Below are 115,343 nucleotides of genomic sequence, written 5' to 3'. Positions count from 1 at the left end.
AAGGGTGAAGCGCCATTGAAAGATGGGGTCTTAGCCAGGGATTTCTTGAAACGGCCGGAAGTGAAATACGCTGATTTACTAGCGTTCATGCCCGAGATTGACGGTATCGATAATCGGGTCGTTGAACAAGTCGAAATTCAAATCAAATATGCAGGGTACATCGATAAGGAACAAGCCAAAATCGCGAAACTAAAACGCATGGAAGCTAAAAAGATTCCCGAGAATATCGATTACGATGCGATCGAAGGCCTCGCAACAGAAGGTCGTCAAAAGCTACAAAAAATCCAACCTGAAACATTAGCGCAAGCGAGCCGAATTGGCGGAGTCAACCCAGCCGACATCGGTATCTTGAGCGTCTATATCCAACAAGGGAAGATTGCGAAAATCAAATAGAGCGTTGACTCGAGCTGTTTAGGCTTTGAGGATTAACCTAGGAAGAACCATTGTGATTGGGTTTTAATCATGATGGTTCTTCCGTAGTTAACCGGAAAAGACTATTCGAGAAGCGCGTTTAGAGTAAGAGTGCGACTCACACGGTAGGTTCTGAGCATTAGCCTAGTTTTGTGAATAAAGTCCGGGGTAAGGACTTTGTTTGCGAAACGTAGCTAAGCGCAGGAATCTGTGTGAAGAAGCGCGTTTAAGTAGAAGTTGGCTTGGAAGCGCGTTTTGGAGCAGAGTGCCGAGCGAGCGGTTAACCGGAAAAGACTCATTCGATGCTCGTCAATCATGAAAGCGTTGATGCACGAACTCAGGTTAAAATTAGGAATCAAGTTGATAACTAGTCCTGAACTATGGTACAGTTAGAAATATTGTCAATCGTCGAAGCCGGTCGTTTCACATGAAACGGTTGGCTTTTTAGAATTAGAAAGAAAAGTGAGGGAATCAAGTGATAACTGTTAGTGAAATGAGCTTAATGCTTTCTGGGCGTAAGTTATATGAAGATGTTAATTTGAAATTTACCCAAGGTAATTGTTACGGCATCATTGGGGCCAACGGAGCAGGAAAGTCAACTTTCTTAAAACTATTAGAAGGTAAACTACAACCGTCCGAGGGTCATATTTCAATCGGCGCTAATGAACGGATGTCGAGTTTGAATCAAGATCATTATGCTTTTGAAGAATCTGAAGTATTGGACACGGTCATTCAAGGCCATCAAAAGTTATATGAAGTGATGCAAGCAAAAGACACTTTGTACGCTAAAGCTGACTTTACTGAAGAAGATGGTTTAAAGGCCGCCGATTTAGAAGCTGAATTTGCCGAAATGAATGGTTGGGATGCTGAATCAGAAGCAGCTCAATTGTTACAAGCCTTAGGTATCGATGAATCTTTACACCACGTTAAGATGAGCGAATTGATGGAAGGCCAAAAAATTAAGGTCTTACTTGGTCAAGCTTTGTTTGGTAAACCAGATATTCTTCTATTAGATGAACCAACCAATGGTTTGGATAGTGCATCAGTTGATTGGTTAGAAGATTTCTTAGCTGATTTCCCGAACATCGTCATTGTTGTTTCCCATGACCGTTATTTCTTGAACCAAGTTTGTACACAAATGTGTGACGTTGACTTTGGTAAGATTAAAATGTTCGTCGGTAACTACGATTTTTGGTTAGAATCAAGTAAATTAGCTTCTAAATTACAATCAAACGTTAATACTAAAAAAGAAGAACAAATTAAAGAATTACAAGATTTTATTGCGCGCTTTAGCGCCAATGCCTCTAAATCAAAACAAGCGACATCACGTAAGAAGCAATTAGAAAAGATTACGTTAGATGATATCCAACCTTCTTCACGTAAATATCCCTTCATTAAGTTCGAATATCTTCGTGAATTAGGGAACGATTTGTTGCGTGTTGAAAATGTATCGAAGTCCATTGATGGGGTTAAAGTGTTAGACAACATCAGTTTTTCAGTTAAGCCAGATGAAAAAGCCGTTTTTGTTTCTAAAAACGATATTGCCACGGCCACTTTAATGCAAATTTTAGCGGGCGATTTAGAACCAGATGCTGGGACTGTCACTTGGGGTGTCACGAGTCAACAATCATACCTACCAAGAGATACGAATTCTGCCTTTAACAACGATCAATTATCAATTTTGGATTGGTTGCGTCAATTTGCTGCTAAAGAAGAAGACGACAACACGTTCTTGCGTGGTTTCTTAGGGAAGATGCTTTTCTCAGGGGATGAAGTCACAAAAGAAATCAACGTGCTATCCGGTGGCGAAAAGGTTCGCTGTATTTTATCGAAGATTATGTTACAAAAATCAAATACACTTCTATTAGATGATCCTACGAATCATTTGGATCTAGAATCAATTACTTCATTGAATGATGCTTTAATTGATTTTAAGGGTGCTTTGATTTTCACATCACATGATCATCAGTTCATTCAAACGATTGCCAACCATATTATCGAAGTTTCGGCTAATGGGGTGGTTGACCGTGCTGAAACAAACTACGATGAATTCTTGGCACATCCAGAATTGAAGAAACAAGTCGCTAAATTATACGAATAGTATTGAAAGGATTAATGCCGTTTTGAGGTATTAATCCTTTTTTATTGGTCTTGATGAAGTCATTAACCGACAAGTAACCGGTTTCTAGCCTGTTTTACTAGGGATTTAGAATTAATTCGAGTTATTTGCAGAAAATCCTTGCATCGATTAAGTCGAGTTGGTATACTAGTAAAGTTGTCGCGAGAGAGCTGTTAAAGTTTAACGGCTTGAAAGATTAATCGAATGTTTCTGAAAAAAACACTTGTTATTAAATCGAAAGCGTGATAAGATATTATATGTTGCTTAAGACGTTATAAGTTTTAACTTCTAAACAACAAAAACAATTTTAAAAAGCGTTTGACAGCCAATTGATTGTGTGATATAATTGAAAAGCGGTAAACGCAAACGTAGATCTTTGAAAACTGAACAAAGTTTCGACAAATCAAATGTGTAGGGTCGCCCTTCGGGGCACAACATATTTGCGAAGTCAATTCGCTAGCAAATAAATTAAGTAACAAAAACAAGAGCTACAAACTTTTAATTGAGAGTTTGATCCTGGCTCAGGACGAACGCTGGCGGCGTGCCTAATACATGCAAGTCGAACGCACTCTGGAACTGATTGAAGAAGCTTGCTTCTGATTGAAGCTCATTTGAGTGAGTGGCGGACGGGTGAGTAACACGTGGGTAACCTGCCCTAAAGTGGGGGATAACATTTGGAAACAGATGCTAATACCGCATAAAACCTAGCACCGCATGGTGCAAGGTTGAAAGATGGTTTCGGCTATCACTTTAGGATGGACCCGCGGTGCATTAGTTAGTTGGTGAGGTAAAGGCCCACCAAGACTGTGATGCATAGCCGACCTGAGAGGGTAATCGGCCACACTGGGACTGAGACACGGCCCAGACTCCTACGGGAGGCAGCAGTAGGGAATCTTCCACAATGGACGAAAGTCTGATGGAGCAACGCCGCGTGAGTGAAGAAGGTTTTCGGATCGTAAAACTCTGTTGTTGGAGAAGAATGTATCTGATAGTAACTGATCAGGTAGTGACGGTATCCAACCAGAAAGCCACGGCTAACTACGTGCCAGCAGCCGCGGTAATACGTAGGTGGCAAGCGTTGTCCGGATTTATTGGGCGTAAAGCGAGCGCAGGCGGTTTTTTAAGTCTGATGTGAAAGCCTTCGGCTCAACCGAAGAAGTGCATCGGAAACTGGGAAACTTGAGTGCAGAAGAGGACAGTGGAACTCCATGTGTAGCGGTGAAATGCGTAGATATATGGAAGAACACCAGTGGCGAAGGCGGCTGTCTGGTCTGTAACTGACGCTGAGGCTCGAAAGCATGGGTAGCAAACAGGATTAGATACCCTGGTAGTCCATGCCGTAAACGATGAGTGCTAGGTGTTGGAGGGTTTCCGCCCTTCAGTGCCGCAGCTAACGCATTAAGCACTCCGCCTGGGGAGTACGATCGCAAGATTGAAACTCAAAGGAATTGACGGGGGCCCGCACAAGCGGTGGAGCATGTGGTTTAATTCGAAGCAACGCGAAGAACCTTACCAGGTCTTGACATCTTCTGAAAATCTTAGAGATAAGACGTTCCCTTCGGGGACAGAATGACAGGTGGTGCATGGTTGTCGTCAGCTCGTGTCGTGAGATGTTGGGTTAAGTCCCGCAACGAGCGCAACCCTTATTACTAGTTGCCAGCATTTAGTTGGGCACTCTAGTGAGACTGCCGGTGACAAACCGGAGGAAGGTGGGGACGACGTCAAATCATCATGCCCCTTATGACCTGGGCTACACACGTGCTACAATGGATGGTACAACGAGTCGCAAAACCGCGAGGTTAAGCTAATCTCTTAAAACCATTCTCAGTTCGGATTGTAGGCTGCAACTCGCCTACATGAAGCCGGAATCGCTAGTAATCGCGGATCAGCATGCCGCGGTGAATACGTTCCCGGGCCTTGTACACACCGCCCGTCACACCATGAGAGTTTGTAACACCCAAAGCCGGTGAGGTAACCTTCGGGAGCCAGCCGTCTAAGGTGGGACAGATGATTAGGGTGAAGTCGTAACAAGGTAGCCGTAGGAGAACCTGCGGCTGGATCACCTCCTTTCTAAGGAATAATACGGAAAACCTTGTACATTTGTTAGCGTCGAAACTTTGTTTAGTTTTGAGAGGTCTACTCTCAAACTTTGTTCTTTGAAAACTGGATAATAAGTAATATTAGATTTAAAAGCCGAGAAAAACATTGCGTTTTAAAGAGTTTTTTAATAGAAGTATGAATTAGTTCATATCGCTAAACTCAAATAATAACCCTTTACCGTAGGTAAAGATAGGTTAAGTTATAAAGGGCGCACGGTGGATGCCTTGGCACTAGGAGCCGATGAAGGACGGTACTAACACCGATATGCTTCGGGGAGCTGTAAGTAAGCTTTGATCCGGAGATTTCCGAATGGGGGAACCCAATACCTTTAGTCGGGTATTATCATTAAGTGAATACATAGCTTAATGAAGGTAGACGCGGGGAACTGAAACATCTAAGTACCTGCAGGAAGAGAAAGAAAAATCGATTCCCTAAGTAGCGGCGAGCGAACGGGGAAAAGCCCAAACCAAGAAGCTTGCTTCTTGGGGTTGTAGGACAGAACATTGGAGTTACCAAGTTAAGTTGTAATCGAATCAGCTGGGAAGCTGAGTCAAAGAGTGTGATAACCACGTAGATTAAACAACTTAACCTCCGTTCTGGATCCTGAGTACGGCGGAACACGTGAAATTCCGTCGGAATCCGGGAGGACCATCTCCCAAGGCTAAATACTCCCTAGTGACCGATAGTGAACAAGTACCGTGAGGGAAAGGTGAAAAGCACCCCGGAAGGGGAGTGAAATAGATCCTGAAACCGTGTGCCTACAATTAGTCAAAGCTCGTTAATGAGTGATGGCGTGCCTTTTGTAGAATGAACCGGCGAGTTACGTTTATATGCGAGGTTAAAGTGAAAAGCTGGAGCCGTAGCGAAAGCGAGTCTGAAATGGGCGAGTGAGTATATAGATGTAGACCCGAAACCAAGTGACCTACCCATGTCCAGGTTGAAGGTGTGGTAAAACACACTGGAGGACCGAACCCACGTCAGTTGAAAATGGCGGGGATGAGGTGTGGGTAGCGGTGAAATTCCAAACGAACTTGGAGATAGCTGGTTCTCTCCGAAATAGCTTTAGGGCTAGCCTCGGAATATTGGATCATGGAGGTAGAGCACTGTTTGGACTAGGGGCCCGTCTTGGGTTACTGAATTCAGATAAACTCCGAATACCATTGATTTAGTTCCGGGAGTCAGACTGCGAGTGATAAGATCCGTAGTCGAAAGGGAAACAGCCCAGATCACCAGTTAAGGTCCCAAAATTTATGTTAAGTGGAAAAGGATGTGGCGGTGCACAGACAACTAGGATGTTGGCTCAGAAGCAGCCACCATTTAAAGAGTGCGTAATAGCTCACTAGTCGAGTGCCGCTGCGCCGAAAATGTACCGGGGCTAAACATAATACCGAAACTGTGGGTGGACACGTAAGTGTCCGCGGTAGGAGAGCGTTCTAAGGGCAATGAAGCTAGATCGTAAGGACTAGTGGAGCGCTTAGAAGTGAGAATGCCGGCATGAGTAGCGAAAGATCAGTGAGAATCTGATCCACCGTATGACTAAGGTTTCCTGGGGAAGGCTCGTCCTCCCAGGGTTAGTCGGGACCTAAGGCGAGGCCGAGAGGCGTAGTCGATGGCCAACAGGTTGATATTCCTGTACTAGTTTATTTTGTTTGAACGATGGAGGGACGCAGGAAGCTAAGGAAAGCACACGACTGGAAATGTGTGTCCAAGCAACGAGTCTTGAGTTGAGTGAAATGCTTGATTCTATAAGGACAAGTTGTGATGGGGAGCGAAATTAAGTAGCGAAGTTCCTGATGTTACACTGCCGAGAAAAGCTTCTAGTGAGAAATAAACTACCCGTACCGTAAACCGACACAGGTGGTCGAGGAGAATATCCTAAGGTGAGCGAGTGAACTCTCGTTAAGGAACTCGGCAAAATGACCCCGTAACTTCGGGAGAAGGGGTGCTGACCGTCAGGTCAGCCGCAGTGAATAGGCCCAAACAACTGTTTATCAAAAACACAGGTCTCTGCAAAATCGTAAGATGACGTATAGGGGCTGACGCCTGCCCGGTGCTGGAAGGTTAAGAGGATGAGTTAGCGCAAGCGAAGCCCAGAATTGAAGCCCCAGTAAACGGCGGCCGTAACTATAACGGTCCTAAGGTAGCGAAATTCCTTGTCGGGTAAGTTCCGACCCGCACGAAAGGCGTAATGATTTGGGCACTGTCTCAACGAGAGACTCGGTGAAATTATAATACCCGTGAAGATGCGGGTTACCCGCGACAGGACGGAAAGACCCCATGGAGCTTTACTGTAGCTTGATATTGAGTGTTTGTATAGTTTGTACAGGATAGGTAGGAGCCGTAGAGATCGGAACGCTAGTTTCGATGGAGGCGTTGGTGGGATACTACCCCAACTGTATGACCACTCTAACCCGCGTCACTTAGCGTGACGGGAGACAGTGTCAGGTGGGCAGTTTGACTGGGGCGGTCGCCTCCTAAAGTGTAACGGAGGCGCTCAAAGGTTCTCTCAGAATGGTTGGAAATCATTCGTAGAGTGTAAAGGTATAAGAGAGCTTGACTGTGAGATTGACAAATCGAGCAGGGACGAAAGTCGGACTTAGTGATCCGGTGGTTCCGTATGGAAGGGCCATCGCTCAACGGATAAAAGCTACCCTGGGGATAACAGGCTTATCTCCCCCAAGAGTCCACATCGACGGGGAGGTTTGGCACCTCGATGTCGGCTCATCGCATCCTGGGGCTGTAGTCGGTCCCAAGGGTTGGGCTGTTCGCCCATTAAAGCGGTACGCGAGCTGGGTTCAGAACGTCGTGAGACAGTTCGGTCCCTATCCGTCGCGGGCGCAGGAAATTTGAGAGGAGCTGTCCTTAGTACGAGAGGACCGGGATGGACATACCTCTGGTGTACCAGTTGTTCCGCCAGGAGCATCGCTGGGTAGCTATGTATGGAAGGGATAAACGCTGAAAGCATCTAAGTGTGAAGCCCCCCTCGAGATGAGATTTCCCATTCCTTTATGGAAGTAAGACCCCTGAAAGATGATCAGGTAGATAGGCTAGGAGTGGAAGTACAGCGATGTATGGAGCGGACTAGTACTAATCGGTCGAGGACTTAACCAAAGGTGCAATGTTTTGGGCTTTTGAGATGATATTACTTATTATGCAGTTTTGAGAGAACGAAGTTCTTCTCAGTGCGAATAGCACAAATAGTGTGGTGGCGATAGCAAGAAGGATACACCTGTTCCCATGTCGAACACAGAAGTTAAGCTTCTTAGCGCCGATAGTAGTTGGTGGGAAACTACCTGCGAGGATAGGACGTTGCCACGCAAAGCAAAAAGGTTGAACCAAAAGGTTTGACCTTTTTTTGTGTTCAGTAAATTGAGTTCGTCTGTATGATACCCAAAAGTACGGGACCGAGGAGCATATAGAATAATCGGTGTTTTTGTAAGCATTACTTGTCACAAAATGCTATATACTAGCCATTTTTTAGGGGGATAGATTCGAGCAAGGTTTCAAATTTGATTTGTATCATACCCAAAAGTACGGGTGGTCGATTGATCCTAGTAGTCGACAATCGAAACTGACTAGTTTAGAATATAAAACAGATTCCAAGGAGGTAGCGGGATGATTGAATGCACACAGTGCCACATTAAATATGGTTCTAAATTACGCCAGTGTCCTAGTTGTGGACACCAACGTGATTTAATCACGGACATGCCTAAAAATAAAATAACACGTTCGGCTTATTATCAATATATAAAAAGCAGTTGGCAACACCCCTTTAAAACGAATTGGCAGTGGGCTAGCAGGCGATTCGGGTGGATTACGATTGGAACCCTATTACTAATCAATATGGCGACAATCAGCCTATTAGTGGCAGATTGGGCACAACAGACTGAAGCAATTGCCGGTGTTTCAACATCGTACATTGTTTTACGGCAGCCAACCGCTTTATTACCGCTCAACTTACGTTTTTGGCTTTACCAATTAGTCGTCGTTGCGGGCTTGTTAGGGATTGGCTATTTATTAAAACGGTTTGGTGGCCGACAGAAGACGACCATTAACCGCTATGTCGCGGAAGTTGCAACCTATAGCGGCATCAGTTTGCCGGTAGCGTTGATTGCGTTAATCATCGCGTGGTTTGCCGGGTTAAATGCACTGATTTTAATCGGGGTCTTGTGGTTCATCAATTATCTGATTTTAAACATGGCAATCATCGCGAGCTTATTGCGCACCCGTACGCGGATTGATGCGTTTTATCTCGTGATTATTGATCAGTTGTGTGTGCATCTAGCCATCGTTTTGATGATTGGCCAGTTTGTTTTAAAGCTCATTAATCAATTCCTTTAAAAATAATAAGGCGTTATTTAGGCCACTTTTGTGAAAGAGGACTAAAATAGAACTTGTAATATAAAAAAGGGAGGCCTTTAAAATGGCAGTAGACGTAGAAAAGACATTAGTTTTAGATATGAAAATGTCTGAGGTATTTGATTGGAGTGACGACAAGACAATCGTAAGAGATGCTTTGTGGGATCACTATATGGAATCAAATGGCCGCAATACTGACCAAACGGCAGCAATTATGAAACCATACTTAGATATGAGCGATGCTGACGTTCGTGCGAAAGCAGAAGCTGAATTAAAATAATAGTGATTAATCAAAAAGAGCCCGCTGATAATCAGCGAGCTCTTTTTATAAGCATTAAACGTTATAGATATAATCACGGGTCATCGGTAAATCACGGGCACTAGCGCCTTTTGAAACGAGGAATTGAATGACATCAATGTTTCCAGATTCAAAAGAAGCGGCACAAGCCTGTAGGTAGAGATCCCACATACGGATGAACTCAAGACTGGTCTGCGCTTGGATTTCAGTGCGGTGTGCATTAAAATTGGCATCCCAGATTTCAAGTGTCTTTTGGTAATGGCGGCGTAAAGGTTCCATATCAGAGATTTGGAGACCGGCGTTGATCATGTGTTGCGTATTCTCAACTAAACCGGGGACGTAACCACCGGGGAAGATGTATTTATTGATCCAGGCGTTTTTAGCGCCACCTTGTTGGCGGGTAATGCCGTGGATTAAAGCGACACCGTCATCAGTTAGGTAATCAGCGACGTCTTGGAAATATTCGCCGAGATTTTCTTGGCCAACGTGTTCGAACATCCCAACACTGGCAATGTAATCGAATGGGGCGTGTTTTAATTCACGATAATCGATCAATTGGACTTCAGCGACATCGCTAAGCCCTTCGTCAATGATGCGTTTAGCGACAAAATCGTATTGTTCTTGGCTCAATGTAATGCCAACGACTCTTAGATGGTATTCCTTAGCCGCCGTTAACATCAGCGTGCCCCAACCGCAACCGATATCTAAAAATGTCCGGCCGGGTTGTGGATTGAGTTTACGTAAAATGTGGTGGACCTTATTCAGTTGCGCAGTTTCCAAACTATCATTCTTATTTTCAAAATAGGCACATGAATAAGTCATGCTTTGATCGAGCCATAGTTGGTAGAAATCATTGCCTAAATCATAATGACTTTGGATATCTTTCTTGCTGGCTTTTTCTGAATGGGATTGTTTAGGTAAGAAGTGAATATAGTTGCGATTACGCATAAAGCTGTCAGCGCTATTGTAAGCCGCTGTCATCAATTCTTGTAAAGGTGCAGCATTCTTCCCTGTAACCTCCAGTTCACCAGCCATATAGGCCTCACCGAGTGCGAGTGAAGCGTTGCTTGATAATTGTTTGATGGGAATTGCTTTTTTAAAAGTAATTGCTATTTCAGGCTCCCCAGAACCATACGTTTCAGTTGTACCGTCCCAATAGTTAACGATAATTGGGAAAGTAAAGGAGTGTTGTAGTAGTTTCTTATAAAAAGTTTTTTCTAACATTCCGAAAATCCTTTCTAGTTTAAAAATTTAAAATACCAAACAAGTATACGACTATTTAATAAATAATGTAAGTAAAAGTCGTTAGGTACCGTAGCTTTAAATACTCAAAACCACAAAAGTGTTGTAGAATAGATGGATTGAGTATGTAATTGGGCATAGGAGGAAAGTGTGTGACTTTATATCAAAAATTTATCGCGAATCAACAGTTGCGAAAAACCACTGTCTTATTAATTCTGATCGGGTTAATCTACGTGGCGCGACCAATGATGAATATTATTTTATTAACCTTTATCTTTACGTTTTTAGTGACGCAATTAGTGCGTAAGATTCAAACTTATGTCAAAATTCCATCGGCAGCGGTGGTGGTACCACTCTATATTTTAATTATCTTTTTAGTTTACTTGGCCGTCACGATTTATGTGCCCCAAATTGCGAAACAAACGATTAAACTGGGTGAGAGTGTCTATAAGTTCTACCAAAGTCCGTCGTTTGATGCGAATAAGTTCATGCAAATCATCAGTGATTACATGAAACAATTTAATTTAACCGAGCAGTTGAAAAATGGTGTGACGACGATCGTCAATTACATCACCGGCATTGGGACGATGGGTGTGACGATTGTCCTATCGTTCATCTTAAGTTTCTTCTACACGATTGAACTGAACCAACTCAGTCAATTCGGTCAACTCTTTTTGAAAAGTACTTATGGCTGGTTCTTTCAAGACATTTATTATTTCGCTAAAAAGTTCGTCAATACGTTTGGCGTGGTGATTGAAGCGCAACTCTTCATCGCGGTGGTCAATACGGTTCTGACGACGATCACGTTAACCATTATGAAAATGCCGAATGTGCCAAGTTTGGCGATTATGATCTTCTTATTGTCGATGATTCCGGTTGCCGGTGTGATTATCTCGTGTGTACCGCTGTGTATCATCGCCTTTTCAGTCGGTGGGATTCAATTTGTCGCGTATATCTTAATCATGATTGTCGCGATTCATACGTTAGAAACTTACGTCTTGAATCCAAGGTTTATGTCGAGCAAGACTCAATTACCAATCTTCTTCACGTTTGTAATCTTGTTTGCGGCTGAACGGTTCTTAGGGACGTGGGGCTTAATTGTGGGAATTCCAATTTTTACGTTCTTCTTAGATATTCTAGGGGTCAAAACGATTGGCAAGCAAAACCAACCGACTGACATTAAAATTGAATAGTAACAATCAAAAATCGGTTAAACGCTGCTTATGCTTGCGTTTAACCGATTTTTTTGGGTGCTGATTGGCGATGGCTATCCGCGACGGTGGTTGCCAGTTGATTCAAGTCGATTTGTAGTTCGGTCGCCACGATAAAGAGTGTTTTTAATGCTGGAGCGGCGCCTTTTTCCCAGCGATAAATCATCGAGCTGCTGACTTTAATCTGATAATTTGCGGTTAACTGGTCGGCGAGTTGTTGCATCGTTAAGTTTAGCGCAAGCCGTTTGTCGTGCAATAATTGGCCAAACATTAAATTCACCTTCTTCTAGAATTAAAAATAATTAGATAACATTAATTATATGACAAAATACGTCAAAAAGTTATCATTTTCCTATAAAAAGTCGAATTGACAAGTTTATGGAGATGACGTAACATTCCTAATGTGGAACAAAATGTATCAATATTCTTTTGGGGGTGCCAACTTTGGCAGAGAAGTTATTTGTTTTATCAGGTTATTTGAAGAGTCATGATTTAAAACAACAAGTCGTCGCCGATGTGCTAGGGAAGACATTAACGACGGCTAATCGGAAGATTCGTGGTAAGATTCCGTTTACGGTGAAAGAAATTCAGTCGTTACATGATGAACTTGATATTCCAATCTCAGTTTTTTTTGATAAATAAGCTAAAAGGTCAATTCGCAATTCGGATTGGCCTTTTGTGTTGTATAATGATTATCCAATCTAAATTGAAATGAGGTCGTTAAGATGCCCCAAATTTATTTTTTATGTACGGGTAATTCCTGTCGGAGCCAGATGGCGGAAGGTTTTGGTAAAACCTTGCTAGGGCCTGATTGGCAAGTGGCGAGTGCCGGAATTGAAACGCACGGTTTAAACCCGGTTGCTGTTCAAGTAATGGCCGAAAAAGACATCGATATTTCAACTCAGCAATCGCAGTTAATCGACAATGATTATTTACAAAGTTGTGATTTAGTCGTGACGTTATGTGGTGATGCGCGTGATAAGTGTCCGATGACGCCCCCTAATATCCAACGGATTCATTGGCCGTTGCCGGATCCAGCCGCTTTTGACGGGGATGATGAGGCTAAATTAAACCAATTTAGAAGTGTGCGCGACCAAATTGAAACAGCAATCAGTCATTTAAGCAAACAAAAAGACGGCCAATAAGGTCGCCTTTTTGTTTGATAACGTGCTTTTGGGTTGCTAGCCGCAACTCAACACACTTATTTATTTTTCAATAATTCTAATTTACCGTTAACGATCATTTCACAGAGGTCGGGGTAACTAATCCCAACAACTTCGGCTTCTTGCGGAATTAATGATAAGGGGGTCATACCAGGTAACGTGTTACCTTCGATGACGAACAACCCATTTTCAGGACTCCAGAAGAAATCAATCCGTGCGTAATTTGTGAGGCCAAGTGCTTGCATCGCATCTAGCGCCATTTGTTTCATCGCATCGTGGACATCATCCGGTAAATCGTTCGGTGGTGTGATGAATTGTGTTGTGTTACCTGTCACGAATTTATGTTCAAAGTCGTACCAACCGTCGTTAACGACGATTTCGATGGCGGGTAATGGTTGGCCATTAACGACGCCTAATGAGAATTCGCGACCTTTAATGAATTCTTCAATTAAAGCAGTCGTGTCAAAACGGAGTGCATCTTCAACGGCTGGTTTTAATTCGCCTTCATTGTGGACGATGTGGGTGCCGACACTTGACCCACCGTTACTAGGTTTAACGACAACGGGGTATTCAAATGGGACCGCTGGAATCGCTTGGTTCCGATAAGCGGCTACGAAACGGGCCGTTGGAATTTGATTATAAAGTAAAATTTCTTTTGAAACTTTTTTGTCCATTGTGACACCAGCGGCTAATGTATCGCTACCGGTATAAGGAATACCAAAGAGATTGAGGACCGCTTGAACCTTACCATCTTCACCATCGCCACCATGCAATGCGAGAAAAACGATATCAGCAGTTTTACAAATTTCTAAGACATTGGGGCCGAACAATTGCGTCGTGCCATCCGTGCGTAACTTGTTGATGTCGTCGTCCGTTAAGACGGCATCGCTGATGTCATAGTCTTTTTCAATGGGATCTGATGAATACAAATCGTCGATTGAATCAACGGCTTGCAAATCGTCACCTAAGAAAAGATCGACAAAAGCAACATCGTGGCCTTTCGTTTGTAATGCGTGCGTAATTTTATGGCCTGACGTTAGTGAAACGTTGCGTTCAGTACTGCGACCGCCCGCTAAAACAACAATTTTCATATGAGTCTACCTCCGAATATTTTTGGAACCTTAAGTATAGCATACATGCGATTAGTGGGGTATCAAAATGAGTTGGATAGGCGCAAAAAAACGCAAAATTAGCACTCGAATATCAAGAGTGCTAATTTCTCGAATTTTCAGAAATACGCCTTATAATAGACTTGTAATCAAATAAAGAAAGGAAGTTTTAGAGATGGCAAACGAATTAATGGATCGTCGTCAAGATTGGCTAGATAGTTTAGTTGGGGATGACTTTTTCAAGAACTTTGGTAAACAATTCTTTGCAATGTCGCCTGAAACTGACAACATGATGCAGACCGACGTCAAAGAAACAGATCAAGCTTACCAATTGACTGTTGATTTACCGGGGTTAGAGAAGAAAGATATTCATGTCGATTATCAAAATGAGACGTTGAAGATTAGTGCGAAACGGGATAGTTTTGATGATCATAGTGATGCGGATGGCAATGTCGTCCAAAGTGAACGGCATTACGGCCGTTTCAGTCGGCAGTTCTATTTACCAGCAGTTGATCGCACCAAGATTAGTGCGAAATACGACAATGGTGTTTTAAACTTAGAATTGCCAAAGCAAGCTGAACAAGCAACCGCGGCTAATCGAATTGAAATTCAATAGTTAATCAAATAAAAGACGAGTTTATGCCAGTAATTTGGCATAAACCCGTCTTTTTTAATGCTGATTGTCGGTATCTTGAGCGCGAAACATTTAGTTGTAGTGTTCCTCATCTTCTTAAATGTTATTCATCAAATCCGCCAAGTTAAATGTAAATCCTACTCAGTCAATTAGCAAAGCAACTCGTTGCTGTCAATCGACATTAAATGATGCATAAAGGTCTTTGGTAACAACGATTAACGGTTGATAAGGGTGTGATTTTCCCGGGGAATATTGTATAGTTAATGTGATTAAGATATTAGGGGGTAGGGACAGTGCTGACACTTTCACATTTATCAAAAAGTTTTGGGGCGATGAAGGCGGTCGATGACGTTTCATTTACGGTTCAACCGGGTGAAATTTTAGGATTAATCGGTCAAAATGGGGCTGGCAAAACGACGACTTTCAGAATGATTTTGAATTTTATGACACCCGATCAAGGGACAATTTTGTGGAAAGGCCACGCGTTCACTAGTCGCGATTACGATCAATTGGGTTATTTACCTGAAGAACGTGGCTTGTACCCAAAGATGACGGTTGAACAACAAATTTTATATTTTGCACAATTGCGGGGCTGTAAAACGGTCGACGTTAAACCGCGGATTGATGACTGGTTAGCGCGGTTTGCCGTTAAGGGCAAACGGACCGATAAAATTAAAGATCTATCAAAAGGCAATCAACAAAAAGTACAGTTGATTGCGACTTTAATTCATGAACCAGCCCTAATCATTTTAGACGAACCGTTTAGTGGTCTCGATCCGGTCAACGCCGGTTTATTGGAAGACGGCATTGAATGGTTGAAAGCTAAAGGCGCTGCGATTATTTTTTCGAGTCATGATATGACCAACGTCGCTAAAATTAGTGATCGGATTGTGATGCTCCGTCAAGGCCAGATTGCCTTGGCTGGAACGGTTGATGAGATTCGGCAACAATTTGGCCGGACGAAGTTATTTTTGGAATCGCCACTGACGCAGACGACGCTCGAAGCATTACCCGGCGTTTCACGTGTAACACCGCATGGCCAACAACTTGAAATCACACTAACCGATGAAGCGGTCGGCCCACAAATCTTTGAACTAGCGACTAAGGCCGGTTATATTCCAGAATTTAGTCAACAGGCCCCTAGTTTAGATGAAATCTTCAGAATAAAGGTGGCGGAAACCAATGACTAAATTTAAGGTGATCTTCAAACAGGTTTTTATGAAGAATATTAAAAGTCCGGCCTATTTAACGATGATTTTAATGCCTGTTTTGTTGCTAGCGGTGATTTTTGGCATTGGGAAAATCATTGATCAGTCACAAACTGCGGCTAAAATTGCGGTAGTCGGCCAAGCGCCTGAAAGTGCGGCGATTCGGCAACTTAAAGGGACCGACTATACAGTTAAACCAGCGATTACGACGGTTAAACAAGCTAAACAGGCGTTAGAAAAAGAACAAATCGATGGCTACTTAACGGTCGATCAACAGGCCCAAATAACTTATTATCAACAACAAGCGAGCCATGATTTTGACCCCAGTACCTTGCAGAATCAAATCAATCAATTACAGTTAGTCACATTGGCAGAAGCGGCCAATGTACCCACTGCCCAAATCAAGCAGTTGATGACGCCGACTACGGTGAAAACGGTCACTGTTTCGGTTGAGGACGGTCAACAAAAAATAGCTCAGAGTCAGAATCAAGATGTCACTCAAATGATTTCATTAGGGATTACAGTCTTAATGTTTGTCTTCATCGTCAATTATGCGGGGATAATTGCCCAGGAAATAGCGACCGAAAAAGGCTCGCGCATTATGGAGATTATTCTATCGAGTGTCTCCGCGACAACCCAATTCTTTGCAAAGGTTGGTGCGATTTTGGCGCTCGTTTTAACCCAAATCGGTGTCTATCTGGTGATTGGGCTGGTCGGTTATCAATTTTTAAAACAGCAAGTCGCGTTGAGGAGTATCTTAAAACAAGTGACGGCCGTCATTTGGACGCCACCGATTTGGTATGCGATTGCCTTTTTAGTGGTCGGTGTTTTACTCTATACCATTATCGCAGCGATGCTCGGTTCGGTGGTTTCACGGATGGATCAAGTTCAACAAGCAATTTCGCCATTGATTATTATGGGAACGCTCAGCTACATGGGCGGCTTTGTGCTAATGTCACACGCAGATATTCCAATCCTAAAAATCCTAAGTTATGTGCCGTTATTCTCACAAATCATGTTACCGGTTCGTTTCGCGAATGGTGATATCAGCGCAATGGCCGCTGGTCTGGGCTTAGGGTTAGCGATTGTTGCCTTAGTCGGGCTGACCTACCTAGCGCTGATTATCTACCGGATGAACGTGTTGGTTTATTCGGATAGCGGGGTGCTGAAGTCATTTATGCGCTCATTTACGTTATTGAAAGCGGAACAGAAATAAGGACCGTTCCGGTGGCTTAGAAGACAAATTTAATGGTAGACTAAGGATAGATTCTGTTTGAGGAGGCTCTTTTATGACGAAGATACGGATGCAAGATGATTTCTATGGTGCCGTGAATGACGAGTGGCTGGCGCAAGCTAAGATTCCGGCCGATAAACCAGCAACGGGTGGTTTTGTGGCGTTAGTGGATGAAATTGACAATCAGTTAATGCAAGATTTTGAAACGTTGAAACCAGTCGATCAACCTTTATTACAAGCCTTTATGGATTATTACGCCTTAGCGGCCGATTTTAAAACCCGTGATCAACTAGGCGTCAACCCGATTTTACCGTTAATCGCTCGCGTACAATCGTTGAGCAATTTAGCCGATTATAATCAAGGCTTGGCGGACTGGGTCTTATCGGGGTTACCAACACCGTTTAATTTATCGGTTGATCCAGATATGAAACAAACCCAACAAAATGCGTTATACATTGAAGCCGCGGATTTAATTTTACCGGATAAAACGTATTATGAAGCAGGCAATGAGAGTGCTGACCAACTATTAGCCGTCTTTACGGATATGATGGTCCAACTCCTGCAGAAAATTGGTTTAGCGCCAATTGATGCGACTAAGACCGTTAAACAAGCTTTAGTCTTCGATCGCTCACTAGCGCCTTACGTCAAAAGTGCCGAAGAAGCAGCCGATTATACGAAACTTTACAATCCGCGTGATTTAGCACCGTTTTTGACGCAACAAACAACACTTGATTTTAAAACACTATTCCAAAAAGTATTGCCTAAACAACCGACGCAAATTATCGTGACGGAACCCGCCTATTTTGACCAATTAACTCAATTGGTGACAACGGCGAACTTTGCCGATTTTAAAGCCTGGTTATTAGTGATGACGGTTCGCGGTTGGAGTGGCTATTTGAATGAAGAAATGCGTCAGATTAGTTCGATTTATAGTCGCGCTTTGTCTGGGAGTAAAGAAGCCCGTCCGCAAGCCAAGAGTGCGTATTATTTGGCACTAGGGATGTTTAACCAAGTGGTCGGCGACTATTATGGTCGGCGTTATTTTGGTGAATCGGCCAAAAAAGATGTCGAACAAATGGTTAAAAAGATGATTGGTGTGTATCAGAAACGTCTCGAAAATAACGATTGGTTAAGCGCAGAAACGCGCGAAAAAGCGATTGTTAAACTCAATCATTTAGGGATTCATGTCGGCTATCCTGAGAAAATCGCCCCAATTTTTGCAAAATTAAGAACGGTACCGGCTGTTGATGGTGGGACGCTATTTGAAAATACGGCCGACTTTATTCGGACCGTTGAAACTGAGAATTTTGCCCAATTGACGCAACCCGTCGACCGCGCTAAATGGGAAATGGGTGCGGCCACGGTCAACGCCTATTATTCACCTTCTAAAAACGTAATTGTGTTCCCCGCAGCAATTCTACAAGCGCCATTTTATAGTTTGGCACAAAGTAGTAGTGCGAATTACGGTGGGATTGGGGCCGTGATTGCCCATGAAATTTCACACGCGTTTGATAATAACGGTGCGCAATTTGATGAATATGGTAATTTAAATAATTGGTGGCAAACCAGTGATTTAGACCATTTTAAGGCGTTGGCGCAGACCATGATTGACCAATTTGACGGTCGCCAGTTGGCTGGTAACGCGGTCAACGGCAAGTTAACGGTTTCGGAAAACATCGCCGATGCCGGTGGCTTGAGTTGTGCACTAGAGGCGGCGAAATCCGCAGATGATGTCGATTTAGCAGCCTTCTTTACTAATTGGGCGACGATTTGGCGGATGAAAGCGACGGTTCAATATCAACAGTTGTTGTTGAATGTTGACGTCCATGCGCCAAACGCTTTGCGCGCCAATGTCCAAGTTCAAAACTTGGCTGATTTCTATACGACCTTTGAAATTCAACCGACTGATGGAATGTATTTAGCACCAGAACAACGTGTTGCGATTTGGTAATTGAAGATTGATCACGTAAAAAGGGCGCCACATCAAATTGATTCGATTGATGGGGCGCCCTTTTTTATGAAATTGGAGGAAATAACATGACTGAAAAAGAACGTATGATCAATGGCCAACTGTATCGGGCCAATGATGACCAACTACGGGCCGATATGAAGCGCGCTCGGGTGTTGACCCGCCTGTTTAATCAAACCACTGAAGAACAGCAGACCTATCGCCGGGAATTGACACAGCAACTATTCGCCAAAAGCGGCGCAGATCTATACATTGAACCGCCTTTTCGGGCGGATTATGGCTGTCAAACAACGATTGGCGAGCACGTTTATATGAACTATGACTGTATTATTGTTGATGTGGCGCCGGTGACGATTGGCAATCACGTTTTCTTCGGACCGCGAGTTGGTTTGTATACGGCCGGCCATCCGATTACGGCCCAAGAACGGCGTGATGATTTAGAATATGGTCATGCCATTACGATTGGGGATGACGTCTGGATTGGTGGCAACACGGTGGTTAATCCAGGGGTCACGATTGGTAGTAACGTGGTCATTGGTTCCGGTTCAATCGTCACGAAAGATATTCCGGATAATGTGGTCGCGGTGGGGAATCCGTGCCGGGTACTCCGGCCAATTACATCAGACGATCACGCTTATTGGGCCCAAGAAAAAGCGGCGTATTTCGCTGCTATTGATGAACCGAATCACGTTTTATAAAAAGTCCAACAAGCAATAAGCTTATGGTCAGACAACCCATTAATAGACTAGTCGTTCCGAGTGGAAAATTAAAGCGTTGTAAGCCGTAATAACCCAATAGGCCGATTAACCAAAAGGAAAAATTAATTGGTTTTGGTAATGGCCGGTAAAAGACGTTAAAGAAAATGATGGTGTATAGTGGCGTGAAGGCCGCGCTGATCAGACCGAGAAATAGTTCATATTTAAAAACCTGACTATTATTAGCCAGTCCTAGGGCCATTAACGTGACACCAATCCCCAGTAAATTGGGTGAAACATGCCAGGTTGGAAAGATGTTTTTAAGATTAACGCCGGCCGAATAGGCATCCAAAAACGTGGTGGTAATGGTTGAAAAAAGGATGATGAACAGCACGATTAAACCGTAGTGAGTCGCCCCTAAAAATTGATTGAAGTCGGTATAACCGGTTAAAATAACCGTCAAAAATCCTAAAAAGAACATACTGAGACTACCTAAAAAGTAGCCACTAGTACTCCATAAAGAGAGTGTTAGTGGCTTTTTTGAATGCTGTGTATAATCGGCAATCAACGGTAGCCAAGATAGTGCCATTGAAATACTCAGTTCAACTGCTGATCCAAAATGAATCGGTTGAACCGTTGTGTGTTGACTATTGATTGGGAGCGTCCCAAGTTGCCAAAAAAGACCAACGCAGGCGATGACCAATAAGAGGACAATTGTGTTATTTAGTTTAAAGAAGAGTTGCGATTTTAAAGCGAGCCAGATGATGATTAGCGCGGTGATCATCAGTGTATCAACGATATAGGAAGTTTTGAGTAGCTTTAGTTGCTGCAAAGATTGCGCGGCATTGGCAATCATAATACCAGTCCAACCGATGAGTTGAATCACGTTTAGGCCGGCAAATAGCAACATCCCTTTGGCGCCATAGACGGGTCGGGTTAATTCAATCGCATTTTGTTGACGTTGGCCCCCGATGAAGCTTGCTGGCAGTAACAATAAAAAGGCGCCAATTAAATGGCCGATAATAATGGCCAAACTGCCTTTGAGAAGGCCTAACGGTGCGATTAAGGTGCCGGTGATGATTTCGGCAATCGAAATCGCGGCGCCAAACCATAGTAAAAATTGATTACGATTGATTTTCATAATGAAGCCTCGCTAGCGTGCCACGGTTGTTTTAACGTTTGAACGGTTTGGGCAATATCTGAACTCTGGGTAATCACCGAAATGACGGCGGCTCCAGCAACGCCGGTTTGGGCGACGCTGGCAACGTTGCGTAGTGAAATCCCGCCGATTGCGACCACTGGCCGTTCGCTGAGCGATACAAAATTGGCTAATTGTTGCAAGCCAAGTGGCGATTGCGCATCCGCTTTAGAATGGGTGGGGAAAATGGGGCCAATGCCTAAATAATCTAAAATCGGTTGCTGATGACAGACTATGATTTCGGCGGCGCTATGACAAGATAAACCGGTGATTAAACCGTGGCGTTTGGCGGTTTCGATTTTAGCCCACGGTTGATCGGATTGACCTACGTGCAAGCCGTCAGCTTGGAGTGTTAAGGCCAGTTCTAATCGATCATCAATGAAAAAAGGGACTTGGTAAGTTCGACAAAGTTGCTGCGCTTGGCGGGCATAGTGTTCAATCGCAGCAGTTGATTGCAGACTATTCGGACCTTTCTCGCGGAATTGAAAACAAGTAATCCCGGCTTTAAGTGCCGCTTCTAATGTCGGTAAGAATTGGGCGACGCCGGTATCCTGGGTGCCAGCCACTAAATAGGTTTGGAGTATTTCCGGGGAAATATTAGTCATGTTCAACCTCCCGATACGCCCAGTGATTGGTCGGACCATGGCCGTGACCGACGGCAATCGGATTGGCAATTGCCGCTTGAATATAGGCTTTACTAATCCGAATCGCTTGTTTTAAGGGCGTGCCTTTGGCAAGTTCCGCCGTGATGCAAGCTGAAATCGTATCACCGGTCCCGTGCGTTCGGATCGTTTCAATCCGGGGTGTCGACAGCCATTCATCACTGCCATCCGCGTATAGAATATAATCGTTGGCTTGTTGTTCCGCCGTTTGGTGGCCACCTTTGATGATGATGTTTTGCGCGCCCATTTTTTGTAAGATTTGGGCGGCTAACTTGAACTCAGCTGGTGTTTTAACGGATTGACCAATCAAGACTTCGGCTTCGGGTAAGTTGGGCGTCAGGACGGTTGCGAGAGGCAATAATTCGTTGCGTAAAGTCGTGATCGCATCCTCGGTTAAAAGTGCGGCTCCACCCTTAGCAATCATGACGGGGTCTAACGTCAGCGGGCCAAAGTCAAAGCGCCGTAAATTTTCGGCTACGGCCGCCACGTGTGCGGCATCGGCTAACATACCGGTTTTACAGGCTTTAATGTGGAAGTCGGCTGCCAATGATTCAAATTGTTTAGTAATCAATTCAAGGGGCAACGGGAAACTGTCTTGCACCCCGAGTGTGTTTTGAGCGGTAATCGCGACGACCACGTTGGTGGCAAAAACGTGGCGTTCCTGCATCGTTTTAATGTCAGCTTGCATGCCAGCACCGCCACCACTATCGGAACCAGCAATCGTTAGGGCTTGTGGAAAGTCGTTCATCTTAATTGGACTCCTTTAATTGGGCTTTTTGACTGATTTCTTCGGTCGTCACCGTGAACAAACGGTCTAATAATTGCAGATAAAAGCTACCAGGTAACGGTTGTGGCATCGCTTCAGCAACTAATTGACCAGTGACGGCAAAAGTAGTGGCTGCGGCAACGGCTGCTTGATAAGGATCGTCAGGTAGCATGCCGACGAACGCACCGCAAACGCCGGTTAACATATCACCAGAGCCGACGTGGGTTTGGAAGAGCGGGGTCCCGTTGAAGATTTGGGTCGTCCGTTGACCATCGGTGACCACATCTGTTGGACCCGTTAATAGAATCGTAGTGTTCAGTTTACGAGCGGCTTGTCGCGCTAAATCAACGATGTCGGCTTGACCACTCCCGGCATCAATCCCGTTAGCTTGCCAGTCAATCCCGGCAAAATAGGCAATCTCACCGGCATTTCCACGAATAATACCGGGGGTGCCTAAAGTGAGTAGTTGATCGATTACGCCTTGACGATACGTTAAGGAACCGACGGCGACCGGGTCTAAGACAACCGGTTTGTGCATTTGATACGCGGCTTGCAACAACGTGACCATTTGATCAATCTGGGGTTGGGCGAGCGTGCCGATGTTAACGGTTATCGCTTGGGCAATCGCAACGATATCGGCCGCTTCTTCAGGTGCACTGGACATAATGGGCGACGCGCCAATCACGTTTTGGACGTTGGCGACTTGGTCGACGGTCACGTGGTTCGAGATGTTGGCCACAATTGGATTTGTGTGCCGCAGTTGGTTCAATAAGGTCTGATTCATGGTAGAGCCTCCTTAGAATATCAAAAAAGCCACTTTTGGCTGCACGACGGCATAGAAAAGTGGCTTAACAAATAAGCAAGGGAGCACTTTCCTACGCAAGTCTGAACTTACAGGTTCGAAGGGATTAGATTGAATCAATCTATCTCAGTTCTTCTAAAGAACACCCCTAGTGCAAAGCGATTTAATTGTACCCTTAGTATACGGGATGCCGTCGCTTTTGCAACCGTTTTATAATTGTTGAAAATAATTTGTTTAAATAGTCAGTTATACACGAGGTATAGACCAATGTTTTTTTAAATAAAGAAACCGCTTTAAAAGCCATCTATAAAGGTCTATACCAAAAATTAAGCGCTTGCGTCTGTTAACTGTTAATGGTTTAATGAAAACATCGAAAAATATTAAGGAGTATTCGCAATGAAAAATTACTTACAACGAATGGGTCGCTCATTGATGTTACCAGTTGCCGTATTACCAGCAGCTGCCATCTTAATGGGGATTGCTAACTGGGTTGGCAATGGCGATTCAAATGCTAACATCTTCACGATTTTCTTAGCCGGTGGTAGTGGCGCGATTTTAAATAATTTACCATTACTATTTGCCGTCGGTTTAGCTTTAGGGATGTCGAAGGATCAAGATGGGGCCGCAGCCTTAGCTGGTTTGGTAGCTTTCTTAGTACCGAAGACCATCTTAGCACCTGCTTCAGTTCAAGCGATGCAAGGGTTATCAGACATCGCTAAAGTCAATCCTGCTTTTGGTAAGATTGAAGGGAACGTCTTAATTGGGATTTTAGCCGGTTTAATTGCCGCTGCCATGTACAATAAATTCCATAACGTGAAGTTACCGATGGCGCTGTCCTTCTTTAGTGGGAAACGGTTGGTACCGATTATGGCCGCCGCTGCCATGGTCGTTGTTTCAGCCATCCTATACTTCGTTTGGCCAGCAGTCTTCACCGTATTAGTGGCCTTTGGTAAAGCAATTTCTAATCTTGGTTGGGCCGGGGCTGGGATTTACGGGTTCTTCAACCGTTTATTGATTCCAACCGGGTTACACCATGCGTTGAATTCAGTGTTCTGGTTTGACGTTGCGAATATTAATGATATCGGGAATTTCTTAGGCGGTGCTAAATCGATCGCTAACGGGACGGCCATTGTTGGTAAGACCGGTATGTATCAAGCTGGTTTCTTCCCAGTGATGATGTTTGGATTACCAGCTGGGGCCTATGCGATTTATAAAAATGCGCGTCCTGAACGTAAAAAAGCAACAGCTTCATTAATGTTAGCTGCTGGTTTTGCCTCATTCTTTACAGGGGTAACTGAACCCCTTGAATTCTCATTCATGTTTGTGGCATGGCCACTCTACGTGTTACACGCAGCCTTTACTGGTATTTCATTGGCAATCGCCGCATTCTTCCACTGGACAGCCGGATTTGCCTTTAGTGCTGGTTTAGTCGATTATGTTTTAAGTTTAAAGAATCCAGTTGCAAACCAACCATTGATGTTATTGGTTGAAGGGCTCGCAATGGCCGCAATTTATTACTTCGGCTTTAACTTTGCCATTAAGAAATTTAACTTGATGACACCCGGGCGTGAAGTTGAAGAAGTTGTTGACGATGCACCAGCCGTCGCAACTGATAAAAATGATGATAAATTCATGATTCAAGCTAAAAAGATTTACGCTGCCATCGGTGGTAAAGCCAATATCAAGGTGATTGATAATTGTACCACGCGTCTCCGCCTTCAATTAGCAGATACGGGTAAAGCGAACCAAGCGGCCATTAAAGCGGCTGGTGTTGCTGGGATTAACGTCTTAGATCAGACAAATATTCAAATTATTATCGGGACTGAAGTGCAATTCGTCGCGGATGCTTTGAAAGAACTTTTCAACAGTAATGCACCAATTGGCACTGTTACTGATGACGCACCCGTTGCCGAAGCAGCAGTCGTTAATAGTGATATTAATGCTGGGATGACGGATGAATTCTACACAGTTGCTGATGGTCAATTAATTGATATTGAAGCGGTTGATGATGCAACTTTTGCTCAAAAAATGTTAGGTGACGGTTACGCCGTTATCCCAACTAACGGTAAAATCGTGTCACCTGTTTCTGGGACAATCATGACGGTCTTCCCAACGAAACACGCAATCGGCATCAAGACTGAAGATGGTTTAGAAGTCCTAGTGCACATGGGGATTGATACTGTTGAATTAAAGGGTGCTCCTTTTGAAGTAGCCGTTGAAGAAGGTCAAACAGTGCAACACGGTGACTTATTAGCCAATGTTGACTTGGCACAAATTGTGCAAGCTGGCAAACAAACCGCAATGATGGTGATCATCACCAACATGGCAGACGTTGCTTATTTCAAATCAACAGCAACCGGCCGCACAGTCCAATCAAACGAAATCGCATTAAAAGCAACAACGAAATAAAGAGTGCTAGCTCAAGCGTTTAAGCTTCGAGCATAACCTAATAACGGGCAGGATGGTTTGGATTTTAACCATCCTGCCCGTTATGTCGTTAGGCGGAGAAGCTTGCTTGAGAAGCACGTTTAAAAATCGGAGTGCTGACTCAAGTCGGTCAGGCTTTGAGGATTAACCTAAAAACAGGAATTATGAGTGTTTTTTACTCATGATTCCTGTTTTGTCGTTAACCGGAAAAGGCTACTTGAGAAGCACGTTTCAAAGTCTGAGTGCTGTAACTCACGGGTAGTTTCTGAGCATTAGCCTAGTTTCGTGAATAAAGTCTGTATTGTGGACTTTGTTTGCGAAACGTCGCTAAGCACAAGAAACTGTGAGTGGAAGCACGTTTCAAATCCAAAAAAGTGGTTATCCTTAGTTCGGGATAACCACTTTTTCGACTTGATACTCAATTGATAACCGAGTGCTATCATAGCTTATTTTTTAAATTGTCGCGTACATGTCTTTAATCTTCTTGATGGAAGTGGTCATCAATTCAGTTTCACTAGCCGTTAATTGAAGTTGATAATCTTTGAGAATCCCGTCTGAACCGACCATTGCGGGATGGCCTAAATAACAACCCGCTTGTTGATCGTAGTTGCTGACGGGTAAAATTTCGTGCGTATTTTGTAAAATCGCATGGGCACAGATGGCGGCTTGATTAGCAATACCGTAAGAAGTGTAACCTTTACCACTAATTACAGCCCAGGCCCCTTGGCGCGCATCAGTTTCGAATTGGGCCAGTTGTTCAGGGGTGAATTGCTTAGTGAGTGCTTGGCTAGCGACTTGAACACTTGACCAGGCAACGAATTGCGAATTACCATGTTCGCCCAGCACGTAGCCTGTGACGGCGTTGGGTGCAATTTGTAAGGCATCGGCGACGGCGTTTTGCATCCGGGCAGTGTCTAAAGTAGTCCCGGTACCGAAGACGCGTTCTTTAGAAAATCCGGTTAACTCTTGGAGATATTGGGTAATCACGTCGCAAGGGTTGGTAATGCTTAACAAAATCCCCTTAAAATTCGCAGCTTTAATCTTGGGGCCCCATTGTGCGGCGACCTGTTTGGTATAAGCTAATTCGGCGAAGCGGTCGGAACTATGTTGGAGAATTGAGATATCGCCAGCCGAGAAGATGATTAAATCACAATCACTCAGTTGGCTTTCGTCATTAGCCGTGATCGTGACGTCACCACCATGGCCGACTTGTCCGGTTTTTAAATCGTGCATTTCAGCAATTGCCAAAGCCTTGTTTTCATCGAGTAAGACGAGTTCATCACAAACTCGGCGAGAAACTAAGGTATAAGCGACGGTGCTCCCGACATGGCCAATGCCGATAACGGCTACTTTTTTCATAAAAAACACTCCTCATTAACTAATTGTTGACGCTTTCATTTTAATGGATTCCCAAGCGTTTAACAACCTTTGATGAAAAAAAGGTGTGAATTCAATAGGCTGATTGCAAGCAACGTAAAAAAGCCGTTGAACGACCTAATATAGGCTGGACAACGGCTTTTCAAAAAGGCTTAGTTAAAGAGCCCTTTGAAGAAACTAGCGATACTATCGAATAGTTTTTGGATAAAATTGCGGTTACTTTCAGTGTTTAATTTATTGAAGATGCTTTTGGCACCACTTTGAATATTATTCATCAATTTACCGGCTTGATTTTTAAAATCATCCGATTTTAAGGCGCCAGAATCTTGAATTTTAACGAGCAGATTGATAATTTGGGTTTTTTGATTGTTATTAATAATCGTCGTTAGGTTATTTGTTTCCAACTGATTATTGACGATTGTGGTAATTTGGTTGACGGTTAAGTTATCGCCTTTTTCAGCCATTGCTTGCTTAGCGCCAGTCACGGCGTTATTCAATTGCGCATCACTGTACCCGGAAGTATCTTTGTTGGCTTGGGTAATGTCACTCAAGGTGCTCATTTCGTCTTGAGCGGCGGTCACTTGGGCTTGATTCAGCGTTTCGCCATTCTCAGCAAAAGCGGCGTAGACGCCAGCCAATGCGCCGGAACCGTCAATGGGGACTGCGGAAGTCACGTAAATCGTGGCGTTAGTCACACCAGCGGTCAACGCGGCATTCTTATATTGGTCGGCGGTAATCGTGGTGATGTTGTTGCTGCCGTTAAAATCAACGATTTTGACATTGATTCCGGTTGCCGTCTCATTTTTTTGAATCAGAGCGCTCGAGTAGACGTTCGAGTTAGTGTTAAAAGTTTGTTGGTTTTGATCTAAATATTTAACTAGGGTGGAACCAGTGACGGTTAGTTCGTTGTAGTCGGTCACGTTAGCGGCATTTTTAAGTGTGGTGAGCGTCGCTTCTTTTTGGGTACTTGAAAGGCTCGTTCCTAGGGTGGCAACGGGTTTATCCCAACTGGTCGTATCAGCAAAGGCCGATTGCGCCGAGAAACCAATAATGGTTGCGAGAATCAGTGGAATCGCCACTTTAAGTTTAGTGAACATAGTCAGTAATCCTTTCTGGATGCATTTGATATCTCTAGTATAACTAATTTAAGGCTTAAAGTATTGGCTGATGGTTAATTTTAAGCAATTTATTGTAGAATTAATTCTTTTTTAATGAACTGATTTCACGGGTGTGGGTTAATTTTTCATAAAATAATTGCGGCCGGCGTAGTAACCAACTCAATAGGAAGTTGCCAAGTGCCAATAACGGTAAAATCAACGTCAGACCGAGTAAAACGAGGTTACGATCTAGATGGGTTGGGCCGTTGGCAACGACGGCGTCTAAAGCGACGCGCCACAGTGAGAAACTAGGCAAAATAATGAAGAATAAACTGAATTGGCGGGCAAAGAGCCCCCATTTTGATTGGTGGTCGCTGATTAATTGGAGGTTTAATAATTTCTTGGCAGGGGTTTGGCCCGACCAGAGTAAGGGTAATAAAACGAAATAGAGGCCGACTGATACGCTATAGGCCACGGGACTAGGGATGGTGATGGTTTTGAGTGGTGATAAGCGCCAACCGAAACTGATTAAACCGCTGATAAGGGCTAAGAGGCCGTAATCTAACCACAAGGCTAAGAGACGGCGGAGATAACCGACTTTTTGTCCGTGAGTAAAGGCTGACTCGTCGAGACTCGTGCGGGTCGGTAATAAAAAGGTTAGTAGTGGTTCAACGGCGAAACCAATCAAACCACCGGTCGTATTCAATAGGAGATCATCGACATCGAATAAGCGGTATGGCCGCGGATAGATGCCGTAGAGGCCTGATAGTTGGGTTAATTCGAAGCACAAGGATAATCCGAAACTGAGTAAGATGGTTTTCTTAAAATCCATTTTGAAGAAATACCGCAGATAAACGCCAAACGGAATCGTCAAAACAACGTTAAAAAGCGGTTGAATCACTGCGGCCTGTTTCAAGGTGGCCAGATAAGTGTGCGGATTGGTCAGGATCAAGGGTGTCATGTTGATAAATTCACGGACAAAGGTTAAGGGAATCAGATTATATTTAGGGGTTGTGAGGTGCGCAACGACGGATTGTGGCGGTAACGGTAAAATAATCAAGCAATAAGCCGCTAATAGATAGAAGATAAAACTATAAATGATTAAACTGCGAAAGACAGTTAGCGCGCCGTAGCGGTGATAATGATAAATGAGGACCGGCACGGTTAAGCCTAATGCGAGTATTGGAAAAATAATCAAGGCGGTGCGTAAATTATCGAGATATAACATATTAAGCTCCTCAGTGGTTAATGTGGTTTAATTGTAGGCGGTCAGCACAGCACTGTCAAATCAAAATAAAGTTCGCTTTTTATCCGGTTACATAATCAATTTTAAATAAAGTGCGCTTTTAGGCCTTTTATTAACTGGTTTATGAAAATAAAGTTCGTCTTTTGAGTTGATTTTAAGCTGTCGAGTTGGTACAATGGCCTTTGTGAGTTAAGTACTTAAATATCAAGTTAGCGACTAACTTGAATAAAGGGGTTTTATTCATATGACATCTGCAGTAGTAGTTGGAACACAATGGGGCGACGAAGGTAAAGGCAAAATTACCGATTTCTTAGGTCAAAAAGCGGACGCTATCGCACGTTACCAAGGTGGCGATAATGCTGGTCATACCATTAAATTAGGTTCAGAAACTTATCATTTACAATTAATTCCATCCGGTATTTTTAATAGTGACAAAATCAGCGTTATCGGCAACGGGGTAGTGGTCAATCCTAAATCACTCGTGGGTGAATTACGCGGGTTAGCTGACAAAAATATTGATACCAAACAATTAAAATTATCTGATCGTGCACACGTCATTTTGCCCTACCATATTCAATTGGATAGCTTGCAAGAAGCAGCTAAAGGCGATCAAAAAATTGGTACCACTAATCGTGGGATTGGACCCGCTTATATGGACAAAGCAGCTCGTAGCGGGATTCGCGTCGCTGACTTATTAGATAAAGATTTATTTGCCACCAAACTCAAACAAAATTTAGCTGAAAAAAATGCGTTGTTCACGAAGATTTATGGTAGCGATGCGTTAAAATTCGATGATATTTTTGAAGAATATTATCAATATGGTCAAGAATTGAAACAATACGTTTGCGATACATCCGTTATTTTGAACGACGTCTTGGATCAAAAGGGCAACGTCTTATTCGAAGGCGCCCAAGGGATTCTATTAGATATCGACCAAGGGACTTACCCATTCGTGACGTCATCTAATCCAGCCGGCGGGGTTTCAACTGGTTCTGGCGTGGGTGCTTCACGGATTGATGAGGTCGTTGGCGTGGCCAAGGCTTATACATCACGAGTTGGTGACGGCCCATTCCCAACTGAATTATTTGACGAAACTGGCGATTTCATTCGCCAAGCTGGGCATGAATATGGCACAGTCACTGGTCGTCCCCGTCGGATTGGTTGGTTTGATACCGTTGTTCTACGCCATTCGAAACGGGTTGCTGGTTTAACCCAATTATGTTTAAACTGTGTCGACGTCTTGACTGGTTTGAAAACTCTCAAAATCTGTGTGGCTTATGAATTAGACGGCCAACAGATTGATCGTTATCCTGCTAGTTTAAGTGAATTAGCGCGTTGTACACCGATTTATGAAGAAATGCCTGGTTGGGACGAAGATATTACGGGTGTCAAGACCTTAGAAGAGCTCCCAGAAAATGCCCGCAACTATGTTGAACGGTTGCAAGAATTAGTTGATTTACCGTTGGCCACTTTTGCAGTCGGTCCTGATCGTGATCAAACCAACATTTTGAAAGCCATCTGGTAAATCAGAGCACAAAAAAAGAGAATGCAAAGTCCGTTTTCTAAATGCGTCGTTAAACGCACCAACAGTCTTTCATTCTCGTGGGTTTGGCACCAATCAGTATTATACACAGTTTGTTATCAAAAAGATAGTCATAAATTTAGTTATTCTTAGAGGAGTTAGTTAAATTATTATGCAAAAAATGAATCGTTTCTTTGCCATTGATGAACACCATTCAACCGTCAAACGGGAAGTGCTTGCCGGTTTTACCACGTTTATCTCAATGGTCTATATTTTATTTGTGAACCCCAGTGTCTTAGGTGCTTCTGGCATGGATACCGGTGCGGTCTTCACTGCGACGGCTTTGGCCAGTGCCATCGGTTGTTTCTTAATGGGGATGTACGCTAAATATCCAATCGCGACCGCGCCAGCCCTCGGGATTAACGCCTTCTTCAGTTATTCCGTCGTTATCGGGATGGGCGTTTCATGGCAAACCGCTTTAGCCGGCGTGTTTGTCGCGTCATTAATTTTCATGTTAATCACGGTTTTTAAACTCCGTGAATTGATTATCGATGCGATTCCACGTGATTTAAAACTCGCGATTTCTGCCGGAATTGGGATGTTTGTTGCCTTCATCGGTTTGCACGGTGGTGGTTTAATCGTCGCCAATAAATCAACGGTTGTTGGTTTGGGTGACTTTACGCAAGGGACGACTTGGTTAACCGTTTTTGGGTTAATTATCACGGTGATTTTAATGGTAAAAAAAGTTCCTGGTGGGATTTTTATCGGGATGGTTTTGACATCAATCTTAGGGGTTGTGACCGGCTTAATTCATTTGCCAAGTCATTTAGTCGCTGCTGCACCTAGTTTGAAACCCACTTTCTTAGCGGGGTTACACCACGTCGGTGATATCAATACCGTGCAAATGTGGGTCGTGGTCTTAACCTTCTTATTGGTGACGTTCTTCGATACGGCCGGTACGCTAGTTGGTTTAGCGGAACAAGCCGGTTTTATGAAGGACAATAAAATGCCGCGGGTGGGTAAGGCCTTGATGTCTGATTCATCAGCGATGCTAGCGGGTTCATTATTAGGCACGTCACCAGTTGGCGCCTTCGTCGAATCATCAGCGGGGATTGCCGTCGGTGGTCGGACTGGTTTAACCGCCGTTGTCACTGGGATTTTATTCATCTTTAGTTTATTTTTCTCACCATTATTGACAGTGGTGACGAGCCAAGTGACCGCGCCAGCCTTAGTGATTGTCGGCGTTCTAATGGCGCAATCATTGAAGAAAATTGATTGGGAAAAATTAGAAATTGCGATTCCAGCTTTCTTAATTGTCTTGGGGATGCCGTTAACATACAGTATCTCAGACGGGATTGCGTTAGGCTTTATTCTTTATCCAATTACAATGATCACTGCTGGTCGGCGTAAAGAAATTCATCCGATTATGTACGTCTTATTCGTGGTCTTCATCGTCTTCATGGCGATTCTCAACGTTAAATAGCGGGTGTAAAAGCAATTTCGACTAGCAATTTTAATTTAGCCTTAGCCTTTTTTAACGTTGGATATCACAGGACACAAAAAAATGGCCATTCCCCTCGCCGGGAATGGCTATTTGTATTAAACGCTACAATTTATTTAAAATCTGATCAACTACTGCGCAAGTAACTATAATCGAAACTACCATGATAATCTTATAGGCAATACCCGTTAAACCAGAACCCATAACAAGTAACATAACTACAAATATGCTTATGCCAAAAGCTAAACCTCTTATCATTCTATCTTTCATAGTAATTACCCCTTACTGATTAGAACTACCTGCATATACAAATGATCTGATTTTAAAGATTTTACCACTGGTAAAGTTTCCTCCGTTAATGACAGAAGATATTGCAGCAATAGCTACTGCTGCTGATGGAACCATTGCAACCATTGCGGCATAAATCGCAGCATAGGATACATGGCTTATATTATTTAACCATGTTTTACTTAAATAAAGATCAACATTTCCATAACGTGCTTGCCCGTGCCAAACAATTTTAGTAACGCCTGTCCCTCTTGTAAGAACACTACTTGAAAGTGCAATTCCTTGTTGTTGCAAATAGGCATACATATCACTATCTTGAATCGTAATAATAGTATCCATACCCTTGACTTCTAACGTATGTTTCATCGGTATATTAAAATCAGAATTAATATTGGTATTAATCGATGTCGGTACTGTTTCATTAATTGAACTTGCATTTACAATTGTTGGTACAATTGGTCCGCCAAGTAACATTGCAGTTGAGTTGCTGCTGCAGTCATTAATTTTACAGATTTTTTCATGATAAACCCTCCAATAATATTCAATTTCAAATCTTATCAATGTATAAAGAAAGCGTTTTCTATAACTTGATAATAGCACTATTGAAAATAAAATCAAAGTGTTTTTTACTTATATACCAATTATTTTTAAAAGACGATACTACTTAATTTAATTGTGTTTTTATTAACATATACCAATTCATACGCTTTTCATCGACTTGAAACCTTAGTTAGTTAAATTTATATTTTGAGTATAAATTTTTATTTATCATCACACCATCTAAAAAGCATCTAGAAATAAATCTAGATGCTTAGTTTAATAATTTAATATATTAGATTGCTACCGATAGAAATATTATCTTTTTACTTTTACAATTGTTACTTGGTATCCATATTTCGCTGCATGTGCATTTGCCTTATCAACTGCAGTATCTGAACATTACTTTTGAGAATGATCACCATCTAAACATTTCCATTGATAACCAAAAGAATCCTTATTTCTAAAGCATAAAAATAAAAACACTAATCCCGCCAAAATACTAAACATTATTTTTCGATTTAATAATGTTCTGAAATTAAATTGATTTATTTTGATAGTAGAATCTAATAAATTATCAACTAGATGTATATCATTAAATAGTTTTATATTCTCAATATCAGGAGAACTTTTCCCGGTCTCCCACTGCGAGATTGCCTGTCTTGAAATATGCAACCGTTCAGCTACCTCGTCTTGTGTAAGCCCACTATTTCGACGTGCAACTTTTAAACGTTCAGCTAAGTCCATAAGACCCCTCCTTAAATACCCCAAATATAGTACCATAGTTGACAGAGACAGCGCAAAGCTCTCTTGAGATACTTTCACTATCAGTGAGTGATAGCACTCAGGCGATAACGTGCTTTTGAGTTGCAACAACTTCCGTTTAATCTAAAATAACCGATAATCTTAAGACCAAGATTATCGGTTATTTATAATTAATGCTCAGTTGCTGACCGCAACTCAACGCACTCATTCGATAACGTGCAGTCCCTCACAGTTTCCTGTGCTTAGCTACGTTTCGCAAACAAAGTCCAAAGTCCGGACTTTATTCGCGAAACTAGGCTAATGCTCAGAAACTACCCGTGAGTGACGGCACTTCGATCATAACGTGCTTCTGAGTTGCAACAACCTCCGCTTAATCTAAAATAACCGATAATCTTAAGACCAAGATTACTGGTTATTTATAATTAATGCTCAGTTGCTACCCGCAACTCAACGCACTCAGGCGATAACGTGCTTCTCAGCCAACTTCTTCCGGTTAGCTACGAATCGCAAATTATGACTAAAACCGGTCATAATTCACAATTCTAGGCTATACTCAGAAGTTAACCGGCTGAGTTTAGCACTCATCTTTTTTTAATTTTCTTTAAATTCCGCTTAATCTAATTGGCGTTTTGGGCTTTTACGTTTAAATTATAGTCAGAGACTGTTTGAGGTGATTAGTGTGAGAGTCCAAATTTGGTTTTTAAAAGCGACGCTATTGGTAATCAATATGCCGTTATTATTGATGAGTGTTTTCTGGTGGCCACGTTTAATGGTTAACATCGCAGCGATTTTACCGCGGGTCGTTATTTTAGGTGGGGTGGTCGGATTGTTGTTGTACGGGATGACAGGCCTGCTTTTGTGGAGCGGATTTCAATTGATTCGAATTTTGAATGAAGTCGCTAAGCAGGGTTCTTTTGGGTTGATGACCAGTCAGGCCTTGCGGCAGATTAGACGGGCCGCGATTTGGAATACGGTCGGTTACATGGTAAGTTTACCCTTCTTCTATTTTGTCGCCGATCGGACTGATGCACCGGGGATTATGCTAATTGGTTTTGCAATTATTCTAGTTTCGGTGATGATTGCGACGGGGACTAACTTATTATTGCGACTGCAAACTCATCACGATTAATTAAAGACGTTAAATATTCCGTAAGTTGCCGAGCCGACAGGGGTCTTCAGAATATGGTACAATAGCCCTAAATAATCATGAAGGGCCTCAAATAACATGTCAAAAAAAGTTAAAAATCGGATTATCAATAGTGTACTAGCAGTCGTTTTAATTATTGGCTTACTGCTAGTTTTCAGTGGTCCGATTAGAACCCAAATAGTCCGTTGGATGGCCAATCGGCGAATGGATGTCACAGCGACTCAAATTCAAAAAAATCAACACAAAAAAGCCAACTTTGATTTTAAAGCGGTTGATTCACTAGATACAAAACAGATCGTTCACGCGGCCGTTAGCGGTGATGTCATCGTGCTGGGTAAAGTGGCTGTGCCAAGTGTTGGCATGGCGCTACCGGTCATGAAGGGCGTCTCAGAGGATACCATGGCCCAAGGTGGTGGGACGATGAAACCTGATCAGAAGATGGGTGCGGACAATAACTACGCGCTCGCTGGCCATTCTTTTACCAATATCTTCTTACCATTGGAGAACGTTAAAGTCGGGGACATGGTTTATTTAACGGATATGCAATCGGTTTACACTTACAAGGTCGATTATAAACAATCAATCAGTCCATACGATGTCAAAGTGATCGATGATGTACCGGGCAAGAAAATGGTGACGTTGATTACGTGTGATAACACGGTGCGTCGGTGGTGTATTCAAGGTCAGTTAGTGAAGACGCAAAAAGCGACGAAGAAAACGTTAGCGGTGTTTAATCCGTAGTGCACTAAATTAAATCAATTGAAAAAGGGCTACCGGTCATTCGGGAGCCCTTTTTTGATGGTTTGATATTGTAAGATGAATAAGCTAATCGAGGATAGTAAAAAAACAAGGGTGGCAATGATGATTAAAGGCGCAATGATAACTGGCGTAACACTGTACTCACCGGCTTCTGTGACTAAGCTTCGTAAAGGTAACGAAGTAATCGTGATAGTTAACGGTATCAGACTTGTTAGACTGCAGATTAAGGCGAAAATTAAGCCAGTGACGGTTTTAGCGGTCAGTAGCCGAACTGATAACCCGGGTAATATTAAGATGACAATTGGTAAGCCTAGTGTGAAGATGCTAATAAATAAGATTGCGCCCCAGTCCCAGATTAATAACCCCATAATCATTAACACGTAGCTCAGAATCATTGTGATACCGATGTTTTTTTTCGACATAAAGTTGCTCCTCATGGGTGAATTAAGTTTTGATTTAGAAATTAGCAGGCCTACCAAAAGCTGTCGAAGCCGCCGGGATCATCATCTGAATCAGAATCACCAGATCCCAGAAGTTCAAAAAATAGAACGATGATGTCTTGTAGAATTGATAATGAATTGGCTAATAGGATACTGATTAAGAATAGACCGCCTAGCTTTTTAGCTTCGGTGTAACTATTCATCGCGATATTGGCATCAAATATGAGATAACCTAGAAAAATAAGCATCGTCGCATAAGATAGTAGGCCTGTTATTAATGACAGGTGTAGAAATTGACGATTCAAAAACGTCGAGATGAGTAATCCTAATAAACCAATCGATAGTATCGAACCCCAATTAGATAAATCTTTATGGGTGATAATCCCAATTGAGCAAAACAATAAGGTTAAAGCGAGCGTTTGAATTGCGACTGGGACGACAACGGTGGGCATCCTAACGACCGGGATGCCCACTGGAAACCCGATTGTAATCAGTGATAGACCAAAAAAGAAGATTGATTTGAGCGGGTTAAACTTTGCGTATACTTGGCACAACCAAAGCGGAATGACGCTCACTAATATGATTAAGCAGGTACGGACAAAACCGTGCAGCCCAGCCATATAGAGGGTCAATAATCTTAAATAGGTCGTGCTATGGCGACTTAAGACATAGCTTAGTATTAAAATACCGGTGAAGCTAAGTGCCGCGACTAGGGTAGTTAAGTAGCCATATTTTAACTTAGCAATATAGTCGGTATCAGTTGCGGTTAAGTGGGTTCGGCTGGCTAGAATTTTAGTGGTTTTTTGCGCCATTTTTGCTGACTCCTTGAAGGTTGGGATTCATATTATTTTTTGTAGTAAAATTCACGCCCGTTTTCGACATAAGCAATGGCCAATCCCATTTTTCGCTGGACTTTTTCTAATAAATAGAAAGTTCCGAATGAGCGTTTTTCAATCAGTTTAGGGTAATTAAAACCGCGGTGCCTAAATTGATTATAGCAAATATAGTTATGGATATTAAGCAGTTATTTAAATTTATCGTACCAAAAAAGGTCCATCATTAGAATATTTCGTTCTAATGATGGGCCTTTTTGAATTAAGCTTTAATATAAGCAATTGCTTCAATTTCAACTTGAACATCTTTGGGTAGTTTTGAAATTTCGATAGCAGAACGTGCGGGGTAAGGTTCTTGTAAACGGCCCGCCATCACTTCGTTGATTTCAGCGAAATGCGATAAATCGGTCATGAAAACCGTGAATTTAACGACATCCGCTAAGCTCCCATTTTCTTGTTTTAAAATCGCTTCAATGTTAGTTAAACATTGTTGTGCTTGATCAGCGACAGTTGTTGCTTCAACTTCATTTGTGGCTGGGTTCAATGGAATTTGACCGGAAGTAATTACTAAATCACCTGCGCGGCGGTATGCGGAATAAGGACCTAATGCTTGTGGAATATTATTCATGTTAAATCATCCTTTCATCACTTTAGTTCGTTATTCAGTATATCACTTTTGTAAGCGTTGCCGAAATGTTGTTTGATAATTCACATAACTTGCTTAGCGTGTTTTCACAATTCGCTAATGTTGGTTGCGGACCGGACTTTTCCAAGTACCACTGCCGTAACCCATAATCGTTTTAATTGCGGGGATTAAGGTCATGACGAGGGCGACTGAATTGACCTGCCAATAAACCATCATATAAATTGGCATGAAGAACAGATAACGCAATTTGTGGGCTCGGTTGTCGACAATGACGGCGGCTAATAGCTGCATAACGCCAGCGACCATCTCGAAGCTGACAAAGATAAAGGCCATACAGAACATGTGATAAATCCGTTCGTAATTGCCGGTGAATAAGAAGCCGACGAAGGCAATAATAAAGAGAATCGTTGAGATAAAGAAGAATAACGACCATAGAATACTGAGCGTCTGATCTAAAATGAACGGAATCTTTTTCAATTGTTTGATGGGATGGCCTAAAATCTTCGTGAAGTTCGTTAACAAGACTTCGGTGCCGCCTTTAGCCCACCGTTTACGTTGATGGTAGAGTGGTTTTAATTTTTCGGGGACGTCCATGAAGAACACAATGTCGGGCGCAAAACTGGTTGTCCAACCATTGAGTTGGTGGTCCCAAGCGATACTGATATCTTCAGTGGCGCGATCTTGCCGGAATAAACCAACGCTGATTAACGCGTCACGGCGGTACATCGTGTTGGCACCACTGTAAGCGTACATGTTACCCAAAGCGCTGACTTGACTGCGTTTGATGACGCCAACGATACTAGCAAATTCAACCGTTTGTGATTTAGCCAATAGGGTACTCCGGTTTTGGACATCCATATTCGCTGTGACCGCGGCGATGTTCATTTGGGTTTCACCCATGAAATAGTTCATGTATTTCCAAAGGGCGTCGGGTTCGGGAATCGAATCGGCATCGTTACTTAGGATAAATTCACCACGCGCGAAACCAACGCCGATATTGAAAGCGTGGGCTTTACCCTGGTTCTTTTCAATGGTGATGACTCGTAAGTTAGGATAGAGGGTTTGCAGTCGTTGCAGAATTTCGGGGGTGGTATCGGTTGAACCATCGTCGGTCACGAGGACTTCATAGTTGTGATAATGTAATTCGGTCATTAAATAAGTGATGGTTTGTTCAATTAAAACCTCTTCGTTGTGGGCCGGAATCATAATTGTGACGAACGGTTCATCCTTAGTTTCAATGGGTTCAAATTCTTTGCGTTGGTAACGGTAGAGCACTTTGTAACAGATTACGCCGATTAACCAACTGAATGCGCCTAAAACGGGATAGGAAACGAGTAATAGTAGAACGAAATTTAAAATATTTTCAAAGGGACTGAGTGTCGACATAATTTCCATGGGCTAATCCTCGTATAATTTCTGAATAGTGTGGGTTTCTAAATTTTGATCCGGGTTGACGGTGTAACGGCGAACGCTTTTCCGAAAACTAGCCTGACCAAAACGATCCGTGTAAAAGGTCTCTAGTTTTGCTTTACGAACCTGTAATTGTTCAGGATCGTATTGGACCTCTTTGCGCACGTGTTGTTTCATTCGATGGTTGTTGTGGAGTGTTGCGCCAACGATAATAATCGCTAAAATGATAAACGCAATTAAGAAAAATAAATCGTAAAAGTAGAATAAATCGCGGCCTTCAGCGTAGCGCCAAGCGTGATAAATGTGCGGTTTTTGTGCCAGAATAGTTGATGATAAGGTCCAATAAAGGGGAATGATAACACATAACCATAATAATATAATCACAAATGTTTGCCGGATTTTGAGCCACCAATGACCTTTCTGATAGTAATGATCAGTATAGCTGATTGGTTTTTCGACTTCTTCAGTGGATGTTTGTTTTGGTTTTTCTGTGGTCACAATAACGCCTCCTAAAGGATTAGACGAGTTTTCAGAAAATAATAACTGTCTATATATAGGAATACCACATTCTGAAGTTGTTGTAAATTCGGATTATTTTTAATAAATATAATTATCGCGGTTAAATAGAACGGTTGTTTACAATCTATTGGACTAAAAAAGGCCACTCTGCGGTCAGCAGAGTGGTCTGATTGCTTAAAGGCTGCCCCAAACAATACTACCAATTAAAATCAGTAAAATTGTTAACCACAATAATTTACCGAGTGGGTGGTTCGGATTAATGGTGAGACCAACTCCGAAAGTTCGGGGAACGAAGAGTGGTGGTCGGGTACCTGGAATGTTGGGGAAGAAACTTTTAGAGCGGTAATAAGAAAGGATCACTAGCACGGTGGTGATGGCAATAATGATGATTGTGAGTAACCGATCACTGAAATCGGTTTTCAACCAGTTAGCGAGGAACGGTGTGGCAATTAATAACAGTATGACGGCGACTAGCGCATAGTCGAGATGTCGTTGTTTTTTAGCTTGATTGATTAATTGATAATCAGTCGTTACCTTTTGAACGTATTGTGAATCGGATTTGAGCATCGTGTCTAACGATAATGCATACAGATCACTGATAGCAATCAATAGCGGCACATCAGGTAAATTTTTGCCCGTTTCCCAATTCGAAATCGTTTGGCGGGTGGTGTGTAATTGGTCGGCAACCGCTTGTTGGGTCAAGTTTAATTCTAGCCGGCGTTGTTTCAAGATTGTGGCGAGCATCGGACTTCCTCCATGAATGTGTACCGTTAATTTAAATCATATGATAGCCTTAAAAATAAATTAAACAAGTCATTTTAGCGCAAGCGCTACTTGCAAGATTGATAGACCGGCATTTCAGAAGCAATGTATTTTGTTACTTAAAAAGGTACAAAATACACCCTGATATGCTCAGCGGCGAACAGTTTAAAAACTATTTCAATCAAGACGAAAAAATTTTATATTGTAAGCGTAGTCAAAAAGAGATTAAATATTTTAGGAGATGGCCAATTATGAAAAGAGATTTTATCGATACAAAAACTTACACACAAGCAGAAATCCAATATCTAATTGATTTGGGCTTACAAATCAAACACGATATTAAAGCGGGTAACTATCCACAATTACTTAGTAATCGGACTTTAGGGATGTTGTTTGAAGAATCTTCAACCAGAACACGAGTGTCCTTTGAAACTGCTATGACGCAATTAGGTGGACATGCACAGTATTTAGCACCTGGGCAAATCCATCTAGGTAGTTCCGAAAGTGAATCATTAGGCGATACTGCCATTGTATTATCCCGATTGGTTGATATTTTAATGGCTCGAGTGGCGACCCATAAGACAATTGAAACAATTGCGAACGCTGCAACAGTTCCTGTTTTAAACGGGATGACTGATTATAATCATCCAACACAAGAAATTGGGGACATTATCACGATGGCTGAACATTTACCAGCGGGTAAAAAATTGAGTGATTGTAAAGTCGTTTTCGTCGGGGATGCAACTCAAGTTTGTGTGTCATTGATGTTTGTCGCAACTAAAATGGGCATGCAATTTGTTCAATTTGGGCCTAAAGGCTATCATATTAAACCTGAAACATTGGCAATTGGTCAAAAGAATGCTGAACTTTCAGGTGGCAGTGTTTTAATCACAGAAGATGCTGAAGAAGCGATGAAGGATGCCGATTTTGTTTATACCGATGTTTGGTATGGTTTATACGAATCACCATTATCATACGATGAACGGATGGCAATCTTCTATCCTAAATATCAAGTAAATGATCAATTAATGGCTAAAGCTGCACCACATGCTAAATTTATGCATTGTTTACCAGCTAATCGTGGGGAAGAAGTAACCGATAGTGTCCTAGATTCAAAGGCGTCAGTTGCTTGGGATGAAGCTGAAAACCGGTTGACGGCAATGCGAGCTTTATTAGTTTATCTAATGGCACCAACTATGAATTATTCGACTGAAACACTTGATCATTTAAACGATGAAACATTGAAAGCTTTATTGATTAATCGCGTTGATTCAACGAAGTAAAGATCAGTTGGTTAATTAGTGGATGAATAGATGAGGGTGGCAATATGCAAAAAAAGAAAAAGTTCCGACTGTTTGATGCAGTCTTAATGGCAGTAGTCGTTGTTTTAGTAGTTGAGTCAGCTGCTCCAGCCGCAGCGATTGGCCCATCACAATTCTTTTGGTGGGGCGCATTACTATTATTCTTCTTCTTACCGTATGGTTTAATTTCTGCAGAATTAGGAACGACCTATAATGATGAAGGTGGTATTTATGACTGGGTCAGAAGAGCCTTTGGTCATAAATGGGGCGGGCGTGCAGCCTGGTTATATTGGATTAATTTTCCAATTTGGATGGCTAGTCTTGCCGTTTTATTTAACGAAGTGATTGAACAAATCTTTCAAATTAAATTGAGTACTGGTGTCGGAATTGGCGTTGAACTGCTCTTTATTTGGATTGTCACACTCATTAGTTGTTATCCAATCGCGGATAGTAAATGGATTTTAAATTTTGCGGCGGTTGCTAAAGTGGTTATTATGGTTAGTGTTGGTGCGTTAGGTATTTATCACGCCGCAACTCAAGGCCTAGCAAATGATTTTTCGGGAACCGCAATGTTACCGAAATTTGATGCAACTAGTTTAAGTTATATTTCAGTTATCCTATTTAACTTTCTAGGATTTGAGGTCGTCGCTACGATGGCCGGTGATATGGAAAATCCTAAGAAACAGATTCCACAAGCAATCATCTGGGGTGGCGTTTTAATTGCGGTATTCTATCTATTTGCTGCCTTTGGGATGGGGGCTGCGATTCCAAGTAGTCAATTATCCGCTTCGGGTGGTTTAATGGACAGCATCTTATTATTGGTAGGTCACCATAATTGGTTCGTGATCTTAATCGGATTGCTTTTCATGTATACGTTAGCGGCCAATTTGATTTCTTGGTCAGCGGGTGTTAATTACGTCGCTTTGTACGCAGCCAAGAATAATGATTTACCAAGGGTCTTTAAAAAGGTGAGTGCTAAAAATGAGATGCCGATTGGCGCCACCATTTTAAATGGTGTCATTGCGACTGTTCTAGTAGTCGCTGCACCGTTTATTCCAAATCCTAATATTTTCTGGGCGTTCTTCTCATTAAACGTGGTCGCATTATTAGGATCATACATTCTAATGTTCCCAGCTTTCTTACGGTTACGTAAAATCGATGCTAAACGAGAACGACCATTTAAAATTCCCGGTAATCGCTGGGTAATTCGATTAATGACGTATATTCCGTTGGTTCTGTTGATACTGACGTTGATTTTAACGGTCTTTCCATTGAATGGTAGTCAGGCAGAATTAAATAGTAAATTGCCAATTCTATTAGGTACGATTGTCACAATGGTGATTGGTGAAATATGTATTCGACATGCAGAAAAACAAGTTAAAGAAGATTCAGAAAGGAAGTAATCAAATGAAAACATTACAAACTTCTCCTAAAAAAGATGGCTACCGGATGCCTGGTGAATTTGAAGCGCACAAGGGTGTCTATCTATTATGGCCAGAACGTCCTGATAATTGGCGTGAAGGGGCTAAACCAGCGCAAGCAACTTTTGCAAAAGTTGCAGCAGCTATTTCAGAATTTGAAACCGTGACGGTTGGTGTTAGTGATCGTCAGTATACGAACGCTCGGCATATGTTAGCTGATAATGTGACCGTTGTTGAGATGTCAAATGATGATTCATGGATTCGGGACTGTGGCCCAACTTTTGTTGTGAACGATAAAGGCGATATTCGAGGCGTTGATTGGACGTTTAATGCTTGGGGCGGTTTAGTCGATGGTTTATATTTTCCATGGGATAAAGATGATCGTGTTGCTCAAAAAGTTTGTGAGTTGGAACATCGTGATCGCTATCGGTTAGACGATTTTATTCTTGAAGGGGGTTCAATCCACGTCGATGGTGAAGGCACCTTGATTGTTACTGAAGAATGTCTATTATCCGACGGCCGTAATACACAACTTTCTAAAGGGCAAATTGAAAGTATTTTAAAAGAATATTTAAATGTCGAGAAAATTATTTGGTTGAAGAAAGGGATTTATTTAGACGAAACCAATGGACACGTTGATAATATCGCTAATTTTGTCAAACCAGGGCAAATTGCATTGGCGTGGACGGACGACCAGAGCGATCCACAATATGCGATTTCTAAAGAGAATTATGATATTTTAACACATGAGACCGATGCTAAAGGGCGACATTTACAAGTTGAAAAACTGTATCTACCGAAACCGATTTTAATTACAGCTAAAGAAAGTGAAGGCGTCGATGCTGTTGACGGGACGTTACCACGTTTGGAAGGCGATCGTTTAGCAGCTAGCTATGTGAACTATTACACTGCAAATGGGGGTATCATTTTCCCATTATTCGATGATCCAATGGATGAAAAGGCTAAAGCGACCCTTCAAGAATTATATCCAGATCGTAAAATTGTGGGCGTACCAGCCCGTGAAATTTTATTAGGTGGTGGGAATATCCATTGTATTACACAACAAATTCCTGCTGGCCGCTAGGAGGTTATTATGGCTAAAGTGGTCGTTGCACTAGGTGGAAATGCGATTTTATCAAATGATGCTTCTGCCGATGCTCAAAAAAAAGCCGTTAAAGAAACGGTCAAAGCATTAATCAAGTTTGTTAAGAATGGTGATCAGTTAATTATTACGCACGGTAATGGCCCACAAGTTGGTAATTTGTTATTGCAACAGCAAGCTACTGACAGTCAACAAAATCCAGCCATGCCTTTAGATACGTGTGGTGCGATGACTCAGGGGAGTATTGGTTATTGGTTTCAGAATGCCTTTCAAGAACAATTAGCCATCAACGGAATCGATAAAAGTGTGGTTTCAATTGTGACCCAAACAATTGTTGCTGCTGATGATTCAGCGTTTAAAAATCCTAGTAAGCCAATCGGTCCGTTCTATGGGACAGCAGAATTGGCACAAATTAAACAAGAACATCCCAATTGGGAAATGATGGAAGATGCTGGTCGGGGTTACCGACGGGTTGTACCATCACCAAAACCAGTTGAAATTAAAGAATATCCAGCGATTAAGCAAATTATTGCTGCGGGGATTATTCCAATTGTTTCTGGTGGCGGTGGGATTCCAGTCATTCAAAAAGGACAACAACTTATTGGGACCGAAGCGGTAATCGATAAAGATTTCAGTGCGGCTAAGATTGCTGAATTAGTCGATGCTGACCAGTTAATTATTCTAACTTCTGTCGGTGGCGTTTTCTATAATTTTGGGAAACCCAATCAAGAAGAGATTTTTAATGTGACAGCCACTGAAATTCAAAAACACATCGCAGCCGATGAGTTTGCGAAAGGGAGTATGATGCCTAAGGTTAAAGCCGCTGTCCAATTTGTTGAAAAGACAGGGAATCCCGCTGTCATTGGGGCTTTAGAAGATGTCAGTGACATTATTAAGGGGACCAAAGGGACTGTTATCCACCAATAAGGCTTCAAAGGCGACTAGTGAATTGACTAGCCGCTTTTTGGCTATTATTAGTAATATATTAAATATGAAAGTCGAGTTTAATTATGAAATTACTAGGTTCAACACCACAAAAAGATCACTTTTATTTACCAGCCGAAACCGTCAAGCATCAAGAGTCAATCATGATGTGGCCGGAGCGTTCCGATAATTGGCGGAATGGCGCAAAACCAGCACAACGTGTATTTGTCGAGATTGCAACGATTGTTAGTCGCTATGAATCTGTGATAATGTTAGTTTCCAAAGAGCAGTATCAAAATGCACGGCAATTATTACCAGCAACCATTAAAGTCATTGAGATGAGCTACAATGATGCGTGGATTAGAGATATTGGGCCGACGTATCTATTGAATCAGCGAGGAAATATTCGCGCAGTTGATTGGCGATTTAATGCTTGGGGTGGGTTGGTCGATGGACTGTACTTCCCTTGGGATATGGACGATCAAGTTGCTCAAAAACTATGTGAATTAAAGGGAATCGATTATTATCGGTTGGAACAATTTATCTTAGAAGGTTGTGCTTTTCATACGGATGGCGAAGGCACATTAGTCGTGACTGAAGAATCGGTATTATCAGAGGGGCGTAACGGGCAGTTAGCAAAACCCATTGTTGAAACAATATTGAAAGCCTTTTTAGGTGTTGAGAAGATTATCTGGTTACATAAAGGTTATTTCATGGATGAGACTAACGGTGATGTTGATAACATGATCAGTTTTGTGCGTCCTGGGGAAATCTTACTGACATGGACCGACGACCAAGCTGATCCTCAATATATTAGTTCGAAACAAGCCTATGATACGCTAAGCAAAGCAGTTGATGCTAAAGGTCGAAAATTGATTATCCATAAGTTACAGATGCCGAAGCCTTTATTTGCAACAGCTGCAGAAAGTTCAGGGGTTGATCCGGTCAATGGGTTATTACCGCGGTACCCCGGCGACCGGTTAACCGCCAGTTATGTTAATTATTATCTGCTAAATAATGCGCTAATTTTACCGATTTTTGATGATCCACAGGATGGCGTTGCGCTTACTTTGTTGACAAAGCTTTTTCCAAATCGAAAAATAGAAACGGTATACGCAAGAGAGCTACTACTAGGCGGTGGCAACATCCATTGTGTCGTAGCGGCCTTACCGACGTATACGGAGGTATAAGATGAATTTTTTTGAAATTGTGAATGCTAACGTTGAAAAGCTGAATAAAAATGAACAGACGTTATTAGATTTTGTCATCAAAAATATGGATAGTGTCAAAAATAAAAACATCCGCGAATTATCAGCTGAATGTTTTGTATCGACAACCACCTTTTTAAGATTTGTTCGTAAAATCGGTTTTTCGGGATACAGCGAATTTGTCACGGTCATTAAATATACGGTACTCAATCAAAATGAGACTGAAGAAACGCAACCATTTGTTGTCGATCAGACCGCCTATCGCGAAGAGTATTTAAAGAATATTAATGAAACGGTCCGTGTTTTGGATAATATTAAATTAAATAGTATCGTTTCCCTGATGCAACAAAAACCAAAACTCTATTTTTTCGCAAAGGGCTTTAGTAAATATGCCGCTGAGTATATCGAATATTTATACACGTTGAGCGGTTTTATCGTTATCTTTCCGAAGAATTATGAACAACGACAACTGGCTTATCGGAATATCGCTGCAACTGATATTTTATTTGTATTTAATTATGATGGGGAAGATCATGAACTGATTGAGATTCTACAAATTATTGAAAGAAAGTGCCAATATGCAAAGTTAATCTCAGTGACCGGGGCTAATAACAACACAATTCAAAATATGAGTGACATTAATCTTTATCTATTTACAGATGAATTTTATCAAAATAAAATAGAAATGACATCACATGTTTCGCTCATTGCGATTATGGAATTATTGTTGTATCAATATAATGAAATAACGAAAGCTTAACCGCTATCAACTCAGTGTGAGTCATTGTATAATGAAGCCAATAAGTTAGTGGAGGGCAATCATGACAGTTGAAGTCAGTGTTAAACAGACGGATGAATTAACGGCGCCGGAGTTATTAGATATCTTAAAAGCACGGGTCAAGGTTTTTGTGGTTGAACAACAGTGTCCATATCAAGAGGTCGATGATCAAGACGATCAAGCTTATCATTTAGTGTTACGCGAAAATGGGCAACTGGTCGGTTACACCCGGATTATGGTGGAGACTGAGGAAGTCCATTTTGGTCGTGTATTAGTGCCTAAAGAATACCGTCAACGCAAACTAGGTCGGCAGTTAATCACCAGCACGTTAGCTGAAATTAAGCAGTCGTTTCCCGGCAAGCCGGTTAGAATTGGCGCGCAAAACTATTTGAGAGCTTTTTACGAAAGCTTCGGTTTTGAAGCTGTTTCGGATGTGTATTTAGAAGATGAGATTCCGCATATTGAGATGGTATTAAAATAAAAAAGTGCCAGCCGTGATGATTAATCGTGGCTGACACTTTTTTAAATGTTTTGAAACGGTAGATTTATTAACGTCAAACAATTCAGCCATCGATTTCTGAGTGGTCCAGATTGTATTGTCACTAATGAGTACATCGACATTAATATAGTGTTTATCTTCATCTTAGCAGTCTCCTAAAATAAGACAATAAAAAAGTGATAAGGACAATTCCTAAGAATTGCACTTACCACTTTATCATGTATACTTGATGGGTGGTCAGGGGATCGAACCCTGGACCCACGGATTAAGAGTCCGTTGCTCTGCCAGCTGAGCTAACCACCCATTCGGTGTTGCGCCTTACGACTTAAATATCATAGCATGTTTATGCAGTCTTTGTAAATACTTTTCTGTGATTTTTTTAAATAAATAGGTTGTGGGAGTAAGATTAGTTGCCTATTGCGACAAAGCATATCGTGATTTAATCCGAAACGCCTAGGTTGGTTGCGGTTTAAAAACGGTGGCAGATTTTGAATTGCACTAAAAAAATGAGTATAATAGAGAACAAAGCATCCAAGGAGGATACTAAAATGGCTAAAAAAATATTGGTAGTTGATGATGAGAAACCAATCTCGGACATCGTTAAGTTTAATTTAACGAAAGAAGGGTACGAGGTTTACACTGCGTATGACGGACAAGAAGCATTAGATCAAGTTGAAGAAGTCGTACCAGACCTGATTTTGTTGGACTTAATGTTACCTAAAGTCGACGGTCTCGAAGTGGCTCGTCAGGTGCGTAAATCGCACGATATGCCGATTATTATGGTCACCGCTAAGGATTCTGAAATTGATAAAGTGATTGGGCTCGAATTAGGGGCTGATGATTATGTCACGAAACCTTTCTCCAATCGGGAATTAGTCGCGCGAGTTAAGGCTAATTTACGCCGGCAAGGGAATACCAGTCAATCTGACAAAGAAGCCAGCGAAGAAAATCATGAAATTAAAATTGGCGATTTAACGATTCATCCAGAGGCCTATATTGTGTCTAAACGGGGGACTAAGATTGAATTAACCCATCGTGAATTTGAATTGCTTCATTATTTAGCGAAACATATTGGCCAAGTCATGACCCGCGAACATTTGTTACAAACGGTTTGGGGTTACGATTATTTTGGTGACGTTCGGACGGTCGATGTGACGGTTCGTCGGTTACGTGAAAAAATTGAAGATAATCCTAGTCATCCTGAATGGCTCGTCACACGCCGGGGCGTTGGTTATTATTTGAGAAATCCGGAGCAGGAGTAGATTTAACGCATGAATAAGAAAATTCGCCTATTTCAATCGATTCATTTTAAAATCGCGATTGTTTTCGTGTTACTGCTACTGGTCACGCTAGAAGTGATTGGGGCTTCTTTTGTCAAACAATTAGAAGCGCAGAATGTGAAGGATTTTAAACAATCGTTACAAGTGACGCCCTATATTCAAAATCAATTGAGTAGCGAGTTAGTCAACGATAATGGCAGTACCAACAAGAATGTTAAAGAAATCATCGGTGATATGGGCAATTCTGCCGAGGTTCAAGTGATTGACAGCAACGGCACGATTCGCGGGGTCACCAATCTGAATAACCAGAGTACGATTGGTCAAAAAACGCGGAATCCACGGGTTAAGCAAGCGATTTATTCAGGGCATACTGAACAAGAAGTCGTTTATAGTGAAAGCCAGGGCAGTTATTATACGGCAATTCAACCACTGACCAATTCGACGGGTGATAATAATACGGTCGTCGGCGCGGTCTATATTCGCGCGAGTATGGAAGATGTTTACAAAGGAATCTCGTCAATTACGGTGATTTTCTTAACGTCTTCATTAGTGGCCGGCCTTTTAGGCATGGCACTGTCGATTGTTATTTCCCGGGCAATTACCCGACCGATTGATGAAATGAAGAAACAAGCGATTCAAATGGCACGCGGCGATTATTCCGGGCAAGTGCGGATTTACGGCCAAGATGAGTTGGGACAATTAGCGATTGCCGTCAATAACTTATCGGTCCGGGTTGAAGAAGCCCAAGAAGCTTCGGAATCGGAACGACGACGGTTGGATAGTGTCCTCAGTCACATGACCGATGGGGTCATTGCGACCGATCGCCGTGGTAATATTACGATTATTAATGAAACGGGTCAAGATTTCTTAAACGTGACGAGTGATGACATTATTGGACAGTCGTTACTAAAAGTGTTGAATATCGGTGAGGAATTTACCTTGCGCGATTTATTGGAGACCCAACAAGAAATGGTCTTGGATTTCTCTAATCAACAGGAACATGATTTAATTCTGCACGTTGATTTCTCGTTAATCCAAAAAGAAACCGGCTTTATTAGCGGGTTAGTTTGTGTACTCCACGATGTCACGGAACAACAAAAAAATGAACGCGAACAACGTGAATTCGTCTCGAACGTGTCGCATGAATTGCGGACCCCGTTAACCAGTGTGCGGAGTTATATTGAAGCGCTGAACGACGGTGCGTGGCAAGATCCAGAAGTCGCACCGAACTTTTTGAAGGTCACGCAAGAAGAAACCGACCGGATGATCCGGATGATTAATGATTTATTGAGTTTGTCACGAATGGATCAAGGAACGGCTAAGATGAATTTAGAGTTTGTGAATCTGAATGAATTCTTTGGTTACGCGTTAGATCGGTTTGACATGATGATTAAACGTGATCAAGAACATGAAAATGATTTGGAGCCAGTTGTGACGGGTAAATTGCCAACTGACGATCCCAATAAAAAATATAGCATCAATCGTGATTTTACCAACCGTGATTTATGGGTCGAAATTGATACCGATAAGTTTATGCAGGTTGTCGACAATATCATGAATAATGCGATTAAATATTCACCAGATGGCGGTGTGATTACCTGTCGGTTATTAGAAACTCACCGACACGTGATTCTAAGCATCTCTGATCAAGGTTTAGGGATTCCGCGGAAAGACTTAGGCAAGATTTTTGACCGCTTCTACCGGGTGGATAAGGCCCGTTCTCGACAACAAGGCGGGACGGGTTTAGGCTTGGCAATTTCTAAAGAAGTCATTGAAGCGCATCATGGTCGAATTTGGGTCGATAGCCAAGAAGGTAAGGGCTCGACGTTCTATATTTCGTTACCGTACGAACCGATTGAAACTGACGGGGGTGATTGGGATGAGATTTAATAACTTTTTGATGCGGCTTGTATTGATCCTAGTCATCGGCATTAGTCTATTATTATCGTGGAAAATTTGGACCAATAATTCGCATTATGAACGACAAACCGATAGTCAAACAACGCAGAAGACACCAACTCACAATGCGGATCACCAACTAGCGGATACCTTCTTACCAACGCAGATCTTGTGGCGGCAAACGGATCAAAGTGAGTTATTGTATAACTCGAAGGAAAATATTGTGACGCAACTGAAGAAAACGTTGAAAAAAACGCAGATTGCGAAGTTTAAAAAGATTAAATTTAATGAAACCCGGTATGGGCAACAACTAAAAACGGATAAAACGTTGACGTTGATGTATCCGGACGATGTGACTTACGGTATTTTGACAGAAGTTTTTAGTTACCAAGGGACTAACCGTGGTGGGATTAAAAGCAACGCAACCTTTAACCGGATTCAAATTACGTTAGGGAGTAAGACGGCCGATTTATGGTTATTGAATGATCAAACCAAAGTGGGTTATCAAGCAGAATTGACCGGTTTTTCGAAACAGAAGATTAAGGAATTGGTTGATGCGTCGGATGTTCATCTGAAGGTTGAAGAACAATTTTTAAACCACAAACCATTGATGTATGTAGCGGCGAATCAACAATTATCACCGTACAGTTATTTGGTTAATCAACAACCGGAAAACTATTACATTGCGTCACTCTTAAATCAACAGAACACTGATAGTATCAACACGAAAGAACAGGGTGACAGTGCGATTTATACGGATGGGACTGATAGCGAACAGTATAAGCGCTTGACCATTAACCACAAGACCGGCGAGATTTCGTTTACCAAGTACGAAGATGTCGCTGTCCCTAAAACGATGACTAAACAGTTTGAAACCAGTTTCGATGCGTTGTTAAAAACTGGGAATTCATTAGCGGGTATGCGCTATTACAGTCATGATGAAAAGACGGACACGACGACGTTTAGAACATATGTCGAAGGCTTCCCGGTCTTTTATCAAACTAATTTTGGTAGCGTCAAGGTGCAACTATTACCGACGGGCCAGCGCGTTGATTTTTCTAATTATAGTTTACAAGTTCCAGTCCCCGCCGAAGATCATCAAGTGACGTTGGACAGTACTGAATCGGTATTAAATCAACTGACGCAGAATGGTTTCTTGCTAGAGGACGTTGATAATATCCAGGTTGGGTATGAATGGACCAAAGAAAGTGATAACGATCAAGTGATTGATTTGAATCCGACTTATTTTATTCAATATCAGGGAACTTGGCGGAGTTTGTCAGCCTTATTGGCGTTAAAGACTGAATTAACCGAAGGGAGCTAAATTAATGGATTTCAGAAGAATTGAAATGATTTTTATTGCGATTTTTATTGCACTCGATATCTATTTATTTATCTCGCTCAAGGATAATCAGGCGGTTAGTTCGACGGCTATTACCAGTGGTTCGCAAACGAGCCAAATCTTAAAAGATTTGAAAGATGATCAAATTACGGTTAAACCACTCTCGAATGCTAAGGAAGATGGTTATTATTTAGCCAGTCGCCAAAAGGATCAAACTAAGTTGTCAACGAGCAGTCAACAACTCACTAATCAAGTCGTCAGTTTTGATAAGACCCAGAAAATCTTAACGAGTGAGTTAGATGAGCCGTTAACTTATCGGAAAAATCACGTATTATTAGCCGTTAAAGCGTTTATGAAATCGAATAATAACGTTGTTTTAGCAGATCAATATCGCTATTCACCGGAATTATCTAGTGATCAACAGGTTGTTTTCGTCCAAAAGGTCCCAGGTGGCGTCATGCTGGATGAACACGGCCAGTTGGTTTTCATCATTGAAGAGGGTCAGATCAGGCAATACACCCAAACTTATGCGAATAAAATTCAAATTCTGCGGGAAAAAGAAATGACTAAGGTGAGTGCTAAAGAAGCGGTGATTGATTTATACACGGATAATGAAATCCCGAATAATTCTAAGGTCAGTTGGGTTAAATTAGGCTATAGTGCGTTGCTAGACGCAAACAGTAGCACCGTTTACGTGCCGGTTTGGCAAGTGGCGATTGAAAACAAGAATTCTAAAAGTGTCGTCGTCAAACGCATTAACGCCTTTACTGGGGCGTTGATGAAAAATCGGAGCGATGTGCAATAGTCAATTAGGGGATAACAATCAAATGAGCGAAAACGATCAAATGCAAGTTAGTATCTTAGCAAGTAGTAGTTCAGGCAACACAACGTATATCGAAACGCCGCAACATAAAATTCTGGTGGATGCTGGGATGAGTGGCAAACGGGTCCAAGATCTAATGCACAGCATTGGTCGTGATTTAAAAGACGTCGATAGTTTGTTAGTGACGCATGAACACCGCGACCATAGTAGCGGTGTGGGCGTCTTAGCGCGTCGGTACGGGATGGATGTTTATGCCAATCAGCCGACTTGGGATGCGATGGCCTCGATTATCGGTAAGGTCCCCGCTGAACACCAACACCTATTTGAAATGGGCAAAACCAAGACATTAGGCGACATTGACGTAGAGAGTTTTGGCGTCTCGCACGATGCAGCTGCGGCCCAATTTTATCAATTTCACCACAATGATCGTTCGTTTGCGATGTTGACCGATACGGGTTACGTATCTGATCAATTGCGGGGGACTTTAGCCAATGCCAACGCTTATCTCGTGGAATGCAACCACGATTTAGAAATGTTACGGATGGGTCAGTATCCGTGGTCGCTTAAGCAACGGATTTTGAGCGATACCGGGCATTTATCCAATGAAGATGGGGCAGCTGCTTTGATGGCGTGCATGGGCCAACAAACCAAAAAGATTTTCTTAGGCCATTTAAGCCAAGAAAATAATATGAAAGAATTAGCCCATTTGACGGTCGCGTCAATTTTGAAAGAACACGATTATGGTGTCGATACCGATTTTGAAATTCTCGATACCGACCCAGCAATTGCCGATCCGTTGTTCGCAGTTTAAAAATGAGTGCGTTGAGTTGCGGGTAGCAACTGAGCATTAACAAAAAATACCAGTTATCTTGAACTTAAGATAATTGGTATTTTAGGTTAAGCGGAAGTTGGTGCAACTCAAAAGCACGTTACTAGAATGAGTGCTAACTACCGATGTTCAAGTTTTGAGCATTAGCCTAGTCTGGTGAATAAAGGCCGCACTATGGACTTTGTTTGCCAGACGTAGCTAAGCACAGAAACTTATCGGTAGAAGCACGTTATCAATTGCCTAACTAGCTTTTTTGATTTGAACGGAGATTGATACCTTCTGTCACAGCCTATATTTCTCAGGCTACAAGACATTTCAATTGTTTTTGGCGGGTAAGTCGTCTAAAATTCATAATATAAAAACAATCATTAATTCAAAGCTTGTTCATAATTTTTTCAAATTTAGCGTTTATGATAGAGTCATCGAGTAAAAGAATAAAATTAGAAAGTTTGGGTGATTTAGTATGAATCAAAATTCAGGTTTAATGAAAACAGCAGTGGTGGCCGTTATTGCAGCGTTGATTGGTGGTGGAGTTGCCTATACGGGACTTTCAAAGTTTGGGCCAACCGCCAATGTATCAACGACGGCACAGACGCCAACCAAATCTGGGACGACTAAAATCAGTAACATCAAAGTTAATTCGTCATCACAAACCACAACGGCTTTCAGTAAAGTTAAAACGGCCGTTGTGTCAGTGGTCAACTTACAAAAACAAGAAGAGTCATCTGGTGATTTAAGCGCGCTATTCGGATCAAGCGATAGCGATAGTAGTAGCACGACTAGTGGCAGTAGCAGTAGTGATCTGGAAGAATCCAGTGAAGGTTCCGGCTTAATCTACGAAAAGAAAGATGGCAAAGCCTACATCGTGACCAACAATCACGTCGTGGCTGATTCCGATAAATTGGAAGTCATTCTAAGCGACGGGACTAAATTAGAAGCGAGCTTAGTCGGAACTGATGCTGTTTCTGATTTAGCCGTCTTAAAAATTGACGGGGCTAAAGTCACAAAAACAGCCACGTTCGGTGATTCTGATAGTATTAAGGCTGGTGAATCAGTTTTAGCGATTGGTTCACCACTCGGGTCAGAATACGCGACATCTGTGACGCAAGGGATCATTTCAGCCAAGAAACGGACAATTGATGTGACTGACGAAACAACCGGTCAAGCGACCGGTCAGGCAACGGTTATTCAAACCGATACGGCGATTAATCCGGGGAATTCCGGTGGCCCACTCGTGAATATGGCCGGTCAAGTGGTCGGTATTAATTCGATGAAGCTAGCGTCAAATGGCGATACAACGGTTGAAGGGATGGGCTTTGCCATTCCAAGTAACGAAGTCGTTAAAATTATTAATCAATTAGTCGAAAACGGGAAAGTTGTTCGTCCAGCTTTAGGGATTAGCGTGATTGACTTAACCAACATCTCATCAACACAACAATCGTCTATTTTGAAATTACCAACCTCCGTTAAGAGCGGGGTCGTAGTCGCTTCTGTGACGAATAGTTCAGTCGCTAAAAAGGCGGGCTTAAGTAAATACGACGTGATTGTCGGCGTAGGTGGTAAGACCGTGACAAGTGTTGCTGATTTACACACGATTTTATACAGTTACAACATGAATAGCACCGTCGAAATTCAGTATTACCATAACGGTTCATTGAAGAAAACGACCGTTAAATTAACGCAATCAGCTTCGACTGATAGCAGTAGCACAACAACTAAATAAGTGCGTTGAGTTGCGCTTAGCAACTGAGCATTAATTATAAATAACCGGTAATCTTGGTCTTAAGATTATCGGTTATTTTAGATTAAGCGGAAGTTGTTGCAACTCAAAAGCACGTTATTGAAATGAGTGCTAACTACCGATGTTTAAGTTTTGAGCATTAGCCTAGTCTGGTGAATAAAGGCCGCACTATGGACTTTGTTTGCCAGACGTAGCTAAGCACAGAAACTTATCGGTAGAAGCAAGTTATCAATTGCCTATCAAGTTGAAAAGGCGGTGAGCCTTAGGAGAAATATTTTTGTTTTTTGACGGATTCAAATGATAGCGTGTAAAAACTGGTTTATAACGACCTTAACATTCCGGAACGTTAAGTTTTAAGAATGTCAATGTGGATACTAAGTCGAATCAATTAGCAATGAATTGTGGATAAGTCTGTGGATTGTGGGTATAACACGGTCGATTGAGTACCATAGTTATCCACAAGTTAACGAAACGTCAGTGGATAACTATTTATTTAAAATTATAATCGAATTACAAACATTGGTATGACAGTGTTTATAATAGAAAAACAAGTAATTTAAGGATTTCTTAAATAGTGGATAACTTTTTTGATAAAAAAAGTAAAAAAATTTTCGAATCGATTATTTTGTATCAAGAAAATTTCAGGACACCATATTTGGGACGAACACCTGTGCATATGTGGATAATTTTTGTGGATAACTTGTCATTTTGGGTGATTTCCTGTGTATCCCTTTTTTTTCGACTCATTTTCGCATAAACTATAAAGAGATAGTAGGAGGATTTCGATGAATATTAAAGTGATTACCGTGGGTAAGTTAAAAGAGAAATATTTGAAGGCTGGGATTGCGGAATACGCTAAACGGCTTAGCAAATTTTGTAAATTTGAAATGATTGAAGTTGCGGATGAAAAAGCGCCCGAATCACTGAGCAACTCAGAGATGGCGACCGTTAAAGACAATGAAGGCGAACGGATCTTAAGTAAGATTAAGGATAAGGAACACGTGATTGTCCTCGCGATTCAAGGCAAACAACGCGCTTCTGAAGAATTCGCCAAAGAAATTGCCGATTTAGGAACTTACGGTAAATCCGATATTACTTTTGTGATTGGTGGTTCACTCGGGACCAGCGACTCGGTTAACAAACGCGCTAACGACGCGCTCTCGTTTGGCAAACTAACCTTACCGCACCAATTGATGCGTTTGGTCCTGACCGAACAAATCTACCGCGCGTTCATGATCAATGTCGGGAGTCCGTATCATAAATAGGATAATTAATGTGAATAGTATTTGAATCGGTAAAGAATTACTTATCAATCAGGTTATATCTAGATAAAAAGGCACCGGATGCGCTAATCAAGCGCGCCGGTGCCTTTTTAATCTTTAAATAATATGTTTTTTGCGGAATTCACTAGGTGAGCATTGTAAATGTTGACTAAAGACACGACTTAAATAGAATGCGTCGTTAAAGCCAGTTCGATCAGCAATTTCAGTTAACGAAAACTCAGTTGTAATCAATAACTCTTGGACTTTTTTGAGCTTCAACTTAGTATAAAAACTGACCGGAGTTTCACCGGTTAATTTTTTAAATTGGCGTGAAAAATAAGCAGCATTGACGTCTGAGTTTTGTGCGATGGCGTTAATTGATAGGGTTAGATTATGTTGCATTAAATCAATCGCGTCGGCTACAGTTTTACTTTTTAAATGCGTAAAATGACATTGAGTTGTTTGGAGTCGAGCTAATTCTTCTTGCATTAAGAAATCATTAATAACGTGGGCTCTGATTAGTTCTGCAGAATTGCTAAAATTAAAATTTGTTTTTCTTAACATCGTACAATTATCGGCAAAACGGCTAGTTGCAAAATGATGCTGGCCAATTAAAGGATTATCTAATGCTAAATTAGAAGTGATACGGATAAAATGAAAGGTCATCGGAATAATCATTTGACGTTGAAAAGAAATATAGGGCGGAATTAATAAGATGTCATTGGCTTTAGCGATTCCTTGATGCTGACCAAATTGAAATTCACATTGACCGGTTTCAATGATGTACATAATCCAATGGGAATCGGTATCGGTTGCAAGTTGAAAAGTGGGTTTGTTTTGCCAATAGGTGTAACCCTGCGTTGATAGACTCATTTGATAACCGTCCCTTCTATAGTCAAAATAATACATGTTTTAGTAAAAAAAGTAAATTGTGCAATGAGTAACAATCTAGTAAGGTTAGATTATCGAAAGGGAGGAAATATCTTGAGAAGAGAAACTGTAAGCGCAAACATAACGGTAGTGGGTGGTGGTTTAGCAGGAATATGTGCTGCTATTTCTGCTGCACGCCTAGGTAAAAAAGTTACATTGATTCAAAATAGAGGCGTTCTGGGTGGTAATTCTAGCAGTGAAGTTCGAGTCTGGGTAGCTGGCGCAACTAAGCACGGGGTCAACCGCTATGCACGTGAAACAGGTATTATGGGTGAACTTTTTGTTGAAAATCAATATCGCAATCCTGATGGGAATCCTTATTTATGGGATGCGTTATTAATGGAAAAAGTTCGGGATGAAGCGAATATTACTTTGTGTCTAAATACAGAAGTAACCGCGGTTAAAATGAAAGAAAACCGGCAAATTGAAAATGTTGAAGGGTTCATGTCAGGTTCAGAACGCGTATTAACTTTTGAAAGCGAATACTTTATTGACTGTACTGGGGATGGCTTAATCGGATTTTTAGCTGGGGCCGAATTTAGTATTGGAAGAGAAAATCGTGATAAGTATCAAGAAAGTTTAGCACCAACGACAGGGGATAGTGAAACATTGGGCAGTACGTTATTTTTCTATACACGTGACACCGGACATCCTGTTAAATATGTAAAACCTAATTTCGCAAAAGATATTACTAAAACGGCGATTATGAATAATCGCATCATTAAAAAAGAAGATAATGGTTGTGCCTATTGGTGGATTGAATGGGGTGGCGAATTCGATATTGTTCATGATAATGAAAAAGTTCGCGATGAGCTTCAAGCAGTTGTTTATGGCATCTGGGACTACATTAAAAATTCTGGGCAATATGATGCTGAAAACTTAACGTTAGATTGGATTGGTTCTGTGCCTGGTAAGCGTGAATATCGACGTTTTAAAGGAGAATATGTACTAAAACAGCAAGATGTAGAAGAACAAATATTATTTGAAGATCGAATTGGTTTTGGTGGTTGGTCAATCGATTTACATCCAGCGACAGGTATGTATAACGATTCTGTAGGGGCAAGACATTCGGTAGCAGATGGCGTTTATCATATTCCTTATCGTATTTTGTATGCTCAAGATATTGATAATTTATTTTTTGCAGGGCGTGATGTTTCCGCGTCCCATGTGGCATTTGGGACGATTCGGGTAATGGCAACTTGCGCGGTAATGGGCCAAGCGGCTGGAACGGCTGCGGCTTTTGCAGTTGAAAAAGAAGTCCGGCCAACAGATATTTATCATAAGTATTTAGCTGAATATCAGCAAACGTTATTAAAAACTGATGGCTCAGTTTTAGGAATCAAAAACCAAGATAAGTTAGATTTAGCACGACAAGCACAGGTTAGTGCCAGTCATACGTTAACGGAAATTAATACGTATGCGCCAAATGCAGAACAATATCCTTTGAATAAGGCTGTTGCTTTTACAATTCCGGTAGAGCCAAGTATTGAACAACTAGAACTTTTTGTTGCAACTACCAGAAAAACGGCTTTAACGGTGAAATGGTATACGACGGGGAAACCACAGAATTATATTCCAGATCAATTGGTTGGACAACAAACAATTGAGTTACCGGGACAGTTTACAGGATGGCAAACCGTGGAGATTAATTTTTTACCCAAGCAAGCACAAAATCTTTTTGTAGTCGTAGAAAAAAATCAAGATTGTGCTCTTTATTTGGGTAACCAAGCTTTTTCAGGGGTATTAAGTTATATTGATAGTCCAATTGGTGAACTCAGCCAGCCAGAATTACACGATTATACAAGAGAAAGTCCCTTATTATATTGGACCAATCAAACCATTAATCGCCGTAATTTTATTTTTAGAGTTGCAAAGACAACAGCGTTTTCTGCAGATAAATTAATTAATGGCTATGTTAGACCGTACGGTGGGCCCAATATGTGGGTAACGACGGCCAGTCAGACACCCGAAATAATTGAGCTTAAGTGGGAGCAAGAACAAACTGTTTCACAAGTTAATTTAACGTTTAATGACGATGTTAATGAAGATATTATTAACTTGCATCACCACCGCACTCGTTTTGAGATTGTCCCAGAATTGATTAAGGATTTTCAAATACTTTATCAAAAAGACGATCAGTGGCTTCCATTATGGCAAGTTACAGACAATCGGGTACGGCACTTAGTGAAACAATTTGAACAATCTGTAAAAACTAAAAAGTTGCGGATCGAAATTATACAAACTAACGGTAGTCAGCAAGTTTCATTGAATGAAATACGAGTTTATTAGGAGGTAAGTTGTTGTGACAGAAACTAAGACTAAGAAGAAACTATCCACCAATATGCGGTACGTTATTTTAGCGTTTGTCTTTATTAACATTGTGATTAATTATATGGATCGGACAAATGTTTCGATTGCAATGCCAGAGTTAGCGAAGGAAATTGGTTTAACAACGGTTCAACAAGGTTTAATTTTTTCAGCTTTTGGCTGGATATATGCAGCGATGCAAATTCCAGGAGGTATTTTATTAGATAAATTTGGCTCACGAATTATGTATTTTATCAGTTTATTCGGTTGGTCCTTAATGACTGTTTTTCAAGCATTTGTGGGGGGCTTTGGACAACTAATGGGGCTTAGACTGGGTGTTGGCTTCTTTGAAGCACCTGTTATGCCGGCGAATAATCGGGCGATTTCGTATTGGTTCCCAGAAAATGAACGGGGCTCGGCAATTGGAATTTATTCATCAGCCCAATTTTTAGGACTTGCGTTTTCAACGCCAATTCTTTATGCCGTGCATAATGCAATTGGCTGGCGTGGCCTATTTATTATCACTGGTATTATCGGCATTGTTTGGTCGATTATCTGGTATCTCTTTTATACAGATCCAGAAAAAAGTCGTTTCATCGGTCAAGATGAGTTAGCCTATATTAAGGCCGGGGGCGCTATTACAGATGGCGATCAACAGCAACCGACGACCGAAAAGACACAAAAGACTAAACTAACTGCAGCTAATATTAAACAATTATTTACACGCCGGTTAATTGGTATCTATATTGGACAATTCGCTATTTCTGGAACGTTCTGGTTCTTTTTAACTTGGTTCCCAACTTATTTAACGAAAGCTAAACATATTAATTTTATGCAATCAGGCATGTTATCAAGTGTTCCCTACTTGGCGGCATTTTGTGGGGTAATCTTGGCAGGAATCATATCTGATCGCTTAATTAAAATGGGTAAAACACCAAGCTTTGCACGAAAAGCGCCGGTGATTACCGGCCTACTACTAACGTTGCTGATTTTAGGTGCAAATTTTGTTTCAAGTCCAATTTTAATTATTACCTTTATGTCGATTGCCTTTTTCGGCAATGGTTTGGCAACCATAACGTGGGTCTTTGTGACTGCACTTGCACCTAAACATCTAATTGGACTGGCAGGCGGTATTTTTAATGGCTGTGGGGCCTTATCCTCAATTGTCATTCCCATTGTGATCGGCTTTTTAGTTTCTAAGGGGAATTTTTCTTCTGCATTAAGTTTTATTGCTGTTGTGGCATTGTTAGGCGCTCTTTCGTATATTTTTGTTGTTGGCAAAATTGATTTGGACTCAGATAAGTAAAGCGACCAATCACATAAATAAATCTATAGCGGGATCCGATTATCAATTCGATAATCGGGTCTTTTTTGATGCCCCAAGCAATTTTAAATGCTTTACCGCCTGCAATTTGCAAGGAAAAACGCAGGTTGTGGCACGTTATCATTGGCTTTGTTCTTTTGATAACATAACTAATGACGAGATTAGTGGTAAGAAACTTGGAAAGAGGTGTCAGGTGTGTGAAAGTTGAGCGGGAAAATCTGCAAGATGTTTATAGTCAATTATTCGATTTAATTGGGGAAGAAGCGATGTTGAAAGTTTATTCAGCCTATCGTGGTCAACAACTAACATTACCAATGCGCATGTACGCGGGGGATAAGGTCGCTAAATCGGTTCAAAAACAATTTAATGGCCATAATTCAGCGGTATTAATGCATAAATATGATTATTCACAACGCTGGATTAATAAAGCGATTAGTCAAAAAGAGACTTAGTAATCTTTGGAGAGAGGGTTTGTGAGGTATGGGAAAATATTGCGCTAATTGTGGTACTGAATTGCCACCGGAAGCAAAATTTTGTACAGATTGTGGGCAAAAGCAATCAGCAGTTCAAAAGGATATAGTTACTGAAGCGACCGAGCGCCAAGATGATCAAATAACAACTGAGACAGTTGAAGAAAAGTCATCAGAATCAACGGTGGTTGCTCAACCGACGGAAACTAGCCAAACTGAAGAACAAGATAATGATCAATTGCAACAAACGTTGAGCGAAGGCAAGGGTGCTAGTTCGGCAGCGGATACCCTATTGGGATTAGTGGCTAAAGGCGGGATGGATGTTGGTCCGTTGATGCGTGAACGGGCCATTATCGACAGAAAAATCGAACTGGGTTATTCCGATAATCCCGATAATTTTGTTTACGTCGCTACGCCAATCGATTGGTCTGACTTGATTACGATTGGCGGTTTGACTGGGATGAAGAGCCAACACTATGTCATGAGTTTCGAGGCAGACGGCATTCTATTAATGGGTTGTATCGGCATGATGAAATTCAATGACGATAATCACTTCATCAAAAATAGTGACGTCACTAAAATGGATGTTGAAAAATATCCAATTACGAACGAATGGGATCATATGTATCTTGAAATTGATGACCAGCAATTAGAATTGTTAGTCCAACGGCCAACGTTTAGTGTCATTAAATGGCACCGTAGAAACTTTAAAAAGGTTCTAACCTATACCATGTAAACGTGAAGTGGCCATCTCGGGGGAGTATCGAGGTCAACTGAAGCAGGATTTAATAATAAATATAAAATAATGGAGTGTGGGTATTATGAGTGAACAAACAAAAAAGAAGATTTTTGATAATTTAGACGTGTTTGGGGCAATTATCATGATTGTCGCCCTATTTTTAGGGGCTTTCTATAAGGATAACGGTGGCGTATTTGGCGCTTTAGAGTATCCAGGATATCGGCTGATTTTTAATAGTGACTATATGTTGGGCACCTTAGTCATTGCTTTACCATTAATTGTTTTGATTACTAATTACGTGGATGCTTTAAAAAAATACGATAAGTTAATTAAATTGGTGTTACCAGCGATTACGTTAATTTTCGTCTTTGTTTTAAAGGGCCAAGTCGCCGATGAAATTGCGACAGGCTCAGGTGCTGCTTTGTCATTTGCACTAGGTGGCTGGATCTACATTCTTGGAAATGTCATCGGATTAGCTGCCGGTGCCGCAGGCTTCTTTGGAGTTAACCTTGAGAAAAAAGCGGACGAATTGATGAACAAGAAGAAATAAAGAAGTTAGGTATTTCTTTTAAATGAGTCTTTCCTAATGTTTCTAATTGTGCTATCATTAAACCACAAAATAAAAACGTGTAGGAGCCAAGTAGGTCATTTTTGCGCTAACAGTGAGTTGGGGAATAGTGGAAACCCGACAAGTGGCAATTTGATTGAATAACCCTCCTTAAAGTTTCAGGCTGAAATGTAGCGCGCACAAAGTAGGCCTCGACGTTACCGGAACGTTATCACCGGCGCGCATGTTAGTGCGTTTAGTAGAGGTGGTCCGCAATTGTGGGCAACTTGGGTGGTACCGCGAAAAGTCTTTCGTCCCTTGTATTAGGGGGATGAAGGGCTTTTTTTTATTTTGTGAATTCAATGAGGGAGTCGATTAATATGCATTTAACCATACCAGAAAATTATGATCCAAAATTATCCAGACGGGAAACTCAGGCTGCGATTCGCTTTATCCGCGAAACGTTTCAGGATGAATTCGGCCAACAAATGAACCTATCCCGTGTGTCGGCACCGATGTTTGTCGATCACGCAATGGGGCTAAACGATAACCTCAACGGCGTGGAAAGCCCCGTGTCATTTACGATGGCCGATTTTGACGGACATACGATTGAAATCGTCCATTCATTGGCGAAATGGAAACGGATGGCGCTCGCTAAGAATGATTTTGAACTACACGAAGGGCTCTACACCAACATGAACGCGATTCGTAAGGACGAAGATTTGGATAATTTTCATTCGATTTATGTCGATCAATGGGATTGGGAAAAGGTGATTGCGAAGTCTGAACGGACTGAAGCGACGCTCAAACAGACTGTCGAAACGATTTTTAAAGTGATTAAACACATGGAACACGAAGTTTGGTATCAATATCCGCAAGCAGTCCACCAATTACCCGATACTGTTCATTTTGTGACGACCCAGGAATTAGAAGACCGCTGGCCGGCTAAAACGCCGAAAGAACGTGAGAATGCCATCACGCAAGAATTGGGTTGTGTTTTCTTAATGCAAATCGGTGGGTTGTTAAAATCGGGTCAACGCCACGACGGTCGGGCCCCAGATTATGACGATTGGACATTGAATGGCGATCTCCTATTCTGGTACGCACCGTTAAATTGTTCACTCGAATTATCGAGCATGGGGATTCGGGTCGACGAAGCAGCGATGCAACGCCAATTAAAAGCGGCGCATGCTGAAAATCGAGTGTCGTTACCGTTCCACCAAGCGCTATTAAACGGCCAATTACCTTACACGATTGGTGGTGGGATTGGCCAATCCCGACTCTGCTTATTATTATTGGGCAAAGCGCATGTTGGCGAAGTGCAAACCAGCATCTGGCCACAAGCGATGATTGACCAGTGCGAATCAGCGGGGATTCAGTTGTTGTAACCGGTTGGAATTACTTTGAGAAGAACGACAAGCAACTAACTCGCTAACAGCAAAAGCCCCTCTAGAAAGTTAGGTTAAACCAACTTTTTAGAGGGGCTTTTAACAATATTTGACAATGCCTTAAATTCAGTTAGCTTACTGTTTAAAATAAGCGATGGCTGCGGCCAAATTTGGATAGACTGCGACCGTTTTTGCCAATATTGCCGGGGCGGGTTGGTGCATGTCGGGAATACAAATCACGGGAATGCTGGCTGCATTAGCGGCTTGGATACCCGCTTCACTATCTTCAAAAATCAAGGCATCATTGGGGGCCAAGGCCATTTTAGTGCGGGCCTTATTGAAAATATCCGGGGCAGGTTTCCCGTGGTTGATTTCGGCATTAAAGGTCAAAGCGTCAAAGTAATGTTGGATATTATTTTGTTTCAAAATGAGTTGTGCCCGATCTGCCGTACTTGAAGTGGCGAGGCCAATCAGATATTGATGACTGGCTAAGAACGCTAGTAATTGTTGGGCGCCTGGTTTAAGTGCAACCCCTCTTTCTAAGAATTCTGATTCAATTTGCTGAACGTAATGCAGACCTGTGGTTGTGGTGATTGGTAAATTGAAAGTCTGAATTAAGTTGTTCATATTATCTAGTGCATTATGCCCACTATAATTGGCCGCATAATCGTTAGTGGTAAAATCAAAAATACCGTGGTGGGCTAGTAGGGCACGATACATTTCGAATGAAATGATTTCTGAATCGACCAAGAGACCGTCCATATCGAAGATAATTCCTTTAGGCATATAACCGACTCCTTAAGAAGAGATTTGCAAGTTCGAAAACCTGATAGATTTATCTTAGCATACTGAGGATTGATAATGATAGCGGTTTCGGAACGTGGTATTATGTAAAAGTTGGTTTAATAAAGGCCACAATTATCTAAGGTAAAATTATCATAATCCCTCTATGGTTGTCAGACGAAATAATATAATTTCAGTTGTTGTAACCAATAATTATATGGACTAAAAAACCTGCTATCAGTCAAATAACAACTGATAGCAGGTTTTTTATGTCATAATTTAACTGTTATATAGAGAGGCACCACTGGTTTTAATAACTTCTTGGTACCAGTAGTAGCTATCCTTTTTATAGCGGTTGTTAGTACCATTGCCAAAATCGTCTAAGTCGACATAAATAAAACCATAGCGTTTGGAGATTTGATTGGTAGAGGCTGAAATAATATCGATGACGCCCCAAGGCATATACCCAATAACGTGACACCCTTCTTTAATTGCCTCGTTGACTTCTTGGAAGTGACGTTTGAAATAGTTGATTCGATAATCATCATGAATTTGATGGTCAGCTTCTAATTGATCAATAGCCCCAATCCCATTTTCTGAAATCATTAATGGTAAATGATAGCGATCATTTAATTCAATTAAGCTAATCCGTAAACCAATTGGATCAATTTGCCATCCCCAGTCACTTGTTTCCAAGTAATCATTTTTGATTGAAGTTGTCAGATTACCGCCTACTTTTTCTAATCCTTCGCCATCGATGCTACAAACCATCGACATGTAATAAGAGAAGGTAACATAATCAACTGTGTTTTCTTTCAATAGATTTTGATCGCCAGGTTGCATTTTCAAATCAAAATGTTTATCTGCTAATTCAGTTAATAGCCATTGTGGATACTCACCTAGAACTTGAACGTCTGAATAAAACATATTTTCACGGTTATGTTTTTGAGCAAGTGCTACGTCCTCAGGGTTAGGTGTTAGTGGATAAGCAGTACGCTTGGTTAACATGCAACCAACCATAGCAGATTGATTCTTTGAGTGAATGTATTTAGTCGCTAATGCACTTGCAACAAACTGATTATGAACGGCTTGATAGATAACCTCTTCAGTTTTAATTTTATTTTTATATTTTTCTTCAACAACACCAACGGTTGTAAAGGGGTGTCTAAAAACTGAATCGATTTCATTGAAGGTTAGCCAATAAGTGACATCTTCATTGAAGTTATCGACACAAGTTTCTACAAAGTGTTCAAAGAAATCGACAACTTCGCGACTGGCCCAACCATCATAATGGTTAACAAGATATAATGGCATTTCATAATGAGACAAAGTGACGATTGGTTCAATATTTAAAGCATGCAATGTTTGGAACATGTTCTTATAGTAATCGATACCAGACTGGAGCGGTGTTTTTTCAGTACCGGTTGGGAATAGCCGGGTCCATGCGATTGATAATCGAAAGGCGTTAAGACCTAGTTCTTTGAGTAATTTTAAATCTTCTGGGTATTTATGATAGAAATCAATACCACGACGTTTAGGGAAGTTGGTAGTATTGTTTGTTTGCATCCCTTCTTCGATAGTTTCAGGATTAACGTGCCATTGATTAACATAGTCTTTAGGATCTAGTTCAGGGCGGTATTTAGAAACGTCGGCAACACTCATACCTTTGCCGTCAATATTCCAAGCACCTTCTGCTTGATTAGCAGCAATTGCACCACCCCACATGAAATCTTTAGGAAAATACGTTTGTTTATTAGTCATTAGAATTAATCTCCTTTAATTTGTTTCTAAAAATTCTGTATAGTTTTCACCGTTAAAACCGGCAATCGATAGATTAGTGACTGGATGGTTAGTGAATATCATCATAACCGTTGGATCGTAACCTAATTCTGTGAGAGCAGCTAAATCAAACTCTCCAATGACTGCACCACGTTTAACTGATTGCCCTTGTTTTACGAGTGAAGTAAAATGTTCACCTTTGAGATTAACGGTATCTAAACCAATATGAACCAAGATTTCTGTTCCATTTTCACTAGTGATACCGTAAGCGTGTTTCGTTGGAAAAACCGCTGAAATGGTACCTGTAACAGGCGCCGTAATGGTGCCTTCACTAGGGATAATTGCAAGACCATCACCCATTACACGGGTAGAAAAAACATCATCGTTAACTTTTGTAATAGATTCAACAGTGCCAACGACGGGTAGATTAATGGCATCCTTATTTGCTGGTGTTGATTCTTCATCATCAGTCGTTTTCCCTAATCCGAGGATATACGTTAGTATTGCGGATAGGACAAAAGACAGGGTGATCCCAATAATATAGTAAATAAAAGTAGGACCAAAAAAGGCAGGTAAAGTTGTTAATGCAGGGAAAACGTAAACTGAGGCTTTAACACCTAATGCACCAACAAAAGCACCGGCAATCCCACCAGCAATCGTTTGTGCAATTAGAGGACGTTTAAATCTAATTGATAAACCATAAACGATGGGTTCAGTAATTCCGCCTAATAGTGCCGGCACTAATGCCGATAACGATAGAGATTTGATAGATTTATCTTTAGTTTTTAAGAAAACACCGAGTGCGGCACCAGCAGTTGCAAAGGTAGCCATTGCAATCATTGGCCGAATTGTATCATAACCTTGAGTTGCAATATTATTAATCATAATTGGCACGATAGCCCAATGAACACCGACCATTACTAGATAGGTCCAGCCAGCGCCAACAAGTGCGCCAGCTAAGAGGCCACTGTGTAAGGAAACGAAGTTAATGGCATTTCCGACTGCTTCCCCAACATAAACACCAATTGGTCCAAATACGATGGCTGTTAACGGCACCATTATTAATAATGCGCATAATGGTAAAGCAAAAAGTTCAATAGATTTCGGAATAAAGCGCTTTAAAATTCTTTCAACTTTAGAGTAGACGTAAATTGCAAGAATCGCAGGGATGACTGTTCCAGAATAGGTCATAAGTACGGTGGGAATCCCTAAAAATGAAACGACTGTCCCGGTTTTTGCAACCATGCCGACGAAGTTAGGTTCCATAAGTGCGCCAACAATACATAGTGCGATAAACTGATTGGCTTTGAAAACTCGAGCAGCACTGATGGCCAGTAACAAAGGTAAGAAGTAAAAGCACGCATTACCAGCTGCTGCTAAAATTAGATAGGATGAACTCTTGGCATCCAGTAAATGGTAAGTTGTTAGGATGACTAAAACAGCTTTCAACATACCTGATCCCGCGAGCGCAATAATAATGGGATTAAAGATAGAACTAATGACGTTGAAAAAACGTGCTAGGATATTACCAGTAGGTTTTTCTGACGGGGCCTCGGTACTCGTATCATTATCTGACCCTAAAGCTGATTTAATTGGGTACAGTTGCATGATCGTATCGTAGACCTCTGCAACAGCACTACCGATGACGACTTGAAATTGGCCATTCGCCTCAACAACTGATAGGACGCCTGAAAGTTTCTGAAGTTCATTTTTGTTGCTTTGGGCAATCGTAGGGACCTTTAATTTAAATCGAAGTCTAGTGATACAATGATATAAGTTAATAACATTATCAGCACCGCCGATTAATTCAATGATTCTAGTTGCCAAAGCATCATATTTTTTTGACATATTTTTAATATCCTTTCGTATAGGTTTTACAAGTATTATAATAAAACGATTACATTAACGAGAGTGGATAGTTTACAAATTGGAAACTATCCAACAGGTTTAATAAAGGAGGTATGGTTTAATGTCAGTGCTCATAACCCGATTACTAGCAGTTATTAATGCTGGAAATATCAACTCAACTGATTATCAAATTGCACAAGCGTTTTTGGCACATTACTATGAATTACATGATCTTTCAATTACAGAAATTGCTCAAATTTGTAATGTCTCTAAAAGTAAAATTTCTAAATTTGTTAAAATTCTTGGCTTCGATGATTACATTGATTTAAAAGATAATGTATTCCAACATGAATTTACCAATAAATTTCAAAACGAACTTAATTTTAATCATAACGTGCTAGATGATATTTATCAGAATGGATATTCACATTTTGAAGCAGCCGTTCTATCTGATGTTAAGCATTTATTTGCAGATACGAATCAAATCTTAATTAAAAAATTAGCACAGGATATTTCTGATTATAAGAACGTTGCAGCATTTGGGCTACTTTTTAGTGGGATTGGGGCTTTAGATTTACAGTATAAATTAGCTTATAACGATAAATATATTACTTGTTTTTCAGATGATAAGAAGCAAGATGATTTTGTTAAGAATGCGGGAGCGGATACTTTGATTATTATCTATTCAAATTCAGGTGATTTTGTTGAGTTTAACCAAACATTTCTATCACAGTCACAGAAAAAATCGTTTCTGAATTCTAAAGCAAAAATTGTGGTTATGACGAGTAGTGCACAGACACACTTACTGCCATTTATTGACTATGTTATCAAATTTGAGAATACGACTGATATTCAGACCCATAGTCTGCAATATAATATTTTAAATGACTTTATTGTATATGAATATCGGCAATTGATGCGACAAACTGAGGTGTAGGCGAATAATTGATTGTTAATTAATGGTAGAATTAATGCTAGATGTTAGGTAAAAGTTAAAGGGGTGGCGTAATGGTTAAGTGTTCAAAGTGTGGGACTGAAAATCCAATTGGGGATAATTTTTGTATTAATTGCGGTAATCAATTGCAAACAACGCGTGTTGAAAAGGAAATACCAATATATCGAACGGCGACACCACAACAGAAACCCGGCAATCCGCAACGATTGTGGGCCGGGATTGTGGTCTTAATACTGGTTCTAGGTGGCGGTGTTTGGTATGTCAAAGATTCGCAAGCCAAATCAACAGCACGTGAGGCCGCTAGCCGTAAAGAACGGCGAATGAGTCAATCAGAATCAGTTAGCGCTAGTTTACGAGCTGAAGAACGCAAACAAAAAGAGACTGAGTCCAAATCAGCATCGAAATCAACAGCTAAAAGCAAAGATGACGAATCAGCTAGCGATACGCAAAACACAACGGCTGATTCACACCAGTTGTCTAGCAGTCAAAAACAATTAATCACGACTCAGTTTTTAGAATGGGCTGCTGGCCGGGCAAAAACGGGTAATATGGCGGTCAGTGATTATTACTTTGATCACGGTGCGGCTGGGCAAGGTGATTGGTACGCCAATACGCCGGATGGGCAAATTCAAGTTCAGAACAATCAACAACCTGGCGCTAGTCATTTTAAGATTCATGCGATTGGTGGGGTGATATTCTATACTGCTAAAGATGGTCTAACTGGGATTGATAGCTCGTTAGATAGCGGTTCTTTTGCTGAAGGGTATAGTATTAATCTGGACAGTAGTCAACCCGTTTCGAAATATCTATTGGGTGATAATGGGATTGTTTATGAATGGAAAACGGGGAATGGCACGGGTGTTTCACAAACGGATGGCTTTGGTGAAAAGGCAGATGATCAATTAGCTGAATATCACCCCAAGGTCACGTTTGCCATTTCCGATGACCAAGCAGCGACTAGTGAATTACGTCAATTAATCCAAGCGATTTCGTAACGCTAAAAATAGTCGAATCACATGAGAAATTAAACAGCATAAAGCAGTGGTGACAGAAGTCTTAAGTAAATATTCTTCTCCGACGCGCGCCAGAACTCATCAATTTCCGTTCAAATTAAAAAATCCGATTATCCCTAAATTCAGGATAATCGGATTTTCCAACTTGATACTCAATTGATAACCGAGTTCTGTCACAGCTTGTTTTAATTTATTCTTCCGTTGGAATTTCACGCAACACGCGCGCGGGGTTGCCGACGATAATCACGTTATCGGGGAACGACTTCGTGACGACACTGCCAGCACCGACGACGACGTTCTTGCCGAGGGTCACATTGGGTAAAATCGTGACGTTGGCGCCGAACCAAGCGTGGTCGCCGATGGTGATGGGGCCTGAAATTTCGATTTTAGTGGCGCGTTTAGTGGGATCGATTGGGTGGTAAGGCGTCAATAATGAAACGCCGGGGCCGAATTTACAATGATCACCAATCGTGACTTGGGCTTCATCGCAAATCAACACGTTACGGTTTGCGTAAAAATGGTCGCCAACTGTGATATTATCGCCAAAACTACATTCAAAGCCGGTTTCAACGAAGAAGTCGGTCCCAGTCTGACCTAACAAACTTTGAATCGCGTTAATTCGTTGCTGGTTGTCGAATAGTTGGCCCGCTTTTTGGAGCGCTAAGCGGGTCGCGTCCCGTTTGGCAATCACCGTGGGGGAATCAAAATACCATTCACCGTTTGTCATTTTTTTAAACGTTTCATCTTTTTCAATCATCCTAAAAATCTCCTCTATTCCTTAAAACACATACCTTTACGATAGAACACTTAGTGGCTAAGTGCAAATTGAAATAATTTATCATTAGCAATTTTCAGCAAAATTTGTTACAATATAATTCTACTAAAAAATTAAATAAAAGTGCGTATAATTGATCAGCACAAAGCAGAACCTTGCTTTGTGCTGTTTTTTTTATGCGCTGATGGAGGAATTAACACATGGAATTTGCATTAAGATTACCTAGAAACGCCAAAGAAATGGTTTTATTTATCGGGATTATTTCAATTTTATCGGTCAACATCATCGCACCATTGGTGACTGGCTTTGAAGTCGGTTTTTCATGGCAAGCCTGGGGCGCAACGCTCCAAGTGATTCCTTGGCTATGGTTATGTGTCGTGGTATTAGTCGTTTTGACGCAACAACCCGCACAATGGATGGCCAATAAATTAACGGCTGACGACGATAGTTTCTCAGCTAAAATGATTATTACGGAACTCTGTAACGTTTTTCTGATGTCGATTTTCTTAACCGTCATCGGAACTTGGATTGGTGGCCACGCGTTTAATATGGTCCCAATTATCCATTTCTTTGAAAAATGGCCCCGGAACTTTGCAATTGCCTTTGCCGTTGAAGCGATTATCGCTCAACCGATTGCCCGGACAGTCATGGCTAAGTTACACCAGCACCAAGATCAAGCTCAAGAATCAATTGAACTGAATAACTAGTAAAAAGAGCCTGTGACGTTCGTCTAAGTGTTCCGATATTAAACGAATATTCTTCGTTGGCGCGTGCCAGGAATCATCAATTTTTGTTCAAATCAAAAAACGAGTATCCTAAATTCAGGATACTCGTTTTTTTAACTTGAGACTCGGTTGCTGACTGCAAATCAGCGCGCTTCTCAAGCAATCTTCTCTACCTAACTACAAAATGCCAATTATGGTTAAGTTCAACCATAATTGGCATTTTTAGGTTATGCTCGAAGATTAACCGCTCGAATCAGCGCTCTTCTGTTTTAACGTGCTTTTGAGTTGCAACAACTTCCGCTTAATCTAAAATAACGTATTACGACTGGAAAACGTCATAATACGTTATTTTTATTAATGCTCAGTTGCTACCCGCAACTCAACGCACTCAGCGCTCTAAACGCGCTTCTCGAGTAGCCTTCTCCGGTTAACGACAGGATACAAATTATGGTTAAACCCGACCATAATCCGTATCCTTAGGTTAATCCTCGAAGCCTGATCAACTCGAGTTAGCGCTCTTCTGTTTTAACGTTTAACTGATTTAATGCAGAGCATTGCGATGCCACCGACTAATGAGAAGAGGAATGAGACGATGAAAATCGCGGAGAAGCCAAACCAAGAAATGACGACCGCCGCGAGGACTGGTGCGATGGCTTGAGTAATGGTGTTTCCTAAGTTGTAAACCCCTAGGAAGAAAGCGACCCGATTTTCATCAGGAATCACTTCAAGATTTAAGAGGTTGTCGAGTGAGTTCCAAACACCCATCCCGATGCCGGCTGCAAACGCGTAAACGATAATGCCGGTATTATTTCTAAAGAAGAAGAGCATCAAAGCGCCGAATGCGAGGAACAGGGTTGAGAAAGCGACCGGATATTTCAAAACTTTAAATTTATCGGAAATAGGACCGGCGATGAAGCCCATTAGAATTCCGAACACGAGCATGATGATGTTGATTAATTGAATGGACGATTGCGTTTGACTGCCCATGTGTAAGAAGTCGGTCATAATGTAGAGAATATAACCGGTAATCGCGAAGTTGCCGACGCCTTGGAATAATTTACCAATCAAGGCGAGATAGTAGTCCCGACCGACGTGCCAGCTAGGAAAAATCGCAGCAGCGTCTTTCAATGAGAGTTTTTTAGTCGTTTCTTTATGGACGATCGCGTCGTCTAAATTAGAAGGTTCGCGCACGATTGCAGCGGCGATTAATGTGCCAACAAAAGTGATGATCCCAAAAATCATGAAACCTAACCGAAATTGACCCAATAACATGGCACCAACGACGTTAAAGGCGTTATTGCCTAAGGCCATCCCTAAACCGCCATATGCGGAAGAAGCGGTACCGCGACTATCTTTCGGGGCTAAATCGATCCAAGCGACCATCGGGGCCACGATGAAGTTCAACGCGGCTTGCCCGACCATCCAAGCGGCTAATAGTAAGGTAATAGTGGGTGCCATTGAAGCGGCAATCATCGCCAGCATGAAGACGAAAGAACCGCCGATAAGCCAAGGTGTTCGTTGCCCAAAGCGTGAACGGGTTTTATCGGATAAGGCGCCCGCGAGCATATTTGAAATCGCCGCGACGACCATCCCACAGGTTGAAAACAAGGCGACCAATTGAATTTTATTGGCAGCATCCAGATGTTGGATGAGTGCGGGTAAGAAAAGACTATTCATAACGATATACGGGCCAAGCCAACTAGCGGGGCCAATGATTAAACCGGGGATCAGTCGTTTAAGGGTGACTACTTTTTTTGCCATGATAAGAACTCCTTTTAGTTGTTTTGAACGGTGTAATAATCAAAATCAGCAAACGAATCATGTTGATGTGCGTCGATGGCGCCGATGAAGTTGAACAGGCCAGTAAAGCCGCCAATCTCGCCGGGTTCACCGTTAACGCCTTCGTCAGATAGGTAGCTAACATCGATTGATTGACCGAGTTTTAACCAGTCATTCTGCGTGGCCAATCGGTACCAAACTTGAACGACACCGAAATGATAGACGAGTTTAATCTCAGCGGTTTGATTCGGAACCACAATTTGGTGGTGGCTATCATCTGTTCGTTCGCCAAGTTTGGCTTGTAAAATACGCAAGATGGTGCCATCTTCGGTATCGTTGAGCCCTAATCGCGCATAGAGCCAGTTATTCGAATCATAATAAAGACCGAGGCCAGCTGATTCGGAATAATGATCGGCTTGGAAAGTCACTTTTGTTTGGACCGTGTAGTCCAAGGAAGTTGCCCGAGTCGCCATAATGGCTGGATTAATCTGGGAGAAGAAGGAATTGTTGCCGTAAATCCGTAAATGATGGGGCTGTTCAGTGGTATTCGCCCAATGCGCGGCTTGTTCATGGTAGGGGGTCATAAACCGCAAGTCATAGGTCGCCTGTTCGAATTGGTCGTCGATGTCATCGGCGTTGGCTAATTGTGTGGTCTGACTGCCGGTCATTCCAGGCGTCGTCATCTTAGCGAAGTTGGAACCGTCCGCCATTTGTAACCAACCATCGCGCCAGACCATTTTTTGGAGCGACGTTTCGCGACCTAGTGGGTTTAAGGTTGTCTCCGGTAATGGCCGCGACATGAGATGGGTGATATACCATTCATCGGTTTGTGTTTGAACCAGTGAGCCATGGCCCGCTTTTTGCATTAACGAATTCGGATTGTACATTTCGAAATGGCCTGCATCGGGGTCGCCTAATGAGAAAAGATGTTGGGGCGCCGATGTGATAATCGGTTCACCAGTCGGGTTCGGTTCATAAGGCCCCAAAATGGTTTTAGACCGGCCGATTTCAACACCGTGCGCATAACCAGTCCCGCCCGCGGCAATCAGTAAGTAATAATAGCCATCGTGCTTGTAGATTTGGGGGGCTTCAGCGCAACCGCGAGTGGTAAAACCAGTCGTCACCCGGTGCCAATCACCGATAATGCCACCTTGGTCTAAATTGACCTCCGCAATCACGATATGACCAGGCGCTTGATACCCAGTCCGCGTTTCCCATTCGAGGATTGAAACGTAATGGTGACCATCGTCGTCGTGGAAGAGGGCGGGATCAAAACCAATTGACGTTAAATAAAGGGGTTTTGACCAAGGACCGTTGATATTGTCGGCCCAAACAGCGAACGAGTCAGAATTGAATTCGCGGCCCGCCATGTTTTGCATGTGCGAATAAGCTAACCAGTATTTCTTGGATTGGGGATCATAAGAAAGATGGGGGGCCCAGATTCCGGCCGGGGTACTCGTTCCCCGCAAATCAACTTCATGGTTGGTTAGCGCGTATGAGCTGAGTTCCCAATTGGCTAAATCGGTGGAATGAAAAATCTGAACCGCCGGATTCCAATGGAAAGTGGAAGTCGCGATGTAATAATCTGCACCTACTCGAATGATCGAGGGGTCAGGGGCCATGCCCTTGATGATTGGGTTTTCAATAGTTGTCATCATTGATGTACTCCATTCTTTGAACTAACAATCATTGCTAAATATGCTATTATAGAGTGAATTGATTGTTTTGAGTTTGATTTAAGAGGTCTTCGTTATCTTAAAATGAAAGCGCATCCTAGTCAATGAAATGAAAGCGTTTAGTCAAGATATTGCTTTTGATACGTAAGAATTGTCATATTTTTTAAGCGGAGGTTTTTGAGAATGGTCAGACAACATCATGAAAATGTCATCTCTAATTTAGAGATGGGCGTTCGTTTCTACGAATCAGTTGTTGAAACAAACGGGTATGTGCCTTTTCATTGGCATAGTAGTATCGAGTTGATCTATGTCATGTCGGGTCAATTGATTTTTAAGTTTGATGGTGAGGCGCACGTTGTTCAAGCGCAGCAGTTTATCGTGATTCCATCGGGCGTCGTCCATGATGTGACCAGTACAGCAAATAAGGCACTCGTCTTACAAATCCCATTAGATTTTATGGCGCAATATTGTGATGATCCGGCTAATTTAAATATGATTCTAAAGGCACCAACCGATGAGTCGTATCAAAAAGTAGTCGGTTTATTAAATGAATTGAATCAGATTAACACGCGGCAAAAAGCCGGGTATCTATTTGATTTTGGGATTATTTTGTTAATGATTTTAAAAACGGTGGTTTTAAAATTCGGAACTGCCGAATCAACGAAAATTCGTCAAGATACGAGTGGTTTGAAAGATATTATCACTGAAATTAACCGACACTATACCGAACCATTACGGGTCAGTCAATTGGCCCGCAAATTCGGTTACAATCCGAGTTATTTATCAAGATTATTCAAACAACAAATCGGGATTACGATTGTTGAATATCTCTATGAACTGCGATTGAGTGAACTATATCAAGATCTGATTAAAACAACGTTACCTATTAAAGGGTTAGTGCAAAAGCACGGTTTAACGAATGAACGGACCGCCAGAGAAATGTTTAAAAAAATGTATGGCGATTTACCGAAGCAGGTCCGATTGAAGTACCACCGGTAACCACCAAAAAATACCGCATCCTGATTAGACGTGGTGTCTAACCAGGATGCGGCATTTTTTGATTCGTGATATAGGCTAAATAAAATGAAAACAAGCGATTCTCAGCTGAGAATCGCTTGTTTTTTAGTTGCTATGCAAGCTAATTAGCGAGTCATAACTTAAGAGTAATAAACCTTTTCTCTAAGTAACAGTTTATACCATTTACGATGAATGTCAATATGGTTAACGGAATTGATAACGCGCGTTTTTATTGACTTGGTTAAAAAAACGCGAACTGACATTTCCCGAAGATTGTGAAACAGTGCGAAAGCCCGTAACTCTTGAGTTGTGAACAATTAAAGCGACACAAAAATAGACTTTAAATAACCAATTTTATGATGTTCAATATCATAAAACTAAAGCGCAATGTGGTGTTTATAGCATGTGCAATTAGTCACGGAATAACACTAGGGGGAACTTCAGCAATGAAAAAGCGTGTAGCCTACATAATAATGACGGTCATGTTATTACTATTAACAATCGGACAAACGGTGATTCCAGCCTTTGCGGGGAGCACCAAGCAGAATGCGTCTGATGCAAGCCAACTCTCATCAACGATTGATTATTCAAAAGCGCTCTCTAATAGTAGTTCATTGTCAGAAGTTGTTGCCAATAGTCAAACATCGAGTCAATCGAGTGCAACGACAAGTTCAAGTCAACAATCGTCTAAGGCGAGTGTTAGTCAATCAACGACGAGTCAACCGGCGGCTAAAAAAACGACCAAGGTAGCAACTAGTCAATCGGTGATGATTAAACCTAAAGCGTTAACTGGTGATGCGTATCCTGATTTTTCACAGGCATTAAGAGGACAAGCTAATGTTGAATCGGTGGATGTAGTTAGTCCAACTCAAGAAATTGAATATCCCGATAATGCTTTTCCGAGTTATATACCCGGTGTTTCGGGACAGACGATTAGCAAGATTAGCAATCCTGATGGAACAACTAGTTCATTGGTTGGTACGAATGGACTTATTAGTGGGTCTTCTCTAAAAGGGGATGGCAATCAGTATATTCAGTACACAAAAGTAATGTCATATGTTGATGGACAAAAGAAACATCATTGGATTGATATTAAAGAAGAATTTGTCAAATTGGACAAACGTGGCTGGTATGGTGGTCTTACGAACTATCAGACTCCTTCTGGTTTTTCAGATAGTAAGTGGCGCTTCACAACGGGTTTAGGGGATAAAATAAATGGGGTTGTGATGCCGATGTTAGCAATCGGTAATACCTACAGCGCAACGGGTTTTTATCCACAAACGACAACAACTAATTCGGGAATTGCTGCTAAAAATCAAGAGCCGAATGATTTATATGATTTTAATCAACCTGTTCAAGTTAAGCTGAGCTTTACAGATAATGCGACGAAACAACCGATTGATATCTCTGGTTTCGTAACGGTCGCTGATTTAGATTTTCGGGATTATATTAAGTTTACTCCGGACAGCAATATTAAGAAAATTTACGTTTCTAATCAATCCGATTTAAAAGGGAGTACGACTGATTCATCAACGATTATTAATCAATATGGTAATTACCTTAAATATAGCGATGGAACAATTGCACTTCATAGTAGTCTTAATAGTGCTTCAAGTGGCGCGACTAATGGTGATGATAGTGCTAGTTTAGCGATTACGCCACAGACAACGGGAGCGATGGCAACAATCGTTTTTGAAAATACAAGCAGTTTGAATTATTTAATTAGTGATATACAAGAATTTGATTTCTTGCCAACCGCGCTAGTGCCAGTTGCTTTCTCCGCGCCAGCTAAGGATGGTGATGGGGACGAATATAATAGTAACTGGGATGATTCGAAGATTGAATATAACATGGTTACCACATTACCATATCGTGGGGGAGTTATCGAAGATCCGCAATCAACGACTGGCAAGACGATATCGACCTTTGTGCCATCAACTGAATTTAAACTGAGTGATGATTTAGATACTAATTTATCGACGACCAAGGCTGATGTTAAGGTGCTAGATCAGACTGGGGCAGATGTCACGGCTAACTTTGATATTAGTGTGACCGGCAATCAAGTAGTGGCGAATGCTAATTCGACTTTCTTAAATGATGAAACGAATTACGCGCAACCATATACGTTACAAATCGACACCACGGTTAATTCGGGGGCTGATTTAAGCGCCTATGAACAAGTCGATGCTAATGGTAAGACCTACGCGAAGATTCCGAATACGGGTAAGTTAACCGTTATTAAGAAGGCTGGCGCTGATGAAGTCAGCTACGACAGTAACGAAGCCTATGGTCATGTTGAAACGCCGAAAGTTGTTCAACAGAAAGCGACCGTTAAACAAGAAATTAAGAATGATAATGAAAGTACTTGGCACGATGATGAAACGGATGGTCAGAATGGCGACACGATTGATTATCGGTTCACGGTCGCTGCCGATGGTAACAATAGCGACGATTTATTGAAGGCTAAGATTCAAGATATTACTAATAATGACAGTGACTTAACGTTAGTTCCAGGTTCATTGAAGGTCCAAATTGGAGTGGATGCCGAAACTGATGGTAATGAAACGCAGTTCAACGATCATTTGACTGTCGCGGTGGGGGATATTCCAGCCGGAAAAACGGCAACGGTCACTTATCAGATGAAAGTTAAGAGTAACGAGGATAAAGATGTTACTAATGGCGGTAATTTATACGCGACTAACTTAGATAATGAAACGGATGCAACTCACCTTAAAGCCGCTAATCCAACGGTTCTTCATTTAACGAAACAAACAGCTGCTGTAGACACGTTAACGCAAACTGTTGAGAATATAACAGCTAAGACAGCCGCCGAGGACAAGGAAACAGAAGGTGGTCAAGATGACCAAATTCAATATGCCTTTACCGCACATGTTAAAGCTGATGCGGGTTCAACGTTGAAGGGTCTTACGTTGAAGACGCAGGAGAATGATGCAACTGAGAATTATACCGATGCTGATGGCGTCTTGAATGATGATGCTAAAGATACCGAGTATAAGGTTGTGCGAGCTGACGGAACTGACGAAGGATGGCAAACAGTCGATGCTGCTAACGTGACCGATGCAACTGGCAGCATTCAAATTAAATTACCAGCTGATCAAGCTACTTTAAGCAATGACGATACCGTTACTATTCATTATTCGAAATCAATTAAAACCGTTCCTGCGGAGAATAAGTATCTCTATAATGATGGCTCGGTTGGGGATGTTAAAGCGAATTACACAAGAATTAAGCCGTTATCAGACGGCAAGATTACGGTTCGCTACCTTGATCGTGAATCAGATATGGCTAGTCCAACGACCGTTAGTTCAGAAGTGACGTATGTTGGCAAGATTGGGACGAAATTATTAGATAGTACGACTAAACCGGATGCAACGGGATCGTCACCTAAGACGATTAGTGGTTGGACGGTTGTTGATTACACAGGAGATACCGATTTACCGAATGCTACTTACTATCAAGCAGCTAAGAACAATCCTGTATTTGCAGCAGGGGATCAAGTCATTACTTACCGTTATGAGAAGAAAGCAATTGGACTTAAGGTGCCAGCTCATTGGTACTTTGGTTCATACGGTCCGTCCGATACTGAACAGACTTATTATCTGAAGGCTGAAGATCAGGTCAACGGGAAGACGCAACCTTATGAATTACAAGTTCGTGATTATTACGGCGTCAATTCATGGAGTGTTGATGCGACCCAATCAACGCAATTCAAGACGACTGAAGATGTCAATGGCAATCGCCAAACCTTAACAGGTGCGCAATTACAATTCACGAACGGCACGGTCCTTGCGAATCAGTCAACGGGCAGTGATGCGGCTAATCCAACGACTAAGACTAAGGCGGCTGGTGACAAAGATACGTTAACGTCTAAGTCGAATTTCAATTTAGATGTTGGTAGTCCGTTGACCGGTATTATGAGTTACGAAAAAGCTGGTCATTACGCGGATGTTAACAATGGTGATGCTGACGACACGACCTATGATAACCCTGGGACTGGCGAATGGCATTATCAATTTGGTACGGATAGCACGAAAGACACGAGTATCGGATTACACGTGCCGTCAGGAACGAAACGTTATGAAGCAGATTATGCAACCACCATTACTTGGAACCTCAATTTAGTACCATAAGCACGATTACAGATAGAAAAGGGCTGAAAATCTTTTGAAAAAACTAATAACGCAACTCCTGTTAGGTACGTTGCTAGTCGTTGGCGGTTTAACCGCCACTAACCAACAAGTACAAGCGGCAACAAGCAGTGATGCTAGCAATACAGATTTTGAAGTAATTCCGTTGAAACCTGGGACACAGGTTGATACAACTAAGAACTATTACGATTTGAAGATTAAACCGGGTGAAACCGAAACGTTACAGATGCAAGTCAAGAATTACGCGGATCATAAGATTACAATTTATGCCGGTTTAGGGAACGCTTTTACCCAAAATGGTGGTGATATGTCCTTCAAAACAACGGCACCTGATGTGGATAGCTCGGTTAGTCCAAGTTTTACCTCAATTGCGACGATGCCGAAAAAATATGAAAAGATTGAACTCGCGGCACGTGAAGGCAAGAACATCACGGCGACCGTTACGATGCCAGAAGGTAGCCAACGTGGGATGATTTACGGTGATTGGCATTTTATCGAATATGCCAAGAATAAAAGTGACGTTAAGAGCCAGGGGCCTGGTGCTTCTAGTAATTATTCTTACTCTGTCGGGGTAGCCTTACATGGCACGAACTATAAGGTTTATCCAGAATTGAAATACGAAAAAGTTGAACCGATTTTGAATAATAGTCAACCGGCGATGTCAATCAATCTCAGAAATACACAACCGATGGCATTGAAGAGTGCGACGGTGAAAGCGGCAATTACCAAAGATGGTTTATTCAGTTCGAAACATGTCAATACAGTGACTGGTAAATCAATTGCGCCTAATTCAGTCATGCGGATGATTATTCCGTGGAATTTTGATCAATTGAAACCGGGTAAGTATACGGTCGATGTCACGGTTCAAGGGAACAACTTGTGGAATAAATTACCAATGACTTGGAAATTCAAGAAGCACTTTACGATTAAGAGTCAACAAGTGAAGAAGATTAATGCGGCTGCACTCAAAAAGCCCACTAATAAGTGGGCCTACGTCGCAACGGCAGCTGGGGTTTTAACAATCATCTCAGCAACCGCTTGGGTTAAATTAATTAAAATTGGTTAGCGATGTGAGCAGAAACATGCGGAAATTAATAACAATCATGATCAGTAGTCTCTTCTTGTTGCTAAGTTGCCAAACGGTCAACGCCAAGAAAGTTAAGATGCAAGAGGAGACACCGAACGTCACGTTCCAGATTTTACCGGAACTACCGAAAGATAATATCGGGGGAGTACATTCTGGTTACTTTAACTTAAAGCTGAAACCCAACAAAACGCGCAAAATTCGGATTAAAGTTTTGAATCCAACTGATAAGGCGTTAACGATTCAAACGCAAGTCAGTGATGGCACGATGGACAGTCAATTGCAACCGACCTATCTAACGCAAGGTTCAAAACAATTGTTAACCAAGAATCCGCTCAGCAAGCGAATTAACGTTGCGAAAAATGTTAAATTGGCTGCCGGGGCCGAGAAGTGGTTAACCGTCACGATTAAGGGTGGCGCGCGGTTTAAGGGGCAACAAGCAGCAGCGGTTAATTTAATTAGCCAGAGTGACAATCAAGGGGCCATTCGGAACCGTTTCGTTTATACCGTTGCAATTATCGGTAATGGTCAAAAAATTAAACAGTATCAAAAACTAAAGCCAGTCAAGATTGCGACCAAGCTTGTCGGTAAAAAACCGGCAATCGTCGTCGGATTAAAAAATCCTGATCCAACTTATTTAACTAAAGGAACGCTAAAAACAGAACTGGTAAATCAAAAATGGCATTTCTTTAGTTATCAAAATACCCATCGTCAGATGAAGGTCGTACCGAGTGTCGCGTTCAATAATAATCTATTCTTGGGCTCCAAGCGGTTAGTACCAGGTGTTTATCGGCTCAAGATTGATTTTAAGAGTTCGCAGTATCACGTTAAACGGTACCGCTACGTCAAGATTACGAAGCAACAAGCCGCGTTTATTAACCGTAACAATGCGGCGTACCTGTTGCATCGTAATCAGATTATCATCGGCGTCATCGTCGTGATTGTTTTAGTTGGATTAGTGGTTATTTATTTCATAAGAAAGAAGCGTGGCAAAATTGACAAAAGTATTAACTAACTTAGTTTCGCGATTCGGGAAAAAGAAAGTCAAGATTGGGGTCATCGCGATCACCAGTTTATTATTGATTCTCTTCGCATTCACGCTGTATTTGGCGATTCTGAATCATATCGCTTTCCAAAATTACACGAATGTAACGATGTAATTTTACGCACCATCTAAAAAAAGTTTATAAACATTTGTTGACATTATAGTCAACAAATGATATAATAAAAACGCGATTTATGCGTTAAAAAATCTAGGGAGGAATTTCAAATGAAATTCACAAAATTAACAAGCTCAGTATTAGCTGGGGCAACATTATTATCATTAGTAGCACCTGCAGCAACTTTTGCAGCAACACCAGAAGGTAGCACAGTTGCTAATGGCGGTACTGCTTTACCAATGGACGGCGGCCATGATACTAAAGTTGGTATCTCATTCGGCGAAAACAATCCTAACGGCAAAACTGGTTACTTACGTCTTCAATATGTACCTTACACATTAGATTTTGGTAATCATAAACTTGCTGGTACTAACTTTGATGCTAATGGTTTAGATACTGATAACGCTGAAAACAACGTTAGTGTTGGTTACACTGGTTCAGAAAACACTAAAGCAACTAACAAGACTGATACTTTCAAATCAGATGTTAGCGACCTTTCAGCATTTAACCCATCAGATGCTTCAGAAACTGCTACTAACAAACATGCTTGGGCAACAGTTGTCGACAAACAAAACATGGCGCTTGATGCTACTGACGCTACTGCTACTGCAGCACTTGCAGCCGGTGCTGATGGCAAGAATGGTACATGGGATTTGAAAGTTAAATCAAATGGTAAATTAACAGGGACTAAGACGACAGGCGCTTCTAATGGTGAAATCGCTGGTGCTGTCTTGAAATTAGACAAGACTGAATACGCTAATACTCAAGATGTCTTTGGTTTAACAGGCGAAAAACAAGATGCTGATTACCTTGGTGAAGGCGTTACTGGTAGCACGGCTATTAAAGGTTCAATCACACCAGAATCATCTGTTACGTTGAACTTAGATGATACTACAGGAGCTTACCAAACTGTTGCACATGCAGATGCTGAAAACGGCGCTGGTGCTAACGTCTTTGCTTGGAACCATGACAATATTACATTAACATTGCCAGCTGGCTCAGCAGTTCAAAACGATGTTTATACAACTAACTTATCATGGCAATTATCAACAGGTCTATAAAAAGACGCCTGTTGAAAATAGTTTAATCTAAGTTTAGGGACTTAGATCAACTCGTTTGATTAATTTTTAAAGAAGTGGTCGGTAGCTCGCCTCGAAACTTGCTAGCGACCACTTTTGTTACATAGCGGTTTTGATGTGTGGAAAGAATGAGGAAAAATAACATGGATAATAACGAAGGCGCCTATCGTAGTTTTCAAGAATGGTATCTCAAGGTGACGAAGCTGGAACAGAAGATGGATTTTATTGCCAGTCAATACGATGTCAATTACGGTCAATATTTAATCATGAAATATATAATTGTTGATCACTGCGATGAACCGACGTTGTTAGCCAATGCGTTTGGGATTTCGCGGCCAGCTGTTTCGCGGAAGTTAAACGTCCTCTATAAGAAGAACAAGATTGTCAAAAAACATAATGATCCAACTGATCAACGGAAAGTTCATCTGGTTTTAACGGCGGAAGGTAAATCTGATTTGGCCGCGATGGATCTGGGTTATCTCCAGTGGTTTGGTGAGGAGTTCATGGCCAATCAAGCAGTTGATTTGGCGGTGCTCCAAGAACAAACCGACCATGTACTAAATCAAATTCCGAGTCGTTAGACATAGAAAAAAGCCTGCCAGTGTGCAGGCTTTTTTTGTGTGGTTTGAATTTAAAAAACAAGCTATTTTGAGCTGTCACTCAGACTCTCTTGCAATAGGCCATCAAAGAAATGTTGAATCGAGATTTGATTACGCGGAACATCATTGTGGCGAATTTTTTGAATTTCAATCGAAACATTTTGATATTCAAAAAGGCTATTGGCGTATTCGAATAGAATTTCATTCTCGGGATATTCGTTGCACATTGCAGCTAAATTAGCGATTCCGATTCGGATGGCGCGACGAATCCGTTGGAACGTAATCTTTTTATTTTGTGGATCAAGTGAGAGGTCGCGTTCAAAATCAAGATTGGAAAAAGAGACGTTTTGTTCGATCATCACGCGAATAATGCGAATGATATCGGTATTGCCTTTTTCTGAGGCAATACCGAGAAAGCGCAATAGGGAATAAACCCGTTCGGTTTGAATCCGGTGTTGTGATTGGGGTTGTTTCAACGGGGTGGCAAAACTTGACGTGATTTTAGAAATTTCCGCCATTTTGATGATTAAATAGCGATAGGAAGCTACTAATCGGGTGACGTGTTGCACTTCAATTGGATTGAGTGGTTTTTCTAAATAAAAATCAATCCCTTGGCGGTAGGCGTCTTCTTTAATGCTTTGATTCCTAGCGGGGCCAATCATAATGATGTTGGGTTTAATGTGGACTGAATGCAAACGCTCAATCAGTTTGAGACCATCGGTGGGTGCGTCTTCATCACAATTAATGAGCAAGACGTCAACGCGCAGTTGTAAAAGATCATCGTAGGCGTTTTCGATAGTTGAATCGATGCCGACAATTGAATTGCTAAAATCGGACTCAATAATCGTCTGAAGTGTCGCGATATCGTGCGAATTGTTGCTAAGGATATAGAAATTCATGGGAATACTCCTTTTATTTGAAGTTATAAGAAGTTACTTGAATTTGCCAATTTATACAGCCCTTTCGTATTGAATATAGCAGAAAGTGCTGATAATCACAAATCAATTTATGAATGTATAAATATCTTGGATATTCATTCATCTATTGTTAATTCAATTTCAGGGGGTCATTAATATTTAAAAAAATTTTTTGATGCTGAGTGATCTTTAGGCGCGTTTTTTGAAAGCGGTTACTATGATAAGAGTGTAGTAAATATTAAGGAGGAACAATAATGGCATTTAATTTACGTAACCGTAGTTTTTTAACATTAGCAGATTTTAATACACGGGAGATGACCTATCTCCTTGATCTAGCGGCCAATTTAAAAGAGGCTAAATATACTGGTACTGAATCTAAGCGCCTTGAAGGTAAAAATATTGCACTTATTTTTGAAAAGAGTTCAACACGGACATTTTGTGCGTTTGAAGTTGGGGCTAAAGATGAAGGCGCTCACGTGACTTATCTAGGCCCTTCAGGCTCACATATTGGTTATAAAGAATCCGTTAAAGATACTGCCCGGGTTTTAGGCGGGATGTTCGATGGGATTGAATACCGTGGTTTCTCACAAAAATCGGCTGAAACCTTAGCAGAATATTCAGGAGTGCCAGTTTGGAACGGTTTAACCGATGAAGATCACCCAACACAAGTTTTGGCTGATTTCTTAACGGCTAAAGAAGTGCTTAAAAAAGAATATAAAGATATTAAATTCTCATTTGTTGGTGATGGCCAAGATAACGTCTCTAACGCCTTGATGTTAGGGGCCGCTGTTATGGGGATGGAATATCACGTTGTTACTCCTAAAGAATTGGAACCAACTAAAGAAGTCTTGGATAAAGCGAATGCAATCGCTAAAGAAACTGGTGCTAAAATCGTGGTTTCAAACGATGTTAAAGCCGGTGTTAAAGGGATGGACGTTGTCTATGCCGATGTCTGGGTTTCAATGGGCGAATCAGATGAAATGTGGCAAAAACGCATTGATCTTTTGACACCTTACCAAGTTAACAAAGAAGTCATGGCCGCAACTGAAAATCCAAATGCCATCTTCGAACATTGTCTACCTGCTTTCCATAATACTGAAACAGCAGTTGGTAAAGAAATTCAAGAAAAATTCGGTCTTTCAGAAATTGAAGTCACTGATGAAGTTTTCGAAAGCAAACAATCAGTTGTCTTCCAAGAAGCCGAAAACCGGATGCACACTATCAAAGCAATCATGGTAGCGACATTAGGCGACTAAGGAGGTTAGTCAGACATGTCAAAGATAGTTGTTGCCCTAGGTGGTAACGCATTAGGAAAGAGTTCTGCGGAACAATTAGAACTGGTTAAGCAAACTGCTGCGTCTTTAATCGGACTTGCTAACGCTAATAATCAAGTGGTTATTACGCATGGTAATGGGCCACAAGTTGGTCAGATTAATCTTGGTCTGAACTACGCTGCTGAAAATGGTAAAACCGCTGCGTTTCCATTTCCAGAATGCGGTGCGATGAGTCAAGGTTATATCGGTTATCAGTTACAACAAAGTTTACAAAACGAACTGCATAAACACTGGTTAGATAAACAAGTTGTGACCGTGATGACGCAAGTAGTTGTGGATCAAAACGATACTGCTTTCCAGAATCCAACTAAGCCAATCGGTGATTTCTATACGAAAGAACAGGCTGAACAGATTGAAAAGGAAAAGAAGCTGACTTTCGTTGAAGACGCCGGCCGTGGTTATCGGCAAGTGGTCCCTTCACCACAACCACAGAAAATCATGGAACTAGCCAGCATTAAGTCATTGCTTAACCAAGATGTCTTAGTGATTGCCGGTGGTGGTGGCGGTGTGCCCGTCACAATGTCTGATCAAGGGTTGCAGGGTATTCCGGCAGTCATTGACAAAGACAGCACCAGCGCGCTGTTAGCCGACAATTTAAAGGCCGACAAGTTGATTATTTTAACAGCGGTTGATTACGTCTATGTTAATTATAACCAACCCAATCAAAAAGCATTGAAATCAATAAGCGTTAAAGAAGCCAATGCTTATATTGATGAGAACCAATTCTCTAGTGGCAGTATGTTGCCTAAAGTGAAAGCCTGTCTTTCATTTGTTGCCGGTGGGCCTGACCGTGAAGCGATTATTACATCGCTTAGCGGACTCCAGGATGCATTAGCCGGGAAGTTAGGCACTGTCATCCACGATTAATCCCTAATTAAGTTAACCCATGTTACATCATTTATTTAGAATAGGAGTGTGATTGATTATGACACAAGCGATTCATGTTACATCAGAAATTGGGAAATTAAAGACCGTTATGCTACATCGACCAGGTCAGGAAATTGAAAATATTACCCCAGATTCAATGGAAAGATTACTCTTTGATGATATTCCTTATTTACCAATTGCTCAAAAGGAACACGATTATTTTGCACAAGTATTGAAGGATAAAGATATTGAAGTCCTCTATTTTAGCAAATTAGCGGCAGAAGCATTAGCAGACTCAGCTGTTCGTCATGAATTTTTGGAACGGATGATTGCTGAATCAGGTTATGCAGTTGGGATTACACATGATGCTTTACTAGAATATCTAGAAGCAATGGATCCACAAACTATGATTAATAGAATCATCGAAGGGGTTCGCGGTAGCGATATTCAACGGGACACAACTGATTTACAATCTGTATCTGAAAATACAGTTTGGCCTTTCTTGATGGATCCAATGCCAAATGCTTATTTCACAAGAGATCCACAAGCATCAATTGGTAATGGTCTTTCAATTAATAAGATGACCTTTGCTGCCAGAATGCGTGAATCATTAATTACTGAATATATTATGAAACATCACCCACGTTTTATGGGTCAAGTCGAAGTATGGCGTGATCGTAACCATGCAACTCATATTGAAGGCGGCGATGAATTAGTCTTAAGTGATCATGTCTTAGCAATCGGCATTTCACAACGGACAACCGCTAATGCCATCGAAGATATTACACGTAAGCTATTTGCAGATTCAGATTACGACACGGTAATTGCCATTAAGATTCCACATAATCACGCGATGATGCATTTGGATACTGTCTTTACAATGATTAATCATGATCAATTCACTGTTCATCCAGCTATTTTGAATGACGACGGCCAAGTTGATAATTGGGTTTTACATCCAGGTAAAGATGGTCAAGTCACGATGACCCACCACACTGATATTAAAGCAGTCTTAAAGAAGGCTTTAAATAAACCAGAAATTGATTTAATTCCAACCGGAAATGGTGATCCGATTGTAGCACCACGCGAACAATGGAACGATGGATCAAACACTTTAGCCATTGCCCCTGGTGAAGTGGTTACTTATGATCGAAACTATGTGTCAAATGATTTATTGCGCCAACACGGGATTTTAGTTCACGAAGTACTTTCGAGTGAATTATCTCGTGGTCGTGGCGGCCCACGTTGTATGTCTTGTCCAATTGTCAGAGAAGACTTGCATTAAAAAGAACATCAACAGCAAAAGTAAACTGGGGGATTAAATAGTCAACCGTTTACTTTTGTTTTTTTATTAATTAAAAAAGGAGTGAGCTAAAATGGATAATAAAAAGGGTATCAGTAAAGTGGGGTTAACTGCACTAATTGTTAGTTCCTGTATTGGGACCGGTATTTTTGGGATTACCAATTCGGTTGCATCCGCGGCGGCTGCAGGGCCAGCGCTATTGTCATGGCTCTTTGTCGGGATTGGTTTTTTATTCCTAGTCTTGTCATTAAACAACCTATCAGAAAAGCGTCCCGATCTTGAAGCCGGTATTTTTAGTTATGCAGGGGCTGGGTTTGGACCACTTGGCGAATTTATTTCGGGTTGGTCTTACTGGCTTTCAGCTTGGCTAGGGAACATTGCCTTTGCAACGATGTTAATGAGTGCGCTCGGGACTTTCTTCCCCATTTTTAAAGGGGGTCAAAATCTACCTTCAATTATTGTCGCGATTATCTTTTGTTGGGGTTTAACTTACTTAGTCAATCGCGGGGTCGAAAGTGCTTCGTTCATCAATACAATTGGGACTATTTTTAAAGTGATTCCATTAATTCTATTTATCATTATTGTCATTATCTTCTTTAAAGGCCAGATGTTCACAACGGATTTCTGGGGACAAGTTAGCAATAATTTCTCTGCTGGCACGACAACTGGCTCAATCTTCTCTCAAATGAAAGGGACGTTATCAACTTTGATTTGGGTCTTCATTGGGATTGAAGGGGCTTCAGTTATGGGCCACCGTGCTAAGAATCGGAGCGAAGCACAACAAGCGACGATTATTGGTTTTGTCTTATTACTACTAATTTACGTTATGATTTCAATTATCCCTTATGGGAATTTAACACGTGCGCAGTTAGCAGGGGCACAACAACCTGCATTGGGTAATAACTTGAAGTTAATCGTTGGTAACTGGGGCGCCGTTATTATCAATATTGGGTTAATCATTTCAACGATTATTTCTTGGCTATCATGGACCATGCTACCAGCTGAAACCACGATGCTGATTGCCAAAGATAAAGTGATGCCAGCTGCTTGGGGTAAATTGAATAGTAAGAAAGCACCGACGACTTCACTAATCATCACGGCTGTCTTACAAACAATTTTCCTATTCTCATTATTATTTACAGCTAAGGCGTATGATTTTGCTTATTCATTAGCTTCTGCAGCCATTCTATTCTCATATTTGTTTGTCGGATTATACCAAATGAAATTTAGTTGGAAACAGCATGAATGGGGTCAATTTGCAATTGGTTTGATGGCCGCACTATTCCAACTTTCTTGTATGCTATTATCCGGTTGGCAACAAGTTTTAATTGTATCAATTAGTTTCATTCCTGGTTTTATTATCTATTATATGAGTGTTCGTGAAAACAAACGGATTTTAACGAAAGCTCAGAAATATGCCATGAGTCTAATTTTGTTATTAAGTGTCGTTTCGATTTATTTAATCATCAACGGTACAATTGTTATTAGCTAGAAAATAAGCTGTGACAGAACTCAGGTATCAATTGAGTATCAAGTTGAAAAATCGACTATCCCGAATTAAGGATAGTCGATTTTTTGATTTGAACGGAAATTGATGAGTTCTGGCGCGCGTCGAAGAAGAATGTTCGTTTAATATCAGAATATTTAGATATATGTCACAGATTCAATACAAAAAACGGCCTATCCCAAAAGGATAGACCGTTTTTTGTGTTGCTGGTTTTTATTAGTTATTCAGCTGAGCGATTATTGGGCTTAGCAAAAATAGCAACGAGCATTAAGATGATTGAGACTAAACTCATGAACAAGAAGGTCATGTTAACGCCGTGCATTGGTGCTTGTGCGCCTAAAGTGGCGGTTGAATTTTTAGCAACGGTGCTCATGATGCTGACGAAAATCGCGGAACCGACCGCGCCGGCAATCGTCCGCAACGAGGTTAATAAGGCTGTCCCGTGCGCTGTCATGTGGACGTCGATGCCACTCATCCCCCAAGTGACTAGCGGCATCATCAGGCAACCAATGGCCAGACTCCGCAAGACGTTGAGTGCGGCGATTAGGATGAGAGAGGTTTTGAGTGTAATGAAAATCATGCCCACATTACTGATCAAGAGGACTAAAGCGCCGGCGATGAATAAGCGCCGCATCCCAAAGCGGTCATAAATTTTACCGGCAAAGGGACTCAAGATGGTCATGGCCAGTGAACCGGGGAGTGTGACTAAGCCGGAAGTCGTTGCCGAGAAACCCTTAATGGTTTGAATGAACAGTGGCAGGATAATCGAAGAACCCATCATTACGAAATACAATAACATACTACCGATTAAACTAATGACGAATACTTTATTTTGTAAAACGTGGAGATCTAAGAAGGGTTCTGGGCGTTTAAATTGGCGTTTCGCAAAGATGAACATCCCTAAAATGCCGAGAATCAACGGGCATAAAACGGGAAGTGAGACGAGTTTATAAGTCCCGATATTGCCAATCCCGAGTGTAATCCCGGCATAGGCAATCCCGCTGATGACAAATGATAGGGTGTCGAAATGTTTCTTGCTTGTGGGCAAAACGTCTTTAAAGACCATGAAGGCAAAAATGAGTGAAATCGCCATGATGACAATCGCGGCGATGAAAATCATCCGCCAACCGCTCGTATCGACTAAGATGCCGGCAATGGTGGGGGCAATTACTGGTGCAGCGCCGATTGATAACCCGTACCAACCCATGATTGTGCCCCGTTTTTCGAGTGGATACATTGTCAGTAGAATGACTTGGGCCATCGAAGTCAGAATCCCGTTCCCGCAGGCTTGCAAGACGCGGCCGAGCATTAAGACGACGAAATTTGGTGCGACCACGCAGAGCGCGAGGCCGGCGATGAACAGGCTAATGGCGGTTAAATAGAGTTTACGCGTTGGGAATTTAGTGATTAAAAAGGCGGTTAATGGCATCGTGATGCCCATCGCGAGTGAATAGCCGCTGGTCAACCATTGGCCGGTCGTGACCGAAATATGGAAGTCGACGACCATCGACGGGAGCGCCGTCGTCAGAGCCGTTGCGAGCATTGATGAGGCAATACAACTAATCAGAATATTGATAAAAATTGACGTTCTTTGTTTTTCGTTGACCATTTTAAACCATCCTTATAAGTAATAATGCCAGTTATTATGGCCTTTAGTAATATACGCCTATTTAAGCGGATTACAACCGATAAAATCGGTCATTTTGTCGGATTAATGGTATGATTTGGATAACGATCCGAAAGGTGGTGCGGCGGTGAATACTAAACAAAATCAACGGAAACAAGTCTCTAAAGATAAGATTGAAAAAGCTTTTTTAACGTTAATTCATACGAAACCCCTCAATAAAATTACGATCCAATCATTATGTACATTAGCGCAAGTCAACCGGACGACGTTTTACGCCCACTACGCCGATATTTACGCGTTAACCGAAACGATTCAAACTGGTTTACAACAGGAAATCCGGCTGATTCTAAAACCATTGGATCGACAAACGTACGCGAATATTGAATCGATTTTTGCACAATTGTTTGAATTTATCCAAGCGCACCGCGATTTTTACGGGATTTATTTGACGGATCATCAGTATTTTACGCCGCCAGATGCGCCTGTTATGCCAGCGCCCAGTAGTCGGTTCTACGTTGATGACGAACGGCACTACCATTTGCAATTTTTCATGGCGGGTTTTGGCGCGGTTGCGCGCGAATGGTTACGCAACGATTGCCAAGAAACCACTCAGAAGATGGCGGCCTTGATTTGTGATGAGTACCGGCGTTAAACCACAAAAATAACCGACGCCAACTCATTTTTTGAGTGGGGTGTCGGTTATTTAGATTGGCGTTGTAAGGCCGCCGTTTTAAGTTGTTCGACCGGAATCGGCACAATATCCGCTTTGGCTAAAATCGCCAAGGTTTCACTTAATAGCACATCTAGGCGTTGTTGTTCGGGCGCTTCGAGTTTATCCAGTAACCCGTTTAGATGTTGGGCGACTTTTAAAACTTGCGCTTGGGCCATGGCGTTACCGGCCGGGTTGGCGTAGACGTTGACCAATCGCCGATTATTAGTATTATGCCGGCGTTCAACGAGATCTAGCTTTTCTAAGACAAGGACATTGCGCGAGAGTTGTGATTTGGCAATCCCTAATTGGTCGGCTAAGTCGGACATTGCAATCCCGGGATGACACGCGACGGTACAGACGATTAAAGAGTTTAAGGGTGATAAATCGGACGATTCCGTATTAATAAACCGGAAGATATTCTGGGTTAATGTTGAAAATAAGGTGGCGAGCACTTTAATGTTAGCGGGGAGTGCATCAATGTTGGGTGGAAAACTAGGTTCAGCCATAACGTTGCTCCTTTATTGTTGCGAATAATATCAGTATAAAGGTATAATTAATTAAAATCAATGATTGACAATTGTTAAATGTTTATTATAATTGGAAATAACTTAAGTGAAGGATGTGAACGGGTTGCTTGAATTACAGCATTTAAAGAAATATTATACCGTTGGCGAAACAACAACCAAGGCATTGGACGACGTTTCAGTCGCGTTTAGAAAACAAGAATTTGTGGCCGTTTTAGGACCCTCTGGTTCGGGTAAAACGACGATGTTAAATATGATTGGTGGCCTGGATCGTTACGATTCTGGGAACCTGATTATTGAAGGTAAATCAACTGATACATTTAAGGATTCCGATTGGGATGCTTACCGGAATAACTCGGTCGGTTTTATTTTCCAATCATATAACATTATTGGCCATCTATCGATTATTGATAACGTGGAAATGGGGATGACCCTTTCCGGTGTCGATGCGGCTGAAAAGAAAAAGCGCGCAGAAGACGCCTTAGTTCGGGTTGGTTTGAAGTTACACATGCACAAACAACCCAACCAATTATCCGGTGGTCAAATGCAACGGGTCGCCATTGCGCGGGCGATTGCCAATGATCCTGAAATTCTATTAGCCGATGAACCTACCGGCGCTTTGGATTCTGAAACATCCGAAGAAATCATGCAACTGATCAAAGAGTTATCTGAAGAACGATTAGTGGTCATGGTCACCCATAATCCAACCTTGGCGCGTCAATATGCCGACCGGATTATTGAATTTGCGGATGGCAAGATTCAAACCGATTCGAATCCGTATGAAGATCACGATACGGCCAATAATTTTGAATTGAAACACACAAAGATGAGTTATTTAACGGCTTTGAAATTGTCGTTTAAGAATATCATGACTAAGAAAGGCCGGACATTCTTGACCGTCTTTGCCTCTTCAATTGGGATCATTAGTATCGCGATTGTCTTAGCACTTTCGAATGGTTTCCAGAAACAAATTGATCAAACGCAACAAGATACGATGGCTTCGATGCCGGTTTCAATTGGGGCAGTCGCTTCTGATGTTTCCGGCACCCAATCCGTGATGAGCGGCCAGAGCAAGGGCTTTGCGAAAGGCAAATACGTCAAGGCTGATTTAAGTCAGTCTGAAAAGACGCAACACATCAACAAGTTGACGACTAAATACGTTGATTACGTTCAAAAGATGCCGAAGAAAGACGCTAAAAATATTGCGATTTCTTACAGTACTGGGATGAATTTAATCCGTAAAGTCGACGGCAAGTGGCAAACGGTGAAGTTTAGCAATTCCGATGCCGGAGCCTCAACGATTGATGCCTCAGCGATGATGGCGAGCATGACCGGTGTGGGTGGTTCCGTTTATCCAATCGATCGTAACGGTGGCCAAAGTTTCTTGAAATCGAACTATAAAGTGTTAGCGGGTCGTTACCCAACGAAGAAAACGGATGTTATTTTAGTCGTTGATCGCCAAAATAACATTACGTTATCAGCGTTGAAGAACCTAGGGATTGACGCTAAACGTAATCAGAAAATTGATTACAATAAGTTGATTGGCACGTCAATCAAACTGGTTAACAATGATAGTTTCTACCAAAAATTACCAACTGGCAACTACTTACCCAACCAAGATTACGCGTCAATGGCGACTGCTAGCAGTACCAAAGAGTTAAACGTTGTCGGTATTTTACGGGTTAAATCGAAAAATAGTGACGGTTTATTGGCGAGTGGTGTCGTTTATAGCGATCAATTAACCAAAGAAGTTTATAACGCGAATAAGAATTCAGCAATTGTCCAAGCCCAAACTGCCAGCACAACTAACGTGATGACGGGTGCGGCAATGGATGCTACGACTAAAACACAAATGTTAACCGTATTAGGTGGCAAACAAACGCCATCTAGTATCCAAATTTACCCAACCAATTTCAAGAAGAAAGATCAAGTGTTGGATTATTTAGACAAATATAATACGGGTAAAAAGAAAGCCGACCAGATTATCTACACGGATATGGCTGGCCAAGTTTCGAAATTAACCGGGGGCATGATGGACGCAATTACTTACGTCTTAGTCGCTTTTGCCGGCATTTCATTAGTGACATCGATGATTATGATCGCGATTATCACTTACACGTCAGTCCTCGAACGGACCAAAGAAATTGGGGTCTTGAAAGCCTTAGGTGCTCGTAAGAAAGATATCACCCGTGTCTTTGATGCGGAAACCGCCATCTTAGGGATGGGTTCCGGCATTTTCGGCGTTGTGGTTGCGTGGTTATGCACGTTCCCAATCAACGTCATCCTAGAGAATTTAACCGGCTTGACCAACGTCTCGCAGTTAAATCCAGTCCACGGCATTGTCTTAGTGATTGTCAGCACAGTCTTAACGATCCTAGGCGGCCACGTACCAGCTAGAATGGCAGCGAAAAAAGACGCAGCAATCGCATTAAGATCGGAATAAGAGCAGAGCGTGAGTTCTCACGGGAGTTTCTGAGCATTAGCCTAGTCTGGCGAATAAAGTCCGGGTTTTGGACTTTGTTTGACAGACGTCGCTAAGCACAGGAAACTGTGAGAACGAACGCGTTTCAGAGCAGAGCGTGACTTGAGCGATTAAACCTTGAGCATAGCCTAGAAACGACCCTGATGGTTTGTATTTTAACCAGCAGGGTCGTTTTGTAGCTAGGCGGAAAGGTTTGCTCAAGAAGCGCGTTTCAAATAAGAGTGTGACTGAGCTGTTCAGTTTCTGAGTATAGCCTAGAGTAGCGGATTATGACTGGTTCTTTAGTCATGATTTGCTACTCGTAGCTAGACGGAAGAAGCTGGCTCAGGAACGCGTTTAGAGCGCTAACTTGGTTGCGGGTAGCAACTGAGCATTAACAAAAATCACCAGTTATCTTGAACTTAAGATAATTGGTGATTTTAGGTTAAGCGGAAGTTGTTGCAAACAAAAGCGCGTTTCAGATAGAGCGCTGATTCGAGTTGGTTAAGCTTTGAGGATTAACCTAATAACGGGAATTATGGGCTATTTTTATTACATCGTCGTTGCTTGTTTCAAATAGCGTTGGGTCAGATAATCGGTAATATTCGACCGGGTGATAATCCCAACGATTTTATGATTTTCGACAACTGGCACTTTTTTAATCGGTTTAGCACTTAACAACTGACAAACACTTTCGAAAGAAGCGGTGGGGTCAACTGTAATGAGCTGACGGGTACTAACTTCTAGAACACTTAACGACGTTAGATTCGCCAATTTTTGATCAAAATCAACATCGGTTTCTAAAAGGGCCGTTAATAAGGCGGTGCCATCGAGTGCAGCAGCTGGATAATCGGCGGTGCGGAGATAACGTAAAATATCGCCATCACTGATAAAGCCAACTGGTTGCCCATTTTGATTAACAATTGGGGCGCCACTAATGTGTTTTTGTGAGAAATAAAGTAACGCTTCTTGGACGTTAGCGGTAGCTGGTAAGGTGTAAACGTCGTGCTCCATATGCGTTTTGATGATATTGTCAGGTGTGGCCTGGCTGGTCAATTGATTTTTCAATTTAAGGTAATAACGATCGACGTAAACCGCGTAGATGACGCCGCCGATGACAAAGGCTAAGGCCGTTAATGCAAAACCGTTAGCAATCCCAATCGAGGTTTGCAGACTGCCCATTAAAAATGAGCCAATCCCAATACCGATATCATAAGAAAGCATGTAAGTAGCATTGGCAACGCCACGTTTGGGCGCAGGGGTGGTGCCAGTCACAAAGGATTGGAAGAGTGGTTGGAGAATACCGTAACCTAAACCGAATAGGAAACCGGCGATTAACAGATGCAGACTGGTTGTTAAGAAGGCGTAGCTGGCCATCGTGACCATTAAAAGGACTAAGCTGAGGTATACGAGAACCCGGTGACGACCGTTATCGATCATTTTTTGGGTTGAGAATTTTGATAATAACATGCCGAGCACTAAACAAATGTAGAAATACGGAATGGTTGCTGTTAAATGCAAGTCTTGGGCGAGTAAGGATGAATAAGCAATCACGGCGCCAAATGGAATCATGAGGAACATCATGTTGAACATGAAAGGTAAGGCTGGTTTGTAAATTGTATCTCTAAAAGCAAACTTTTTGCGAGTGACCTTTGGATATTGAATATGGCTGGCACAAACACAGATGAAGGCCACGACGGTCATTGCAAAGATAATTAAGAATGCAGTTGGACTGTTGACGTAGTTTTGAACTTGAATCCCGATATAGGGGCCAAAAGCCATCCCAATCGAAATCGTTAAGGCAAAGCGACTGATGCCGGCGGTTACGTTAGCACGTGGCAAAACATCGCCGGCCAGCGTCATAGTGGCCGAACCACAGACGGAATAGACAATCCCCATGTATAAACGGATTAAAACGAGTGCGCCAAAAGTGGGGAAGAGAATGAAACTTGGGAAAGCGAGACAGAATAGTCCGAGAAATAATAAATAGACGTGGTAGCGATTGAAGTTATCCAATAGATAACCGGCAATCGGCCGAAAAATAATGGTCGCAAGCGACATCGCCGTTAGAACAATCCCGACTTTCATCCCAGTAATGCCGTGTTCTTGGCAGTAAATCGGAATAATCGGAATTGAGGCGTAAAAGGCGGCCATCATCAATAAGTTGGTGATGAATAGTAAAATAAACTGTTTGTTCCAAATTTTAGTGGTTTGTTCCATAAGTGTTTAACTTCCCGTTCTTTAAAATTAAAAAAGGTGGCAATTGCCACTATATTAATTTAGCACACTCATTTTTGGACGTCAACAACTAGTTGCAAATGCCACTATATTTAGTTAGAATAACGGTAACAGATGAGGAGGCCAACTGACATGCCTGATATTATGGATAGCGGCTTTAAAGCCATTTCAATTTTGTATCGCAAATCGCATATTTGGTTAAATGAAGGCTGTGCGCAATATTCTTTGACCGCCGCCCAAGCGCTAGTGATTTCGATTGTTTGTGATTTTGGCGTATTGACCCAAGATGGAATCACCAAACGACTCGGCTTAGACAAAAGTGTCGTCGCCAAAACAGTTTTGAAATTAGAAGAAACGGGTTATTTGATTCGAACGAAAAATACGAAAGACAAACGAACTTACGACATTCAACCGACTGACAAAGCATGGGCAGTTTATCCATCCGTCAAAAAGGAAGTCGATATCTGTTTCCAACGCATGACCGAAACGATGACGACTAAAGAACAAACGGATTTTAAAAGATTGTTGTTAATGGCGGCGAAAAGTACAATTTGATCAGAGCGTGACTTGAGCGATTAAACCTTGAGCATAGCCTAAAAACGGTCCAGATGGTTTGTATTTTAACCATCAGGGTCGTTTTGTAGCTAGGCGGAAAGGTTTGCTCAAGGAACGCGTTTCAAAGCAGAGCGCTGACTCAAGTTGGTCAGGCTTTGAGGATTAACCTAATAACGGGAATTATGGGTGATTTACCCATGGTTTCCGTTATGTCGTTAACCGGAAAAGACTACTTGAGAAGCGCGTTTAGAACATTAACTAATCATTTTAAACTAAAAAAGCAGTGCGTGATTACCGATTATTCGGTGATCACGCACTGCTTTTTGGTTAATAAGCCTGGACAAATAAACTAATCGCTAGGCCAATTGCGGCAATCCCGATGCCGATTTTAGTCCAGCGTTCGGGGAGTAAGCGGACAATTGAAGGGCCGATTAAACCACCCAATAAAAAGCCAATCCCTAACGGCCAAACGAGTGACCACTGAATCGTGGTTTGTAAGGCGTAGATTAAGGTTGCGATACAATTAGCCAGGCCCATAATCAGATTTTTGGTGGCGTTGTATTCAGTGAAGCGCGCTTGGCTAATGATGGAGAGTAAAGACAACATTAAAACGCCAGAAGCAGCGCCGAAATAGCCACTATAAATTCCAACGAAGAAGACGCCGAACCAAGCGAGAACAACTTGCCACTGAGCCGGTTGTTTGACTTGTAGATGGCGCGGAATCAAGATCAATAGGCCGGCCGATAAAATAAAGAAAGGCACTACTTTTTGGAAAGTCGCCGCGGGAATTTTAAAGAGCAATAAGGCGCCGACGACGCAACCAATCAAGGTTAGTTGCAGGAGTGTCAGCAGCTCTTTGCGCTGGTGTTTCAATTCTTTACGCGAAGCGATAGTGGCCCCAACGCCGGTGAAAATTAAGCCGGCTGTATTGGTCACGTTGGCGGTGACGGGTGGTAATCCAAGCGCCAATAAGGCGGGATACGAAACCAATGAGGCTAATCCGCCAACCGTGCTGACGATGCCCGCCGCAATACCAATCAGAATTAAGATGGAACTCATTTGGAAGGTCGCCATTTTAAAGGAACTCTTTTCTATGAATGAATGGATGTTTTAGTTTGTTGAAAATAGGGCTTGACCAAGCGATGGTATAGATAAGCGCCACCGAAGAAATAGCTAGTGGCTAGCAAACTGGTCAGGGGCAGTGTGTGGAACATCGTGGTTGGTAAGATGATCGCTAATAATGGGAAAGCATAGGCCGCCGGGATTTTGACCCGTAATAACAAAAGTAAGAGCGCCACTAGCGGGAGTGCGATTAAAGTCACCAGCAAACGCGAATCGATTAAGCTGTAAGCCACGACGCCAATCGTCGCTGCCCCGGTGAGGGCGATCACTTGTTTGACGGCCATTTTACCAGAATACATTGGTTTTTGTAACACTTCGAAAAAGACGACAAAAACCGGCGGAATCGCCGCCATTTGAGGTTTACCAGCTAAGGTGACTAGGCCGACCCAAATCACCGCTAAACCTAAAAAGACGAGCATCGCGCGGTAATTAATCGGTAGTGGATCGGCTGTACGAGTCGCGAGTTGCCGGAATTGAACGGCCAACATTAAGATTAATGTAAAAACTAAAATCGCGATAATAAATGAATAGTGCCGCGCATTGACGATAATCGGTAGCAACCCAGTCGCAAACGCTGGCGCTAATGTGGAACGCATGAGACTTAGAAAGCCAACCATCAAACCGAGTAACAATAGGATTTTTTCGGGATAAGTCCACGGTAATAAGTTAATCCCAAAACCGACAATCGCGGTGGTTGACGGGATGATAAATATTTTACTGGGATTGGCGACCCAATTCGGTTCGTGATAAAGCCATAAACCGGCCGTTAAAGCAGCGATTTCCGGTAAAATAATTTCGACATCGTCTAACCAAGTGGCGATGGCGACCATACTGATAATGAAGATAAAGCCAGTCAGATATTCCAGCCATTTTAAATGAATTGATTTCAAGATTCTTAAAACTCCTTACTAAAAATAATCGTACAAACTAGCATAACATATTCTTTAAAGGAAGACAGGTTTGGTGAAAATTAAGTTAGCCTAAAAATATTGTTATCGATACTAAAATCATGTATGATAAAGGTAAGAAGTTAGGTTTACCTAAAAATGGATGGAGGCTCTTTATGCTAACAATTAAGAACCTCACCGTTGCTTACGATGACACACCAGTCTTCACTGATGTTGCCGTTCAATTTGAAGCAGGCAAAATAACTGGAATCATTGGACCAAACGGTGCGGGTAAATCAACCCTAATCAAAGCGATACTGGGGTTGATTAAAACACAACAAGGCCAAGTGACTTACAATCAGCGCCCCTTAAAAGAGGTTCGCAAAAACGTGGCGTACGTTGAACAACGCAAAGATTTAGATTTGAACTTTCCCATCAACGTTTTGGATGTCGTGTTGACCGGGACGTATGGCCAACTAGGCTTATTGAGAAATCCTGGTAAAGTTGAAAAAGCGGCTAGTTTAGCGGCTTTAGACCAAGTCGCATTGACGGCGTTTGCGAAACGGCAAATCGGCCAGTTGTCGGGCGGGCAACTCCAACGCGTTTTCGTGGCGCGGGCGATTGTCCAAGAAGCCGATATTATTATCTTAGACGAACCATTTGTTGGGATTGATTTACAGAGTGAAACGGCGATTATGACCATCATGAAAGCTTGGCGCGATGCCGGTAAAACGATTATTGTCGTTCACCATGATTTAAATAAAGTGACCCAGTATTTCGATGACTTAGTGATTATGAATCACGGGATTGTCGCTTATGGGCCGGTTGAATCGGTTTATCATGCTGATAATATGGCACAGGCTTTCAGTGAGGATCTATCAGCAATCTTGTTTGAAACAGATCAGGAGGTGGCTAAATGACCTCAATTCATGATTTTATTAGCGCTTTAGGCCAATATGATTTTCTCCAAAGTGCCTTGTTAACGGCGATTATGGTCGGGGTGATGTCGGGGATTGTCGGCTGTTTCATTATTTTACGCGGGATGTCGTTAATGGGCGATGCGATTTCACACGCGGTATTACCAGGGGTCGCCGTGGCCTACATGCTCGGGATTAACGTCTTATTCGGGGCTTCGGTTTTCGGGATTCTAGCCGCCGTTTTAATCGGCTTTGTCGCGGCCAACAGTAAAGTTAAAACCGATACGTCGATTGGGATTGTCTTCAGTGCTTTTTACGCGCTGGGTTTTATCCTGATTTCGATGGCCGAAAGTGCGACGAACTTACACCATATCTTATTCGGGAATATTTTGGCGGTCAGCGATAGTGATATCATGACGACCGCGGTGGTTTTAGGCTTAGTAATCTTATTCGTTTCGATTTTCTACAAGGAATTATTGATTACGTCGTTCGATGAAACTTACGCGAAAACTTACGGTTTAAAAACGCAATTGCTGCATTACGGGTTGATGTTAGTGTTAACGTTAGTCACGGTTTCGGCATTGCAAACGGTCGGGATTATCTTAGTCGTTGCAATGTTAATTACCCCGGCGGCGACCGCCTTTTTATGGACGGAGCGCCTCGCAACAATGCTCTTTTTATCCGCCGGAATCGGTGTGATTTCAGCCACGACCGGTTTATATTTCAGTTATACTTTGAATTGGGCATCGGGCCCGGCGATTGTGCTGATGGCGGCTGTTCTATTCGCTATTTCTTTCTTAGTCGCCCCCAAACAAGGTTTCCTCAAATGGCGACCAAGTGCAAAGGAGCCAACTAAATGAAACGAATTTTAATCACCTTCGTCGGTGTCATCGCGATGGTCAGCGGCGTTTATTGCTGGCTGAATCAGCGCAATACGGTACCGAGTGCGCCGACCACCCAAAAATTACAAGTCGTCACAACCAATTCGATTTTGGAAGATTTGGTCCGCCAAGTCGGGCAGGATCGAATTGAACTCTATAGTATTGTTAAACGCGGGACTGATCCGCACGAATATGAACCGCAACCGAGTGATATTACGCAAGCCACGGATGCCGATGTGATTTTTCATAATGGCTTAAATCTGGAAACGGGTGGTAATGGCTGGTTTAAAAAACTCGTTGAAACTTCACATAAAAAGTTTGACGAAGACGTTTTTGCGGCCAGCGATGGTATCAAGGTCCAGCATTTAACGACCAACGTTAAAGAACAAGATCCGCACGCTTGGTTGGATTTAGCAAACGGCATTATTTACGTTCAAAATATCACCAAGGTTTTGAAGGATAAAGATCCGAAGAATGCGGCCTTCTATCAACAAAATGCGGATCGATATATTGCTAAATTGCAAAAACTGCACACCACGGCGCAATCGAAATTTTTGGCGATTCCAGAGCAACAACGATTATTAGTGACTTCGGAAGGGGCCTTTAAATATTTCGGTCAAGCCTATCACGTGCAACCGGCGTATATTTGGGAGATTAATACCGAATCGCAAGGGACCCCAGAACAGATGAAGGCTGTCTTAGCCAAGATTAGAGCGGCCAAGGTTCATAGCCTGTTTGTTGAAACCTCCGTCTCACCGAAATCGATGGATAAGGTTGCCAAAGAAACGGGGATTCCAGTGTTTGCTAAATTGTTCACCGATTCCTTAGCGAAAAAAGGGACAACCGGCGACACCTATTACACGATGATGAAATGGAACATCGACCAGATTTATGCGGGATTAGTAACACAAAAATAGCAATCAAAAAAACGAGCTGCAAATTTGCAGCTCGTTTTTTTGATGGTTAATAGGTTTTTAAAATTTGTTTGAATAATTCAAGGGAGGGCTTTTTTAATAATTTCTGTTGAGCTGGTTTATCGTCTAGAAATTCAAGTAAGAAATCGTAAATAGATTCTGTATCCGCATAGTCTTCTTTAGTAATTGAAAAAAGGCAGATGAAATTAACTTTTAGATTGTTGCCCCAGTCGATACCATCTGGAGCAACTGCAATTGATAAGGCTGATTTCTTTGAAATCAAGGACATTGGGTGAGGAATAGCAAGCACATCATTGATACAAGTACTGCCAATGGCTTCTCGTTCAATAACACTATCAATAAAATCTTTATCGACAACGTTAAATTTCTCGAGATTGGCTGACATCATTTTCAATAGGTCATCTTTAGTAGTATTTTTATCGACAGTATAAAAGTATTGTGGGCTAAATAAATCAATCGTTGAATTCTTGTTAGTTAATTGGGTTAGTAATTTTCCGATTTGTTCTATATCACGATCAATATTATTAACGTCTAAGAAAAAAGAGGTGTAACCGGTTTCAGAAGTGGGGATGGTTGAGATGACGATATCACTTTCAGGAACTTTCTCATTAAGTAATTCGATATAGGAATAAGTACCAATGATCGTGACCATATTAGGATATTTTTTCTTCAATTTTATTTCAATAATTTTACTAATTGTTTTACCACTTGCACAAACAATTGAAATCCGCACGCTTGAAAAATGTTGTTTTTCATTGCGTTCAATAGCGCCGGCAAGATGCAGCGCAATATAACCTACTTCGTCAGCCGAAAAGTTTATCTTATATTTTTGGGTGATTTTTTTCAATTGGGTTAAACTTAAATCATAGGGTAATGGAAATGCCTTTTTGATGGTGTCTAATAAGGGATTCAATCGAGTAGCATCATATAGATCCATATTGATAAAGCCTTTAATATGCGCCGTTAGATCGCGTTTTAATACTTCGTCAGTCGTCCAGTCGTAACTTGTTGAGTATTTAATGTTATTTAATAAATCCTCGACTATTTCTGAAGAAGTAGCAGTCAGATAGGTGATATTGTTTTCATCAAGAACTAATCTTGGAAAATTGATGCCGATATTATAATAGAAATAGTTCTTTTCGAATTGATTAAAATGGATCAGATACTCGGATTCTAACACCTCAATAAAAATAGAAATCGGTTTGAGCACACTATCTTTAAGTTTAGGTACTTTAAGTGGTATGGGATTAAGATAGTGGTTATCTCTCATACGAATAATGGATAACGCCAAAGAAGAGAGAATATTTTTATGATAAAAATCGGATTCCAATAAATCTAAACTCTGTAAGTAAGTTAGTTCTAATTGCTGGAGTTTTTCAAGATCGATTGACTTAAACAGGTGATATTCGATTGAAGAGAAATCAATAATATAGTTTTGTAAATCGACTCGAATCAGTAATTCAATGATTGCTTTTCTAATATTAAATTCTGATCCAAGTAATTCAAAGCCAATATTTGGATGATTAACGATTTTGAGATTAAAAGCCGCTAGTCCTTGTTTAATTTGTTTTAAATATGAATAAAAGGTGTTTTTACTGATGTATAAGTTATCTAATAAGTAGTCGAGAGATAACGGTGTATTACTTGTTAATAGCAAATAGAGCAGATACTGCTGTCGTTCTTCAGTCGTTGTTAATTGGGTAGGATTATCAAAGTTATTGGCGGACCACCATTTCATAAATAGATGAGTTTCAGTTAATTCTAATTGGTAGCCTTGACCTCTATGTAGTTTGATTTTTGCCTGATGTAATGGAATCGTATCATTAATGGTAGCTATATCATTCCTAACAGTTCGACCAGAAACATTCAGTTGTTCTGTCAAATGCTGTAATGAAATTGGATGCTGTTTATTAATGAGTAATATATCTACTAAATCATCTAATCTCTGGTAGGCGAGCTTCGTCATTGAAAAGTCTCCTTTCGATAAAGTTCTATCTTTAATTCTACCACGGTGAATTGATTGAAAAAGTAACGACAATTTCCAACTCCAATGGAAACGTTTTATAAAACTACCATCACAAACGAATCCTGACTAAATGGAAAATGTAAGGGTTTTCTAACATGCTAAAAATAGTTATGATTTATATGTATTAAGGAGGAACGATGATGAATTTTACGAGAGAGAATATTCTTCTAAATCAGAGGGCAGATTCTAAAGAAGCGTTATTACGGATTATTGCAAAGTATGCTAAGCAAAAAAATATAGTGAAAAGTGAGGAGGCGTGTTATACAGCATTTATTGAACGTGAAGGTGAGTCTTCGACGGGACTTCAAGATGGTTTTGCAATTCCACATGCGAAGGCAGAAACAGTCAAGAACGCCACTGTTATTTTTGTAAAGAACGATAAAAAAATCGAATGGGAAACATTTGATAACCAGAGTGTCCAGTACGTTTTTGCATTGCTCGTGCCAAAAGCAGAACAAGGAACGATACATATCCAAATGTTAAGTGCATTAGCGACAGCATTAATGGAGGAAAGTTTCAAAGAAGCAATTATTAAAAGCGACGATGTTTCTGAGTTAGTTCAAATCATTAATAAAGAAATGACGGGAGGAAATACACTATGAAAATTGTCGGAATATCAGCGTGTCCAGCTGGGCTTGCACACACACCAATGGCCGCTAAAGCGTTAGAAAAAGCGGGGGTTAAGTTAGGGTACGACGTTAAAATTGAACAACAAGGTTCATTAGGTCAGGTTAATAAAATATCACAACAAGAAGCTAAAGAAGCTGATTTTTTACTTCTAGCAACGGATCAAAAAGTAGTTGGATTAGAGCGCTTTGAAGGGAAACCACAAATACGGGTTAATATCAGCACCTGTATTAAGGCGCCTGAAGCGGTTTTGAAAAAGTGTGTTCAAGCGATAGAGCAAAGACAATAAGGAATCGGGAGGATAAAACATGAAAAAGGGACTATCACAAATGAAGGGGCACTTGATGAGCGGTATTAGTTTTGTACTACCTCTGATTATTGGTGCTTCACTAGTTGTTGCTATACCGAAGATGATCGCTTTAGGGATGGGGTTAACAAGTTTAGACCCCTATGCTAAAACTGAAGGTTTTAAACATGCACTTTATTTAATTGAACAAGTTGGTTGGACAGGGATTGGCTTAATTAATACGGTATTAGCAGGGTTTATCGCGTACTCGATTGGGGATAAAGCTGCTTTAGGAGCAGGGTTCATCGGTGGTGCCGTGGCGACAAGTACTAATGCCGGATTTTTAGGGGCCTTGATTGCTGGGTTCTTAGCGGGCTATACCGTTAAATATGCAAAAGATCATATTCGTTTATCCGAAAAGTTTTCTGGTGTGATGCCATTAGTTATTTTGCCATTATTAGCAACGCTGATAGTCGCGATAGTCATGGGCGCGATATTATCGGGGCCACTATCCTGGATTAATACAGGACTAGTTGGTTGGATTAGACATATGATTGCCAACAACGTTAATCAAGTTTTATTGGCAATTATTATGGGTGCCATGATTGGGACCGATTTAGGTGGACCAGTGAATAAGGCTGCTTGGATGGCGGGCAATGTACTGTTGACAGAAAATATTTACTTACCTGCTATTATTGTGAATGCAGCAATCTGTGCGGTTCCGTTAGGATATGCATTTGCAACGTTATTCCATAAGAAACGTTTCAATAGTGAATTATTGGATGCTGGTCGGAATAATTTTATCATGGGATTTATTGGGATTACGGAAGGTGCAATTCCGTTTACGCTGGTTAGTCCACTAAAATTAGCGCCAGTCAATATGATGGGTGGTGCAATTGCATCTGGTCTTGGGATTGCTTTAGGGATGCATGCTAAAATGCCACCAGTTGGCGGAATCTATGGATTTTTCACAGTCGGTAGTGGTTGGGCATACTTAGTCGGGATGTTTGCAGGCGCTGCGTTTATCGGATTTGTTGCACCACTAGTAGCTGATTTTAGTAAGCAGGATTCAGAAGAAGAAAATATTAGTGTCGATGATATCGAAATTGATATTGAAAACTAAAAATAAATAAAAAAGCGCAAGGTATTGTGCTTTTTTATTTTAGATACCAAAGATTGGAGTAATTAAAAATGAAAAAACAAGTGCATGTTGTTCCCCATACACACTGGGATCGAGAATGGTATTTTACAACAAGTCGTTCAAAAATTTATTTAATGCATAATTTTGAAAAGGTATTGGACTTACTAGAAACCAAAAAAGGGTATGATCATTTTATTTTAGATGGTCAAGCTTCGTTATTGGATGACTATTTAAAATGGCGACCACAAGATAAATCGCGGATTACAGAATTGGTTAAGTCTGGCGCATTAATAATTGGTCCTTGGTATACGCAGACAGATCAAATGGTTATTTCTGGAGAAAGTATTGTTCGCAATATGTTGTACGGGATGAATCTCTGTGATCAGTTTGGGCGGTATATGAACGTTGGCTATGTACCGGATTCGTTTGGACAAGCTGCCAGCATGCCACAAATTTATCAAGAATTTGGCATTGAGGATACAATGTTTTGGCGTGGTGTTAGCGATGATGACACGCATAAAACGGAATATGTTTGGGAAGGAGAAGATGGTTCAACGGTGACTGTTTTTCAGATTCCAAGTGGATATTACATTGGTGGTGCAATTCCAGAAAAGCAAAGTGAGCTAGCAAAATTTCTGAAAGAAGAACCTTTTAAAACAACTTGGGGCCGGAGTTCAACAAATCAAGTCTATTTCCCAAATGGATTTGATCAAGCACCAGCGAGAGAAAATTTACCAGCATTAATGGCCGAAATGAATGAATTATACGCTGGTGAATTTGAATTGCATATTTCAACGATTGAGAATTATATAAAAGCAGTGAAAGATTGCCATCCAGAATTGGAAAAGATGAGTGGCGAATTATTAAATGGAAAATTAATGCGAATTCATAAAAGTATTTTTTCTTCTAGACCTGATTTAAAACAAATGAACACACAAGTTCAAAATTATTTAGTCAATGTAATGGAACCTATGTTAAGTCTAGCAACATCGTTTGGGTTTGAATATCCAGTAGAAACGGTTAGAGACATTTGGAAATTAATGTTTGAAAATGCGGCCCACGATTCGATTGGTTCTTGCGTATCGGATACCACTAATGAAGATGTTTATATGCGGTATAAACAAGCGCGTGATATCTCAAGTAATTTAGTTGAATTAACCTTGCGAGAAATCTCGATGGGGATTAATAATACAAATGCCCAGGCCATTAAGTTAACTATTTTTAATCCATTAGCGACATCACAATCAGGGGTTATACAAGCTGAATGTTATGTCCCACAAAAAGAATTCAGAATATTGGATGAAGAAGGAAATGCAATTGCGTATACTTTGTTAGAAGCGATTGATCAAACTGATTATGTATTAAATCAGGGCAATATTCTGGATCCAAGTAAGGCAATTTATAAACCACAGAAAGTTTATAAAGTAAAAATAGCAATGCAAATCAATGACATACCAAGTGTTGGATACTATCAGTATTCAATTGATTTAACTGGCAATACAAGTTCCGAATTAATTGAGAATACAAATCGAATACTCGAAAATAAATTTTTGAAGATTACGATTAATCCGAATGGTTCTTTAACTATTTTAGATAAAAAAACAAATACCGAGTACTTGAATCAAGCTATCTTAGAAGAAAATGGGGATGATGGCGATTCATTTAACTATTCACCACCAGAAAAGGATTTAGTGATAAAATCGACTGAGTTTGAGCCAGAAATTCATTTAGTTAAATCGGATATTATCGAAATTGCAGAGCTGAACTATATCATGATAGTACCTAAAGATTTAAGTGAACGGTCGCAAGGAATCAAATCAACTAAATTCCCCGTTAAATTGATTTTTAAATTATCAAAAGATAGTTCAATTATTGATTTTGATTTATCAGTTGATAATCGGCTAGTTGATAGTCATCGACTTTGTGTTACTTTTGATTCGAAAATTGCATCAAGTTTTTCAACAGCAGATCAACAGTTTGGTGTTATTCAAAGACCGGTTACCCGTGAAAATGAGCTGGCATTATGGCAAAGTAATCAAGCTGATTGGAATGAAAAACCTATTTCAATTGAAACTTGTCAAAGTTTCGTAACATTGAATAATGAGCAAAGAGGTATTGCGGTATTTCCAAAAGGTGTTCGCGAATACGAAATTGTTGGTAGTGACTTTGACCGAATTCGTTTAACCATGCTTAGAACATATGGGTTTATGGGGAAAGAAAATTTAGTTTATCGACCAGGCCGTGCCTCGGGCGAATCAGTTGTTGAGACGCCTAATGCACAATGTCATAAACAAATGACTTTTTCCTTTGCCACTTATTACTACCAAGGCAATATGAATACTGCAGAGGTAGCTAATACGGCTAAACGAGTTAATACCCCAATTCAAGTAAATGAATACGCAGATTTTCTAAATTCAAGATTAATTTTTACACAAAGTGATGTTGAACAGAACTTACCTGTTAGTGCTAGTTTGTTTAGGACACGGGGGCAGTTAACGTTGAGCGTTGTTAAAAAGGCGGAGAAACGACCAGGAATAATCATTCGATTATTTAATGGGCACCTGCACGAAACATTGAGTGATAAAGTTAAGTTTGAACAATCAATCAAAAAAGCAGAATTAGTGAATTTAAAAGAAGACACAAAGATTGCTTTACCAATTAAAGATAACGAAGTGATAATAGAATCGGTTGGACATGCTAAATTCATTACGGTATATGTTGAGTTTGAATAAGAATGGACAGAAAAAACCGAGCTGAAATTTTCAGCTCGGTTTTTTGGTTAATCCTCAGTTGCTGATCGCAACTCACAGCTTCTTGTGCTTAGCTACGTCAGGCAAACAAAGGCAAAGCCGCCTTTATTCAACCGACTAGGCTAATGCTCAGAAGCAACCCGTGAGTTCAGCACTCTAATCGTTTAGGTTATAGCGTAGTTTCATGTGTTCTGAACCTGAAATGACCATGTCGCCTAATAATTTTGTTTGGCGCGTTAATGATTCGGTGGCTAATTTAGCGTTGGCGGCTTCTAGGAAGCTCGTTGCATCGGCTTTATGATCGGCGAAAGCTTGATCAGTTGCGTTTTGGATTTCGTGATAAGCACCCATTGCTTCTAATTCGAAGGTGTTGCGCATATCCACGTAGAAATCGTAATTTGTATCGCCAAGTAAGGCGGTTGTGCAGCTCAACCAGTACATATTGTTAAGGTCAAAAGTCCCAGTCGCATCTTTATAAGAGCCAGGGGTGTCGTTGACGTTGGCGTAGAATGGGACGACCGTGTTGAACGTATTGGCCCCATAAGCTAACCAGTGAATGGCTGCAATTTCAGCGGGGACGTTGTTACGGACTTGAAGAATATGCACGTTGTGGTTCCGGTTAATCCCGATTGGGCGGAAGAGCGTTTTAACGTCTTCAGGGGCGCTACCATAAGGATCGTATTCAGTATTTTCAAAATGAGAACTTAAAACGAATTTCACGTCTTCAATTGAAATTTTACGATTGGCGTGACAGATGAATGGTAAATCGTGGTCGCGTGGATCTTGTTTGATTTCAGGATTGAAATATTGTTGACCGTACCAAGTCCGCGGGTTGTTATAAACGGTATCTTTGATTGAAGCACTACCAAAGATGTGACGTAAATTATAACCGTTGAAGTCTGGATTTAAGTCGTTATCGTCAATCAATGCTTTTAAGTCGGCTGAGCAAAGTGTATCAGCTGAATTAAAGTCAAAATGGTCGATGTTCATGCGGTTAGGAGCAACCACGTAAGCATCATCGGGAATCCGAACGGCCGCCCAGTGATGACCACCAATGGTTTCTAACCACCAAACACTATCTTGGTCAGAAAAAGCAATCCCGTTTGGTTCGTAAGTGCCGAATTCTTCGAGTAGGGCGCCTAAACGTTCGACACCTTCTTGGGCACTATGGATGTATGGTAACACCAAAGTCACGATATCTTCTTCGCCAATTCCGCCGGCAACAAAAGGATCGATTCCTTGGATACGGGGATTAGTCGTGATGGTTTCAGTCGCAGACATCGTGATGTTTTCGCTATTAATCCCAGCAGCTGGCCAAATCCCGTTGGTCAAAAGTGAGTTAGGCATTGACGTGTAGCGCATTGGATTGTTAGGTAATTTAATTTGAACGCCACTAATAACGGCTTGGTAGTCGCGTGGTTGATCTTCAGGGTTAACAACAACAAAACGTTGAGGATCTAGAGCTTCATGACCGTCATCATTTCTAGAAATCATTGTTGAACCATCAATTGACGCTTTTTTGCCGACTAAAACTGTCGTACAGGAACCTTTGATTGGTTTTTTCATTGTTAGAACACTCCTTATCGATTTGATACTAGTAGTATAACGCTTTTAGACGCTAATAAGCTCATTTTGATTCGATTTCATATGAGTAAATTGGTAAATGATAAAAAGTTTGATGGTATACTAATTTTAAAAGTATCGGAGGGATTTAAATGGCAGAATTAGCAGATTGTTTATTAGTCATCGACATGCAAAATGGAGTTTGTCAGGGTGCGGGTCCGATTGATCATCTCGATGGATTGGTGACCCAAATCCATCAACGGTTAACTGATTATCGCAAGGCTAATCGGCTGATTATTTTTATTCAGCATAATGATGAAGAATTGATTGCCGAAACAATGCCTTGGCAAATTATTCCAACCTTAGAAATAGCGGCAACGGACATCACCGTTCAGAAGACACACGCGGATTCTTTCTTTAAAACGACTTTAAAAACGATTTTGGATCAGAAACAAGTGACTTCGTTAGAAATTTGTGGGGCGCAAACTGAGTATTGTATCGACACTACCGTTAAAGTCGCTCATCATTTGGGATACCAGTTGCAAATGCAAACTAAAATGACGACGACCTTTGATAATCAGTATTTATCGGCAGCTGCAACGATTCAATTTTATGAAGGTATTTGGCAGAACCGCTTCTTAACGTTGATTTCATGATGTCCAAAATCAGGTATAATAAGGATCAGGATTATAGAGGAAGCAGGTAGTCAGATGACCACTTTTTATTTCGTACGACATGGTGAAACGTTGACTAATCGTGCGCAGTGTTTTAATGGTGGCGGGGTCGATACCGCATTGACAGCAGCCGGTGAAGCTGCCGCTGTTCGCTTGGGAAATTACTTAGCGCAACAAGCATTTGATGCGATAATCAGTTCGCCACTGCAACGGGCGCAAACGACAGCTGAATTATTGTTGCAACCGACAAAAATCGTGCAACCGGCACTTCAGATTGATGACCGCTTAAAGGAAATGGCGTTAGGCGATTGGGAAGGGCAGCCAGTTGCGGAACAGCAAAATCATCCGGAATTTGACCATTATTTCCACCACCCCGATTTATTCGACGCAGCTGCGATTCATGCGGAAACGTATCAATCAGTGCTCGCGCGTAGCCAAGCGGTGATCGCCGATTATGAACAAGCGTATCCTGATGGACAAGTTTTAATCGTGGCTCACGGGATTGTATTATTATTTTTAATGAACACTTTATTAGGCGTGCCATTTGCCGAAATTCGCAATCAAAAAATGGTCGCGAATGCAAGTTTGTCAATCCTAGCCGGGCAATCAGGCCATTATCAAAAGCAATTATGGAATCAAACGATGACGGAGGACTAGAACGTGATTGAGACGACGACTGAGCGGTTAAGTTTCCGCGAATTAACGCAAGCCGATTTACCAGCATTAAAATTGATTTTACAAGATGAAGCAACGATGTTTGCTTACGAACACGCCTTTTCAGATGAAGAAGCCCAAGCTTGGTTGGAGAAGCAACTGGGGAACTATGCCCAATTCGGGTATGGTTTATGGGCCGTCATCTTAAAAGAGAGTGGCGAATTAATCGGTCAATGTGGGCTGACCCCGCAACAAGTTCGTGACCAGACCGTATTAGAAATCGGCTATTTATTCCGCCGTGATTGTTGGCATCAAGGTTATGCCACTGAAGCCGCGCGGGTGGTTAAGCAGTATGCGTTCGATCAATTGAAGGCTTCAGGCGTTTATTCGATTATTCGCGATAATAATTTGGCGTCGATGAACGTAGCGATTCGTAACGGGATGCAAGTTCGTGATCGGATTGAGAAACACTACTATGGTATGACGATGCCGCACTATGTTTTTGGCGTGGTCAATCCAACGGTTAAGGAGTCATAGATGTCGATTGTCATTATTATTTTAATCGTTTTATTGGGCGCTTTGACCCGGACGGTATTTGGGTTCGGCGAAGCGTTGGTGACGATGCCGTTATTGGCGTTAGTTGCGTTTGATTTACATTCGGCGACCGCGTTAATTGGGGCGCTCGGATTAATCGTGGCGATTCCCGCGGCGATTCGGTACCGAACCAAAATTGATTTAGCGGTGGTTCGTCGGTTGGTGCTGGGGTCATTATTAGGCGTACCTGTGGGGATTGCGGTTATGAAGTGGGTGCCGACCAAAATTGTCTTAGGGGCCTTAGCGCTCTTTTTAATCAGTTATGGCACGTATAATCTTATTCGGAAAAGTACTTCGCAGGCCCGTTTAGTCAGTCCAAAATGGGATTATCTAGCGGGGCTGATTTCGGGAATTATGGGCAGTGCCTACAATAGCCACGGTGTACCGGTCGTGATTTATGGCACACTTAAAAAATGGTCGGTCGATGAATTACGCGGAATTTTACAAGCCCACTTTGTTTGTGTCGGCACGATTGTGGTGGCGAGTCATATCCTCGCCGGTTTTTGGACGGTGCAAGTGCTTCAATTATTGGCGCTTAGTTTACCGCTATTATTGATCGTGATTCCAATCGGCAACTGGATTAGCGCTAAGATTGCGCCGGCCACGATGGTTAAATACATTTACGGGCTGTTAATTATCTTTGGTGGCTTGCTACTGATTAAAGTGATTCGTTAAAAAAACGCCATATCCAGTTATTGGGATACGGCGTTTTTACTAGCTATTTGGTGGCTAGTAGTTGATGCTGATTAATCCGGTGCATCAATTCGGTGAAACGTTGGAGTTCTTCCGGCGAATAATCGGCCGCGATGCTCTCGAGGTCGGTCGCCAATTGTTGATCTAACTGGGTGTGGAGTTCAGCGATTTTTTGGCCAATTTCGGTTAGATGGACAAGTAGTTCTTTATCATTATCGATGTTGCGGTATTTGGCGACGATTCCGTCTTTCTCTAGGCGCGAAATCGTCCGCGAAATCGTGGCTTGTGATGCGTTGACGGCGGTGGGCAGTGTTTTGATATAACAGATTGCTTCTTGGTCAATCTGACTGATGATTTTAATATCGCGGGTCGAAAGGCGCGTCAGCAATTGACGGAGCTTGGAATCGGTGACCTGGGCTTGCACCCACTGTTTTTCTTGGTCGTTGCGCCGGTCAGCGCTGATAAATTGATTTAATGTTTGAATCAGATCGTTGATGAGTGACAAATGATTACCTCTTTTTTTATTCATGAGAATTA

General features: G+C 41.6%; 100 protein-coding genes, 1 tRNA gene, 3 rRNA genes, 1 riboswitch and 1 other annotated feature (1 of these 106 running past the window's edge). Of the genes, 68 read left to right on the top strand and 36 right to left on the bottom strand.

The window, feature by feature from the left end:
* The 7 genes from mnmG to ACVPPQ_RS04425 form a co-directional block, all read left to right on the top strand.
* A protein-coding gene (gene mnmG, locus ACVPPQ_RS04455; RefSeq protein ID WP_463495993.1) for a tRNA uridine-5-carboxymethylaminomethyl(34) synthesis enzyme MnmG crosses the window boundary here: on the top strand, positions 1–393 show its 3' end. It extends 1,500 nt beyond the left edge of the window; only the last 393 of its 1,893 coding nucleotides appear in the window; the start codon falls outside the window, past its left edge; its stop codon occupies positions 391–393.
* 493 nt (positions 394–886) lie between these two features.
* Positions 887–2,512 carry an ABC-F family ATP-binding cassette domain-containing protein gene (locus tag ACVPPQ_RS04450; protein WP_025082804.1) on the top strand — a complete coding sequence of 542 codons (1,626 nt, stop codon included), beginning with the start codon at positions 887–889 and terminating at the stop codon, positions 2,510–2,512.
* Positions 2,513–3,028: 516 nt separating this feature from the next.
* Positions 3,029–4,600, top strand: a 16S ribosomal RNA gene (locus tag ACVPPQ_RS04445).
* Positions 4,601–4,822: 222 nt separating this feature from the next.
* Positions 4,823–7,741 (top strand): 23S ribosomal RNA (locus ACVPPQ_RS04440).
* A gap of 90 nt (positions 7,742–7,831) precedes the next feature.
* Positions 7,832–7,948, top strand: a 5S ribosomal RNA gene (gene rrf, locus ACVPPQ_RS04435).
* Together the 16S, 23S and 5S rRNA genes form the textbook arrangement of a ribosomal RNA operon.
* Positions 7,949–8,245: 297 nt before the next feature.
* The gene (locus tag ACVPPQ_RS04430) at positions 8,246–8,971 is read left to right on the top strand and encodes a hypothetical protein (RefSeq protein WP_463495991.1); all 726 of its coding nucleotides are present in this window, start codon (positions 8,246–8,248) and stop codon (positions 8,969–8,971) included.
* A gap of 82 nt (positions 8,972–9,053) precedes the next feature.
* Complete coding sequence (locus ACVPPQ_RS04425) at positions 9,054–9,269, top strand: P8 family protein (protein ID WP_025083715.1); 216 nt, start codon at positions 9,054–9,056, stop codon at positions 9,267–9,269.
* Positions 9,270–9,323: 54 nt separating this feature from the next.
* Here ACVPPQ_RS04425 and ACVPPQ_RS04420 read toward each other — a convergent pair whose 3' ends face one another.
* Positions 9,324–10,511 (bottom strand): class I SAM-dependent methyltransferase, encoded by a 1,188-nt coding sequence (locus ACVPPQ_RS04420; protein WP_463495989.1) that lies wholly within the window; start codon positions 10,509–10,511, stop codon positions 9,324–9,326.
* 170 nt (positions 10,512–10,681) lie between these two features.
* Between ACVPPQ_RS04420 and ACVPPQ_RS04415 the strand changes: the two genes are divergently transcribed.
* Positions 10,682–11,722, top strand: coding sequence for an AI-2E family transporter (locus tag ACVPPQ_RS04415; RefSeq protein ID WP_463495987.1), 1,041 nt, complete (start codon positions 10,682–10,684; stop codon positions 11,720–11,722).
* Between the two features lie 40 nt (positions 11,723–11,762).
* Here the strand turns inward: ACVPPQ_RS04415 and ACVPPQ_RS04410 are convergent, their stop codons facing one another.
* The gene (locus tag ACVPPQ_RS04410; RefSeq protein WP_463495985.1) at positions 11,763–12,011 is read right to left on the bottom strand and encodes a helix-turn-helix domain-containing protein; all 249 of its coding nucleotides are present in this window, start codon (positions 12,009–12,011) and stop codon (positions 11,763–11,765) included.
* Between the two features lie 173 nt (positions 12,012–12,184).
* Between ACVPPQ_RS04410 and ACVPPQ_RS04405 the strand changes: the two genes are divergently transcribed.
* Together ACVPPQ_RS04405 and arsC are read left to right on the top strand one after the other, a co-directional pair.
* Positions 12,185–12,382: a helix-turn-helix domain-containing protein gene (locus tag ACVPPQ_RS04405; protein WP_025083719.1), complete on the top strand. Its 198-nt coding sequence runs from the start codon at positions 12,185–12,187 to the stop codon at positions 12,380–12,382.
* A gap of 83 nt (positions 12,383–12,465) precedes the next feature.
* Positions 12,466–12,885: an arsenate reductase (thioredoxin) gene (arsC, locus tag ACVPPQ_RS04400; RefSeq protein ID WP_463495983.1), complete on the top strand. Its 420-nt coding sequence runs from the start codon at positions 12,466–12,468 to the stop codon at positions 12,883–12,885.
* 56 nt (positions 12,886–12,941) lie between these two features.
* Here arsC and ACVPPQ_RS04395 read toward each other — a convergent pair whose 3' ends face one another.
* Positions 12,942–13,994, bottom strand: a complete 1,053-nt coding sequence (locus tag ACVPPQ_RS04395) for a D-alanine--D-alanine ligase family protein (RefSeq protein ID WP_463495982.1) — start codon at positions 13,992–13,994, stop codon at positions 12,942–12,944.
* A gap of 193 nt (positions 13,995–14,187) precedes the next feature.
* On the opposite strand from ACVPPQ_RS04395, the gene ACVPPQ_RS04390 reads away from it, so the two are divergent.
* From ACVPPQ_RS04390 to ACVPPQ_RS04370, 5 genes are all read left to right on the top strand, one after another.
* On the top strand, positions 14,188–14,628 hold the full coding sequence (locus ACVPPQ_RS04390; protein ID WP_463495980.1) for an Hsp20/alpha crystallin family protein: 441 nt from the start codon (positions 14,188–14,190) through the stop codon (positions 14,626–14,628).
* 311 nt (positions 14,629–14,939) lie between these two features.
* Entirely contained in the window at positions 14,940–15,836 is an 897-nt protein-coding gene (locus ACVPPQ_RS04385) for an ABC transporter ATP-binding protein (protein ID WP_463495978.1), read from the top strand.
* Positions 15,829–17,070 (top strand): ABC transporter permease, encoded by a 1,242-nt coding sequence (locus tag ACVPPQ_RS04380; RefSeq protein ID WP_463495976.1) that lies wholly within the window; start codon positions 15,829–15,831, stop codon positions 17,068–17,070. The genes ACVPPQ_RS04385 and ACVPPQ_RS04380 overlap by 8 nt, the downstream gene beginning before the upstream one ends.
* 73 nt (positions 17,071–17,143) lie before the next feature.
* A complete protein-coding gene (locus ACVPPQ_RS04375; RefSeq protein ID WP_463495974.1) occupies positions 17,144–19,039 on the top strand; it encodes a M13 family metallopeptidase in 1,896 nt (631 codons plus the stop codon).
* 86 nt (positions 19,040–19,125) lie between these two features.
* A complete protein-coding gene (locus ACVPPQ_RS04370) occupies positions 19,126–19,755 on the top strand; it encodes a sugar O-acetyltransferase (protein WP_463495972.1) in 630 nt (209 codons plus the stop codon).
* Here the strand turns inward: ACVPPQ_RS04370 and ACVPPQ_RS04365 are convergent.
* Genes ACVPPQ_RS04365 through thiM form a run of 4 tightly spaced genes read right to left on the bottom strand, consistent with a single transcriptional unit; the run spans position 19,727 to position 23,162 of the window.
* The gene (locus tag ACVPPQ_RS04365; protein WP_463495970.1) at positions 19,727–20,893 is read right to left on the bottom strand and encodes an SLC5/6 family protein; all 1,167 of its coding nucleotides are present in this window, start codon (positions 20,891–20,893) and stop codon (positions 19,727–19,729) included. The two genes, ACVPPQ_RS04370 and ACVPPQ_RS04365, sit on opposite strands and share 29 nt — an antisense overlap.
* On the bottom strand, positions 20,890–21,555 hold the full coding sequence (gene thiE, locus ACVPPQ_RS04360; protein WP_463495968.1) for a thiamine phosphate synthase: 666 nt from the start codon (positions 21,553–21,555) through the stop codon (positions 20,890–20,892). The genes ACVPPQ_RS04365 and thiE overlap by 4 nt, the downstream gene beginning before the upstream one ends.
* The gene (gene thiD / locus ACVPPQ_RS04355; protein ID WP_463495966.1) at positions 21,548–22,360 is read right to left on the bottom strand and encodes a bifunctional hydroxymethylpyrimidine kinase/phosphomethylpyrimidine kinase; all 813 of its coding nucleotides are present in this window, start codon (positions 22,358–22,360) and stop codon (positions 21,548–21,550) included. Before thiD ends, thiE begins: the two co-directional genes overlap by 8 nt.
* A 1-nt stretch (position 22,361) precedes the next feature.
* Complete coding sequence (gene thiM / locus ACVPPQ_RS04350) at positions 22,362–23,162, bottom strand: hydroxyethylthiazole kinase (RefSeq protein ID WP_463495964.1); 801 nt, start codon at positions 23,160–23,162, stop codon at positions 22,362–22,364.
* 71 nt (positions 23,163–23,233) lie between these two features.
* Positions 23,234–23,340: riboswitch (TPP riboswitch) on the bottom strand.
* Between the two features lie 236 nt (positions 23,341–23,576).
* Between thiM and nagE the strand changes: the two genes are divergently transcribed.
* Positions 23,577–25,589 (top strand): N-acetylglucosamine-specific PTS transporter subunit IIBC, encoded by a 2,013-nt coding sequence (nagE, locus tag ACVPPQ_RS04345; RefSeq protein ID WP_463495962.1) that lies wholly within the window; start codon positions 23,577–23,579, stop codon positions 25,587–25,589.
* A 471-nt stretch (positions 25,590–26,060) separates the two neighbouring features.
* Here nagE and ACVPPQ_RS04340 read toward each other — a convergent pair whose 3' ends face one another.
* From ACVPPQ_RS04340 to ACVPPQ_RS04330, 3 genes are all read right to left on the bottom strand, one after another.
* Positions 26,061–26,966, bottom strand: coding sequence for a lactate/malate family dehydrogenase (locus ACVPPQ_RS04340; RefSeq protein ID WP_463495960.1), 906 nt, complete (start codon positions 26,964–26,966; stop codon positions 26,061–26,063).
* Positions 26,967–27,136: 170 nt separating this feature from the next.
* Positions 27,137–28,081 carry a DUF1002 domain-containing protein gene (locus ACVPPQ_RS04335; RefSeq protein ID WP_463495958.1) on the bottom strand — a complete coding sequence of 315 codons (945 nt, stop codon included), beginning with the start codon at positions 28,079–28,081 and terminating at the stop codon, positions 27,137–27,139.
* Positions 28,082–28,181: 100 nt separating this feature from the next.
* Entirely contained in the window at positions 28,182–29,309 is a 1,128-nt protein-coding gene (locus ACVPPQ_RS04330) for a VanZ family protein (RefSeq protein ID WP_463495956.1), read from the bottom strand.
* A gap of 262 nt (positions 29,310–29,571) precedes the next feature.
* Between ACVPPQ_RS04330 and ACVPPQ_RS04325 the strand changes: the two genes are divergently transcribed.
* Both ACVPPQ_RS04325 and ACVPPQ_RS04320 read left to right on the top strand, forming a co-directional pair.
* Positions 29,572–30,852 carry an adenylosuccinate synthase gene (locus ACVPPQ_RS04325; protein WP_463495954.1) on the top strand — a complete coding sequence of 427 codons (1,281 nt, stop codon included), beginning with the start codon at positions 29,572–29,574 and terminating at the stop codon, positions 30,850–30,852.
* A gap of 169 nt (positions 30,853–31,021) precedes the next feature.
* The gene (locus ACVPPQ_RS04320; protein WP_025083729.1) at positions 31,022–32,332 is read left to right on the top strand and encodes an NCS2 family permease; all 1,311 of its coding nucleotides are present in this window, start codon (positions 31,022–31,024) and stop codon (positions 32,330–32,332) included.
* Positions 32,333–32,455: 123 nt separating this feature from the next.
* Here the strand turns inward: ACVPPQ_RS04320 and ACVPPQ_RS04315 are convergent, their stop codons facing one another.
* The 3 genes from ACVPPQ_RS04315 to ACVPPQ_RS04305 form a co-directional block, all read right to left on the bottom strand.
* A complete protein-coding gene (locus ACVPPQ_RS04315; protein ID WP_463495952.1) occupies positions 32,456–32,620 on the bottom strand; it encodes a hypothetical protein in 165 nt (54 codons plus the stop codon).
* A gap of 12 nt (positions 32,621–32,632) precedes the next feature.
* The gene (locus tag ACVPPQ_RS04310; protein WP_463495950.1) at positions 32,633–33,238 is read right to left on the bottom strand and encodes a hypothetical protein; all 606 of its coding nucleotides are present in this window, start codon (positions 33,236–33,238) and stop codon (positions 32,633–32,635) included.
* 339 nt (positions 33,239–33,577) lie between these two features.
* Positions 33,578–33,922: a helix-turn-helix domain-containing protein gene (locus tag ACVPPQ_RS04305; protein ID WP_025083731.1), complete on the bottom strand. Its 345-nt coding sequence runs from the start codon at positions 33,920–33,922 to the stop codon at positions 33,578–33,580.
* A 697-nt stretch (positions 33,923–34,619) separates the two neighbouring features.
* Between ACVPPQ_RS04305 and ACVPPQ_RS04300 the strand changes: the two genes are divergently transcribed.
* The gene (locus tag ACVPPQ_RS04300; RefSeq protein ID WP_025082861.1) at positions 34,620–35,069 is read left to right on the top strand and encodes a DUF2975 domain-containing protein; all 450 of its coding nucleotides are present in this window, start codon (positions 34,620–34,622) and stop codon (positions 35,067–35,069) included.
* 96 nt (positions 35,070–35,165) lie between these two features.
* On the top strand, positions 35,166–35,828 hold the full coding sequence (locus ACVPPQ_RS04295; protein WP_025082860.1) for a class A sortase: 663 nt from the start codon (positions 35,166–35,168) through the stop codon (positions 35,826–35,828).
* Positions 35,829–35,857: 29 nt separating this feature from the next.
* On the opposite strand, the gene ACVPPQ_RS04290 is transcribed toward ACVPPQ_RS04295, so the two are convergent.
* The 6 genes from ACVPPQ_RS04290 to ACVPPQ_RS04265 all read right to left on the bottom strand — a co-directional run bounded on the left by ACVPPQ_RS04290 (position 35,858) and on the right by ACVPPQ_RS04265 (position 40,438).
* Positions 35,858–36,268 (bottom strand): hypothetical protein, encoded by a 411-nt coding sequence (locus tag ACVPPQ_RS04290; protein ID WP_463495947.1) that lies wholly within the window; start codon positions 36,266–36,268, stop codon positions 35,858–35,860.
* A gap of 50 nt (positions 36,269–36,318) precedes the next feature.
* Entirely contained in the window at positions 36,319–37,098 is a 780-nt protein-coding gene (locus ACVPPQ_RS04285) for a Bax inhibitor-1 family protein (RefSeq protein WP_463495945.1), read from the bottom strand.
* A 283-nt stretch (positions 37,099–37,381) separates the two neighbouring features.
* Complete coding sequence (locus tag ACVPPQ_RS04280; RefSeq protein ID WP_025082848.1) at positions 37,382–37,747, bottom strand: Rid family detoxifying hydrolase; 366 nt, start codon at positions 37,745–37,747, stop codon at positions 37,382–37,384.
* A 114-nt stretch (positions 37,748–37,861) separates the two neighbouring features.
* Positions 37,862–39,160, bottom strand: coding sequence for a glycosyltransferase family 2 protein (locus tag ACVPPQ_RS04275; RefSeq protein ID WP_463495943.1), 1,299 nt, complete (start codon positions 39,158–39,160; stop codon positions 37,862–37,864).
* 3 nt (positions 39,161–39,163) lie between these two features.
* Positions 39,164–39,673 (bottom strand): hypothetical protein, encoded by a 510-nt coding sequence (locus ACVPPQ_RS04270; protein ID WP_463495941.1) that lies wholly within the window; start codon positions 39,671–39,673, stop codon positions 39,164–39,166.
* A 195-nt stretch (positions 39,674–39,868) separates the two neighbouring features.
* The gene (locus ACVPPQ_RS04265) at positions 39,869–40,438 is read right to left on the bottom strand and encodes a helix-turn-helix domain-containing protein (protein ID WP_463495939.1); all 570 of its coding nucleotides are present in this window, start codon (positions 40,436–40,438) and stop codon (positions 39,869–39,871) included.
* Between the two features lie 269 nt (positions 40,439–40,707).
* On the opposite strand from ACVPPQ_RS04265, the gene ptcA reads away from it, so the two are divergent.
* The 7 genes from ptcA (at position 40,708) to ACVPPQ_RS04230 (ending at position 47,671) form a co-directional block, all read left to right on the top strand.
* Positions 40,708–41,739, top strand: coding sequence for a putrescine carbamoyltransferase (ptcA, locus tag ACVPPQ_RS04260; RefSeq protein WP_035438938.1), 1,032 nt, complete (start codon positions 40,708–40,710; stop codon positions 41,737–41,739).
* A 44-nt stretch (positions 41,740–41,783) separates the two neighbouring features.
* Positions 41,784–43,160 carry an APC family permease gene (locus tag ACVPPQ_RS04255; protein ID WP_056950576.1) on the top strand — a complete coding sequence of 459 codons (1,377 nt, stop codon included), beginning with the start codon at positions 41,784–41,786 and terminating at the stop codon, positions 43,158–43,160.
* Positions 43,161–43,164: 4 nt separating this feature from the next.
* On the top strand, positions 43,165–44,262 hold the full coding sequence (gene aguA / locus ACVPPQ_RS04250) for an agmatine deiminase (protein ID WP_025082843.1): 1,098 nt from the start codon (positions 43,165–43,167) through the stop codon (positions 44,260–44,262).
* 9 nt (positions 44,263–44,271) lie between these two features.
* Positions 44,272–45,207 carry a carbamate kinase gene (gene arcC, locus ACVPPQ_RS04245; protein WP_463495936.1) on the top strand — a complete coding sequence of 312 codons (936 nt, stop codon included), beginning with the start codon at positions 44,272–44,274 and terminating at the stop codon, positions 45,205–45,207.
* Positions 45,208–45,290: 83 nt separating this feature from the next.
* On the top strand, positions 45,291–46,394 hold the full coding sequence (gene aguA / locus ACVPPQ_RS04240; RefSeq protein ID WP_463495935.1) for an agmatine deiminase: 1,104 nt from the start codon (positions 45,291–45,293) through the stop codon (positions 46,392–46,394).
* Between the two features lies 1 nt (position 46,395).
* Positions 46,396–47,172: a MurR/RpiR family transcriptional regulator gene (locus ACVPPQ_RS04235; protein ID WP_463495933.1), complete on the top strand. Its 777-nt coding sequence runs from the start codon at positions 46,396–46,398 to the stop codon at positions 47,170–47,172.
* A gap of 61 nt (positions 47,173–47,233) precedes the next feature.
* Positions 47,234–47,671: a GNAT family N-acetyltransferase gene (locus ACVPPQ_RS04230; RefSeq protein ID WP_463495931.1), complete on the top strand. Its 438-nt coding sequence runs from the start codon at positions 47,234–47,236 to the stop codon at positions 47,669–47,671.
* Positions 47,672–47,919: 248 nt separating this feature from the next.
* Here the strand turns inward: ACVPPQ_RS04230 and ACVPPQ_RS04225 are convergent.
* Positions 47,920–47,992, bottom strand: a tRNA-Lys gene (locus ACVPPQ_RS04225).
* Positions 47,993–48,237: 245 nt separating this feature from the next.
* Here ACVPPQ_RS04225 and yycF point away from each other — a divergent pair.
* From yycF to rlmH, 7 genes are all read left to right on the top strand, one after another.
* Positions 48,238–48,951 (top strand): response regulator YycF, encoded by a 714-nt coding sequence (gene yycF, locus ACVPPQ_RS04220; RefSeq protein WP_056950573.1) that lies wholly within the window; start codon positions 48,238–48,240, stop codon positions 48,949–48,951.
* 9 nt (positions 48,952–48,960) lie between these two features.
* Positions 48,961–50,859: a cell wall metabolism sensor histidine kinase WalK gene (gene walK / locus ACVPPQ_RS04215; RefSeq protein WP_463495928.1), complete on the top strand. Its 1,899-nt coding sequence runs from the start codon at positions 48,961–48,963 to the stop codon at positions 50,857–50,859.
* On the top strand, positions 50,849–52,192 hold the full coding sequence (locus ACVPPQ_RS04210; RefSeq protein WP_463495926.1) for a YycH family regulatory protein: 1,344 nt from the start codon (positions 50,849–50,851) through the stop codon (positions 52,190–52,192). The genes walK and ACVPPQ_RS04210 overlap by 11 nt, the downstream gene beginning before the upstream one ends.
* 4 nt (positions 52,193–52,196) lie before the next feature.
* Complete coding sequence (locus ACVPPQ_RS04205; RefSeq protein WP_463495924.1) at positions 52,197–53,015, top strand: two-component system regulatory protein YycI; 819 nt, start codon at positions 52,197–52,199, stop codon at positions 53,013–53,015.
* A gap of 22 nt (positions 53,016–53,037) precedes the next feature.
* Positions 53,038–53,844, top strand: coding sequence for an MBL fold metallo-hydrolase (locus ACVPPQ_RS04200; RefSeq protein ID WP_463496335.1), 807 nt, complete (start codon positions 53,038–53,040; stop codon positions 53,842–53,844).
* Positions 53,845–54,325: 481 nt separating this feature from the next.
* A complete protein-coding gene (locus ACVPPQ_RS04195; RefSeq protein WP_463495923.1) occupies positions 54,326–55,585 on the top strand; it encodes a S1C family serine protease in 1,260 nt (419 codons plus the stop codon).
* Positions 55,586–56,388: 803 nt separating this feature from the next.
* The gene (rlmH, locus tag ACVPPQ_RS04190) at positions 56,389–56,868 is read left to right on the top strand and encodes a 23S rRNA (pseudouridine(1915)-N(3))-methyltransferase RlmH (protein WP_463495921.1); all 480 of its coding nucleotides are present in this window, start codon (positions 56,389–56,391) and stop codon (positions 56,866–56,868) included.
* A 114-nt stretch (positions 56,869–56,982) separates the two neighbouring features.
* Here the strand turns inward: rlmH and ACVPPQ_RS04185 are convergent, their stop codons facing one another.
* Positions 56,983–57,738, bottom strand: a complete 756-nt coding sequence (locus ACVPPQ_RS04185; RefSeq protein ID WP_463495919.1) for a helix-turn-helix domain-containing protein — start codon at positions 57,736–57,738, stop codon at positions 56,983–56,985.
* A gap of 63 nt (positions 57,739–57,801) precedes the next feature.
* Here ACVPPQ_RS04185 and ACVPPQ_RS04180 point away from each other — a divergent pair, with 63 nt between their 5' ends.
* From ACVPPQ_RS04180 to asnA, 6 genes are all read left to right on the top strand, one after another.
* Complete coding sequence (locus ACVPPQ_RS04180; protein ID WP_463495917.1) at positions 57,802–60,084, top strand: FAD-dependent oxidoreductase; 2,283 nt, start codon at positions 57,802–57,804, stop codon at positions 60,082–60,084.
* 52 nt (positions 60,085–60,136) lie between these two features.
* A complete protein-coding gene (locus ACVPPQ_RS04175) occupies positions 60,137–61,408 on the top strand; it encodes an MFS transporter (RefSeq protein ID WP_463496334.1) in 1,272 nt (423 codons plus the stop codon).
* Positions 61,409–61,623: 215 nt separating this feature from the next.
* On the top strand, positions 61,624–61,878 hold the full coding sequence (locus ACVPPQ_RS04170; RefSeq protein WP_463495915.1) for a Mor transcription activator family protein: 255 nt from the start codon (positions 61,624–61,626) through the stop codon (positions 61,876–61,878).
* Between the two features lie 28 nt (positions 61,879–61,906).
* Positions 61,907–62,632 (top strand): zinc ribbon domain-containing protein, encoded by a 726-nt coding sequence (locus ACVPPQ_RS04165; protein WP_463495913.1) that lies wholly within the window; start codon positions 61,907–61,909, stop codon positions 62,630–62,632.
* Between the two features lie 85 nt (positions 62,633–62,717).
* Positions 62,718–63,185: a hypothetical protein gene (locus ACVPPQ_RS04160; RefSeq protein ID WP_463495911.1), complete on the top strand. Its 468-nt coding sequence runs from the start codon at positions 62,718–62,720 to the stop codon at positions 63,183–63,185.
* A gap of 69 nt (positions 63,186–63,254) precedes the next feature.
* Positions 63,255–63,504: a binding site (T-box leader), on the top strand.
* A gap of 58 nt (positions 63,505–63,562) precedes the next feature.
* Entirely contained in the window at positions 63,563–64,570 is a 1,008-nt protein-coding gene (gene asnA, locus ACVPPQ_RS04155) for an aspartate--ammonia ligase (protein ID WP_463495909.1), read from the top strand.
* 135 nt (positions 64,571–64,705) lie between these two features.
* Here asnA and ACVPPQ_RS04150 read toward each other — a convergent pair whose 3' ends face one another.
* The 3 genes from ACVPPQ_RS04150 to ACVPPQ_RS04140 form a co-directional block, all read right to left on the bottom strand.
* Positions 64,706–65,356: an HAD family hydrolase gene (locus ACVPPQ_RS04150; protein WP_463495907.1), complete on the bottom strand. Its 651-nt coding sequence runs from the start codon at positions 65,354–65,356 to the stop codon at positions 64,706–64,708.
* A 276-nt stretch (positions 65,357–65,632) separates the two neighbouring features.
* Positions 65,633–67,114, bottom strand: a complete 1,482-nt coding sequence (locus tag ACVPPQ_RS04145) for a glycoside hydrolase family 1 protein (protein ID WP_463495905.1) — start codon at positions 67,112–67,114, stop codon at positions 65,633–65,635.
* 15 nt (positions 67,115–67,129) lie between these two features.
* The gene (locus tag ACVPPQ_RS04140; protein ID WP_463495903.1) at positions 67,130–68,980 is read right to left on the bottom strand and encodes a beta-glucoside-specific PTS transporter subunit IIABC; all 1,851 of its coding nucleotides are present in this window, start codon (positions 68,978–68,980) and stop codon (positions 67,130–67,132) included.
* A gap of 121 nt (positions 68,981–69,101) precedes the next feature.
* Between ACVPPQ_RS04140 and ACVPPQ_RS04135 the strand changes: the two genes are divergently transcribed.
* Entirely contained in the window at positions 69,102–69,917 is an 816-nt protein-coding gene (locus ACVPPQ_RS04135; RefSeq protein WP_463495902.1) for a MurR/RpiR family transcriptional regulator, read from the top strand.
* A 71-nt stretch (positions 69,918–69,988) separates the two neighbouring features.
* The gene (locus tag ACVPPQ_RS04130) at positions 69,989–70,930 is read left to right on the top strand and encodes a zinc-ribbon domain-containing protein (RefSeq protein ID WP_463495901.1); all 942 of its coding nucleotides are present in this window, start codon (positions 69,989–69,991) and stop codon (positions 70,928–70,930) included.
* A gap of 208 nt (positions 70,931–71,138) precedes the next feature.
* On the opposite strand, the gene ACVPPQ_RS04125 is transcribed toward ACVPPQ_RS04130, so the two are convergent.
* The gene (locus tag ACVPPQ_RS04125; RefSeq protein WP_463495899.1) at positions 71,139–71,705 is read right to left on the bottom strand and encodes a sugar O-acetyltransferase; all 567 of its coding nucleotides are present in this window, start codon (positions 71,703–71,705) and stop codon (positions 71,139–71,141) included.
* 218 nt (positions 71,706–71,923) lie between these two features.
* On the opposite strand from ACVPPQ_RS04125, the gene ACVPPQ_RS04120 reads away from it, so the two are divergent.
* Positions 71,924–72,430: a hypothetical protein gene (locus ACVPPQ_RS04120; RefSeq protein WP_025082826.1), complete on the top strand. Its 507-nt coding sequence runs from the start codon at positions 71,924–71,926 to the stop codon at positions 72,428–72,430.
* 543 nt (positions 72,431–72,973) lie between these two features.
* On the opposite strand, the gene ACVPPQ_RS04115 is transcribed toward ACVPPQ_RS04120, so the two are convergent.
* Both ACVPPQ_RS04115 and ACVPPQ_RS04110 read right to left on the bottom strand, forming a co-directional pair.
* Positions 72,974–74,209, bottom strand: coding sequence for an MFS transporter (locus ACVPPQ_RS04115; protein ID WP_463495897.1), 1,236 nt, complete (start codon positions 74,207–74,209; stop codon positions 72,974–72,976).
* Positions 74,210–74,223: 14 nt separating this feature from the next.
* On the bottom strand, positions 74,224–75,882 hold the full coding sequence (locus ACVPPQ_RS04110) for a family 43 glycosylhydrolase (RefSeq protein ID WP_463495896.1): 1,659 nt from the start codon (positions 75,880–75,882) through the stop codon (positions 74,224–74,226).
* Positions 75,883–76,086: 204 nt separating this feature from the next.
* Here ACVPPQ_RS04110 and ACVPPQ_RS04105 point away from each other — a divergent pair, with 204 nt between their 5' ends.
* From ACVPPQ_RS04105 to ACVPPQ_RS04075, 7 genes are all read left to right on the top strand, one after another.
* A complete protein-coding gene (locus tag ACVPPQ_RS04105; protein WP_463495894.1) occupies positions 76,087–76,902 on the top strand; it encodes a helix-turn-helix domain-containing protein in 816 nt (271 codons plus the stop codon).
* Between the two features lie 500 nt (positions 76,903–77,402).
* Entirely contained in the window at positions 77,403–81,071 is a 3,669-nt protein-coding gene (locus tag ACVPPQ_RS04100; RefSeq protein ID WP_463495892.1) for a WxL domain-containing protein, read from the top strand.
* Between the two features lie 34 nt (positions 81,072–81,105).
* Positions 81,106–82,155 (top strand): DUF916 and DUF3324 domain-containing protein, encoded by a 1,050-nt coding sequence (locus tag ACVPPQ_RS04095; protein WP_463495890.1) that lies wholly within the window; start codon positions 81,106–81,108, stop codon positions 82,153–82,155.
* Between the two features lie 16 nt (positions 82,156–82,171).
* Positions 82,172–83,188 (top strand): WxL protein host-binding domain-containing protein, encoded by a 1,017-nt coding sequence (locus tag ACVPPQ_RS04090; RefSeq protein WP_463495888.1) that lies wholly within the window; start codon positions 82,172–82,174, stop codon positions 83,186–83,188.
* Positions 83,169–83,333 (top strand): hypothetical protein, encoded by a 165-nt coding sequence (locus tag ACVPPQ_RS04085; protein ID WP_463495887.1) that lies wholly within the window; start codon positions 83,169–83,171, stop codon positions 83,331–83,333. The genes ACVPPQ_RS04090 and ACVPPQ_RS04085 overlap by 20 nt, the downstream gene beginning before the upstream one ends.
* 110 nt (positions 83,334–83,443) lie before the next feature.
* Positions 83,444–84,394: a WxL domain-containing protein gene (locus ACVPPQ_RS04080; RefSeq protein ID WP_463495885.1), complete on the top strand. Its 951-nt coding sequence runs from the start codon at positions 83,444–83,446 to the stop codon at positions 84,392–84,394.
* Between the two features lie 161 nt (positions 84,395–84,555).
* On the top strand, positions 84,556–84,993 hold the full coding sequence (locus ACVPPQ_RS04075; protein WP_463495883.1) for a MarR family winged helix-turn-helix transcriptional regulator: 438 nt from the start codon (positions 84,556–84,558) through the stop codon (positions 84,991–84,993).
* A gap of 62 nt (positions 84,994–85,055) precedes the next feature.
* Here ACVPPQ_RS04075 and ACVPPQ_RS04070 read toward each other — a convergent pair whose 3' ends face one another.
* A complete protein-coding gene (locus ACVPPQ_RS04070) occupies positions 85,056–85,910 on the bottom strand; it encodes a DNA-binding domain-containing protein (protein WP_463495881.1) in 855 nt (284 codons plus the stop codon).
* A 272-nt stretch (positions 85,911–86,182) separates the two neighbouring features.
* Between ACVPPQ_RS04070 and argF the strand changes: the two genes are divergently transcribed.
* The 4 genes from argF to ACVPPQ_RS04050 all read left to right on the top strand — a co-directional run bounded on the left by argF (position 86,183) and on the right by ACVPPQ_RS04050 (position 90,924).
* The gene (gene argF / locus ACVPPQ_RS04065; protein WP_463495879.1) at positions 86,183–87,184 is read left to right on the top strand and encodes an ornithine carbamoyltransferase; all 1,002 of its coding nucleotides are present in this window, start codon (positions 86,183–86,185) and stop codon (positions 87,182–87,184) included.
* A 15-nt stretch (positions 87,185–87,199) separates the two neighbouring features.
* Complete coding sequence (gene arcC, locus ACVPPQ_RS04060) at positions 87,200–88,129, top strand: carbamate kinase (protein ID WP_463495877.1); 930 nt, start codon at positions 87,200–87,202, stop codon at positions 88,127–88,129.
* 58 nt (positions 88,130–88,187) lie between these two features.
* Positions 88,188–89,414 (top strand): arginine deiminase, encoded by a 1,227-nt coding sequence (gene arcA / locus ACVPPQ_RS04055; RefSeq protein WP_025082816.1) that lies wholly within the window; start codon positions 88,188–88,190, stop codon positions 89,412–89,414.
* Between the two features lie 91 nt (positions 89,415–89,505).
* Complete coding sequence (locus ACVPPQ_RS04050; RefSeq protein ID WP_463495875.1) at positions 89,506–90,924, top strand: basic amino acid/polyamine antiporter; 1,419 nt, start codon at positions 89,506–89,508, stop codon at positions 90,922–90,924.
* A 235-nt stretch (positions 90,925–91,159) separates the two neighbouring features.
* Here ACVPPQ_RS04050 and ACVPPQ_RS04045 read toward each other — a convergent pair whose 3' ends face one another.
* Positions 91,160–92,548, bottom strand: a complete 1,389-nt coding sequence (locus tag ACVPPQ_RS04045) for an MDR family MFS transporter (RefSeq protein ID WP_463495873.1) — start codon at positions 92,546–92,548, stop codon at positions 91,160–91,162.
* A gap of 145 nt (positions 92,549–92,693) precedes the next feature.
* On the opposite strand from ACVPPQ_RS04045, the gene ACVPPQ_RS04040 reads away from it, so the two are divergent.
* On the top strand, positions 92,694–93,218 hold the full coding sequence (locus ACVPPQ_RS04040; protein ID WP_463495871.1) for a TetR/AcrR family transcriptional regulator: 525 nt from the start codon (positions 92,694–92,696) through the stop codon (positions 93,216–93,218).
* Positions 93,219–93,265: 47 nt separating this feature from the next.
* Here ACVPPQ_RS04040 and ACVPPQ_RS04035 read toward each other — a convergent pair whose 3' ends face one another.
* Complete coding sequence (locus ACVPPQ_RS04035; RefSeq protein WP_463495869.1) at positions 93,266–93,784, bottom strand: MarR family winged helix-turn-helix transcriptional regulator; 519 nt, start codon at positions 93,782–93,784, stop codon at positions 93,266–93,268.
* Positions 93,785–93,908: 124 nt separating this feature from the next.
* Between ACVPPQ_RS04035 and ACVPPQ_RS04030 the strand changes: the two genes are divergently transcribed.
* Positions 93,909–96,245 carry an ABC transporter ATP-binding protein/permease gene (locus ACVPPQ_RS04030; protein ID WP_463495867.1) on the top strand — a complete coding sequence of 779 codons (2,337 nt, stop codon included), beginning with the start codon at positions 93,909–93,911 and terminating at the stop codon, positions 96,243–96,245.
* Positions 96,246–96,815: 570 nt separating this feature from the next.
* Here the strand turns inward: ACVPPQ_RS04030 and ACVPPQ_RS04025 are convergent.
* Positions 96,816–98,483 (bottom strand): MFS transporter, encoded by a 1,668-nt coding sequence (locus ACVPPQ_RS04025; RefSeq protein ID WP_463495865.1) that lies wholly within the window; start codon positions 98,481–98,483, stop codon positions 96,816–96,818.
* Between the two features lie 150 nt (positions 98,484–98,633).
* On the opposite strand from ACVPPQ_RS04025, the gene ACVPPQ_RS04020 reads away from it, so the two are divergent.
* Positions 98,634–99,056: a MarR family winged helix-turn-helix transcriptional regulator gene (locus ACVPPQ_RS04020; protein WP_254680400.1), complete on the top strand. Its 423-nt coding sequence runs from the start codon at positions 98,634–98,636 to the stop codon at positions 99,054–99,056.
* A gap of 327 nt (positions 99,057–99,383) precedes the next feature.
* On the opposite strand, the gene ACVPPQ_RS04015 is transcribed toward ACVPPQ_RS04020, so the two are convergent.
* Together ACVPPQ_RS04015 and ACVPPQ_RS04010 are read right to left on the bottom strand one after the other, a co-directional pair.
* Positions 99,384–100,130: a sulfite exporter TauE/SafE family protein gene (locus ACVPPQ_RS04015; RefSeq protein ID WP_463495863.1), complete on the bottom strand. Its 747-nt coding sequence runs from the start codon at positions 100,128–100,130 to the stop codon at positions 99,384–99,386.
* A 17-nt stretch (positions 100,131–100,147) separates the two neighbouring features.
* The gene (locus ACVPPQ_RS04010) at positions 100,148–101,068 is read right to left on the bottom strand and encodes a hypothetical protein (protein WP_463495862.1); all 921 of its coding nucleotides are present in this window, start codon (positions 101,066–101,068) and stop codon (positions 100,148–100,150) included.
* A gap of 173 nt (positions 101,069–101,241) precedes the next feature.
* Between ACVPPQ_RS04010 and ACVPPQ_RS04005 the strand changes: the two genes are divergently transcribed.
* The 3 genes from ACVPPQ_RS04005 to ACVPPQ_RS03995 are packed head-to-tail and all read left to right on the top strand — an operon-like array spanning position 101,242 to position 103,780.
* Positions 101,242–101,985: a metal ABC transporter ATP-binding protein gene (locus ACVPPQ_RS04005; RefSeq protein WP_463495860.1), complete on the top strand. Its 744-nt coding sequence runs from the start codon at positions 101,242–101,244 to the stop codon at positions 101,983–101,985.
* The gene (locus ACVPPQ_RS04000) at positions 101,982–102,842 is read left to right on the top strand and encodes a metal ABC transporter permease (RefSeq protein ID WP_106483503.1); all 861 of its coding nucleotides are present in this window, start codon (positions 101,982–101,984) and stop codon (positions 102,840–102,842) included. Before ACVPPQ_RS04005 ends, ACVPPQ_RS04000 begins: the two co-directional genes overlap by 4 nt.
* Positions 102,839–103,780: a metal ABC transporter substrate-binding protein gene (locus tag ACVPPQ_RS03995; RefSeq protein ID WP_463495858.1), complete on the top strand. Its 942-nt coding sequence runs from the start codon at positions 102,839–102,841 to the stop codon at positions 103,778–103,780. The genes ACVPPQ_RS04000 and ACVPPQ_RS03995 overlap by 4 nt, the downstream gene beginning before the upstream one ends.
* A gap of 46 nt (positions 103,781–103,826) precedes the next feature.
* Here the strand turns inward: ACVPPQ_RS03995 and ACVPPQ_RS03990 are convergent, their stop codons facing one another.
* Complete coding sequence (locus ACVPPQ_RS03990) at positions 103,827–105,764, bottom strand: BglG family transcription antiterminator (RefSeq protein ID WP_463495856.1); 1,938 nt, start codon at positions 105,762–105,764, stop codon at positions 103,827–103,829.
* Between the two features lie 200 nt (positions 105,765–105,964).
* On the opposite strand from ACVPPQ_RS03990, the gene ACVPPQ_RS03985 reads away from it, so the two are divergent.
* The 4 genes from ACVPPQ_RS03985 to mngB all read left to right on the top strand — a co-directional run bounded on the left by ACVPPQ_RS03985 (position 105,965) and on the right by mngB (position 110,610).
* Positions 105,965–106,426, top strand: a complete 462-nt coding sequence (locus ACVPPQ_RS03985; RefSeq protein WP_463495855.1) for a PTS sugar transporter subunit IIA — start codon at positions 105,965–105,967, stop codon at positions 106,424–106,426.
* Entirely contained in the window at positions 106,423–106,740 is a 318-nt protein-coding gene (locus ACVPPQ_RS03980; protein WP_463495853.1) for a PTS fructose transporter subunit IIB, read from the top strand. Before ACVPPQ_RS03985 ends, ACVPPQ_RS03980 begins: the two co-directional genes overlap by 4 nt.
* Before the next feature lie 19 nt (positions 106,741–106,759).
* Positions 106,760–107,860: a PTS fructose transporter subunit IIC gene (locus ACVPPQ_RS03975; RefSeq protein ID WP_463495852.1), complete on the top strand. Its 1,101-nt coding sequence runs from the start codon at positions 106,760–106,762 to the stop codon at positions 107,858–107,860.
* 68 nt (positions 107,861–107,928) lie between these two features.
* Positions 107,929–110,610, top strand: coding sequence for a mannosylglycerate hydrolase (gene mngB / locus ACVPPQ_RS03970; RefSeq protein WP_463495850.1), 2,682 nt, complete (start codon positions 107,929–107,931; stop codon positions 110,608–110,610).
* A gap of 174 nt (positions 110,611–110,784) precedes the next feature.
* On the opposite strand, the gene ACVPPQ_RS03965 is transcribed toward mngB, so the two are convergent.
* Positions 110,785–112,194, bottom strand: a complete 1,410-nt coding sequence (locus ACVPPQ_RS03965; RefSeq protein WP_463495848.1) for a C69 family dipeptidase — start codon at positions 112,192–112,194, stop codon at positions 110,785–110,787.
* Positions 112,195–112,343: 149 nt separating this feature from the next.
* Between ACVPPQ_RS03965 and ACVPPQ_RS03960 the strand changes: the two genes are divergently transcribed.
* From ACVPPQ_RS03960 to ACVPPQ_RS03945, 4 genes are read left to right on the top strand one after another with little or no spacing between them, the layout of a single operon-like run.
* Positions 112,344–112,847 (top strand): cysteine hydrolase family protein, encoded by a 504-nt coding sequence (locus ACVPPQ_RS03960; RefSeq protein WP_463495847.1) that lies wholly within the window; start codon positions 112,344–112,346, stop codon positions 112,845–112,847.
* Between the two features lie 54 nt (positions 112,848–112,901).
* Entirely contained in the window at positions 112,902–113,522 is a 621-nt protein-coding gene (locus ACVPPQ_RS03955; RefSeq protein WP_463495845.1) for a histidine phosphatase family protein, read from the top strand.
* A gap of 3 nt (positions 113,523–113,525) precedes the next feature.
* Positions 113,526–114,056, top strand: a complete 531-nt coding sequence (locus ACVPPQ_RS03950; protein ID WP_463495843.1) for a GNAT family N-acetyltransferase — start codon at positions 113,526–113,528, stop codon at positions 114,054–114,056.
* Positions 114,057–114,788 (top strand): sulfite exporter TauE/SafE family protein, encoded by a 732-nt coding sequence (locus ACVPPQ_RS03945; RefSeq protein WP_463495842.1) that lies wholly within the window; start codon positions 114,057–114,059, stop codon positions 114,786–114,788. It begins immediately after the preceding gene.
* 43 nt (positions 114,789–114,831) lie between these two features.
* Here ACVPPQ_RS03945 and ACVPPQ_RS03940 read toward each other — a convergent pair whose 3' ends face one another.
* Positions 114,832–115,335: a MarR family transcriptional regulator gene (locus ACVPPQ_RS03940; protein ID WP_463495840.1), complete on the bottom strand. Its 504-nt coding sequence runs from the start codon at positions 115,333–115,335 to the stop codon at positions 114,832–114,834.
* Positions 115,336–115,343 lie beyond the last annotated feature (8 nt).

Source organism: Latilactobacillus parafuchuensis (assembly GCF_055271665.1).
The sequence above is the reverse complement of the archived record's forward strand: the minus strand, read 5'-3'. Positions and strand labels throughout refer to the sequence as shown.

What these genes read in the sequence shown, in the direction of transcription:
- argF (WP_463495879.1), top strand. Translation starts at nt 86,183, where the DNA reads ATGGCATTTAATTTACGTAACCGTAGTTTTTTAACATTAGCAGATTTT.
- ACVPPQ_RS04330 (WP_463495956.1), bottom strand. Translation starts at nt 29,309, where the DNA reads ATGTTATATCTCGATAATTTACGCACCGCCTTGATTATTTTTCCAATA.
- ACVPPQ_RS03955 (WP_463495845.1), top strand. Translation starts at nt 112,902, where the DNA reads ATGACCACTTTTTATTTCGTACGACATGGTGAAACGTTGACTAATCGT.
- arcC (WP_463495936.1), top strand. Translation starts at nt 44,272, where the DNA reads ATGGCTAAAGTGGTCGTTGCACTAGGTGGAAATGCGATTTTATCAAAT.
- ACVPPQ_RS04235 (WP_463495933.1), top strand. Translation starts at nt 46,396, where the DNA reads ATGAATTTTTTTGAAATTGTGAATGCTAACGTTGAAAAGCTGAATAAA.
- ACVPPQ_RS04230 (WP_463495931.1), top strand. Translation starts at nt 47,234, where the DNA reads ATGACAGTTGAAGTCAGTGTTAAACAGACGGATGAATTAACGGCGCCG.
- nagE (WP_463495962.1), top strand. Translation starts at nt 23,577, where the DNA reads ATGAAAAATTACTTACAACGAATGGGTCGCTCATTGATGTTACCAGTT.
- ACVPPQ_RS04140 (WP_463495903.1), bottom strand. Translation starts at nt 68,980, where the DNA reads ATGTCAAAAAAATATGATGCTTTGGCAACTAGAATCATTGAATTAATC.
- rlmH (WP_463495921.1), top strand. Translation starts at nt 56,389, where the DNA reads ATGAATATTAAAGTGATTACCGTGGGTAAGTTAAAAGAGAAATATTTG.
- ptcA (WP_035438938.1), top strand. Translation starts at nt 40,708, where the DNA reads ATGAAAAGAGATTTTATCGATACAAAAACTTACACACAAGCAGAAATC.
- ACVPPQ_RS04110 (WP_463495896.1), bottom strand. Translation starts at nt 75,882, where the DNA reads ATGACAACTATTGAAAACCCAATCATCAAGGGCATGGCCCCTGACCCC.
- walK (WP_463495928.1), top strand. Translation starts at nt 48,961, where the DNA reads ATGAATAAGAAAATTCGCCTATTTCAATCGATTCATTTTAAAATCGCG.
- ACVPPQ_RS04305 (WP_025083731.1), bottom strand. Translation starts at nt 33,922, where the DNA reads ATGGACTTAGCTGAACGTTTAAAAGTTGCACGTCGAAATAGTGGGCTT.
- ACVPPQ_RS04205 (WP_463495924.1), top strand. Translation starts at nt 52,197, where the DNA reads ATGGATTTCAGAAGAATTGAAATGATTTTTATTGCGATTTTTATTGCA.
- ACVPPQ_RS04370 (WP_463495972.1), top strand. Translation starts at nt 19,126, where the DNA reads ATGACTGAAAAAGAACGTATGATCAATGGCCAACTGTATCGGGCCAAT.
- ACVPPQ_RS04280 (WP_025082848.1), bottom strand. Translation starts at nt 37,747, where the DNA reads ATGAATAATATTCCACAAGCATTAGGTCCTTATTCCGCATACCGCCGC.
- ACVPPQ_RS04090 (WP_463495888.1), top strand. Translation starts at nt 82,172, where the DNA reads ATGCGGAAATTAATAACAATCATGATCAGTAGTCTCTTCTTGTTGCTA.
- ACVPPQ_RS04105 (WP_463495894.1), top strand. Translation starts at nt 76,087, where the DNA reads ATGGTCAGACAACATCATGAAAATGTCATCTCTAATTTAGAGATGGGC.
- yycF (WP_056950573.1), top strand. Translation starts at nt 48,238, where the DNA reads ATGGCTAAAAAAATATTGGTAGTTGATGATGAGAAACCAATCTCGGAC.
- ACVPPQ_RS03990 (WP_463495856.1), bottom strand. Translation starts at nt 105,764, where the DNA reads ATGACGAAGCTCGCCTACCAGAGATTAGATGATTTAGTAGATATATTA.
- aguA (WP_463495935.1), top strand. Translation starts at nt 45,291, where the DNA reads ATGAAATTACTAGGTTCAACACCACAAAAAGATCACTTTTATTTACCA.
- ACVPPQ_RS04130 (WP_463495901.1), top strand. Translation starts at nt 69,989, where the DNA reads ATGGTTAAGTGTTCAAAGTGTGGGACTGAAAATCCAATTGGGGATAAT.
- ACVPPQ_RS04335 (WP_463495958.1), bottom strand. Translation starts at nt 28,081, where the DNA reads ATGTTCACTAAACTTAAAGTGGCGATTCCACTGATTCTCGCAACCATT.
- ACVPPQ_RS04180 (WP_463495917.1), top strand. Translation starts at nt 57,802, where the DNA reads ATGAGTAACAATCTAGTAAGGTTAGATTATCGAAAGGGAGGAAATATC.
- ACVPPQ_RS04195 (WP_463495923.1), top strand. Translation starts at nt 54,326, where the DNA reads ATGAATCAAAATTCAGGTTTAATGAAAACAGCAGTGGTGGCCGTTATT.
- thiD (WP_463495966.1), bottom strand. Translation starts at nt 22,360, where the DNA reads ATGAACGACTTTCCACAAGCCCTAACGATTGCTGGTTCCGATAGTGGT.
- ACVPPQ_RS04210 (WP_463495926.1), top strand. Translation starts at nt 50,849, where the DNA reads ATGAGATTTAATAACTTTTTGATGCGGCTTGTATTGATCCTAGTCATC.
- ACVPPQ_RS04265 (WP_463495939.1), bottom strand. Translation starts at nt 40,438, where the DNA reads ATGCTCGCCACAATCTTGAAACAACGCCGGCTAGAATTAAACTTGACC.
- aguA (WP_025082843.1), top strand. Translation starts at nt 43,165, where the DNA reads ATGAAAACATTACAAACTTCTCCTAAAAAAGATGGCTACCGGATGCCT.
- ACVPPQ_RS04365 (WP_463495970.1), bottom strand. Translation starts at nt 20,893, where the DNA reads ATGAAAATCAATCGTAATCAATTTTTACTATGGTTTGGCGCCGCGATT.
- ACVPPQ_RS04255 (WP_056950576.1), top strand. Translation starts at nt 41,784, where the DNA reads ATGCAAAAAAAGAAAAAGTTCCGACTGTTTGATGCAGTCTTAATGGCA.
- ACVPPQ_RS04150 (WP_463495907.1), bottom strand. Translation starts at nt 65,356, where the DNA reads ATGCCTAAAGGAATTATCTTCGATATGGACGGTCTCTTGGTCGATTCA.
- ACVPPQ_RS04390 (WP_463495980.1), top strand. Translation starts at nt 14,188, where the DNA reads ATGGCAAACGAATTAATGGATCGTCGTCAAGATTGGCTAGATAGTTTA.
- ACVPPQ_RS04135 (WP_463495902.1), top strand. Translation starts at nt 69,102, where the DNA reads ATGTCAGTGCTCATAACCCGATTACTAGCAGTTATTAATGCTGGAAAT.
- ACVPPQ_RS04100 (WP_463495892.1), top strand. Translation starts at nt 77,403, where the DNA reads ATGTTATTACTATTAACAATCGGACAAACGGTGATTCCAGCCTTTGCG.
- ACVPPQ_RS04160 (WP_463495911.1), top strand. Translation starts at nt 62,718, where the DNA reads ATGAGTGAACAAACAAAAAAGAAGATTTTTGATAATTTAGACGTGTTT.
- ACVPPQ_RS04035 (WP_463495869.1), bottom strand. Translation starts at nt 93,784, where the DNA reads ATGGCTGAACCTAGTTTTCCACCCAACATTGATGCACTCCCCGCTAAC.
- ACVPPQ_RS04000 (WP_106483503.1), top strand. Translation starts at nt 101,982, where the DNA reads ATGACCTCAATTCATGATTTTATTAGCGCTTTAGGCCAATATGATTTT.
- mngB (WP_463495850.1), top strand. Translation starts at nt 107,929, where the DNA reads ATGAAAAAACAAGTGCATGTTGTTCCCCATACACACTGGGATCGAGAA.
- ACVPPQ_RS04430 (WP_463495991.1), top strand. Translation starts at nt 8,246, where the DNA reads ATGATTGAATGCACACAGTGCCACATTAAATATGGTTCTAAATTACGC.
- ACVPPQ_RS03940 (WP_463495840.1), bottom strand. Translation starts at nt 115,335, where the DNA reads ATGAATAAAAAAAGAGGTAATCATTTGTCACTCATCAACGATCTGATT.
- ACVPPQ_RS04315 (WP_463495952.1), bottom strand. Translation starts at nt 32,620, where the DNA reads ATGAAAGATAGAATGATAAGAGGTTTAGCTTTTGGCATAAGCATATTT.
- ACVPPQ_RS03985 (WP_463495855.1), top strand. Translation starts at nt 105,965, where the DNA reads ATGAATTTTACGAGAGAGAATATTCTTCTAAATCAGAGGGCAGATTCT.
- ACVPPQ_RS04425 (WP_025083715.1), top strand. Translation starts at nt 9,054, where the DNA reads ATGGCAGTAGACGTAGAAAAGACATTAGTTTTAGATATGAAAATGTCT.
- thiM (WP_463495964.1), bottom strand. Translation starts at nt 23,162, where the DNA reads ATGAATCAGACCTTATTGAACCAACTGCGGCACACAAATCCAATTGTG.
- ACVPPQ_RS04045 (WP_463495873.1), bottom strand. Translation starts at nt 92,548, where the DNA reads ATGGTCAACGAAAAACAAAGAACGTCAATTTTTATCAATATTCTGATT.
- ACVPPQ_RS04420 (WP_463495989.1), bottom strand. Translation starts at nt 10,511, where the DNA reads ATGTTAGAAAAAACTTTTTATAAGAAACTACTACAACACTCCTTTACT.
- ACVPPQ_RS04340 (WP_463495960.1), bottom strand. Translation starts at nt 26,966, where the DNA reads ATGAAAAAAGTAGCCGTTATCGGCATTGGCCATGTCGGGAGCACCGTC.
- ACVPPQ_RS04410 (WP_463495985.1), bottom strand. Translation starts at nt 12,011, where the DNA reads ATGTTTGGCCAATTATTGCACGACAAACGGCTTGCGCTAAACTTAACG.
- ACVPPQ_RS04285 (WP_463495945.1), bottom strand. Translation starts at nt 37,098, where the DNA reads ATGGCGCAAAAAACCACTAAAATTCTAGCCAGCCGAACCCACTTAACC.
- ACVPPQ_RS04115 (WP_463495897.1), bottom strand. Translation starts at nt 74,209, where the DNA reads ATGGCAAAAAAAGTAGTCACCCTTAAACGACTGATCCCCGGTTTAATC.
- ACVPPQ_RS03945 (WP_463495842.1), top strand. Translation starts at nt 114,057, where the DNA reads ATGTCGATTGTCATTATTATTTTAATCGTTTTATTGGGCGCTTTGACC.
- thiE (WP_463495968.1), bottom strand. Translation starts at nt 21,555, where the DNA reads ATGACTAATATTTCCCCGGAAATACTCCAAACCTATTTAGTGGCTGGC.
- ACVPPQ_RS04380 (WP_463495976.1), top strand. Translation starts at nt 15,829, where the DNA reads ATGACTAAATTTAAGGTGATCTTCAAACAGGTTTTTATGAAGAATATT.
- ACVPPQ_RS03960 (WP_463495847.1), top strand. Translation starts at nt 112,344, where the DNA reads ATGGCAGAATTAGCAGATTGTTTATTAGTCATCGACATGCAAAATGGA.
- ACVPPQ_RS04120 (WP_025082826.1), top strand. Translation starts at nt 71,924, where the DNA reads ATGGAATTTGCATTAAGATTACCTAGAAACGCCAAAGAAATGGTTTTA.
- ACVPPQ_RS04025 (WP_463495865.1), bottom strand. Translation starts at nt 98,483, where the DNA reads ATGGAACAAACCACTAAAATTTGGAACAAACAGTTTATTTTACTATTC.
- ACVPPQ_RS04325 (WP_463495954.1), top strand. Translation starts at nt 29,572, where the DNA reads ATGACATCTGCAGTAGTAGTTGGAACACAATGGGGCGACGAAGGTAAA.
- ACVPPQ_RS04015 (WP_463495863.1), bottom strand. Translation starts at nt 100,130, where the DNA reads ATGGCGACCTTCCAAATGAGTTCCATCTTAATTCTGATTGGTATTGCG.
- ACVPPQ_RS04290 (WP_463495947.1), bottom strand. Translation starts at nt 36,268, where the DNA reads ATGTCGAAAAAAAACATCGGTATCACAATGATTCTGAGCTACGTGTTA.
- arsC (WP_463495983.1), top strand. Translation starts at nt 12,466, where the DNA reads ATGCCCCAAATTTATTTTTTATGTACGGGTAATTCCTGTCGGAGCCAG.
- ACVPPQ_RS03995 (WP_463495858.1), top strand. Translation starts at nt 102,839, where the DNA reads ATGAAACGAATTTTAATCACCTTCGTCGGTGTCATCGCGATGGTCAGC.
- ACVPPQ_RS04020 (WP_254680400.1), top strand. Translation starts at nt 98,634, where the DNA reads ATGCCTGATATTATGGATAGCGGCTTTAAAGCCATTTCAATTTTGTAT.
- arcA (WP_025082816.1), top strand. Translation starts at nt 88,188, where the DNA reads ATGACACAAGCGATTCATGTTACATCAGAAATTGGGAAATTAAAGACC.
- ACVPPQ_RS04320 (WP_025083729.1), top strand. Translation starts at nt 31,022, where the DNA reads ATGCAAAAAATGAATCGTTTCTTTGCCATTGATGAACACCATTCAACC.
- ACVPPQ_RS04295 (WP_025082860.1), top strand. Translation starts at nt 35,166, where the DNA reads ATGTCAAAAAAAGTTAAAAATCGGATTATCAATAGTGTACTAGCAGTC.
- ACVPPQ_RS04050 (WP_463495875.1), top strand. Translation starts at nt 89,506, where the DNA reads ATGGATAATAAAAAGGGTATCAGTAAAGTGGGGTTAACTGCACTAATT.
- ACVPPQ_RS03965 (WP_463495848.1), bottom strand. Translation starts at nt 112,194, where the DNA reads ATGAAAAAACCAATCAAAGGTTCCTGTACGACAGTTTTAGTCGGCAAA.
- ACVPPQ_RS04375 (WP_463495974.1), top strand. Translation starts at nt 17,144, where the DNA reads ATGACGAAGATACGGATGCAAGATGATTTCTATGGTGCCGTGAATGAC.
- arcC (WP_463495877.1), top strand. Translation starts at nt 87,200, where the DNA reads ATGTCAAAGATAGTTGTTGCCCTAGGTGGTAACGCATTAGGAAAGAGT.
- ACVPPQ_RS04145 (WP_463495905.1), bottom strand. Translation starts at nt 67,114, where the DNA reads ATGACTAATAAACAAACGTATTTTCCTAAAGATTTCATGTGGGGTGGT.
- ACVPPQ_RS04175 (WP_463496334.1), top strand. Translation starts at nt 60,137, where the DNA reads ATGCGGTACGTTATTTTAGCGTTTGTCTTTATTAACATTGTGATTAAT.
- ACVPPQ_RS04005 (WP_463495860.1), top strand. Translation starts at nt 101,242, where the DNA reads ATGCTAACAATTAAGAACCTCACCGTTGCTTACGATGACACACCAGTC.
- ACVPPQ_RS03980 (WP_463495853.1), top strand. Translation starts at nt 106,423, where the DNA reads ATGAAAATTGTCGGAATATCAGCGTGTCCAGCTGGGCTTGCACACACA.
- ACVPPQ_RS04125 (WP_463495899.1), bottom strand. Translation starts at nt 71,705, where the DNA reads ATGATTGAAAAAGATGAAACGTTTAAAAAAATGACAAACGGTGAATGG.
- ACVPPQ_RS04070 (WP_463495881.1), bottom strand. Translation starts at nt 85,910, where the DNA reads ATGAATTTCTATATCCTTAGCAACAATTCGCACGATATCGCGACACTT.
- ACVPPQ_RS04395 (WP_463495982.1), bottom strand. Translation starts at nt 13,994, where the DNA reads ATGAAAATTGTTGTTTTAGCGGGCGGTCGCAGTACTGAACGCAACGTT.
- ACVPPQ_RS04080 (WP_463495885.1), top strand. Translation starts at nt 83,444, where the DNA reads ATGAAATTCACAAAATTAACAAGCTCAGTATTAGCTGGGGCAACATTA.
- ACVPPQ_RS04165 (WP_463495913.1), top strand. Translation starts at nt 61,907, where the DNA reads ATGGGAAAATATTGCGCTAATTGTGGTACTGAATTGCCACCGGAAGCA.
- asnA (WP_463495909.1), top strand. Translation starts at nt 63,563, where the DNA reads ATGCATTTAACCATACCAGAAAATTATGATCCAAAATTATCCAGACGG.
- ACVPPQ_RS04075 (WP_463495883.1), top strand. Translation starts at nt 84,556, where the DNA reads ATGGATAATAACGAAGGCGCCTATCGTAGTTTTCAAGAATGGTATCTC.
- ACVPPQ_RS04275 (WP_463495943.1), bottom strand. Translation starts at nt 39,160, where the DNA reads ATGGAAATTATGTCGACACTCAGTCCCTTTGAAAATATTTTAAATTTC.
- ACVPPQ_RS04185 (WP_463495919.1), bottom strand. Translation starts at nt 57,738, where the DNA reads ATGAGTCTATCAACGCAGGGTTACACCTATTGGCAAAACAAACCCACT.
- ACVPPQ_RS04200 (WP_463496335.1), top strand. Translation starts at nt 53,038, where the DNA reads ATGAGCGAAAACGATCAAATGCAAGTTAGTATCTTAGCAAGTAGTAGT.
- ACVPPQ_RS03975 (WP_463495852.1), top strand. Translation starts at nt 106,760, where the DNA reads ATGAAAAAGGGACTATCACAAATGAAGGGGCACTTGATGAGCGGTATT.